Annotated in this window: 82 protein-coding genes and 1 pseudogene (1 of these 83 cut by a window edge); 47 read left to right on the top strand and 36 right to left on the bottom strand. The window is 71.1% G+C overall.

The genetic code is table 11. The annotated features are described in order from the left end of the window. Window positions 1-651 precede the first annotated feature (651 nt). The 3 genes from ACIA8D_RS18210 to ACIA8D_RS18200 are packed head-to-tail and all read right to left on the bottom strand — an operon-like array spanning window position 652 to window position 5,125. Window positions 652-1,458: an HAD family hydrolase gene (locus tag ACIA8D_RS18210; RefSeq protein ID WP_399233244.1), complete on the bottom strand. Its 807-nt coding sequence runs from the start codon at window positions 1,456-1,458 to the stop codon at window positions 652-654. Then, complete coding sequence (locus tag ACIA8D_RS18205) at window positions 1,455-3,956, bottom strand: phosphoribosyltransferase (RefSeq protein WP_399233242.1); 2,502 nt, start codon at window positions 3,954-3,956, stop codon at window positions 1,455-1,457. Before ACIA8D_RS18205 ends, ACIA8D_RS18210 begins: the two co-directional genes overlap by 4 nt. After that, window positions 3,953-5,125: an HpcH/HpaI aldolase/citrate lyase family protein gene (locus ACIA8D_RS18200; RefSeq protein WP_399233239.1), complete on the bottom strand. Its 1,173-nt coding sequence runs from the start codon at window positions 5,123-5,125 to the stop codon at window positions 3,953-3,955. The genes ACIA8D_RS18205 and ACIA8D_RS18200 overlap by 4 nt, the downstream gene beginning before the upstream one ends. 219 nt (window positions 5,126-5,344) lie before the next feature. On the opposite strand from ACIA8D_RS18200, the gene ACIA8D_RS18195 reads away from it, so the two are divergent. Beyond that, the gene (locus ACIA8D_RS18195; RefSeq protein ID WP_399233237.1) at window positions 5,345-6,205 is read left to right on the top strand and encodes a TerD family protein; all 861 of its coding nucleotides are present in this window, start codon (window positions 5,345-5,347) and stop codon (window positions 6,203-6,205) included. Here ACIA8D_RS18195 and ACIA8D_RS18190 read toward each other — a convergent pair. The 6 genes from ACIA8D_RS18190 to ACIA8D_RS18165 form a co-directional block, all read right to left on the bottom strand. Beyond that, window positions 6,192-6,935: a Tellurium resistance gene (locus ACIA8D_RS18190; RefSeq protein ID WP_399233235.1), complete on the bottom strand. Its 744-nt coding sequence runs from the start codon at window positions 6,933-6,935 to the stop codon at window positions 6,192-6,194. The genes ACIA8D_RS18195 and ACIA8D_RS18190 overlap by 14 nt on opposite strands. A gap of 115 nt (window positions 6,936-7,050) precedes the next feature. Continuing rightward, window positions 7,051-8,196, bottom strand: coding sequence for a DUF475 domain-containing protein (locus tag ACIA8D_RS18185; RefSeq protein ID WP_399233234.1), 1,146 nt, complete (start codon window positions 8,194-8,196; stop codon window positions 7,051-7,053). 70 nt (window positions 8,197-8,266) lie between these two features. Next, the gene (locus ACIA8D_RS18180; protein WP_399233232.1) at window positions 8,267-8,842 is read right to left on the bottom strand and encodes a TerD family protein; all 576 of its coding nucleotides are present in this window, start codon (window positions 8,840-8,842) and stop codon (window positions 8,267-8,269) included. A 101-nt stretch (window positions 8,843-8,943) separates the two neighbouring features. Beyond that, complete coding sequence (locus ACIA8D_RS18175; protein WP_399233230.1) at window positions 8,944-9,519, bottom strand: TerD family protein; 576 nt, start codon at window positions 9,517-9,519, stop codon at window positions 8,944-8,946. Window positions 9,520-9,650: 131 nt separating this feature from the next. After that, window positions 9,651-10,109 carry a peroxiredoxin gene (locus ACIA8D_RS18170; protein ID WP_399233229.1) on the bottom strand — a complete coding sequence of 153 codons (459 nt, stop codon included), beginning with the start codon at window positions 10,107-10,109 and terminating at the stop codon, window positions 9,651-9,653. A gap of 171 nt (window positions 10,110-10,280) precedes the next feature. Continuing rightward, window positions 10,281-10,712, bottom strand: a complete 432-nt coding sequence (locus tag ACIA8D_RS18165; RefSeq protein ID WP_266720038.1) for a DUF3052 domain-containing protein — start codon at window positions 10,710-10,712, stop codon at window positions 10,281-10,283. 433 nt (window positions 10,713-11,145) lie between these two features. Between ACIA8D_RS18165 and aceE the strand changes: the two genes are divergently transcribed. Then, entirely contained in the window at window positions 11,146-13,893 is a 2,748-nt protein-coding gene (gene aceE, locus ACIA8D_RS18160) for a pyruvate dehydrogenase (acetyl-transferring), homodimeric type (protein WP_399233227.1), read from the top strand. Between the two features lie 118 nt (window positions 13,894-14,011). Here the strand turns inward: aceE and ACIA8D_RS18155 are convergent, their stop codons facing one another. From ACIA8D_RS18155 to ACIA8D_RS18145, 3 genes are all read right to left on the bottom strand, one after another. Continuing rightward, window positions 14,012-14,320: a small hydrophobic protein gene (locus ACIA8D_RS18155; protein WP_399233224.1), complete on the bottom strand. Its 309-nt coding sequence runs from the start codon at window positions 14,318-14,320 to the stop codon at window positions 14,012-14,014. A 105-nt stretch (window positions 14,321-14,425) separates the two neighbouring features. After that, window positions 14,426-14,800, bottom strand: a complete 375-nt coding sequence (locus tag ACIA8D_RS18150) for a peptidase inhibitor family I36 protein (RefSeq protein ID WP_399233222.1) — start codon at window positions 14,798-14,800, stop codon at window positions 14,426-14,428. A 218-nt stretch (window positions 14,801-15,018) separates the two neighbouring features. After that, window positions 15,019-16,629 (bottom strand): MFS transporter, encoded by a 1,611-nt coding sequence (locus tag ACIA8D_RS18145; protein ID WP_399233221.1) that lies wholly within the window; start codon window positions 16,627-16,629, stop codon window positions 15,019-15,021. Between the two features lie 110 nt (window positions 16,630-16,739). Here ACIA8D_RS18145 and ACIA8D_RS18140 point away from each other — a divergent pair, with 110 nt between their 5' ends. From ACIA8D_RS18140 to ACIA8D_RS18110, 7 genes are all read left to right on the top strand, one after another. Then, window positions 16,740-17,381, top strand: a complete 642-nt coding sequence (locus tag ACIA8D_RS18140) for a TetR/AcrR family transcriptional regulator (protein ID WP_399233220.1) — start codon at window positions 16,740-16,742, stop codon at window positions 17,379-17,381. 183 nt (window positions 17,382-17,564) lie between these two features. Continuing rightward, entirely contained in the window at window positions 17,565-18,776 is a 1,212-nt protein-coding gene (locus ACIA8D_RS18135) for an alpha/beta hydrolase (protein ID WP_399233218.1), read from the top strand. A 76-nt stretch (window positions 18,777-18,852) separates the two neighbouring features. After that, complete coding sequence (locus ACIA8D_RS18130; RefSeq protein WP_399233216.1) at window positions 18,853-19,731, top strand: DUF4429 domain-containing protein; 879 nt, start codon at window positions 18,853-18,855, stop codon at window positions 19,729-19,731. Between the two features lie 119 nt (window positions 19,732-19,850). Further along, window positions 19,851-21,227, top strand: coding sequence for a sensor histidine kinase (locus ACIA8D_RS18125; RefSeq protein ID WP_399233214.1), 1,377 nt, complete (start codon window positions 19,851-19,853; stop codon window positions 21,225-21,227). A 15-nt stretch (window positions 21,228-21,242) separates the two neighbouring features. After that, window positions 21,243-21,920, top strand: a complete 678-nt coding sequence (locus ACIA8D_RS18120) for a response regulator (protein ID WP_399233212.1) — start codon at window positions 21,243-21,245, stop codon at window positions 21,918-21,920. Window positions 21,921-22,091: 171 nt separating this feature from the next. Beyond that, a complete protein-coding gene (locus ACIA8D_RS18115) occupies window positions 22,092-23,222 on the top strand; it encodes an alpha/beta hydrolase (protein WP_399233210.1) in 1,131 nt (376 codons plus the stop codon). Further along, entirely contained in the window at window positions 23,219-24,448 is a 1,230-nt protein-coding gene (locus tag ACIA8D_RS18110; RefSeq protein ID WP_399233208.1) for an acyltransferase, read from the top strand. Before ACIA8D_RS18115 ends, ACIA8D_RS18110 begins: the two co-directional genes overlap by 4 nt. Before the next feature lie 46 nt (window positions 24,449-24,494). On the opposite strand, the gene ACIA8D_RS18105 is transcribed toward ACIA8D_RS18110, so the two are convergent. Next, a complete protein-coding gene (locus tag ACIA8D_RS18105; RefSeq protein WP_399233205.1) occupies window positions 24,495-25,541 on the bottom strand; it encodes an aldo/keto reductase in 1,047 nt (348 codons plus the stop codon). A 5-nt stretch (window positions 25,542-25,546) separates the two neighbouring features. Further along, entirely contained in the window at window positions 25,547-26,020 is a 474-nt protein-coding gene (locus ACIA8D_RS18100) for a MerR family transcriptional regulator (protein WP_399233204.1), read from the bottom strand. A gap of 107 nt (window positions 26,021-26,127) precedes the next feature. On the opposite strand from ACIA8D_RS18100, the gene ACIA8D_RS18095 reads away from it, so the two are divergent. Beyond that, complete coding sequence (locus ACIA8D_RS18095; RefSeq protein ID WP_399233203.1) at window positions 26,128-26,595, top strand: GNAT family N-acetyltransferase; 468 nt, start codon at window positions 26,128-26,130, stop codon at window positions 26,593-26,595. Window positions 26,596-26,625: 30 nt separating this feature from the next. Further along, the gene (locus ACIA8D_RS18090; RefSeq protein ID WP_399233201.1) at window positions 26,626-27,435 is read left to right on the top strand and encodes a serine hydrolase domain-containing protein; all 810 of its coding nucleotides are present in this window, start codon (window positions 26,626-26,628) and stop codon (window positions 27,433-27,435) included. A 76-nt stretch (window positions 27,436-27,511) separates the two neighbouring features. Here the strand turns inward: ACIA8D_RS18090 and ACIA8D_RS18085 are convergent, their stop codons facing one another. Continuing rightward, window positions 27,512-28,177 carry a pirin family protein gene (locus ACIA8D_RS18085; protein ID WP_399233198.1) on the bottom strand — a complete coding sequence of 222 codons (666 nt, stop codon included), beginning with the start codon at window positions 28,175-28,177 and terminating at the stop codon, window positions 27,512-27,514. 85 nt (window positions 28,178-28,262) lie between these two features. On the opposite strand from ACIA8D_RS18085, the gene ACIA8D_RS18080 reads away from it, so the two are divergent. The 5 genes from ACIA8D_RS18080 (at window position 28,263) to ACIA8D_RS18060 (ending at window position 33,238) form a co-directional block, all read left to right on the top strand. Further along, window positions 28,263-29,492 (top strand): PucR family transcriptional regulator, encoded by a 1,230-nt coding sequence (locus ACIA8D_RS18080; RefSeq protein ID WP_399233197.1) that lies wholly within the window; start codon window positions 28,263-28,265, stop codon window positions 29,490-29,492. A gap of 89 nt (window positions 29,493-29,581) precedes the next feature. Continuing rightward, window positions 29,582-30,508, top strand: a complete 927-nt coding sequence (locus ACIA8D_RS18075; RefSeq protein ID WP_399233196.1) for an ACP S-malonyltransferase — start codon at window positions 29,582-29,584, stop codon at window positions 30,506-30,508. Between the two features lie 18 nt (window positions 30,509-30,526). Beyond that, window positions 30,527-31,558: a ketoacyl-ACP synthase III gene (locus tag ACIA8D_RS18070; RefSeq protein ID WP_399233194.1), complete on the top strand. Its 1,032-nt coding sequence runs from the start codon at window positions 30,527-30,529 to the stop codon at window positions 31,556-31,558. 73 nt (window positions 31,559-31,631) lie between these two features. Then, window positions 31,632-31,880 carry an acyl carrier protein gene (locus ACIA8D_RS18065; RefSeq protein WP_018530896.1) on the top strand — a complete coding sequence of 83 codons (249 nt, stop codon included), beginning with the start codon at window positions 31,632-31,634 and terminating at the stop codon, window positions 31,878-31,880. A gap of 86 nt (window positions 31,881-31,966) precedes the next feature. Then, entirely contained in the window at window positions 31,967-33,238 is a 1,272-nt protein-coding gene (locus ACIA8D_RS18060) for a beta-ketoacyl-[acyl-carrier-protein] synthase family protein (RefSeq protein ID WP_399233192.1), read from the top strand. Window positions 33,239-33,322: 84 nt separating this feature from the next. On the opposite strand, the gene ACIA8D_RS18055 is transcribed toward ACIA8D_RS18060, so the two are convergent. Next, window positions 33,323-33,817 (bottom strand): DUF3145 domain-containing protein, encoded by a 495-nt coding sequence (locus ACIA8D_RS18055; RefSeq protein ID WP_399233190.1) that lies wholly within the window; start codon window positions 33,815-33,817, stop codon window positions 33,323-33,325. Between the two features lie 330 nt (window positions 33,818-34,147). Here ACIA8D_RS18055 and ACIA8D_RS18050 point away from each other — a divergent pair, with 330 nt between their 5' ends. Both ACIA8D_RS18050 and ACIA8D_RS18045 read left to right on the top strand, forming a co-directional pair. Beyond that, window positions 34,148-35,056, top strand: a complete 909-nt coding sequence (locus ACIA8D_RS18050) for an SGNH/GDSL hydrolase family protein (RefSeq protein WP_399233188.1) — start codon at window positions 34,148-34,150, stop codon at window positions 35,054-35,056. Window positions 35,057-35,088: 32 nt separating this feature from the next. After that, window positions 35,089-36,090, top strand: a complete 1,002-nt coding sequence (locus tag ACIA8D_RS18045) for an aldose epimerase family protein (protein WP_399233186.1) — start codon at window positions 35,089-35,091, stop codon at window positions 36,088-36,090. A 135-nt stretch (window positions 36,091-36,225) separates the two neighbouring features. Here the strand turns inward: ACIA8D_RS18045 and ACIA8D_RS18040 are convergent, their stop codons facing one another. Next, complete coding sequence (locus ACIA8D_RS18040) at window positions 36,226-38,670, bottom strand: beta-glucosidase (protein WP_399233185.1); 2,445 nt, start codon at window positions 38,668-38,670, stop codon at window positions 36,226-36,228. A 111-nt stretch (window positions 38,671-38,781) separates the two neighbouring features. Here ACIA8D_RS18040 and ACIA8D_RS18035 point away from each other — a divergent pair, with 111 nt between their 5' ends. Beyond that, complete coding sequence (locus ACIA8D_RS18035) at window positions 38,782-39,366, top strand: TetR/AcrR family transcriptional regulator (RefSeq protein WP_399233183.1); 585 nt, start codon at window positions 38,782-38,784, stop codon at window positions 39,364-39,366. 16 nt (window positions 39,367-39,382) lie between these two features. Here ACIA8D_RS18035 and ACIA8D_RS18030 read toward each other — a convergent pair whose 3' ends face one another. The 3 genes from ACIA8D_RS18030 to ACIA8D_RS18020 all read right to left on the bottom strand — a co-directional run bounded on the left by ACIA8D_RS18030 (window position 39,383) and on the right by ACIA8D_RS18020 (window position 41,804). Next, the gene (locus tag ACIA8D_RS18030) at window positions 39,383-40,216 is read right to left on the bottom strand and encodes an EI24 domain-containing protein (protein WP_399233182.1); all 834 of its coding nucleotides are present in this window, start codon (window positions 40,214-40,216) and stop codon (window positions 39,383-39,385) included. 33 nt (window positions 40,217-40,249) lie between these two features. After that, entirely contained in the window at window positions 40,250-40,672 is a 423-nt protein-coding gene (locus ACIA8D_RS18025) for an organic hydroperoxide resistance protein (RefSeq protein WP_399233180.1), read from the bottom strand. Between the two features lie 106 nt (window positions 40,673-40,778). Beyond that, a complete protein-coding gene (locus ACIA8D_RS18020) occupies window positions 40,779-41,804 on the bottom strand; it encodes an NADP-dependent oxidoreductase (protein ID WP_399233178.1) in 1,026 nt (341 codons plus the stop codon). Window positions 41,805-42,001: 197 nt separating this feature from the next. Here ACIA8D_RS18020 and ACIA8D_RS18015 point away from each other — a divergent pair, with 197 nt between their 5' ends. Beyond that, on the top strand, window positions 42,002-42,418 hold the full coding sequence (locus ACIA8D_RS18015; protein WP_399233176.1) for a MarR family winged helix-turn-helix transcriptional regulator: 417 nt from the start codon (window positions 42,002-42,004) through the stop codon (window positions 42,416-42,418). Window positions 42,419-42,427: 9 nt separating this feature from the next. On the opposite strand, the gene ACIA8D_RS18010 is transcribed toward ACIA8D_RS18015, so the two are convergent. Then, a complete protein-coding gene (locus tag ACIA8D_RS18010; protein ID WP_399233174.1) occupies window positions 42,428-43,093 on the bottom strand; it encodes a hypothetical protein in 666 nt (221 codons plus the stop codon). Window positions 43,094-43,307: 214 nt separating this feature from the next. Here ACIA8D_RS18010 and ACIA8D_RS18005 point away from each other — a divergent pair, with 214 nt between their 5' ends. The 8 genes and pseudogenes from ACIA8D_RS18005 to ACIA8D_RS17970 form a co-directional block, all read left to right on the top strand. Continuing rightward, the gene (locus tag ACIA8D_RS18005) at window positions 43,308-44,465 is read left to right on the top strand and encodes a mandelate racemase/muconate lactonizing enzyme family protein (RefSeq protein WP_399233172.1); all 1,158 of its coding nucleotides are present in this window, start codon (window positions 43,308-43,310) and stop codon (window positions 44,463-44,465) included. Beyond that, window positions 44,462-45,469, top strand: a complete 1,008-nt coding sequence (locus tag ACIA8D_RS18000) for a zinc-binding dehydrogenase (RefSeq protein ID WP_399233170.1) — start codon at window positions 44,462-44,464, stop codon at window positions 45,467-45,469. The genes ACIA8D_RS18005 and ACIA8D_RS18000 overlap by 4 nt, the downstream gene beginning before the upstream one ends. 142 nt (window positions 45,470-45,611) lie before the next feature. Then, window positions 45,612-46,568 carry a hypothetical protein gene (locus ACIA8D_RS17995; protein WP_399233168.1) on the top strand — a complete coding sequence of 319 codons (957 nt, stop codon included), beginning with the start codon at window positions 45,612-45,614 and terminating at the stop codon, window positions 46,566-46,568. A gap of 138 nt (window positions 46,569-46,706) precedes the next feature. Next, on the top strand, window positions 46,707-47,822 hold the full coding sequence (gene chvE, locus ACIA8D_RS17990) for a multiple monosaccharide ABC transporter substrate-binding protein (RefSeq protein WP_399233166.1): 1,116 nt from the start codon (window positions 46,707-46,709) through the stop codon (window positions 47,820-47,822). A 42-nt stretch (window positions 47,823-47,864) separates the two neighbouring features. Further along, window positions 47,865-49,415 carry a multiple monosaccharide ABC transporter ATP-binding protein gene (gene mmsA, locus ACIA8D_RS17985; RefSeq protein WP_399233164.1) on the top strand — a complete coding sequence of 517 codons (1,551 nt, stop codon included), beginning with the start codon at window positions 47,865-47,867 and terminating at the stop codon, window positions 49,413-49,415. Further along, window positions 49,412-50,665 carry a multiple monosaccharide ABC transporter permease gene (mmsB, locus tag ACIA8D_RS17980; protein WP_399233161.1) on the top strand — a complete coding sequence of 418 codons (1,254 nt, stop codon included), beginning with the start codon at window positions 49,412-49,414 and terminating at the stop codon, window positions 50,663-50,665. Before mmsA ends, mmsB begins: the two co-directional genes overlap by 4 nt. Before the next feature lie 34 nt (window positions 50,666-50,699). Then, complete coding sequence (locus ACIA8D_RS17975; protein WP_399233159.1) at window positions 50,700-51,872, top strand: aldose epimerase family protein; 1,173 nt, start codon at window positions 50,700-50,702, stop codon at window positions 51,870-51,872. A 99-nt stretch (window positions 51,873-51,971) separates the two neighbouring features. After that, a pseudogene (locus ACIA8D_RS17970) lies at window positions 51,972-53,180 on the top strand (pyridoxal phosphate-dependent aminotransferase); the annotation flags it as partial. Between the two features lie 53 nt (window positions 53,181-53,233). On the opposite strand, the gene ACIA8D_RS17965 reads toward ACIA8D_RS17970, so the two are convergent. Further along, window positions 53,234-53,698, bottom strand: a complete 465-nt coding sequence (locus ACIA8D_RS17965) for an RrF2 family transcriptional regulator (protein WP_399233157.1) — start codon at window positions 53,696-53,698, stop codon at window positions 53,234-53,236. A 133-nt stretch (window positions 53,699-53,831) separates the two neighbouring features. On the opposite strand from ACIA8D_RS17965, the gene ACIA8D_RS17960 reads away from it, so the two are divergent. Next, complete coding sequence (locus ACIA8D_RS17960) at window positions 53,832-54,782, top strand: sulfite exporter TauE/SafE family protein (protein ID WP_399233155.1); 951 nt, start codon at window positions 53,832-53,834, stop codon at window positions 54,780-54,782. Window positions 54,783-54,810: 28 nt separating this feature from the next. Here ACIA8D_RS17960 and ACIA8D_RS17955 read toward each other — a convergent pair whose 3' ends face one another. The 8 genes from ACIA8D_RS17955 to ACIA8D_RS17920 form a co-directional block, all read right to left on the bottom strand. Beyond that, a complete protein-coding gene (locus ACIA8D_RS17955; RefSeq protein ID WP_399233154.1) occupies window positions 54,811-56,316 on the bottom strand; it encodes an alpha-N-arabinofuranosidase in 1,506 nt (501 codons plus the stop codon). A gap of 54 nt (window positions 56,317-56,370) precedes the next feature. Then, the gene (locus ACIA8D_RS17950; RefSeq protein ID WP_399233152.1) at window positions 56,371-57,234 is read right to left on the bottom strand and encodes a carbohydrate ABC transporter permease; all 864 of its coding nucleotides are present in this window, start codon (window positions 57,232-57,234) and stop codon (window positions 56,371-56,373) included. Then, window positions 57,231-58,172, bottom strand: a complete 942-nt coding sequence (locus ACIA8D_RS17945; protein WP_399233150.1) for a carbohydrate ABC transporter permease — start codon at window positions 58,170-58,172, stop codon at window positions 57,231-57,233. Before ACIA8D_RS17945 ends, ACIA8D_RS17950 begins: the two co-directional genes overlap by 4 nt. After that, window positions 58,169-59,518, bottom strand: a complete 1,350-nt coding sequence (locus ACIA8D_RS17940) for an extracellular solute-binding protein (protein ID WP_399233148.1) — start codon at window positions 59,516-59,518, stop codon at window positions 58,169-58,171. Before ACIA8D_RS17940 ends, ACIA8D_RS17945 begins: the two co-directional genes overlap by 4 nt. Before the next feature lie 166 nt (window positions 59,519-59,684). After that, complete coding sequence (locus tag ACIA8D_RS17935; protein WP_399233146.1) at window positions 59,685-60,533, bottom strand: SMP-30/gluconolactonase/LRE family protein; 849 nt, start codon at window positions 60,531-60,533, stop codon at window positions 59,685-59,687. Then, the gene (locus tag ACIA8D_RS17930; RefSeq protein ID WP_399233144.1) at window positions 60,530-61,306 is read right to left on the bottom strand and encodes an IclR family transcriptional regulator; all 777 of its coding nucleotides are present in this window, start codon (window positions 61,304-61,306) and stop codon (window positions 60,530-60,532) included. Before ACIA8D_RS17930 ends, ACIA8D_RS17935 begins: the two co-directional genes overlap by 4 nt. 136 nt (window positions 61,307-61,442) lie before the next feature. After that, complete coding sequence (locus tag ACIA8D_RS17925) at window positions 61,443-62,672, bottom strand: PucR family transcriptional regulator (RefSeq protein WP_399233142.1); 1,230 nt, start codon at window positions 62,670-62,672, stop codon at window positions 61,443-61,445. Window positions 62,673-62,675: 3 nt separating this feature from the next. Next, window positions 62,676-62,828 (bottom strand): hypothetical protein, encoded by a 153-nt coding sequence (locus ACIA8D_RS17920; protein ID WP_356377293.1) that lies wholly within the window; start codon window positions 62,826-62,828, stop codon window positions 62,676-62,678. A gap of 334 nt (window positions 62,829-63,162) precedes the next feature. On the opposite strand from ACIA8D_RS17920, the gene ACIA8D_RS17915 reads away from it, so the two are divergent. From ACIA8D_RS17915 to ACIA8D_RS17835, 17 genes are all read left to right on the top strand, one after another. Beyond that, window positions 63,163-64,173, top strand: a complete 1,011-nt coding sequence (locus ACIA8D_RS17915; protein ID WP_399233140.1) for a DUF3068 domain-containing protein — start codon at window positions 63,163-63,165, stop codon at window positions 64,171-64,173. Between the two features lie 181 nt (window positions 64,174-64,354). Continuing rightward, a complete protein-coding gene (locus tag ACIA8D_RS17910) occupies window positions 64,355-65,509 on the top strand; it encodes a glycosyltransferase family 4 protein (RefSeq protein ID WP_399233138.1) in 1,155 nt (384 codons plus the stop codon). Further along, entirely contained in the window at window positions 65,506-66,267 is a 762-nt protein-coding gene (locus ACIA8D_RS17905; RefSeq protein ID WP_399233136.1) for a class I SAM-dependent methyltransferase, read from the top strand. Before ACIA8D_RS17910 ends, ACIA8D_RS17905 begins: the two co-directional genes overlap by 4 nt. Beyond that, window positions 66,264-70,511 (top strand): alpha-(1->3)-arabinofuranosyltransferase family protein, encoded by a 4,248-nt coding sequence (locus tag ACIA8D_RS17900; RefSeq protein WP_399233134.1) that lies wholly within the window; start codon window positions 66,264-66,266, stop codon window positions 70,509-70,511. The genes ACIA8D_RS17905 and ACIA8D_RS17900 overlap by 4 nt, the downstream gene beginning before the upstream one ends. Then, a complete protein-coding gene (locus ACIA8D_RS17895) occupies window positions 70,508-71,806 on the top strand; it encodes a condensation protein (protein ID WP_399233133.1) in 1,299 nt (432 codons plus the stop codon). Before ACIA8D_RS17900 ends, ACIA8D_RS17895 begins: the two co-directional genes overlap by 4 nt. Next, window positions 71,803-72,549, top strand: a complete 747-nt coding sequence (locus tag ACIA8D_RS17890; RefSeq protein ID WP_399233131.1) for a methyltransferase domain-containing protein — start codon at window positions 71,803-71,805, stop codon at window positions 72,547-72,549. Before ACIA8D_RS17895 ends, ACIA8D_RS17890 begins: the two co-directional genes overlap by 4 nt. A 6-nt stretch (window positions 72,550-72,555) precedes the next feature. Beyond that, a complete protein-coding gene (locus ACIA8D_RS17885) occupies window positions 72,556-73,470 on the top strand; it encodes a hypothetical protein (RefSeq protein ID WP_399233130.1) in 915 nt (304 codons plus the stop codon). Further along, window positions 73,460-73,702, top strand: coding sequence for a Trm112 family protein (locus ACIA8D_RS17880; RefSeq protein ID WP_399233128.1), 243 nt, complete (start codon window positions 73,460-73,462; stop codon window positions 73,700-73,702). Before ACIA8D_RS17885 ends, ACIA8D_RS17880 begins: the two co-directional genes overlap by 11 nt. Then, entirely contained in the window at window positions 73,699-74,538 is an 840-nt protein-coding gene (locus ACIA8D_RS17875) for an FkbM family methyltransferase (RefSeq protein WP_399233127.1), read from the top strand. The genes ACIA8D_RS17880 and ACIA8D_RS17875 overlap by 4 nt, the downstream gene beginning before the upstream one ends. Beyond that, on the top strand, window positions 74,519-75,100 hold the full coding sequence (locus tag ACIA8D_RS17870; protein ID WP_399233125.1) for a hypothetical protein: 582 nt from the start codon (window positions 74,519-74,521) through the stop codon (window positions 75,098-75,100). Before ACIA8D_RS17875 ends, ACIA8D_RS17870 begins: the two co-directional genes overlap by 20 nt. Before the next feature lie 472 nt (window positions 75,101-75,572). Further along, complete coding sequence (locus tag ACIA8D_RS17865; RefSeq protein ID WP_399233124.1) at window positions 75,573-76,610, top strand: rod shape-determining protein; 1,038 nt, start codon at window positions 75,573-75,575, stop codon at window positions 76,608-76,610. A 148-nt stretch (window positions 76,611-76,758) separates the two neighbouring features. After that, window positions 76,759-77,220 carry a cobalamin B12-binding domain-containing protein gene (locus tag ACIA8D_RS17860; RefSeq protein ID WP_399233122.1) on the top strand — a complete coding sequence of 154 codons (462 nt, stop codon included), beginning with the start codon at window positions 76,759-76,761 and terminating at the stop codon, window positions 77,218-77,220. Further along, window positions 77,217-78,497 carry a methylaspartate mutase gene (locus ACIA8D_RS17855; RefSeq protein ID WP_399233120.1) on the top strand — a complete coding sequence of 427 codons (1,281 nt, stop codon included), beginning with the start codon at window positions 77,217-77,219 and terminating at the stop codon, window positions 78,495-78,497. Before ACIA8D_RS17860 ends, ACIA8D_RS17855 begins: the two co-directional genes overlap by 4 nt. Window positions 78,498-78,575: 78 nt before the next feature. Beyond that, the gene (locus tag ACIA8D_RS17850; RefSeq protein ID WP_399233119.1) at window positions 78,576-79,538 is read left to right on the top strand and encodes an amino acid ABC transporter substrate-binding protein; all 963 of its coding nucleotides are present in this window, start codon (window positions 78,576-78,578) and stop codon (window positions 79,536-79,538) included. A 74-nt stretch (window positions 79,539-79,612) separates the two neighbouring features. Next, window positions 79,613-80,617 carry a DMT family transporter gene (locus ACIA8D_RS17845; protein WP_399233116.1) on the top strand — a complete coding sequence of 335 codons (1,005 nt, stop codon included), beginning with the start codon at window positions 79,613-79,615 and terminating at the stop codon, window positions 80,615-80,617. Between the two features lie 7 nt (window positions 80,618-80,624). After that, the gene (locus tag ACIA8D_RS17840) at window positions 80,625-81,695 is read left to right on the top strand and encodes an aspartate-semialdehyde dehydrogenase (protein ID WP_399233113.1); all 1,071 of its coding nucleotides are present in this window, start codon (window positions 80,625-80,627) and stop codon (window positions 81,693-81,695) included. Beyond that, window positions 81,692-82,768 carry an aspartate kinase gene (locus ACIA8D_RS17835; RefSeq protein WP_399233110.1) on the top strand — a complete coding sequence of 359 codons (1,077 nt, stop codon included), beginning with the start codon at window positions 81,692-81,694 and terminating at the stop codon, window positions 82,766-82,768. Before ACIA8D_RS17840 ends, ACIA8D_RS17835 begins: the two co-directional genes overlap by 4 nt. Window positions 82,769-82,822: 54 nt before the next feature. Here ACIA8D_RS17835 and ACIA8D_RS17830 read toward each other — a convergent pair whose 3' ends face one another. From ACIA8D_RS17830 to ACIA8D_RS17810, 5 genes are all read right to left on the bottom strand, one after another. After that, on the bottom strand, window positions 82,823-83,872 hold the full coding sequence (locus ACIA8D_RS17830) for a hypothetical protein (protein WP_399233108.1): 1,050 nt from the start codon (window positions 83,870-83,872) through the stop codon (window positions 82,823-82,825). 77 nt (window positions 83,873-83,949) lie between these two features. Then, complete coding sequence (locus tag ACIA8D_RS17825; RefSeq protein WP_399233106.1) at window positions 83,950-84,537, bottom strand: TetR family transcriptional regulator; 588 nt, start codon at window positions 84,535-84,537, stop codon at window positions 83,950-83,952. A 69-nt stretch (window positions 84,538-84,606) separates the two neighbouring features. Beyond that, window positions 84,607-85,347, bottom strand: coding sequence for an HAD family hydrolase (locus tag ACIA8D_RS17820; RefSeq protein WP_399233105.1), 741 nt, complete (start codon window positions 85,345-85,347; stop codon window positions 84,607-84,609). Beyond that, window positions 85,344-86,519 (bottom strand): oxidoreductase, encoded by a 1,176-nt coding sequence (locus ACIA8D_RS17815; protein WP_399233102.1) that lies wholly within the window; start codon window positions 86,517-86,519, stop codon window positions 85,344-85,346. Before ACIA8D_RS17815 ends, ACIA8D_RS17820 begins: the two co-directional genes overlap by 4 nt. A 20-nt stretch (window positions 86,520-86,539) precedes the next feature. Then, window positions 86,540-87,451: a ScbA/BarX family gamma-butyrolactone biosynthesis protein gene (locus ACIA8D_RS17810; protein ID WP_399233100.1), complete on the bottom strand. Its 912-nt coding sequence runs from the start codon at window positions 87,449-87,451 to the stop codon at window positions 86,540-86,542. 190 nt (window positions 87,452-87,641) lie between these two features. Between ACIA8D_RS17810 and ACIA8D_RS17805 the strand changes: the two genes are divergently transcribed. Beyond that, window positions 87,642-88,301 carry a ScbR family autoregulator-binding transcription factor gene (locus ACIA8D_RS17805; RefSeq protein ID WP_399233097.1) on the top strand — a complete coding sequence of 220 codons (660 nt, stop codon included), beginning with the start codon at window positions 87,642-87,644 and terminating at the stop codon, window positions 88,299-88,301. A gap of 112 nt (window positions 88,302-88,413) precedes the next feature. Here the strand turns inward: ACIA8D_RS17805 and ACIA8D_RS17800 are convergent, their stop codons facing one another. After that, window positions 88,414-88,845: the 3' portion of an AMP-binding protein gene (locus tag ACIA8D_RS17800; RefSeq protein ID WP_399233095.1), read on the bottom strand. 2,151 nt of this gene lie beyond the right edge of the window; only the last 432 of its 2,583 coding nucleotides appear in the window; its start codon lies off the right edge, out of view; it ends in the stop codon at window positions 88,414-88,416.

Genomic DNA, 88,845 nt, shown 5'->3' with positions numbered 1-88,845 from the left:
CACCCGCTACGACAAACGCGCCCTCCACTACAAAGCCATGGTCACCATCGCCTGCCTACGACTCTGGCTGCCATGACTTTGCGGACACGACCTAGGGCCTGTCTTCAATCTCCCGTCGTCGCCCGGAGGGCGGCGCCGCGGCGTCTGGTGCGTGCGATCGCAAGGCGCCGGAAAGACCTAGTAGCGGAGCTACTCGGGCTTTTCGGCAACGCCGCGAGCGTGCGCACCAGGCCCCGCGAGCCCGGCCTGATCCAAACGACAAGCCCTAGGGGCTCCGCCCCGTCCCCCGCTGCTCAATCGCCGCAGGGGCTTGATATGCCCACCCGCCCCCTCCGGGGGCGTCGGCCTCACGGGGGTACCGCACCCACAACCGGCGACCTGCCACCGCCACGGCACCCCACCCGTCACGGCCAACCCCGCCCCCACCGCCTCGGGCAACCCGCCGCCACCACGGCTACCCGCCCATGACGGTCGGCCCCCACCGCCTTGGGCAATCTGCTGCCTTGGGCGGCAGGGTGGGCAAGGCGGCGCCCCGGTGCCGCGCAACAAGGAAGGCGGCCCCTGCCACGGCACGGTGAAAGCACGGTGCCACGAAACAGGGACGACGGCCCCGGCCACGACCAGGCCCCGGGAACCGGCACCGCGGCGGGCTCACAGCGAGCCGAGGAACCCCCGCAACACCGCCTCCCCCGCCATGACCCCACGTTCAGCCAACACCGTCACCCCGGGCGACACCCACCCGACATCCGCCAGCTCCCCGTGCCCCGGCCGCCACCCCCGGTCCACCACGCGGAGCAGATCCGCGTCCAGCAACGAGTCCCCCGCCCCCAGCGTCACCCCGGCCCCGACCCTCCGCGCGACCTCCGAAACCGCCGCCCCCTTGGTCAACGGCTTCGGCACGGCGTACACCTTCCGCCCCTGCAACGACACACCCCAGCCGACCCCGTCGGCCCACTCCCCGAGCTCCTTGACCCACCCCTCCGGCAGCGCCGCCCGGTCGACGACCAGATACGCGAACAGGTCCTCCGCGACCCGCTCCTTCAGCAGCCACGCCGGATCCGCCGCACCGACCATCCGCTCCCGCACCTCGCCGAGCGGCGCGCACTCCGAGTCCAGCCGCTCCCCCACCGCGCGCCGCCACTCCGGATCCGACACCCCGTCGACCAGGAGGTGCCCCCCGTTCGCACAGATCGCATACGTCGGCGCCGCCCCCGGCAACCGCACCCGCCCGTACTGCTCCCGCGTCCGCGTGGTCGTCGGCACGAACACCGCACGCCGCCCCAGCTCGACCAGGAGCTCGGCCGCGTCCTCGGTGACGTACGACAGGGGTCTGCCCTCGTACACCTCGACGCAGAGCAGCCGCGGCGCCTCCGCGTCCGGCACGGTCAGGCCGAGCGCGCCGGCGGAGTAGATGAGCGTACGGTCGAGATCGCTCGCGACGACGGTCGTGGTGGTCACTTGGCCGCCACCGCCCTGCCGTCCGTCCCCGTCGCCCCGCGCGTGAACTTCGGGTGGATCAACCCCACGCAGCTGTACGGCAGTTCGGCCACCACCTCGACCGGCACCCCCCGCTGCTCGGCCAGCAACCGCACATGGTCGAGGTCCGCCCCGGCATCGGCCCGCGCCAGGATCTTCCACGGCACCCGCCGCAGCAGCACCCGCGTCGTCTCGCCGACCCCGGGCTTCACCAGGTTCACGTCGTGGATCCCGTACTCCTCGCTGATCCGCTCGACGGCCGCCCAGCCCTCCCACGTGGGCGCCCGGTCGGCCCCCTGCAACTCCTTGACCTCGGCGTCGACCGCCTCGGCGACCTCCGCGAACTGCTCCTCCACCGCGTCGAGGAACCGCCCGGAGACATCCGAACCGGCCAGCTCGAAGTAGAACTTCGCGCCGTGGAAGTCGTCCGGCCCGACCAGGTCGGACCGCAGCACGGTCCGCGAAATCAGCCCGGACACCGTGGAGTTGAGGCACGCCGAGGGGATGAGAAAGTCCTCCCGCGTCCCGTACGTGCGCACGCACGAACCCGGATCGGCGAGCACGGCGATCTCCGGATCGAAGCCGCGCGGACCACCCGACTCCTCGAACTCCCGGACGGCCGCCGCGAGTTCCCGCGTGATGGCGCCCTTGCCGGTCCACCCGTCCACGAACACCACGTCCGCCGGATCGTGGTGCGCGGCGAGCCAGCGCAGCGCGTTCGCGTCGATGCCCCGGCCGCGCACGATGGACACCGCGTAGTGCGGCAGCTCCAGGCCGTGCCGCCGCTGCGCCCAGCGCCGCATCAGCACGCCCACCGGCGTCCCGGCGCGCGCGAGCGACACCAGGACCGGGCGCGGCGAGCGCTCGGCGAGCACCGTCTCGGTGACGACGCCCACCGCGTGGGCTATTCGTCCTGCCGACGCCTCAAGAGCCGCGTGGAACAGCTCCTGGTACTGGGCGCTGGGCTGGTACTCGACCGGCAGCGACTCCGCGTAGTGCGCGCCGCCGCCCTGAATGGCCTCCTCGCGCTCCTCGGTGGGCGCCTCCAGCTGCACGTCCGAGAGATCCTGGAGCAGCCACCCCACCTCGTCCGGCGCGTACGAGGAGAACGCGGGGCCGCGCAGCGGCTCGGGCAACGGCATGGGGGACCTTTCCTGAGGAACGTACGAGGGCACCACGGCCACGACCACCCGCGAAGCGTGCTCGGCGACCCGCTCCAACAGCCCGCCGGGCCCTTCGAGTTCGGCCGTGTCGCCCACCGAGTCGAGCACGACGACGACCGTGTCGAAGCCGCCCCCCGCGACGTTGTACGCGAACCGCTCCCCCGACCCGTCCGCCGGAGCGTCGTGCGCCGGGAAGACGAGGCGGCTGCGGATCGCGTAGCCGGGGTCGTCGACGGCGAGGACGGGCGAGCGCGTCGTGGTGGAGTACGCGACGTCGGCGCCCGCCGCCTCCAGCTCGGTGGCGAGGCGCAGCGGCGCGTACATCAACTCCTCGTTGCCGAGGACGAGTACGCGTCCCTCGCCGAGGTGCGGCGCGAGGCGCGCGGCCATCCCGGGCAGCGCCGCTTCGAGGCGCTCCCGGTGCCGCGGCGTGAATCCGTGCCGCCCTCCGTCCGGGACGTCCCGCGGCCAGCCGAGGTCGTCGAGGCGTATGAGCTCGGCGCGCTCCCTGCGGGGCGTGGGCAGCTGCCCGCCCTCGTGCGCAGCGACGAGCACCTGCCCCTTCTCGAGCACCCCGTCCGGCAGCTCCACCGTGCCGCGCGCCGCGACCACCAGGTCGACCCGCGCCCCCATCTCGCACGCGAACTCCTCGAGCCGCCCCTGGTCGCCGGGCGAGCGCATGTCGACGAGCGCGACGATCACGTAGTGCCGGCGCGCGTGCAGCTCGTGCAGCGCCCGGATGGTGTTCAGGACCGTGTTCCCCGTGGAGAACTCGTCGTCGACGAGGACCAGCGGGCCGTCCCCCGCGAGTAGCCGCGGGTCCTCGGGCAGCAGCAGGTGCGAGGTGGCGTGCGAGTGGGACTCCTCGAAGCCGCCCGCGCTGGCCACGCCCTCGACGGGCCTGCGTGTGGAGTGCAGATAGGGCGCGAGGGCGAGACCGTCGGCCACCGAGTGCCCGAGCCCCGTCGCGGTCTCCGCGTAGCCGAGGACGACCGCGCGGCGCGCCGCGTCGTCGCCCAGCAGCTCTCGTACCCGTACGCCGAGTTCGCGGCCCGAGCCCCACACCACCGAGGGGCTCTGTGGGACATGCTTGCCCAGGACGTTCGACACCAGCAGGTGCGCTCTCTTGGGGTTGCGGCGCAGCGCGAGCCCCAGCAGTCCGGGCAGCTCCCGGTCACCCGTCAGCCCGACCCCGAGCCGCTCGGCGACCCACTCCCCTGACCACACCACGTTCCCGCTGCCTCTCGTCCGTTCACGCACCCCGAATTCACGCACCCCGAAAGCCCGACCGTCCTCGTCGCTCATCTCGTCGCTCATCCCGGCAACCCGGCCGTCAGCAGCTCCACGAACCCCACGTCCTCGCGCGCCACCCCGAACGCCTCCGCGCGCCGCAACGTCCGCTCCGCCCACGCGCGGTGCGGCTTCACCTCGTTCATCTTGTTCGTGTACGCCGACCGGAGCACACCGCCGCCGCCCCGCCCGGGCCGCAGTATGTCGCAGGCGTCGCTGTACTCCTCGTGGCTGACCACGGAGAGCGCGTGCACGGGCAGCACGTGCGTGGGGTGGATACAGGTCTTGCCCAACAGGCCGTTGGCCCGGTCCAGCTCGATCTCGCGCAGCAGTCCGTCCATGTCGTGCTGGATGAGCGCCTGGCGCAGGTCGTCGGCCCGGCCCTCCAGGAAGGGGCTGCGGCGCAGCTGCGGCTTGAACATGCGCTCCTGGTGGCGGAAGTACTCCCAGACGGGTCCGGTCACCGTGAACCCCGTGCCGTCCGCCCGGCCCAGCAGGTTGACCACGTCACCGATGACGGAGGCCACGATCTGGACGTCGTACGCCGTCATGTCCGCCGGCCTGCGCAGCCCGTACGCCGAGCAGAAGTCGGTGACGCCGAGGCGCAGCGCGAGGACGCGGTCGCGGTACTTGTCGACGGTGCGGGCGATGCCGGCCAGTGTCTCGCCGCGCGTCTCCAGGTGCAGCAGGTCGGGCGACTCCAGGACCGGCATGGCGAAAAGCCGCCGCCCGGAGGCCGCCTCGGCGGCGGTGAGGGCCTCCAGGAACGGAACTCCCCGCTCCTCGGTGAACTTCGGCAGCACGAATCCGGACAGCAGATCCACGGAGTCGCCGAGCCGCGCGACGAGATCGGTGATCTGCTCGGGGTCCCGTACCCGGATGAAGAGCAGGGGCGGCTCGGCGCCCTCGGCGATCCTGCGCGCGAGGTCGGCGAACTGCCGCACGAGGTTCTCCTCGGCGCCCGGCACCTCGCCGTCGTGTATCGAGTCCTCCAGGCACAGCACCATGGAGACGACGCCGCGTCCGGCCTGCTTGAGCACGTCGTCCGCGAGCTGCGGCCGGGTCGCCGGACTGTAGAGCGTCGCCCCGAGGGCCGCCGCGAGCATGCGGGGCGGGGAGCCCGCGGTGAAGTCCCGCGGCTCCTCGTGGAACAGACGTTCCCGCACCTCAGGGGCGATGTGCCCGAAATGACGCATAAGACTCCCCCGTACTGCCGGACCACCCGAAATGATGTGGCCGGTAATAGTACGTACAAGGGTGTGTCAAAGGTTCCCGTCCGTCATGAAGTTCTGGTAACCGGCGCATGTCCCGCGCTGTTTCCGGCCTCGCACCCGCCGCGCGCTGCCCGCGCACAGAGATGTCGATCTTTGCACCCCGCGTTGTCCCGGCCAGGAGCGGGGAGGCAGGATGACCGCATGACGCACGCGATGCTCAAGGGGGCCAACGTCCCGCTCGACGCCACAGCGGTGCGCGCCGTGCTCCATTGGTCTCCGGGGCAGGGCGTGCCGACCGTCGACGCCTCGGCGCTGCTGCTCTCGGCGGACGGGCAGGTCCGCTCCGACGAGGACTTCGTCTTCTACAACCAGCCGCGCCACCCCTCGGGGAAGGTCTGGCGGCTCGGCCAGAAGCGCGTCGCCGACGGCATGACGGACACCGTCCAGGCGGACCTCTCGGGTGTCCCCGCGGAGATCACCCGGATCCTCGTGACGGCCTCCACCGACCCGGACGCCACCCCCTTCGAGACCGTGCGCTCGCTGAAGCTGTCCCTGTACGACGCCGGGTCCGAGGCCGCCGAGCCGATCGCGTACTTCGACATCAAGCCGGAGACCGGCGCCGAGACCGCGCTGATCTGCGGCGAGCTGTACCGCCGCGGCGACGGCTGGCGGCTGCGGGCGGTCGGCGAGGGCTACTCCGACGGCCTGGTGGGCCTCGCCACGGACTTCGGCATCTCCGTCGACGAATCCGCCGAGCCCGAGGGCGTTCCCGTCTCCGAGCCCGAGGCCGAGACCGCTCCGGTCACGCGCCCGCCCCTCACGCCCGCTCCGGCCTCCGAGCCCGCGCCGCCCCTCGCGGCCCCAGGACCGATGCCCGAGGCCGCGCCGGTCGCGGCGGCGTCTTTCCCGCTGCCGCCCCAGCAGCCGCCCTCGTACGGCTATCCGCCCGCGGCCACCACCCAGCAGCAGCCGCCCGCCTACGGGTACCCGCAGCCGGTGTCGGCGTGGCCCGACCCGGCCTTCAAACTCCCGCCGCAGGGGCCGCAGTTCATCGGCCAGTGACGGACTTGTAGCCGCGCCCCCACTGCAGGCCCCAGCCGTACAGCCGGTCGAGCTCGGCCTGGAACCCGTACACGAAGCGCACCTCGCGTCGCACGACGAGGTCGCCCTTCACGTTCTCGATGGAGACCACGGCGCACGAACGGGCCTGCGGCGCCCGCTCGTCGAGGCTGATCTCGATCCTGGGGCCGTTGCTCGGGTAGAGCGTCACATGGGCGTGCGTACGGTCGAACGCCGGCGTCTGGTCGTAGATGTAGACGAACACCAGCAGGCGCTTGATGTCGTCGCGGTGATCGAGATTGACGTAGACCGTCTCACCGGACGCCGAGCCGAACCGGTCGTCGCCGCTGAGCTTCACGTACGGCGCCTCGTTGAGCGCCCCGAAGAAACTGCCGAGCGGCTGTACGACGCCCTTCTCGCCGCTCTTCAGCTCGTACAGGCAGCCGAGGTCGAGGTCCACATTGACCATCGACTGGGTGTGTGCCTGCACCACATCGGGCTTGAACATGCTGAACGGATGCCGCATCAGGCTGTTCCGCTTGGGACCGCCGATGTCCGAAGTGCGCATCCGCCACGACAGGTTGATCCGGAGATTGCCGGTGGCCGCGCCCTGTTTGGAGAGCGAGACGACCGGATGCCGCTTGGTGAGTTCGATGGCGTTGGTCGCCGCGCTGCCCGAATCGAACTCGAACTGCGCGGAGTTGCCGCGCCATAGCCTGTCCCAGAAGGACATACCGCCCCCAAGTGCCGCCGTATACATGCCGACGGGGCGGCCGTTGAGGACTTGTCCTCGTACAACCGCCCCGCTCACAGCGTTCCAGGAATGCCCCAGGGGTCAAACCCGTGAATCAGACTCCTGATGACACCTCGGTCTTGTCCTGGCTCCCCGAGTCGCCCTCCGCCGCCGCGAGGCGCTTGTTGCGCCGCACCGAGGACAGGAAGGACCAGGCGATCAGGAAGACGCCGACCAGACCCGTGATGAGCTCGCTGACCTCGTACTGGATGGTGACCAGGAGGATCGCGGCGAGCGCGCCGATCGCGTAGTGCGCACCGTGCTCCAGGTACACGTAGTCGTCCAGGGTGCCCTGGCGTACCAGGTAGACCGTGAGCGAACGGACGTACATGGCGCCGATACCGAGGCCGAGCGCCATCATCACGATGTCGTTGGTGATGGCGAAGGCGCTGATGACGCCGTCGAAGGAGAAGGACGCGTCCAGGACCTCGAGGTAGAGGAACATGAAGAACGCGGCCTTGCCGGCGAGCAGCACCGCGGACTGCTGCTTGCCCTCGCGCTTTGCGCGCTCCTCCTCCTCGTGCTCACGCTCCTCCTCTTCCTCGATGCGGTGCTCGAAGAAGCTGGAGAGACCGTTCACGATGAGGTACGTGACGAGACCGGCGACTCCCGCGAGCAGGACGGTCGCCTGCTTGTCCACATGTACGCCGCCATGTTGGTGCGCGTTGAGCGCGACGGTCAGGGAGGCGACGAGCAGCACGATCAGGGCGATGCAGACCGACAGCATGTCGACCTTGCCGAGCTTGGCCAGCGGGCGCTCCAGCCAGCCCAGCCACTTGATGTCGCGCTCCTCGAAGATGAAGTCGAGGAAGATCATCAGCAGGAACATGCCGCCGAAGGCAGCGATGGACGGGTGCGCGTCCGTGACCAGCTGCTGGTAGCGGTCGGGCTGGTTGAACGCGAGGTCGACCGCCTCGACCGGCCCCAGCTTGGCGCTGATGGCGACGATCACGACGGGGAAGATGAGCCGCATGCCGAAGACGGCGATGACCACGCCGATCGTGAGGAAGATCTTCTGCCAGAAGGCATTCATCTTCTTCAGGATTCCGGCGTTGACCACCGCGTTGTCGAAGGAGAGCGAGACCTCCATGATCGCGAGGATCGCGACGACGCCGAAGGCCTGCCATCCGCCGTAGAACACTGCGGCGATCAAGCCGAGCACGGTGATCGCGAACGACCAGCCGAAGGTTTTCAGAACCACTGGCTACCCCATCATGTGAACGGGTTTCCCCGTGCTGGTTGTACGGGGCTCCCCCGCTCCGCGCACGGCTTTACGAAACATTGACCCCGAAGTCTAGAGCGATGCCCCGAAGCCCGGACGCGTACCCCTGGCCGACCGCCCGGAACTTCCACTCTCCTCCGTATCGGTACACCTCACCAAAGATCATGGCAGTTTCGGTGGAGGCGTCCTCAGAGAGGTCATAACGGGCGAGTTCCTGGCCGTCCGCCTGGTTCACGACGCGGATGAACGCGTTGCTGACCTGACCGAAGGTCTGGCTCCGGTTGTCCGCGTCATGGATGGAGACCGGGAAAATGATCTTGTCGCAGTCGGCCGGCACCTTGGAGAGGTCCACCAGGATCGACTCGTCGTCGCCCTCACCCTCGCCGGTGAGGTTGTCCCCGGTGTGTTCGACCGAGCCGTCGGGGCTCTTGAGCTGGTTGTAGAAGATGAACCACTCGTCGCCCATCACCCGGCCGCCGCTGCACAGCAGCGCGCTGGCGTCGAGGTCGAAGTCGGCTCCGGTGGTGGAGCGCGCGTCCCAACCGAGCCCGACCAGGATCTGTGTGAGGTTCGGTGCGGCCTTGGAGAGGGAGACATTGCCTCCCTTGGCGAGCGTGACGCCCATGATCGTGATCCTCCCCGAGGTGTGGTGGTGCTGTCGAGGGCGTCCGGCGCCGCACTGGGTGTGCGGCGCCGGACGGGATGAACGTGCTGCGGTGCTTCGGCTCAGACGTTGACGCCGAAGTCCTGCGCGATGCCACGCAGACCCGAGGCGTAGCCCTGGCCCACGGCGCGGAACTTCCACTCCGCCCCGTTGCGGTACAGCTCGCCGAAGACCATGGCGGTCTCCGTCGAGGCGTCCTCGGAGAGGTCGTAACGGGCGATCTCCGTGCCGCCCGCCTGGTTCACGACGCGGATGAACGCGTTGCGCACCTGGCCGAACGACTGCTGGCGGTTCTCGGCGTCGTAGATCGACACCGGGAACACGATCTTGTCGACATCGGCGGGGACCGACGCGAGGTCGACCTTGACCTGCTCGTCGTCGCCCTCGCCCTCACCGGTGGTGTTGTCACCGGTGTGCTCGACCGAGCCGTCCGCGCTCTTCAGGTTGTTGAAGAACACGAAGTCCTGGTCGTTGCGGACCTTGCCCTCGGCGTTCGTCAGGATGGCGCTGGCGTCGAGGTCGAAGTCCGTACCCGTGGTGGTACGGACGTCCCACCCAAGGCCCACGACCACGGCCGTGAGGCCAGGGGCCTCCTTGCTCAGCGATACGTTGCCGCCCTTGCTGAGGCTGACTCCCACGAATCCTCCCTATGGTCTCTAGGGGCGGGGAGCCCCCGTGCTGCTCTGGTATCGGATCAACGTCTGGATCCTAGTTACGGGTTCCCGCCCCGGCGAGGGATCCCGCAGGGTGTCGTCCGTCGGAGGAACGACTACAGGGCGTCGATCGCCTTGATGTACTCGTTCAGGTCACGCGCGTCCGGCAGGCCGTTGACGACGGTCCAGCGGACCACGCCCTCCTTGTCGATGATGAAGGTGCCGCGCACCGCGCAGCCCTTCTCCTCGTCGAAGACGCCGTACGCGCGCGAGGCCTCGCCGTGCGGCCAGAAGTCGCTCAGGAGCGGGTACTCCAGGCCCTCCTGCTCGGCGAAGACGCGCAGCGAGAACGGGGAGTCGTTCGACACGGCGAGCAGCTGCACGTCGTCGTTGACGAACTTCGGCAGCTCGTCGCGCAGCGCGCACAGTTCCCCGGTGCACACGCCGGTGAAGGCGAACGGGTAGAAGAGCAGCACCACGTTCTTCTCGCCCCGGAAGTCCGAGAGCTTCACGGTCTCACCGTGCTGGTTCTTGAGCTCGATCTCCGGAGCCTTGGTGCCGGCCTCGATCGCCATGGTGAAGCTTCCCTTCCGTGGGGCTGTTCGGGTGGCTTCAGCCTAGTTGGCCGCGCGCGGGCGCCGCCGCGCAGGTGGGTGCGGGATGTGCGGTCACGCGTGAGGGCCCCCGCGGGCGCTGTGGCGCACCTGCGGGGGCCCTCACGGCGGTTTCTCGTTCCGCCGGGACTGCTATCGCTTCTTGGCGGCTGCCTTCGGCGTTGCCAGACGGCTTGCGGTCCAGTCCTTACCCGCGCTGACGCTCTTGCTCGCGGTCAGGCCCGCCGTGGTGGCGGCCTCGCCGATCTCGCTGGCCTCGACGTATCCGTCGCGGCCGGTCTTCGGCGTCAGAAGCAGGATGGAGCCGCCCTCCTCCATGTAAGCGATGGCGTCCACCAGCGCATCAGTAAGGTCCCCGTCGTCATCCCGGAACCAGAGCACCACGGCGTCAGCCACGTCGTCGTAGTCCTCGTCGACGAGCTCGGAGCCGATGGCCGCCTCGATGGTCTCTCGGAGCTCCTGATCGACGTCGTCGTCGTAGCCGATCTCCTGGACCACCTGGTCGGTCTGGAAACCAAGCCTCACGGCAAGGTTCGTTTCCGCGTGGTCCGCGGTCGCGCTCACGGATTGCCTCCTGATCGTGTTTACGAAGTTGTCTACAGCCTCGCGTACGCGCGAAGCATTGGCCGTAGTCCACACGTGCGCGACGGATCGCGCAAGTACCCGGCCGTCAAGACCGCCGAAACGGTGACTTTCCAGGCCGTGTCACCGCAACTCCTGTCAAGGATCCCCGCTGGCCAGTGATGTATGCCACAGCGATCTGTCAGCTTTGCCCGTCACTGCCCGAGCACGGAGGGCGACCGGGGTCCTGCGGCCCCCACGGAACACCTGAGCGAAATCGGCGTATCGTGGCGGTTTGAGCGCCGCGGCTGGTGGGATGCGTACCGGACCTCGAATTACCTCTCGGTAGAGATGACGATTCCGAATTCGAGGTACACGATGGACAACGGCGTACCCGACAGTGGAACAGTGGCATCACCGACAGTGAAGGAACAGCGTGGTTTCCGGATCCGATCGCAACCCGATCATCATTGGCGGTCTCCCCAGCCAGGTCCCGGACTTCGATCCCGAAGAGACCCAGGAGTGGCTCGACTCCCTTGACGCCGCAATCGACGAGCGCGGCCGCGAGCGGGCCCGGTATCTGATGCTCCGGCTGATCGAGCGGGCCCGCGAGAAGCGCGTGGCCGTGCCCGAGATGCGCAGCACGGACTACATCAACACGATCGCCACCAAGGACGAGCCCTTCTTCCCGGGCAACGAGGACATCGAGCGCAAGGTCCTCAACGCAACGCGGTGGAACGCGGCGGTGATGGTGTCCAGGGCCCAGCGGCCCGGCATCGGCGTCGGCGGCCACATCGCCACCTTCGCCTCCTCCGCGTCCCTGTACGACGTGGGCTTCAACCACTTCTTCCGCGGCAAGGACGAGGGCGACGGCGGCGACCAGGTCTTCTTCCAGGGCCACGCGTCGCCGGGCATCTACGCCCGCGCCTATCTGCTCGACCGGCTCAGCGAGGAGCAGCTCGACGGCTTCCGCCAGGAGAAGTCGAAGGCGCCCAACGGTCTTTCCTCGTACCCGCACCCGCGCCTCATGCCGGACTTCTGGGAGTTCCCCACCGTCTCCATGGGCCTCGGCCCGCTCGGCGCGATCTTCCAGGCCCGGATGAACCGCTACATGGAGGCCCGCGGCATCGCCGACACCTCCAAGTCGCAGGTGTGGGCCTTCCTCGGCGACGGCGAGATGGACGAGCCCGAGTCGCTCGGCCAGCTGTCCATCGCCGCCCGCGAGGGTCTCGACAACCTCACCTTCGTCGTCAACTGCAACCTGCAGCGCCTCGACGGCCCCGTGCGCGGCAACGGCAAGATCATCCAGGAGCTCGAGTCCCAGTTCCGCGGCGCCGGCTGGAACGTCATCAAGCTGGTCTGGGACCGCAGTTGGGACCCGCTGCTCGCGCGGGACCGGGACGGCGTCCTGGTCAACCGGCTGAACACGACGCCCGACGGCCAGTTCCAGACGTACGCCACGGAGACCGGCGACTACATCCGGGAGCACTTCTTCGGCGACGACCACCGCCTGCGCGCGATGGTCGAGAACATGTCCGACAAGGAGATCCAGCACCTGGGCCGCGGCGGCCACGACCACAAGAAGATCTACGCCGCGTTCCAGGCGGCCCGGGAGCACAAGGGTCAGCCGACGGTGATCCTCGCGCAGACGGTCAAGGGCTGGACCCTCGGTCCGAACTTCGAGGGCCGCAACGCCACGCACCAGATGAAGAAGCTGACGGTCGACGACCTCAAGGGCTTCCGCGACCGGCTGCACATCCCGATCACCGACGCCCAGCTGGAGTCCGGCGCCCCGCCGTACTACCACCCCGGCCGGGACTCCGAGGAGATCCAGTACATGCACGACCGCCGCAAGGCGCTGGACGGGTACGTCCCGACCCGCGTCGTGCGCGCGAAGCCGCTCCAGCTCCCGGACGACAAGGCGTACGCGGGCGTCAAGAAGGGCTCCGGACAGCAGTCGATCGCCACCACGATGGCCTTCGTCCGGCTGCTCAAGGATCTGATGCGGGACAAGGAGATCGGTAAGCGCTTCGTGCTGATCGCCCCCGACGAGTACCGCACCTTCGGCATGGACTCGTTCTTTCCGAGCGCGAAGATCTACAACCCGCTCGGCCAGCAGTACGAGTCCGTCGACCGTGAACTCCTGCTCGCCTACAAGGAGTCGGCGACCGGCCAGATGCTGCACGACGGCATCTCGGAGGCCGGCTGCACGGCCTCTCTGATCGCCGCGGGTTCTGCCTACGCGACCCACGGCGAGCCGCTGATCCCGGTCTACGTCTTCTACTCGATGTTCGGTTTCCAGCGCACCGGCGACCAGTTCTGGCAGATGGGCGACCAGCTGGCGCGCGGCTTCGTCCTCGGCGCGACCGCAGGCCGCACGACGCTGACCGGCGAAGGCCTCCAGCACGCGGACGGCCACTCGCAGCTGCTCGCGTCGACGAACCCCGCCTGCGTCGCCTACGACCCGGCGTACGCATACGAGATCGCGTACATCGTCAAGGAGGGCCTGCGCCGGATGTACGGCCCGACGGCCGACGGCAAGGCGGGCGAGGACGTCTTCTACTACCTCACCGTCTACAACGAGCCGATCCAGCACCCCGCCGAACCGGCCGATGTCGACGTCGAGGGCATCCTCAAGGGCATCCACCGCATCAGCACCGGGACTTCGGGCTCGATCCCGGCCCAGATCCTGGCCTCGGGTGTCGGCGTCCCGTGGGCGATGGAGGCCCAGCAGATCCTCGCCGACGAGTGGAACGTACGGGCCGACGTCTGGTCCGCGACGTCGTGGAACGAGCTCCGCCGCGAGGCGGTGGAGGTGGAGCGCCACAACCTGCTGCACCCGGACGAGGAGCAGCGCACGCCCTACGTCACGCAGAAGCTGTCCGGGACGGAGGGTCCGTTCGTCGCGGTCTCCGACTGGATGCGCTCGGTCCCCGACCAGATCGCGCGCTGGGTGCCCGGCACTTACCAGTCGCTGGGTGCGGACGGTTTCGGTTTCGCGGACACCCGGGGCGCCGCGCGTCGCTTCTTCCACATCGATGCCCAATCGGTTGTGGTCGGGGTGCTCACGGAGCTGGCCCGGGAGGGCAAGGTCGACCGCTCGGTCCTCAAGCAGGCGATCGACCGCTACCAGCTGCTCGATGTCTCGGCCGCCGATCCCGGCGCGGCCGGGGGCGACGCCTGAGCGATGCCTGCCTGACCGGTACCGGCCCGACGGCCGGCACCGATGGCGGCCCCGCTGACCGAGCGGAGGGCGGCGAGAGCTTCGGCCTCGCCGCCCTCCGGCATGTCATGGTTCGCGCTCAGAACGCTCCACCCGCGAACGGCCCGGCCGCCGACACCAGCCAGACCACCGCGAGCAGGGTGTCGATCGCGCCGAGCACGACCGCGACGAGTGCCGGAACCGACTGTGTGCCGGTCCAGCGCCGGCCCATGGCCAGCCAACCGCAGACGACGGCGGCCGGTCCGAGCACGATCCTCAGGGCGAAGAAGCCGACGATCGCGCAGATGAGGCCGATGATTCCGAGCGACGCGCGGTCCGGCCCGGTCCGTGACCGAGTGCGGCCACGTGAGCGGGGGTGCTTGCGCGTGGTGTGTCCGAAGCCCGCCATCATCACTCCCTGAGTTTTCCGGGTTGTTCCGGACTCGGGCGATGCTTCGGGTACCCCGCTTGCCGCGGTCTATCGCGCGCGGAACTCCGCGATCCCCGGCAGGGCCTATTGCTCCCAGACCTTGAACGCCCGCACGCGGTAAGGGGATTCGGGCTCCCACGTCCCGCTGCCGGGGTAGGTCTGGAACTCGCCCGTCTCCGCGCACACCGCGGACTGGTATGTGGTGACGGGACGGCCGGTGCGATTGGCGAGGGACGCCGCGCTGCTCCCCTCCGGCAGCGCGATGCAGCTCTCGATGCCGATGTCGGCCAGTTCATAGGCGTGCCGGGACCCCTTGAACCCGCTCTTGCCCCAGAGGCACAGCTCTCCCGCCGCGCAGTCGCCCAGGGTCGGTGGCGCCGCCGCGGTGGCGAGGCCCGGAGCGAGTGCCACCGCGGCGAGTGCGGTGGCGGCGGCAGCCGTGGTCATGAATGTACGCATGTGCTTCAACCCCCGTGTCGTGTCGACCAGTTGCGTTCGCGACTGATCGCGTGCCAGCCACTCTGGCCCAGAGGATCCGGTTCCGGGAAGGGCTGCCGAGGGACGTCACCCTGATAAGCGAAAGCCCCCGGAGAGTTCCCGGGGGCTTCCCTCGCACGAGCGGTTTCGCGCGGCACAAGGGCGGTTACGCGCGATCCGGGCCGGCCGGTGGCCGGCCGTCAGATGTGCGCCGCGCCCGCGCCCGCCTCCGCGTTCTCACCGCGCTTGGTCAGCAGCGCGACGAGGATGGCGACGACGGCGACACCCGCGGCGACCAGGCAGGCCATGCTCATGCCCGACATGAAGGTGTCCTGCGCGACGCCCGTGATCTTCGCGGCGAGCGCCGGCGGGGCGCCCGGGGGCACCGGTGCGACACCGACCTGGACCGCCTCCGACGCCTGGCCCAACTGGCCGTGCGTCAGCGGCGGGAGCCCGGCGCCCGTCCAGTTCCCGGCGAGATCGCTGTCGACCTTGGACGCCATGACGGCACCGAGCACGGCGGTGCCGAGGCTCCCGCCGATCTGCATCGCGGCCTGCTGGAGACCGCCCGCCACGCCGGAGAGCTCCAACGGGGCATTGCCCACGATGACTTCCGTCGCTCCGACCATCACGGGGGCGAGACCCAGGCCGAGCAGGGCGAACCAGAGGGACATGACCCCGCTGCCCGTCCCCGGCTCCAGCGTGGACATCCCGTACATGGCCACGGCGGTGAGCGTCATGCCGCCGGCCAGCGGGATGCGGGGCCCGACCTTCGTGATCATCGCTCCCGCCAGCGGGGAGCCGACGATCATCATGCCGGTCAGCGGAAGCAGGTGCATGCCGCTCTCGACGGGGCTCATGCCGTGCACGTTCTGGAGGTAGAACGTGACGAAGAACAGGCCGCCCATGAACGCGATGGCCATGAGCACCATCAGCACCACACCGGCCGACAACGGCACGGAACGGAACAGGGCGAGCGGGATGAGCGGTTCGGCGACCTTGGTCTCCCAGAGCGCGAACACCACGAAGCACAGCACGGACGCGGCTATGAACGTCCAGGTCATGCCGTCGCCCCAGCCCCAGGTCGGCGCCTTGATGAGCGCCCAGACCAGGCAGAACATCGCGCCGGACAGCAGCACGATGCCGAGGACGTCGAAGGACCGCGGCGCGTTCTCCGCACGGTGGTCCACGAGGATGAAGAGCCCCAGGACCAGGGCGAGAACGCCGATGGGGACGTTGATGAAGAAGACCGACTGCCAGCTGACGTGCTCGACGAGCAGTCCGCCGACGATCGGGCCGCCGGCGGTCGAGGCGCCGATGACCATGCCCCAGATGCCGATCGCCATGTTCAGCTTCTCGGCGGGGAACGTGGCGCGCAGCAGGCCGAGCGCGGCGGGCATCAGGAGTGCCCCGAACAGGCCCTGGAGCACGCGGAAGGTGATGACGAGGGCGATGCTGTCGGACAGGCCGATGGCCCCCGACGCGGCGGCGAAGCCGACGACACCGATGAGGAAGGTCTGCCGGTGACCGAATCGGTCACCGAGCTTGCCCGCGGTGATCAGTGTGACCGCGAGGGCGAGGAAGTAGCCGTTGGTGATCCACTGGACGTCGGCGAAGGTCGCACCGAGGTCCTTCTTAATAGTCGGGTTGGCGATGGCGACGATGGTGCCGTCGAGGGCGACCATCATGACGCCGATAGCGACGGAGAAAAGTGTCAACCAGGGGTGACCGCGCAACCCCTTGGCCGGTGTCGGGACGTGCTCGGGCTCCGGAACCCGGTCCGCCTTGTCGACAGTGGTCTGACTAGTCATGTGTTCGAGGCTAATGACAGTCACTGACAGTTGACGAAGCATTTAACAAGTCAGTGACTGTCACGTCGCTCACACTATGGTGAGCTGCACAAACGGCAAGAATGAGGACCATGACGGATCGAATCAACCTGCGTGAACTCAAGAAGCAACGCACACGAAACTCCCTGTTGCGCACCGCACTTGAGCTCTTCACGACCCAGGGGTTCGACCGGACGACCGTCGACGAGATCGCCGAGGTCTGCGAGGTGTCCCAGCGCACGTTCTTCCGGTACTTCGCGAGCAAGGAGGACGTCGCGCTCGCGGTGCAGCAGACGGTGGAGTCCCGCTTCGTCGCCGCGCTGCGCGAACGCCCCTCGGGGGAAAGCCCGTTCGAGGCGCTGCGGCGGACCGTGCTCGGCACGTGGGGCGCGATGAGCCGCGTCGTGGAGGAGCTCATCCCGCTCGAACTCCACATGCGCACCTATCAGATGATCGAATCCACCCCCTCCCTGCTCGCCGTCCATCTGCGCCGCTCCATCGAATTGGAAGAGGAACTCGCGCGCGTGGTCGCCGAACGCGAGGGACTCGACGTGGACGTCGACCCGCGCCCACGCGTGGCCGTCGCCGCGTTCAGTGGCGTCATGCGGATGACCGGACGCCTGTGGGGCGCCGGGCCGGACATGAGCATCGAATCGATCCGTGCGCTCACCGAGTCGTATCTCGACCACTTGAGACCGTCCCTGGCCGGCCAATGGCGCCACGACCAGGGCTGATCGGCACGAGCGCCGCGGAGTGAGGTGGGTCGCACCTACGCGCGCGCAGGGCGTTTTCCACCCCTACGTAGCGTGAGGCCTTCACTGCACCAGTGTCCGGTTCTACCCAAATACACCACGGGAAACGTGATCCGCCTCACCTCATTCACGGTGCCGCGTGCGCTTCTCCTAGGGTGTCCCGCAGTGACTTCCTTCGATACCTCTCCCCAACTCAACGTCTGGCGCGCACTGCTTGCGCTGGTCGTCGTGTTCGTCATGCTGGCCACCACCGGCTGGACCGCGGTGCGTCATCAGCGAGGCGTCACATCGCCGCTCCAGACCGCGCTCACCGCTTGGGAGCACGGCCGGATAAACGGACATGCACTGCCCGCGCACGACGGCTCCCCCTCCCGCCTCGCGCATTTCTTCGGCTCGCTGAGCGCGCACCAGCGCGGCGAGCTCGCTGCTCGGTATCCGCTCGCGGTCGGCAACATGAACGGTGCCCCCGTAGAGCTGCGTTATCGCGCCAACCGCGTCGCGCTCGACCAGGCCCGCCAGGTCGAGCACAAACGCATGTACGACAACAGGCTGTCGTCCGTCGGTCACGCCGACGCGAAGAAGCGCATGAACAGGTTCGCGTCGCTGGCGAAGCCCGACCGCAAGATCCTCTCCTTCGACCCCTTGGGCGCCGGCCGGGTCGCCGAGGTCTTCGGTGACCTCGACAAGGCCCAGCGGGTGTCCGTCGTGGTGCCAGGAGTCGACACGAACGTGCTCACCTTCGAGCGCACGTCCCGCCAGTACTCGGCGCCCGTGGGCATGGCGCGCTCCCTGTACGGCGCCGAGCGCGACGCCAGCCCGCACACACGTACCGCGGTCGTCGCGTGGGCCGACTACACCGCGCCGGCCGGCCTGGGGGTGGACGCCGCGACGGCGATGCGCGCCGAGGACGGGGCGGTGCGGCTCAACGCCATGCTGCGCGGCCTGCCCGGCCGGTCCTCCGTCGCCCTGTACTGCCACAGCTACGGCTCGGTGGTGTGCGGCGTCGCGGCGCACCGTATGCCGGAGCGGGTCAGTGACATCGCGGTGGCGGGCAGTCCCGGGATGCGCGCCCAGAGCGCGGCCGGCCTCAACACGCACGCGCGCGTGTGGGCCACCCGCGACAGGGACGACTGGATCCAGGACATCCCCTACATGGAGGTGGGTGGACTCGGTCACGGGGCCGACCCCGTCTCCTCCGCCTTCGGCGCGCGCGTCATGGCGGCAGGGGACTCACAGGGCCACACCGGCTACTTCGTGCCGGGCACCGAGAGCCTCGCCAACTTCGCCGACATCGGCACCGGCGCGTACAAGACAGTGCACTGCGCCGGCGGAGGTCAGGGCTGTCTGGACGGTTTCTCCGGGAACGTCTCCGCCTGACGCGCGTAGAAAGTGGTGAACCCGCGGTCTGCCACGACAGGCGACGGAGACGCGCGCTCCGCCTACGATGAGCCACATGGGTGACGTACTGGCCGGTTTTCATGCCGCCTGGGAGTTCGAGTCCGACTCCGTGCTCATCCGCTTCGAACGGGGGATCCGCACGCCGAAGCTCCTTCAGGCGCTCGGCGAACGCCGCATCCCTCTGGAAGCGGTCGCGGCGGTGTCCCTGACGCCTGGAAAACGCGGGACCGTCGTGCTGCACGCGGTCCCGCGGCCGGGCGCCGACCCCTTGATGGACGCTGCCGCGGGCCAGCTCAAGGAGGGCAGCGACCCGTACCGCCTCGTGCTGCCCGCCGAGCGGGAGACGCTCGGCGAGTACTACGCGGACGAGCTGCGGGCGAAGCTCTCCGACCACGAGGACGTGCGTCCGGAGAGCTACCTGGTGGCCCCGCCCGAGGCACCCCGCCAGTTCAAGGCCTACGACGGGAAGGCCACCTTCGACGGGGACTCGGTGGCCTTCCGCTGGTTCTGGACCGGGGCGTCCTCCGCGAAATGGAAGGCCGGGGACAAGAGATTCCCGGTCTCGGACCTGAGCGGCGTCGAATGGCGCTCCCCCGAACTCTTCGAGGGCCATCTGCGCCTGCTGCCCCGTGACGCCTCCGGGGAGCAGCCGGGACAGGCCGACCAGGATCCCGCAGCGGTCGTCTTCGGCCTCGGCTACGGCCCGGTGCACGAGTCACTGCCGTTCGCCGCCTCGGTGCTGGCGGCCGTGCGCGCGTCCGGCCCCGCGCCGCCGCAGGGCAGCGCGCTGTGCACCGAGTCGACGGGGCCCGGAAGGCGCGACCCAGCGGACATCGCCGACCGCATCCGGCACCTGGGCGAACTGCATCAGGCGGGCCTGGTGACCGATGCCGAGTTCACGTCGAAGAAGGCGGAGCTGCTGGCCGAGTTGTGACCCCGTACCGGGGCTGATACCGGGGTCTCACACCGGGGTCTCATCCCGGGGTAGGGGGTGCGGTTGAGCACTCCGGTATGACGGCGCGATCGGGTCCTGGTGTCTACGCTGATCTGGCCATGAGCAGCGCACCGACATCCCCCGAGAAACCGCCCCGCCCGCCGGACAGAGGCTCCGGCCGGGAGGGCTCTCGGCGGATGCCCGCGGCGGTGCGTCGGCTGGGCGACCGGCTGTCCTCGGCCGGGGCGACGCTGACCGCGGCCCTGGGCGACGACCGGTCGGAGCCCCTGCTGGCGCACGCGCCCCGCCGGTGGATGCGGCTGCTGCCCTATCTGATCGCGCTGGGCTTCACCGCGTCGCTGATCCCGGTCACGACCCAGGTCCTGGCGAACGACTACGGGGTCGGCGGTGGTCTCGCCGCAGCGATCGGCGTGGCGCAGTCCGCTCCCCTGGTCCTCGCGGTGAGCCGGCCGCTGGCCGCCTGGTACATCATGATCACCGCGGCCGTGCTGGGCACGATCCCGCTCTTCCAGGGGGACGCGCACCGGCCGTCGCCGTGGACACCCATGGTGATCGTCGCGTACCTGGTGCTGTGCATCGCGCTGGCCCTGCGGGAGAGCCGTCGCACTCTCGTCAACATCTGGCTGGTCACCGTCGCCGCCAGCATCGCAGTCGGCATCTTCCGCGACAGCACCAGCCAGGACACGGGAGTGCTCCTCATCGTCCTGAGCGGTGGGGTGCTGCTCCTGGGGGCCCTGCTGCGGGAGCGCGGCGAGACCAGACGCAAGCTCGTCGCGCAGGAGACGATCAGCGAGGCCGAGCGGACCCGCAGGACACTGCTCGAGGAGCGGGCCAGGATCGCGCGCGAGCTGCACGACGTCGTCGCCCACCACATGTCGGTGATCACCGTGCAGGCCGACTCCGCGCCCTACCGTCTGGAGGACCTGCCCGGTGAGGCGCGCGAGGAATTCGAGTCGATCGCCGCGGGTGCGCGCGCGTCGCTGACCGAGATGCGGCGCCTCCTCGCGGTCCTGCGCAGCGAGGAGGCGCAGGGCGACCTGGTGCCGCAGCCCGGCCTCGCGCACCTGCGCCAGCTGGTCGAGGCGACCGTCCGGGGCGGAGTGCCGGCCGATCTGTCCCTTCCGGAGCTGACGCTCGTCGAGGAGCTGGCCCAGGTGCCCCCGGCGGTGGACCTCTCCGCGTACCGCATCGTGCAGGAGGCTCTGGCGAACGTGGTGCGGCACGCCCCGGGCGCACGGACCCAGGTCTCGATCGGCCTCGACGACGACGCCCTGCTGGTGGTCGTGGTCAACGGTCCGGCGGCGGAACCGGTCTCGCCCGTCGAATCGAGCGCCGGCACCGGACACGGGCTGATAGGGATGAACGAGCGCGTACGGTTGGTCGGCGGCACGCTGGACGTGGGCCCGCTGCCCGACGGAAGTTTCCGCGTCGCGGCCCGGCTCCCGTTGACCGTGCCCGACTCCCCGACGGCATAAAGGAATTGGGCACGCATGACCATTCGCGTGATCATCGTCGACGACCAGAGCATGGTGCGGGCGGGCTTCGCCGCGCTGCTGAACGCGCAGAGCGACATCGACGTCGTGGGCGAGGCCCCGGACGGCAGGGCAGGCGTCCAGGTGAGCCGCTCCACGCATCCCGATGTCGTCCTCATGGATGTGCGGATGCCCGAGATGGACGGCCTGGCCGCCACTCAGGAACTGCTCGACCCGCCGCCCGGCGTGGTGCACCGGCCGAAGGTGCTGATGCTCACGACATTCGACGTCGACGACTATGTGTACGCGGCGCTGCGGGCGGGCGCGTCCGGGTTTCTGCTCAAGGACGCGCCGCCGGCCGATCTGATCGCCGCGGTGCGGGTGATCGCGACCGGTGAGGCCCTGCTCGCGCCGACGGTCACCAAGCGCCTCATCGCGGACTTCGTCAAGACCCGCCCCGTCCAGGGCAAGAGGCACTCGTCGCTGCTGAAGGGCCTGACGCCGCGTGAGTCCGAGGTCCTCGAGCTGATCGCGCGCGGGCTGTCCAACCAGGAGATCGCCGAGAAGCTGGTGCTGGCGGAGCAGACGGTGAAGACCCACATCGGCCGGGTGCTGGCGAAGTTGAACCTGCGCGACCGCGCGCAGGCCGTGATCTTCGCGTACGAATCGGGCCTCGTCGCGCCCGGCGGCCAGTGAACCCCCGCCCCTGAGGCGTCGGACGCGTCCGACGCAGCCGACCCCCTACTGCGGTATCAGTCGGGAGTACCCAGGTATCAACGGCTAGTTGGCTCCGCGGTGTGACGTCCCGACCGCGTTCGTCCTCCTACCTTCCCCTCGTCACACCACTGGACGAAGGGGAGACGGGCGATGGGCCTGAGCTCTTGGAAGAAACGCGGCCGTCGCGCCGTCGCAGCCGCCGCGCTCACGGCGATCGCCGTGTCCGGCACGGCGGGCTGGGCATCGGGCCAGGAACAGCGCCCGCTCACCGGCCCTCCCCCGGGCACCGCTTCGTGGCGTGCGGACGAGTCGCTGGGGCGCGCACTGCCTGATCCGGCGACCGCCCGGCCCTCGCAAGTCGCCGCCTTCTTCCGCGGGTTGAGCGCGGTGGAACAGCAAGAGCTGGCCGCTCGGCACCCGTCGGTCGTCGGCAATCTGGACGGCGCCCCGGTCTTCCTGCGCTACGAGGCGAACGAGCTGTCGCTGAGGGCGGAGCAGACCCGGGCCCGCACCGCAGCCAAGGACCACACGCTCACCGAGCGGCAGCGGACCTCGGCTCGTGCGCTCGCCGACCGCTGTAGCCAACTGCTCGCGCAGGACCGCCGGATACTCGCCTTCGACCCCCGCGGGCGTGGCCAGATCGCGGAGGTCTACGGGGACTTGGAGGCGGCTCGGCATGTCTCCGTGATCGTGCCGGGTTCGGACATCGATCTGGCCACGTTCGACCGGACCAAGGATGTGTACGGGACGCCGACCGGGATGGCGCGCTCACTGCACCGGGCGACGGGCGGGCGGACGGCCGTAGTGGCGTGGGTCGGATACACCACTCCGGTGGGTCTCGGCCCGGACGCGGCCACGGGCCGGCTGGCCGAGGCGGGAGCCCCCAGGCTGGCCCGCCTCGTGCAGGGTCTCACCGCGGCGGGCGCCCCGAAGCCGACCGTCTTCTGCCACAGCTACGGATCGGTGGTGTGCGGTCTCGCCGCGCCCCGGCTCCCCGCAGCGAACCTCGTGGCCCTCGGTTCGCCCGGACTGCATGCCGATACGGCGGCCGAGCTGCACACCCGCGCCAGGGTGTGGGCGGCCAAGGACGACAGCGACTGGATCGGCAAGGTGCCGAACGTCGAGCTGTTCGGCCTGGGGCACGGCACCGACCCGACGGACGCCTCCTTCGGAGCCCGCCGGGTGCCTGCCGAACGAGCACAGGGACATACGGGCTACTTCGCGCCGGGCACGGACTCGCTGCGCGCCTTCGCCGACATCGCCACCGGAGCTGCGTCATGACCGCCACCTCTCTCCGCGCTTCCCTGTCCTCGGCGATCACGTCGATCGACACGAAGACCCCGGCCCACCGGGATCGGGCGGTGGACGGGCTGCGGGCGTTGGCCCTGCTCGCCGTGCCCACCGGGCACTGGCTGCTCGCAGGCTTCACGCTCGACCCGCAGGGCGCTCTGCACAACGCCAGCCCGCTGAGCAGCTTCGGCTTCTTCGCGCCCCTCAGTTGGGTGTTGCAGATGCTCGGGGTCTTCTTCCTCGTGGGTGGCTACGCGTCGGTCCTGTCGTTCCGGCGGGCGCGAGAGCGCGGCACATCGACGACCGGCTGGTTGCGCGGCAGGCTCGCCCGTCTGGGCCGGCCGGTGCTCGGCGTCACCGCGGTGTGGGCCGCGATGGCCCCCTTGCTGTTCGCCTTCGGAGTGCCGATGGCGACCTTGCGCACAGGTTCCACCCTGGTGATACAGCCCCTGTGGTTCGTCGGCATCTACACGGTGATCACCGCGCTCACACCGTGGTGCGTCAAGGCTGCGCACCGGCTCGGCGCCTGGTCCGCGGTCCCGCTGATCGGATCGGTCGCCGTCGTCGACTTCCTCCGGTACGGCCCCTTCTCCTCGGCGATGCCCTCGTGGCTGAGCCTGCTCAATCTCCTTCCGGGCTGGATGTTCGCGTATCAACTCGGGGTCTGCTGGGGCGAGAAGAAGCTCGGAAGGCGGGGAGCCTGGGCACTGCTCATGGGCGGAACGGCTCTGTTCGCCGCCCTGTTGCTGCTCTTCCACTACCCGGCGTCGATGGTCGGGGTGCCGGGCGAGGCGCGGACGAACTCGCACCCGCCGTCGCTGTTGGTCCTCGCCCTCGCGGCCGCACAGAGCGGCGCGGCGATACTCATACGGGACCGCCTCGGCAGGCTGCTGCGTCGCCCGGCCCTGTGGGCACCGGTCGTGGTTATCAACCTGTCGGCCATGACCATCCTGTGCTGGCACCAGACGGCACTGCTCGCGGCGGCGATACCCGGCTCCTTCGCCGGCGCGATACCTGGCCTCACCACGGCCCCGGACACGCTGGCCTGGATAGCGATCCGCCTCGCATGGCTGCCGCTGTTCGCGACGCTGCTCGTCCTGATAGGCCGCTATGCCCGGGGCTTCGAGTCACCGTGGGAGCGGGTGAGCCGGGGGCGCCGGGCGCTGGCGGGGCTGCTCGCAGCCGGGTTCGCCGTGTTCGCGCTGGGGCTGGCGTGAGCAGCAGGGGAGCCGCGGGTCGGGACAACCCGGCGGGGGCTGCCTGCTACTCGCGGCCGGCCGAAGTGGCGGTCATGTCCGCGTACCGATCTCCCGAGACCTTGAAGGCAATCGGCTCGAGGAGTGCCCGTTCCTCATCGGTGAGCACGATGCGGGTCGCCCCGGTGTTCTCCTCGACGCCTGTGCGCTTGCGGGTGCCGGGGATCGGAACGACACCGAGTCCGAAGGCCTCCGCCTGCTGCTGCACCCAGGCCAGGGCGATCTGGCCGGGTGAGGCGCCGTGGGCGTCGGCGATCTGCCGGATCGGGTCCAACAGGGCCGCGTTGGCTGTGGCGTTGTCGCCGGTGAACCGGGGCTGTTGGCGGCGGAAGTCGTTGTCGGCGAGTTCCTTGTCGGCGGAGACGAAGGCGCCGGTGAGGAAGCCACGGCCGAGCGGGGAGTACGGGACGAGCGCGACGCCGAGTTCCGCGGCGGCCGGCACGACCGAGCGTTCGATGTCGCGGCTGAACAGCGACCACTCGGACTGGACGGCCGCGATCGGGTGGACAGCGTGGGCGGCGCACAGTTCGGCGGCGGTGACCTCGCTCAGGCCGAGGTGCTTGACCTTGCCGGCGGTGACGAGTTCGGCCATCGCGCCGACCGACTCCTCGATCGGCACCTTCGGGTCGCGGCGGTGCATGTAGTACAGGTCGACCGAGTCGACGCCCAGGCGCTGGAGGCTGGCGTCGATGCAGGTCCTGATGTAGGCGGGGTCGTTGCGGATGACGCGCTTGTACGGGTCGCCCGGATCGGACCCGATGGCGAACTTGGTCGCCAGGACGATCTCGTCCCGATGCGCCTTGACGAAAGGAGAGAGGAACGTCTCGTTCTCACCGGCACCGTAGGCGTCGGCGGTGTCGTACAAGGTGACACCGAGCTCGAGGGCCCGCTCCAGGGTGGCCCTTGCCTCGTCGGTGTCCGTCGGTCCATAGGCCCAGCTCATACCCATGCAGCCGAGGCCCTGAATGCCCACCACGGGCCCGTTGTTTCCCAACTCAACAGTGGGAATGCGCCGCTGCTCCCCCGCCCGCGGCGTCCGCTCGGTGCTGCTCACGCGGTTCACGCCCTCTCCGACGCCGGTCGGGCGCCCGCATAGATGTCGATCTTGTGGTCGAGCACGGCCAGAGTGTCCTGCAGTTCGGCCACCCGGTTCAGGACGTCGCGGCGGGTCGCCTCCAGCAGCTCCCTGCGCTCGTCGAAGGTCTGCTCGCCCCGGCGCACGAGTTCGGCGTAGCGCACCATGTCGGCCACCGGCATTCCGGTGAGCCGGAGCTTGCCGACGAGCGCCAACCAGTCCAGGTCCCGGTTGCTGTAGCGGCGCTGCCCGGTGTGCGAGCGGTCGACGTCCGGCATCAGGCCGATCCGCTCGTACCAGCGCAAGGTGTGGGCGGTCAGTCCGGTGAGGGCGACGACCTCGCTGATCGTGTAGCGGTCCTGCCCCTCGGGGCGGGGGTGTGCGGGTGTCGCCGAGGCGCAGTTGTCGGTCTTCCGCGTCGCCGCGCGGGACCGGGGCGTGGTCTCCATCACCGTCATGGCCCCCACGCTAGAACCTTGGAGTGCACTCCAAGCAAGCGCGGCACTGGAACACAGCCCGGGAATTCGGGACGACACCGCGAAGACGCCCGGTTACGGTACGGGCCATGACTGCCGTACGCCGTGCCATGCCCGCGGACGCCGAGGAACTGGTCCGCCTGCGCAAGATCATGCTGGACGCGATGAGACCGAGCGACGACGTGGAGTGGCAGCCGTACACGGCCAAGACGCTACGGTCCCATCTGGCGCACGCGGAGGGCCCGTTGGCGGTGTTCGTGGTCGAGGCTCCGGACGTTCCGGGGACGCTCGCGGCCTGTGCGACCGGCACGATCAACCTCAGCCTGGGCGGTCCCGGAAACCCCGAGGGCACTGCGGGTCACATCTTCAATGTCTGCACCGACCCCGCGTACCGGCGCCGCGGGTACTCACGGGCCTGCATGGACGCGCTGCTGGCCTGGTTCAAGGAGCGGGCCGTGCGCCGCATCGATCTGCACGCGTCCACCGAGGGCGAGCCCCTGTACTCCTCCCTCGGTTTCGCCCGCACTCCCGCACCCGCGATGAGGCTGACGCTCTGACGCCTTCGGCGAGGAATTAGGCTCGTACACATGCAGAGCCTCGCGTTGATCGAGAACTGGCCGGTACCGACCGCCGCAGCAGCCGTCGTCCGTGCGGACGGCACGGTACTGGGCTCCCAGGGACCCACGGCCCACCGTTTCCCGCTGGCCTCGGTCACCAAGCCGCTCGCCGCGTACGCGGCGCTGGTCGCCTACGAGGAAGGGGCGATCGAGCTCGAGGAGCCGGCCGGCCCCGAGGGCGCGACGGTCCGGCACCTGCTGGCACACACCAGCGGACTCGCCTTCGACGAGCACAGGACGACGTCGGAGCCGGGCACGCGGCGGCTGTACTCGAACGCGGGCTTCGAGGTGCTCGGGGACCACATCGCGAAGGCGACGGACATTCCGTTCGGTGAGTACCTGCGCCAGGCCGTGCTCGAACCGCTGGGGATGACGGCGACGACGCTCGACGGATCGCCCGCCAAGGACGGGGTGTCGACGGCGGACGACCTGGTGCGGTTCGCCGCCGAGGTGCAGGCGCCCCGGCTGCTCGACCCGCGGACCGTGGCCGAGGCGATGACCGTGCAGTACCCGGGCACGAAGGGTGTGCTGCCGGGTTACGGGCACCAGAACCCGAACGACTGGGGCCTCGGGTTCGAGATCCGGGACCACAAGTCGCCGCACTGGACGGGCGGTTCGTCCTCGCCGCGGACGTTCGGGCACTTCGGGCAGTCGGGCACGTTCCTGTGGGTGGATCCGGACGCCGGGGTTGCCTGTGTGGCGCTGACGGACCGGGCGTTCGGGCCGTGGGCGGCCGAGGTGTGGCCACCGTTCACCGACGCGGTGCTCGCGGAGCTCTGACCGAGGCCGGGCGACCGGGCGACCCGCCCCAGGGCACCCGGCACGGGCATCCACGCCTCGCGTCACCCGGCCCGGTTCAGCCGCCCATCTCCCAGATCAGCAGCTGTGCCTCCGTCGTCGCCAGCACCTCGAGGCCCGTCTCCGCGGTGATGCGGGCGGCGTCCCCGTCGGCCAACTCCGTGTCCGCGAGCCGCACTTCACCCCGCACCACGTGGACATAGACATGCGGGGCGGCCGGCGTTTCCCCGCGCTCGCCCGCCGCCAGCCGCCGGACGTGCAGCATGGCACCCGCCGCGGGGACGTCGTAGGGCGTGGAGTCCGCGATGCCGTGCACGACCTCGTACGCCGGCTCACCTCCCGGGTCGACGGGGGCCAGCCACATCTGGACGAAGGTGAGGGGTTCGGCGCCGTCGTTGCGTTCGACGTGGCGGACACCGCCGCCGGAGCTGAGGCGCTGCACGTCGCCGGGGCGGACCACCGACTCGTGGCCGGTGGAGTCGCGGTGGGTCAGCTCGCCGGTGACGACCCAGGTGACGATCTCCGTGTGACTGTGCAGGTGTTCGTCGAAGCCGGCGCCGGGCGCGAGGCGCTCCTCGTTGCAGGCGAGGATCGCGCCGAAGCGCAGGTTGTCCGGGTCGTAGTGCGGGCCGAAGGAGAACGCGTGGAGGGATTCGATCCCCGCCTCGGGTTCGCCGCCGGGATAACGGTCGCCGGAGCGGCGTACATCAATCACGCGGTACACGGTAGCCCCCGTATCCGGCCGTTCGACGGGCTCACCTCGGACCCTCCACTCCGCTGAGGCGTCCCGATAAGGCAGTCTTGTCCCCGTGCCCCAATCGGAATCAGAGCAGCCCTCAGCGAACCAACCAGCGGCCCGCCAAGGCGGCCCCGCGGAGCCTCACCCGCATTCGGCGACCCTGAAACGCCTGGAGAAGTCGTCCGGGGCACTCGCCGCGCAGGCGATTACGCGCATGGACGAGACGTTGCCCTGGTACCGGGCGATGCCTCCGGAGAACCGGTCGTGGATCGGTCTGGTGGCGCAGGCGGGTATCGCCGCGTTCACCGAGTGGTTCCGGCACCCGGACGCCCCGCAGGCCATCTCGACGGATGTGTTCGGCACCGCGCCCCGGGAGCTGACCCGGGCGATCACGCTGCGCCAGACCGTGGAGATGGTCCGGACGACCATCGAGGTCATGGAGTCCGCCATCGACGAGGTGGCGGCGCCCGGCGACGAGAGCGTGCTGCGGGAGGCGCTGCTCGTCTACGCGCGGGAGATCGCGTTCGCGACCGCCCAGGTGTACGCGCAGGCCGCCGAGGCACGGGGCGCCTGGGACGCGCGGCTCGAGTCGCTCGTGGTGAACGCCGTGCTGTCCGGGGAGGCCGACGAGGGCGCGGTCAGCCGGGCCGCGGCGCTCGGCTGGAACTCACCGGAGCATGTGTGCGTGGTGCTCGGTACGGCGCCCGACGGGGACAGCGAGCTGACGGTGGAGGCGATCCGGCGGGCGTCGCGCCACGCCAAGCTGCAGGTCCTCACCGGAGTCCTCGGGAACCGGCTCGTGGTGATCGCGGGCGGCAGTGACAATCCGCTGGCCGTGGCGAAGTCGCTGATCGGGCCGTTCGCGGCGGGGCCCGTGGTCGCCGGGCCGGTGGTGCCGGACCTGCTGGCCGCCACGCGGTCCGCGCAGGCCGCGGCCGCCGGGCTCAAGGCGTGCGGCGCCTGGCAGGACGCGCCGCGTCCCGTTCTGGCGGACGATCTGCTGCCGGAGCGGGCGATCGCGGGAGACCCCGCCGCGCGGGAGCAATTGGTGGAGGAGATCTACAGACCGCTCGAGGAGGCGGGCTCGGCGCTCCTCGAGACGCTCAGCGTCTACCTGGAACAGGCAAGCAGTCTGGAGGGCGCGGCCCGGATGCTCTTCGTGCATCCGAACACCGTCCGCTACCGGCTTCGACGTGTGACCGACGTCACCGGCTGGTCACCCTCCGATGTCCGCTCGGCGTTCACGTTGCGGATCGCCCTCATCCTGGGGCGTCTGGCCGAGGCCGATCCCCAGTCGTAGGCTTTTGTCGGGGGTCTACAATTCCCCCTTCGGTTCTTCGTCCCTGTCCCCACCGGCGGCCCGACCCGTCCCCAAGAGAGAGTGTGAGAGTGCTCGTACTCGTCGCTCCCGGCCAAGGCGCCCAGACGCCCGGCTTCCTGACTCCCTGGCTCGAACTCCCCGGTGCCGCGGACCGCGTTGCCACGTGGTCCGATGCCATCGGTCTCGACCTTGCCCACTACGGCACGCAGGCCGACGCGGACGCGATCCGCGACACGGCCGTCGCCCAGCCGCTCCTTGTCGCGGCCGGGCTGCTCTCGGCCTCCGCGCTCGGCGATGTGGCGCCAGGCGCCGTGGCGGGGCACAGCGTCGGTGAGATCACCGCCGCCGCGTTCGCCGGGGTGCTCGACGAGGCCACCGCGCTGAAGCTCGTGCGTACCCGTGGTCTGGCCATGGCGGAGGCCGCGGCCATCACGGAGACCGGGATGTCGGCGCTGCTCGGCGGCGACCCCGAGGTCACCGTGCCGCACCTGGAGAAGCTGGGCCTGACTCCGGCGAACGTGAACGGCGCGGGCCAGATCGTGGCCGCCGGCACGCTGGAGGAGCTGGCCGCCCTGGAGGCCGACAAGCCCGAGGGAGTGCGCCGCGTGGTGCCGCTGAAGGTGGCGGGCGCGTTCCACACCCGGCACATGGCGCCGGCCGTGGCGAAGCTGGAGGAGGCCGCCAAGGAGCTGGCCCCGGCCGACCCCACGGTCACGTACGTCTCGAACAAGGACGGTCAGGCCGTCGCGACCGGCGCCGAGGTGGTTTCCCGCCTGGTCGGCCAGGTCGCGAACCCCGTCCGCTGGGACCTGTGCATGGAGACGTTCCAGGAGCGTGGCGTCAGCGCGCTCATCGAGGTGTGCCCGGGCGGCACCCTCACCGGGATCGCCAAGCGCGCGCTGCCCGGCGTCAAGACCCTCGCCCTGAAGACCCCCGACGACCTCGACGCAGCCCGCGCCCTGATCGCCGAAGTAGCCGCAGCAGCCACGGCCTGACAAGGAGATCCGAGCAGCATGTCGAAGATCAAGCCCAGCAAGGGTGCCCCGTACGCGCGCATCCTCGGCGTCGGTGGCTACCGTCCGACCCGGGTCGTGCCGAACGAGGTGATCCTCGAGAAGATCGACTCGTCCGACGAGTGGATCCGTTCGCGCTCCGGCATCGCCACCCGGCACTGGGCCAGTGACGAGGAGACCGTGGCGATGATGTCGGTCGAGGCGTCCGGCAAGGCCATCGCCGACGCGGGTATCCGCCCGGAGCAGATCGGCTCCGTGGTCGTGTCGACGGTCTCGCACTTCGCGCAGACGCCCGCCATCGCGACGGAGATCGCGGACAGGCTCGGCACGGACAAGGCCGCCGCGTTCGACATCTCCGCCGGCTGCGCGGGATTCGGCTACGGACTCACGCTCGCCAAGGGCATGATCGTCGAGGGCAGCGCCGAGTACGTGCTGGTCATCGGCGTGGAGCGGCTGTCCGACCTGACCGACCTGGAGGACCGCGCGACGGCCTTCCTGTTCGGTGACGGCGCCGGCGCCGTGATCGTCGGCCCGTCCCAGGAGCCCGCGATCGGCCCGACCGTGTGGGGCTCCGAGGGCGACAAGGCCGGCACCATCAAGCAGACGATGCCGTGGGACGAGTACCACGCCACGGATGCCGCGCAGCTGCCCGTGGACTCCCAGGGCAACGTCAAGTTCCCTGCGATCACGCAGGAGGGCCAGGCGGTCTTCCGCTGGGCCGTGTTCGAGATGGCGAAGGTCGCCCAGCAGGCGCTGGACGCGGCCGGGATCCACCCGGACGACCTGGATGTCTTCATTCCGCACCAGGCCAACGAGCGGATCATCGACTCGATGGTGAAGACTCTCAAACTGCCGGAGCACGTCACGGTCGCCCGTGACATCCGCACCACCGGCAACACGTCGGCCGCCTCGATTCCGCTCGCGATGGAGCGGCTTCTGGCGACCGGCGAGGCGAAGAGCGGCGACACCGCGCTCGTCATCGGCTTCGGGGCGGGTCTCGTGTACGCCGCCACGGTCGTTACCCTCCCCTAGGCATCTTGTCCGGACCACCAGGTCCGGACGGTTGCCGCCACACCCTCTGGATACACACCGAAGGAGCGCCACAATGGCCGCCACTCAGGAAGAGATCGTCGCCGGTCTCGCCGAGATCGTGAACGAGATCGCCGGGATCCCCACCGAGGACGTCCAGCTGGACAAGTCCTTCACCGATGACCTGGACGTCGACTCGCTGTCCATGGTCGAGGTCGTCGTCGCCGCCGAAGAGCGCTTCGACGTCAAGATCCCGGACGACGACGTCAAGAACCTCAAGACCGTCGGCGACGCCACGAAGTACATCCTCGACCACCAGGCCTGAGCCACAGCCTCAGCCCATGGTCAGTCGCTCCGCCACCCGGCGGTGGCGCCGCTGAATCCCTCGGATCCGTTGGAGAAAGAATTCCTGTGAGCTCGACCAATCGCACCGTGGTCGTCACCGGTATCGGCGCAACCACACCGCTGGGTGGCGACGCGACATCCACCTGGGAGGGCCTGGTCGCCGGACGTTCCGGCGTCAAGCCCCTCGAGCAGGAGTGGGCCGCCGACCAGGCGGTCCGTATCGCGGCCCCGGTCGCCGTGGACCCGGGCGAGGTCATCCCCCGCCCGCAGGCCCGCAAGCTGGACCGTTCCGCCCAGTTCGCGCTGATCGCCGCCAAGGAAGCCTGGGCCGACGCCGGTTTCACCGACAAGGCCGGTGACGACCCGGCGGTCGACCCCGACCGTCTGGGCGCCGTCATCGCGTCCGGCATCGGCGGCGTGACCACGCTCCTCGACCAGTACGACGTGCTGAAGGAGAAGGGCGTACGCCGCGTCTCCCCGCACACCGTGCCGATGCTGATGCCCAACGGCCCCTCGGCCAACGTGGGTCTGGCCGTGAACGCCCGCGCGGGTGTGCACACGCCGGTCTCCGCCTGCGCCTCCGGCGCCGAGGCCATCGGCTACGGCATCGAGATGATCCGCACCGGCCGCGCCGACGTCGTCGTCTGCGGTGGCACGGAGGCGGCCATCCACCCGCTGCCCATCGCCGCGTTCGGCAACATGATGGCGATGTCCAAGAACAACGACGACCCGCAGGGTGCCTCGCGCCCCTACGACACGGCCCGGGACGGCTTCGTCCTCGGCGAGGGTGCCGGTGTCATCGTTCTGGAGTCGGCCGAGCACGCCGCCAAGCGCGGCGCCCGCGTCTACGCGGAGGCGGTCGGCCAGGGCATCTCCGCCGACAGCCACGACATCGTGCAGCCGGAGCCGGAGGGCCGTGGCATCGCGCACGCCCTGCAGAACCTGCTGGACAGCACGGACCTGGACCCGGCCGAGATCGTCCACGTCAACGCGCACGCGACGTCGACGCCCGCCGGTGACATCGCCGAGCTGAAGGCGCTGCGCAAGGTCTTCGGTGACGACACCGACCACTTCGCCGTCTCCGGCACCAAGTCGATGACCGGGCATCTGCTCGGCGGCGCCGGTGGTGTCGAGTCCGTGGCGTCGGTGCTCGCGCTGTACAACCGCCTGGCCCCGCCGACCATCAACGTCGAGAACCTCGACCCGGAGGCCGAGGGCACCGCCGACGTCGTCCGCGGCGAGGCGCGCAAGCTGCCGGTCGACGGCCGGATCGCCGCGCTGAACGACTCGTTCGGCTTCGGTGGCCACAACGTCGTCCTGGCCTTCCGTACGGTCTGAGGCGTACACACGCTCCGCTGAGCACGACAGTGGGCCCGCTCCGGATGTCCGGGGCGGGCTCACTGTCGCTCGGTCGCGTGTCGCTCACACCACCTGGTGCAGCCACCTCACCGGGGCGCCCTCTCCGGCGTAGCGGAAAGGCTCCAGTTCGTCGTCCCAGGGCTTGCCGAGGAGGCCCGCGAGTTCTGCCTCCAGGTCCGTCTCGCCGGCCTTGGAGCGGGTCAGTGCGGCGCGCAGACGGTCCTCCGGGATGAGGATGTCGCCGTGGATGCCGGTGATGGCGTGGAAGATGCCGAGTTCGGGGGTGGCGCTGTAGCGCTCGCCCTCGGCGGTGGCACAGGGTTCGGCGGTCACCTCGAAGCGCAGCAGCTGCCAGCCGCGCAGTGCGGAGGCCAGCTTGGCCGCGGTGCCCGCCTCGGCCCGCCAGGAGAACTCTGATCTCCAGGTGCCCGGCGCCGCGGGCTGCCTGATCCAGTCGAGGCTGACGCGCGCGCCGAGTACGCCCGCGACCGCCCATTCGACGTGCGGGCACAGCGCGCGCGGAGCGGAGTGCACGTACAGAACTCCACGTGTCGTCACCGGGACCTCCAGTGTGGGTCGAGGTTCGCCTTCCCCAGCGGCCTCGCGCCCGTGCCGAGCCTTCTTCCCTGTTGCCGGAACGACAAGGTCCAGACAAAAAGGGACACATCTGACGTGTTGTAATTTAGCGGAACCGGTACAGCGGGGCCCCAGTGGGTCGACCGGGGATCCCGGGGCGAGGCTATCGCGCAGCAGCGCAAGGAGTGTGACGTACTGTCGGTCCCGGGACTCACAAACACCGACCTTTCACCCGCGGGACGCAACCCCGGCCCCGCGGACGACGTCAGACGGGTCGGGATCGGTGGGGCGAGCGAGAGGGCAGGAGGGCCGATGCGGAAGCACAGCGACCGGCCGTTCGCCGTTCGGACCGCTGTCGCCGCCGCCACGGCGGCCGTGCTCGCGGTCGCATCGCTCGCCGCGTGCGACGCCACGGGCGACAACTCCCCCGGCCCCTCCGGCTCCCCGAGTTCGGCGAAGCCGTCTCCCAAGCCCACTCCCACGTGGGACACGAAGCCGCGGTCGGTTGCCGCGGTCGGTGACTCGATCACGCGCGGCTTCGACGCGTGCTCGGTGCTCTCCGACTGCCCCAAGGTGTCGTGGGCGACGGGGACGGACAGGTCGGTCAAGAGCCTGGCCGTGCGGTTGCTCGGTGAGAGCCGCGCCAGGACGCACAGTTGGAACCACGCGCGGACCGGCGCGCGGATGGCCGATCTGCCCGAGCAGATGAACCGGGCGGCGGCCGAGAAGCCGGAGCTGGTGACGGTCATGGCGGGTTCGAACGACGCGTGCAGGCCGTCGGTCGCCGGGATGACCCCCGTCGCGGAGTTCCGGGCCGATTTCCAGGAGTCCCTGCGGCAGTTGCGGCGGACGGCGCCCAAGGCGCAGGTGTACGTGCTGAGCGTGCCGGACCTCAAGCGGCTGTGGTCGCAGGGGCGGGCGAATCCGCTGGGCAAGCAGGTGTGGAAGCTCGGCATCTGCGCGTCGATGCTGGCCGATCCGGACGACCTGAACTCCGCGGCCACCGCGCGGCGGGACTCCGTGCAGGCGCGCGTGGTGGCGTACAACGAGGTGCTGCGCGAGGTCTGCGCGAAGGACAAGAAGTGCCGGTACGACGGCGGGGCCGTGTTCGGGTACAAGTTCGGGCAGGCGCAGTTGAGCGAGTGGGACTGGTTCCACCCGAGCGTGAACGGGCAGGCCCGGCTCGCCGCGCTCGCGTACCGCGGGGTGACCGCGAGGTAGCCGCGGACGAGGTCGGGCGTAAGGTCGCGATCATGCGCAGCGAACTCTTCGGCACCCTGCCCGACACCGAGGGCACTCCCGTCCACCGCTGGACCCTGGAACGGGACGATGTGCGGGTACGCGTCCTGACGTACGGCGGGATCCTGCAGTCGGTGGAGCTGCCCGACCGGGACGGCGCGGTGGCCGACGTGGTGCTCGGGTTCGCCGGTCTCGACGGGTATCTGACGCACCCTGAGCCGTACCTGGGAGCGGTGGTCGGGCGGTACGCGAACCGGATCGCCGGCGGCCGGTTCCCGCTGGACGAGCGGATCTACCACCTCGCGCAGAACAACGGGCCGAACGCGCTGCACGGCGGCGAGCGCGGCTTCGACAAGCGGGTGTGGGACGCGGAGCCCTTCGGGGAACACGGGGTGCGGCTGAGCCGGGTGTCGCCGCACGGCGAGGAGGGGTACCCCGGGCGGCTCGAGGTCTCGGTGACGTACGCGCTGGAGGCGGGCGGTGTGCTGCGGATCGCGTACGAGGCCGTGACCGACGCGCCGACGCCGGTGAACCTGACCAATCACACCTACTGGAATCTCGGCGGGGCCCGTTCCGGGAGCGCGGTGGGCGGTCATGAGCTGCGGATCGACGGCGGGCGCGTGACGGCCGTCGACGACACGCTCATTCCGACCGGTGAGCTGCTGGACGTGACCGGGACGCGATTCGACTTCCGGGAGAGCCGGAAGGTCGGGGCCGGATACGACCACAACTACGTGCTGGACAAGGGGGTCGGGGGCGCGGCCGTGGAGGTGGCCGAGTTGCATGACCCCGCGTCGGGGCGGGTGCTGACTGTTGCCACGACCGAGCCGGGGGTGCAGCTGTACACATCGGACGGGTTCGACGAGCCGTTGCCGTTCGCCGCCGGTGATGGGGTCGCGTTGGAGACGCAGCACTTTCCGGACTCGCCGAACCGGGACGAGTTTCCGTCGACCGTTGTGCGGCCGGGGGATGTGTATCGGTCCGAGACGGTGTATCGGTTCGGGAGCCGGGGTTGACGTCTCGGGGCGCTGCCCCGGACCCCGCTGCTCAATCGCCGCAGGGGCTTGAAAGGCTCATCCGCCGCAAGGGGTTGAAGTGCTCATCCGCCGCAAGGGCTTGAAAGGCTCATTCTCCGCACGGGGTTGAGAGGCTCATCCGTCGCAAGGGGTTGAGAGGCGGATGTCCGTGAGGGAGCGGCCCGCTGTCAGGTCGTAGGGGCCGGGGACGGACGACCACGCGTGCGTTGTCTCGTTCCAGGTTTCGAAGGCTCGGCGAGGGAGGTCGATGGTGGCCGACACCGTCTCGCCGGGGGCCGCCGTCACGGGCGCGAAGCCTGCCAGCCAGCGGGACGGGCGGTTCTCGTCGGGGGCGGTCGGTGACACGTACACCTGGACGACCTCGCGGCCGGGGCGGGAGCCCGTATTGCGGACGCGGACCGTCGCCGTAGTGCCGTGCACCTCGAGCGACTCGTACGTCCAGTCGGTGTAGCCGAGGCCGTGGCCGAAGGGGTAGGCGGGGGTCGTGCCCGCCCTGTCCCAGGCGCGGTAGCCGATGAAGACGCCCTCGGCGTACGGGAGTTCGCCGTCCGCCGGGGTCACCTGGGTGACCGGGGCGTCGGACAGCGAGCCCCACGTGGTGGGGAGGCGGCCGCCCGGTTCCTCGGCACCGGTGAGCACGTCGGCGAGGGCGGCGCCGCCCTCTTGGCCGGGGAACCACGACAGCAGCACGGCGGCGACGTCCTCGCGCCACGGCAGCTCCACCGGGGAGCCGGAGTTGACGACCACCACGGTGTTCGGGTTGGCGGCGGCCACCGCGCGCACCAACTCGTCCTGGCGGCCCGGGAGTCGCAGGTCCGCGCGGTCGAAGCCCTCGGACTCGACGCGGTCCGTCGTGGCGACCACGACGACGGCGACCTCGGCGTCGCGCGCGGCGGCGACGGCCTCGGCGAGCAGCGCTTCCTCGTCCCGGCGCGGGTCGAGGTGCACCAGGCTGAACATCACGGCGGGCAGCGGCATGGCGAGGGACTTGTCGAGGGTGTGCAGGAGCGAGACCTCGACCGGGCGGCCCTCCGTCAGGGCAACCGTGCCGCGTTCCACCGGCGCGCCGAAGAACGCCTCGAAGGGGTCGGACTCCGCGCCCATGGCCTGGACGCCCTCGTACAGGACGGTGCCGTCGACGGTGAGGGCGAAGGCGCCGAGGCCGCGGGTGCCGAAGGCGTGGTCGCCGCTCTCGCGCGGGGTGAAGGTGCCCTTGATCTCGATGCTGTGCAGCGCCTCGTGGGTGACGCCGGACGGCAGGTCGGCGCCGAGCCACTGGACCTGGCCGTTCGGGAGCGTGCCCTCGCCGAGGACGGTGCCTTCAACGTCGCGGCAGACGGCGTGGAGCGTGAACCCCTTGTCGGCGACGGCGAGTTCGTCGCTCGGGTCCGCGCCGACGTCGTACGTCAGGGAGGGCAGCGCGGCGCTCAGGCCGTCGAGCGGCGAGACGACGCGGGACGGGAAGACGGTGGCGGAGCCGCCGCCGAGGACGCGGGCGTCGCGCGCGGCGGCTCCGATGAGGGCGACCCGCGCGCCCGGACGCAGCGGCAGGACACCGGAGTTGCGGACGAGGACGAAGGCACGGTGAGCCAGTTCGCGGGCCAGTGCCTCGCCGTCGACCTCCGCCGGAAGCTCCGTGACGGCGGGCTCGGCGCCCTCCAGCGCGCCGACCCGCGCCGCGAGCCGCAGCACATTGCGTACGGCCGCGTCGACCTCGGACTCGTCGACCTCGCCGGAGCGGACGGCCTCGGCGAGCGCCGCCCCGTACACCGTCTGCGGGCCGGGCATCGCGACGTCCAGGCCGCCCTTGATGTCTGCGGCGGTCGAGCGGGCGGCCATCCAGTCGGAGACGTTGAAGCCGTCGAAGCCCCATTCGCGGCGCAGGATCCCGTTGACCAGGTGGCCGTGTTCCGTCATCGAGGTGCCGTTGACGGAGTTGTAGGCGGTCATGACGCCCCACGGGAGGGCGTCTCGCGTGATGGCCTCGAAGGGGGCCAAGTACAGCTCGCGCAGGGCGCGTTCGGAGACCAGGTTGTTCACCGTGAAGCGGTCCGTCTCGGCGTCGTTCGCGACGTAGTGCTTCATGGTGGTGCCGACGCCGCCGGACTGCACGCCCTGGACGTAGCCGGTGCCCATGAGCCCGGCGAGGTACGGGTCCTCGCTGTACGTCTCGAAGTGGCGGCCGCCGAGCGGGGAGCGGTGCAGGTTCACGGTCGGGGCGAGCAGCACGTGGACGCCCTTGCGGCGGGCCTCCTGGGCGAGCAGCACCCCCGCGCGACGGGCGAGCGAGGGGTCCCAGGTGGCGCCGAGCGCGGTCGGGGACGGCAGCGCGATCGACGGGTCGTCGGCGCTCCAGCGCACACCGCGTACGCCGATGGGGCCGTCGGACATGACGAGGGACTTCAGGCCGATGCCGGGGACCGCGGGCAGCGACCACATGTCCTGGCCACCGAGCATGCGGGCCTTGGTGTCCAGGTCGAGCTTGCCGAGCGCGGCCTCGACCGCCGCCTCGCGCGCCTCATCGGTCCGCTGCCTGTCGCCGTCCGCCTGCTGAGCCATGCCGGCACCTCCTCGTCGAAGTCTGGGCGCCTCCATCCTGCACCCGCTACCTGTAGAGCGGTAGGTTTCGATGCTTTGTCGTTACCATCGGGTCGCGAGGGCGCCATGCCCATGTCGTACCGTGACCGCATGAGCAGCACCAGGACCGCCAGGAGCCAGGAACGTCGGGCCGAGATCCTGCGGGCGGCGCTCGACGTCATCGCCGAGCGGGGATACCGGGGCGCGAGCCTGGCGGCGGTGGCCGAGCGCGTGGGGCTGACCCAGCAGGGGCTGCTGCACCACTTCCCCACCAAGGAGGCGCTGCTCGTCGCCGTCCTGGAGGAGCGCGACCAGTGGGACTCGGTGCCGAGCAGTCAGTGGCGGCTCGATCTGCTCGGCACGCTGGTCGAGTACAACGCGATGCGGCCCGGGGTCGTGCAGACCTTCTCCGCACTGCTCGGCGAATCGGTGACCGAGGGGCATCCGGCGCGGGAGTTCTTCACCACGCGCTACGCCGGCGTACGGGAGTCGATGGCCGAGGTGCTGCGCGCCGAGTACGGGCAGCGGCTGCCGGGCGGGCTCACGCCCGAGCGGGCCGCGCCGCTGCTCGTCGCGGTGCTCGACGGCCTGCAGTACCAGTGGCTGCTCGACCCGGAGGCCGTGGACATGCCCGGCGCGGTGCGCGACTTCCTGGGACTGCTGGCTACGGAGGGCTAGAAACGGCCGGGGAAGGCTAGTTGGACCAGCCCCGACCGTACGGGCCGGGCTGCGGTGCCGCCTGGCCGTAGGGGCCGGACGCCTGCGCGGGCCGCTCGTCCCGCGTCCCCGGCTCACCCTCCAGCTCGCGCACCATCAGCGTCGCGCCGGCCACCGCCCCCGGCATCAGGAACACCGCGACGAACGGCACCAGGAACGCGAGCGCCAGCGGCGTGCCGAAGCCCCACGCGAGGCCCTTGCGGGAGCGCAGCACGGTCAGTCGCTCTCGGACCTCACGGTTGCGCCGCTGCCAGGCCACGGACGTGAGTTCCTCCGTGAGGAAGTAGCCGGTGACGAAGAAGCCGAGGACCGGGATCACGGTCTGGCCGATGAACGGGACGAACCCGAGCGCGAACAGGAGGATCGCCCAGAGGACGGCGCGCACGAGCAGCCGCAGGCTGTCACGGGCGGAGATCCACAGCTCACGCCAGAGCGGGAGGCCGGACTCCGGCGCGTGTCCGCCGCTCTCGGCCCGGTCGACCTCCTCCGACAGCGACTCGTAGAAGGGCTGCCCGATCAGCAGGGTCACCGCGGTGAAGGTGAGCACCGCGAGGAGCAGGGCGAGGGCGAAGAGGACCGCCGTGAGGAAGCCGCGGAACAGGCCCTGCCACGGGGAGGTCCAGTCGTCGGCGAACGGGGTGGACCAGGAGATGAAGTCGCCGCCCCAGACACCGAGGCAGACCAGCGCCGCCGCGTACAGGACGAGGGTGATCAACCCCGGCAGCAGGCTCCAGCCGTACTGCTTTCCGTGCTGGGCAACCCAACGCTGCCCCTTCATCAAATAGCCGAAGCCCGCCCCGAGATCACGCATGGCGCAACCCTACGGGACGGGCTCCACGGCGGGTCACACGGAGAGCGTGACCGTGATGTTGCCGCGGGTCGCCTTGGAGTACGGGCAGACCTGGTGGGCCTTCTCGACGAGGGCCTTGGCGGTGGCCGCGTCCACGTTCGGGATGGCGGCCGAGATCTCGACGATGATGCCGAAGCCGTCGTCGTTCTTGCCGATGCCGACGTTGGCGGTGACGGTCGAGCCGGAGACGTCGGCGCCCTCCTGGCGGGCGACGACGGCGAGCGCGCCCTGGAAGCAGGCGCTGTAGCCGGCCGCGAAGAGCTGCTCGGGGTTGGTGCCCTCGCCGGAGCCGCCCTGCTCCTTGGGCGGGTTGACGACGAGGTCGAGCTTGCCGTCGCTGGTGGATACGCGGCCGTCGCGGCCGTTCTCGGCGGTGGCGGTGGCGGTGTAGACGACGTCGGACTGCGTGATGGCCATGACCGGCTCCCTCGTTCGCGCGGGCGATTCTTTCGGTTAGCGGAACGAGGTTACCGAATCATGGAATCAATGGGTGTGGCGGGGGTCACTCACCCGGCACCGGAAGTCAGAGCTTGACGACCATCTTTCCGGTGTTGTCGCCGCGCAGCACCCCGAGGAACGCCTCCAGGTTGTTCTCGATGCCCTCGACGAACGTCTCGCGGTACTTCAGCTCACCGGAGCGGACCCACGCGCCGACCTCCTGCACGAACTGCGGCTGCAGGTCGTAGTGGTCGCCGACGAGGAAGCCCTCGATGCGGCCGCGGGTCTGGATGAGGCGGGAGAGGTTGCGCGGGCCGGGGGCCGGCTCCGTGGCGTTGTAGACGGAGATCGCGCCGCAGATGGCGATGCGGCCGTCGCGGTTCAGGCGCGCGATGGCGGCCTCCAGGTGGTCACCGCCGACGTTGTCGAAGTAGACGTCGACGCCGTCGGGAGCGGCCTCCTTCAGGAGCGTGTGCACGTCGCCCGTCTTGTAGTTGAAGGCGGCGTCGAAGCCGTACTCCTCCAGGAGCAGCTTGACCTTCTCGTCCGAGCCGGCCGAGCCGATGACCCGCGAGGCGCCCTTGAGCTTGGCGATCTGGCCGACCTGGCCGCCGACCGCGCCCGCGGCGCCGGAGACGAAGACGCTGTCGCCCTCCTTGAAGTCCAGCGTGCGCAGCAGGCCCGCGTAGGCGGTGAGGCCCGTCATGCCGAGGACACCGAGGTACGTGGACAGGGGCGCGGCGTCCGGGTCGACCTTTACGGCCTGCTTCGCGTCGAACGTCGCGTACTCGCGCCAGCCGAAGAAGTGCAGCACGTGGTCGCCGACGGCCACGCCCTCGTCGTTCGAGGCGAGGACGACGCCGACCGCGCCGGCCTGCATGGGCTTGCCCAGCTCGTACGGGGCGACGTAGGACTTCGCGGCGCTCATCCGGCCACGCATGTACGGGTCCACGGAGACGTACAGGTTCTTGACCAGGACCTGGCCCGGTGCCGGCTCGGCCACCGGGGCCTCGCGCAGCTCGAAGTCCTCGGGCTTCGGCCAGCCGACGGGGCGGCTGAGCAGGACCCACTCGCGGCCGGTGGCGGGGATCTGGGGGGTGTCGGCGGTCATGCGCTGATCCTTTGTCGAGGGGGCGGAAGCACGTGGGCCGAAGCATGCGAAAAATACTTCAGTACCTGAAACAACAATGCTCCTGAATATTTCATGATGTCAAGCAACTGGGTACGCTGGGAGACATGGCCGCAACGAGTTCCCCCCGCACCGACCCTTCCCCGAGCTCTCGGCTGCGCTCGACCAGGGGAGACCCCATGACCCTCGAGGTCGTCGAGCTGATCGGGGAGATCGTCGCGCGCTACCACCAGGAGTACGAGGAGGCCGCCTCGCGGCACGGACTCACCGGGGCCCAGGCCCGGGTGCTCGGGCTGCTCTCCCTGGAGCCGCTGCCGATGCGGCAGGTCGCGCAGCGCCTGAAGTGCGAGCCGTCGAACGTGACGGGGATCGTGGACCGTCTGGAGGGCCGCGGCCTCGTGGAGCGGCAGCCCTCGCCGGGCGACCGCCGGGTGAAGGTGGCCGCCGCCACCGCGAAGGGACGCCGGATCGCGCGGACCCTGCGCGAGACGCTCGACTTCGCGCGGGAGCCGCTGGCCGGGCTTACGCAGGAGGAGCGGGTGGCGTTCCGGGACATGCTGCGGCGGATGCTCGGGGCGGACGTCGGGACGGCCTGACCTCAGGCCCTACGTGCACCACCACAGGAAGCGCTCGCACGTGCCCGACGGGTTCGGCTCGGCCGTGGGCGTGGGCGACGGCGAGCGGGTGGTCGAGGGCGCCGGCCGGGGACTGTCGGAGGAGCGGGGCTCGGACGTGGCCGGGGCGGGGCGGGTCGTCCGGTGTGCCGCCTCGGCGTCCACCGGGCCCGATGACCGGGTGCGCTCCGGTCGCGCCGGCGTCGAGGCGGGGGCCGACGACGTACGCGAGGCGCGGGACGCGGGCGGGGTGGAGCGTTCGGCGGTGGCGGACGGGGACACGGTGCCGGCACCCCCGGTAGCCGTCGCGGACGTGTCGGGGGCCGCCTGAGTGCGGGAACCGCCGTCCGACGGCCCCTCGTTCAGCTGAGCGACGCCGAGGCCGACGCCGCCGGCGACGAGCGCGATACCGGCCGTGGCGAGCAGGACGCGCCCGCGCCGCCGGGAGCGCGCGGAGCGGCGTGTGGAGCGGTGCGAGCGGCGCCTGCCCCGAGCCCCGACGGGCACGGCCTCCCGGCCCGGCTCCGCGTCGGCCGCCCCCTCCTGTGCGGCGACCCACTCCCCGTACGCACGCACGGCGTCGACCGGCGTGCCGCAGCCCGGGCATGCCAGGGCGCCGTTGAGGTGTCTGTGGCACGGATGGCAGTAGTCGTCCATGACCAACGGAGGCTAGGCGCAGGGCCGGTGAGGGAAAAAGTCCGTGCTGTGAATCTTCTGTACGGAACGCGACCGCGACCGACCGGCCGCCGACCCATGCGGACCGATCCCCTGGACCTGCGCGGACCATTGACACCCCGATGAGGCCGACTTACTGTCTCGCCAGCATTTCGAACGTGAGACGAAATTTCGAACAGCACTGGGGGCAACTGCCTTGCGGATCACGGGAATCAGCACGCACGTGGTCGGGACTCCGTGGCGGAATCTGACCTACGTACAGGTGCACACCGACGAAGGACTCACCGGTGTCGGCGAGACCCGGATGCTGGGCCACACCGACGCACTCATCGGCTACTTGCACGAGGCGCAGACCAACCACATTGTCGGCTCCGACCCGTTCGCCGTCGAGGACCTCGTACGGCGGATGAAGTACGGCGACTACGGCCGGGCCGGCGAGATCGTCATGTCCGGCATCGCCGTGATCGAGATGGCCTGCTGGGACATCAAGGGCAAGGCCCTCGGCGTGCCGGTGTGGCAGCTGCTCGGCGGCAAGGTGACCGACAAGGTCAAGGCGTACGCCAACGGCTGGTACACCACCGAGCGCACCCCGGAGGCGTACCACAAGGCCGCACAGGCGGTGATGGAGCGCGGGTACAAGGCGCTGAAGATCGACCCGTTCGGCACCGGGCACTTCGAGCTCGACCACGAACAGTCCCTGTACGCCGTGTCGTTGATCGAGGCCGTGCGCGACGCGATCGGTCCGGACGCCGAGCTGATGCTGGAGATGCACGGGCGGTTCTCCCCCGCCACGGCGATCCGGCTCGCCCGCGACCTGGCGCCGTTCAACCCCGCGTGGCTGGAGGAGCCGGTGCCGCCGGAGAACCTCAAGGCGCTGGAGAAGGTGGCCGCGAAGGTGGAGATGCCGGTGGCGACCGGCGAGCGGATCCACGACCGGATCGAGTTCCGGGAGCTGTTCGAGAGCCAGGCCGTCGACATCCTCCAGCCCGACGTCGGCCACATCGGCGGCATCTGGGAGACGCGGAAGCTGGCCGCCACCGCGGAGACCCACTACATGCTGGTCGCTCCGCACAACGTGGGCGGGCCCGTACTCACGGCCGCTTCCCTCCAAGTCGGCTTCACCTCCCCCAACTTCAAGATCCTGGAGCACTTCAACGACTTCGCCGACGCGGAGATCAAGAAGGTCGTGAAGGGCGCGCCGCAGGTCGTGGACGGCCACTTCGAGCTGTCCCACGAGCCGGGTCTCGGGGTCGAGTTGGACGTCGACGCCGCGGCCGAGTTCCCGCAGCAGCAGGCCCGGTTCGACCTGTGGGCCGAGGGCTGGGAGAAGCGCGATCCGAAGGCGGCGTCGTGAGCTCGGCCGTCGTCGTCGAGGCGCCGGGCAAGCACCGGGTCGTGCCGCACGAGCCCGCCGCACCGGGCCCCGGCGAGGCGCGGGTGCGGGTGCACGCCGTGGGCATCTGCGGCAGCGACCGCGAGGTGTACCAGGGGAACCGGCCCGAGGGGTACGTCCGTTACCCGCTGACCCCGGGGCACGAGTGGTCCGGCGTCGTCGACGCGGTGGGCACCGGGGTGCCTGCGGCCCTGGCCGGGTGCAAGGTCGTCGGCGAGGGGTTCCGCAACTGCCAGGTGTGCGAGCGGTGCCACGCCGGTGAGACGACGCTGTGCACCGACGGGTACGAGGAAACCGGATTCACCCAACCAGGCGCCATGGCCACGACGTTGGTGCTTCCCGCGCGGCTCCTCCATGTACTGCCCGACGACGCCGATCTGACCGCCGCCGCGCTCCTCGAACCCGCCGCGTGCATCGCCGCCGCCGCGATCAAGGCGGAGGCGCTTCCCGGTCAGCGGGTGGGGGTGGTCGGGACCGGGACGCTCGGGATGTTCGCCGTGCAGTTCCTCAGCTCCGCCTCGCCGGCCGAGCTGGTGGTGGTCGGTACGCGGGACGACCGGGCCGCGCTGGCACGACAGTTCGGCGGCACCGACTTCCGGCTGCGTACGGACGTGCTGCCGGACGATCTCGACGTGGTGATCGAGACCGCCGGGTCCGCGTCCGCCGCACACACAGCGGCGTCGTTGCTGCGGCGGGGCGGGCGGCTCGTGCTCACCGGGATTCCGGCGGCCGGAGCGGCACAGGGGCTCGACCCCACGGATCTCGTGGTGCGGCAGCTGGAGGTGCGGACCGTGTTCGGGGCCGCGCCGGACGCCTGGGCGCACGCGGTGCGGATGTTCGGGGCGGGGTTGCTGGATCCGTTGCCGCTCGTGACGCACGAGGTGCCGCTCGATCGGTTCGCCGAGGCCATCGAGTGGGTGGGGGCGGGTGACCCCGCGGTCGGCAAGGTGTTGTTGCGGCCCTAGCCACACGGGAGTTCCGCAGCACCGGGGTTTCGCGGGGCTCTGCCCCGCACCCCGCTGCTCAATCGCCGCAGGGGCTCGAATGCAGCCGTCCGGACCGAGCCGAACCTCATCCGAAATGTCGAACAACCCGAAAAGGACCACCGTGACCGACACACCCCGCCGCCCCGGCGAACCCGCCCTCTCCTCCCTCGGCCTCGGCGCCCCCGAGCACTCCCCCGCCGACGCCTCGCCCCACACGTTCCCCGACGGCGGCACCTGGCGTACCGAGATTCCCTCGGTCGAAGGGCCGGAGGCCGTCGCCACCGTGCTCAAGGAGTCCTCGCGGCTCGACGTGCCCATCCACCGGATCAGTCAGGGCAGCGGCATCTGGATGCTGCGGGACTCCGAGATCCAGGAGATGGTCGAGGCCACCGCCGAACGCGACATCGAGCTCTGCCTGTTCACCGGCCCGCGCGGCAGCTGGGACACCGGCGCCTCCGTGCGGACCGACTCGGGCGGCGCGGGGCTGCGCGCCCGTGGGCACGACGCCGTGGCCGGGTGCGTCGAAGACGCCGTGCGCGCCACCGAGTTGGGCGTGAAGTGTCTGCTCGTCGCCGACGAAGGCGTGCTGTGGACGCTGCACCGGGCGCGGCAGCAGGGCGTCATCCCCGCCGACACCACCCTCAAGGTGTCCGCGCTCGTCGGGCCCGTGAACCCGGCCTCGTACGCCGTGTACGAGCGGCTCGGGGCCGACTCGCTGAACGTGCCGAGCGACCTCACGCTCGCGCACCTCACCGAGATCCGGCGGGTCTCCGCCGCCCCCATGGACATGTACGTCGAGGCGCCCGACGACCTCGGCGGCTATGTCCGGATGTACGAGATCGCCGAACTGGTGCGCCGCGGCACCCCGTTGTACCTGAAGTTCGGCCTGGCCAAGGCGCCGGCCATCTACCCGTACGGGGCCCAGCTGCGCGACGTCACCCTGGACACCGCGCGCGAGCGGGTGCGCCGGGGGCGGCTCGCGCTCGACCTGCTGGAGCGGCACGGGGCCGCCGGCGGGATGTCGCCGCTGGGCTCACGGCTGCCGGGAACGCTGAGCCGCTTCGACACGGGCGAATAACGTTCCGGGCACGCAACTTCCCAGAAGTAGACAGGGCCGCGCAGAATCCAACGCATCTCCACTCGGTCAACCCACGCTCCGTGCAAGGGACTTCGCACCGCCCGCATTTGTGCAACTCACACATCAAGGATGATGACCATGCGAAACCGCCGAGCCGTTCTCACCGCGATAGCCGCCTCCGCGTCCCTCGCGCTCGCTCTCTCCGCCTGCGGCCAGAGCAGTGAGGGCGGCAGCAAGGACGAGAAGAAGAGCGCGAAGGGCTCCACCGTCGGCATCGCGATGCCGACCAAGTCCTCCGAGCGGTGGATCGCCGACGGCAACAACGTTGTCAAGTCGCTGAAGGAGAAGGGCTACAAGACCAAGCTGGCGTTCGGCGAGGACGACCCCGACCAGCAGGTCTCGCAGATCGAGAACATGATCACCCAGGGCGTCTCGGCGCTGATCATCGCCTCGATCGACAACAAGTCCCTCACCAACGTGCTCCAGGAGGCGAAGGACGCGAACATTCCGGTGATCGCGTACGACCGCCTGATCCTCGACTCGAAGAACGTCGACTACTACGCGACGTTCGACAACGAGAAGGTCGGCGAGCTCCAGGCCGGCGCCATCGTCAAGAAGCTGGGCCTGGACAGCGGCAAGAAGGGCCCGTTCAACCTGGAACTGTTCGCCGGTTCCAACGACGACAACAACACCAAGTACTTCTTCAACGGCGCGATGTCGGTGCTCAAGCCGTACATCGACAAGAAGCAGCTGGTGATCAAGTCCGGTCAGACCAAGCTCAACCAGGTCACGACGCTGCGCTGGGACGGCGCCACCGCGCAGAAGCGCATGGACGACATCCTCACCTCGACGTACAAGAGCGACAAGGTCGACGCGGTGCTCTCGCCGTACGACGGCATCTCCATCGGCATCCTCTCCGCGCTGAAGTCCGACGACTACGGCACGAAGGCCAAGCCGCTGCCGGTCGTCTCCGGTCAGGACGCCGAGGTCGCCTCCGTGAAGTCGATCATCGCGGGCCAGCAGTACGCGACGGTCTACAAGGACACCCGCAAGCTCGCCGAGGTCTCGGTGGACATGGTCGACGACGTGCTCAACGACAAGAAGCCGAAGGTCAACGACACCAAGACGTACGACAACGGCGCCAAGGTCGTCCCGTCGTACCTGCTCACGCCGGTCAGCGTCGACAAGACCAACTACGAGAAGACGCTCATCGACAGCGGCTACTACACCAAGTCCGACCTGGGCCTGAAGTAGCCCGCACAGGTCACAGGACACATCTCAGAGAAGGGCACGACCATGGCGGGACCCGTCCTGGAAATGCGCTCGATCGTCAAGACCTTTCCCGGCGTCAAGGCGCTGTCGGACGTCTCCCTGAGCGTCCGTCCCGGCGAGGTCCACGCCATCTGCGGGGAGAACGGCGCCGGAAAGTCCACCCTCATGAAGGTGCTCTCCGGCGTCCACCCGCACGGAAGTTACGAAGGGGACATCCTCTTCGAGGGGGAGCACTGCGAGTTCAAGGACATCAACGCCAGTGAGGCGCGCGGCATCGTCATCATCCACCAGGAGCTGGCGCTCGTGCCGTTCCTGTCGATCGCCGAGAACATGTTCCTCGGCAACGAGCACGCCAGCCGCGGCTTCATCAACTGGCACGAGACGCTCGGCCACGCGACCCGGCAGCTGCGCCGGGTGGGCCTGAACGAGAACCCCAACACCCGCGTCGCCGACATCGGGGTGGGCAAGCAGCAGCTCGTGGAGATCGCGAAGGCGCTCGCCAAGGAGGTGAAGCTGCTGATCCTGGACGAGCCGACGGCCTCCCTGAACGACGAGGACTCGGACACGCTCCTCGATCTGATCCTGGAGCTGAAGGACCAGGGCATCACCTCGATCATCATCTCGCACAAGCTGAACGAGATCCGCAAGGTCGCCGACTCGGTGACGATCCTGCGCGACGGGCGCACCGTCGAGACCCTCGACGTGCGGGCCGCGGAGACCACCGAGGACCGGATCATCTCCGGCATGGTCGGCCGCGACCTGGACAACCGCTTCCCGGACCGCACCCCGCACCACCCGGAGGCGGGCGCCGCGCCTGCCATGGAGATCCGCAACTGGACGGTGCGCCACCCCATCGACCGCGAACGCAAGGTCGTCGACGACGTCTCGCTCACCGTCCGCCGCGGCGAGATCGTCGGCATCGCGGGCCTGATGGGCGCGGGCCGCACCGAGCTGGCGATGAACGTCTTCGGGCGTACGTACGGCAGGTACGCGGGCGGCGTGGTCCTGAAGGACGGCGATGAGATCAGCACGCGGCACGTCTCCGACGCCGTCGGCCACGGGATCGCGTACGTCACCGAGGACCGCAAGCACTACGGCCTCAACCTCATCGACACCATCGGCCGCAACATCACGATGAGCGCCCTGGGCAAGGTCGCCAAGCGCGGTGTCGTGAACGAGCACGAGGAGCGGCAGGTCGCCGAGGGCTACCGCAAGTCGATGAACATCAAGGCCCCGACGGTGTTCGAGCCGGCGGGCAAGCTCTCGGGCGGCAATCAGCAGAAGGTCGTCCTCAGCAAGTGGATCTTCGCGGGCCCCGATGTGCTGATCCTCGACGAGCCGACGCGCGGCATCGACGTCGGCGCCAAGTACGAGATCTACACGGTCATCGACAAGCTCGCGGCCGAGGGCAAGGCGGTCGTCTTCATCTCCTCCGAGCTGCCCGAGCTGCTCGGCATGTGCGACCGCATCTACACGATGGCCGCGGGCCGCCTGACCGGCGAGGTGCCGCGCGCCGAGGCCACGCAGGAATCGCTGATGCGCCTGATGACGAAGGACAAAGAGGTAGCGCGATGAGCACGAACGTGACCGACAAGATCCCGGCGGCCGCGCCGCCACCGCCGCCGCGCAAGGCGGGCGAGTCGGCCGGGGGCGGCCTCCTTCAGCTGGTCGTCGACGGCATGCGCCGCAACATGCGCCAGTACGGGATGCTGATCGCGCTCGGCCTCCTTGTCGCCGTCTTCGCCGTGTGGACCGACGGCGACCTGATCCTGCCGCGCAACGTCTCCAACCTGGTGCTCCAGAACAGCTACATCCTGATCCTCGCGATCGGCATGATGCTGGTGATCATCGCGGGCCATATCGACCTGTCCGTCGGCTCGTTGACGGCGTTCGTCGGCTCGATGGCGGCGGTCCTCACGGTCAGCCACGACGTGTCCTGGCCCGTCGCCATGATCCTCTGCCTGGTGATGGGGGGCATCGCCGGTTCCATTCAGGGCTGGCTCATCGCGTACGGCGGCATACCGTCGTTCATCGTGACCCTGGCGGGCATGCTGGTGTGGCGCGGGCTCACCGAGATCCTGCTCAAGGGGCAGACCCTCGGCCCGTTCCCGGACGGCCTCCAGAAGATCGGCAACGGCTTCCTGCCGGCGGTCGGCCCGAACACCAACTACCACAACCTCACGCTGCTGCTCGGCGTGCTGCTCGCCGCCGCCGTGGTCTGGCAGGAGCTGCGCGACCGGCGCCGCCAGCGCGAATTCTCCCTGGACGTCGTCCCGTTCAACCTCTTCATGCTGAAGCTGGTCGCGATCGTCGCGGCGATCGCGGTCGTGACGATGCTCCTCGCCAGCTACAAGGGCACCCCGATCGTCCTGATCATCCTCGGCGCCCTGGTGGTCGGCTACGGCTACGTCATGCGCAACTCGATCTTCGGCCGGCACATCTACGCGATCGGCGGCAACCTCCCGGCGGCGAAGCTGTCCGGCGTGAAGGACAAGAAGGTCTCCTTCTACGTCTTCCTGAACATGGGCGTGCTCGCGGCCCTGGCCGGTCTGGTCGTCGCGGCCCGGCTGAACGCGGCCTCGCCGAAGGCGGGGCTCAACTTCGAACTCGAGGCGATCGCCGCGTCGTTCATCGGCGGCGCGTCGATGAGCGGCGGCGTCGGCACCATCCTCGGCGCGATCATCGGCGGTCTCGTCCTCGGCGTGCTGAACAACGGCATGAACCTGCTCGGCGTCGGCTCCGACTGGCAGTCGGTGATCAAGGGCCTGGCCCTGCTCGCCGCGGTCGGCTTCGACGTGTGGAACAAGCGCAAGTCCGGTTCGTAAGTCAGGTGTACATCTCACTTCAGGAGCCGCACAGATGGAACTGAGCAGACGTACGGTCATGGCCTCCGCCGCGGCGGCCGGTGTCGCAGCCACCGCGCTCGGCGGCACCGCCCACGCGTCGGGAAGCACTTCCGCGAACGCTTCGGGAGGCAGGAAGCCCGTGAAGGAGCCCTTCGGCAAGCTCGCCGACGGCACGAAGATCTACCGCTGGTCGCTGGAGAACGGCGGCACGCGCCTGAAGGTCCTCAACTACGGCGGCATCGTCCAGTCGCTCGAACTCCCGGACCGCCACGGCCGGTACGTGAACGTCTCCCTCGGCTACGACACCATCGAGGAGTACGTCGCGGGCACCACCTTCTTCGGCGCCACCATCGGCCGCTACGGCAACCGCATCGCCAAGGGCAAGTTCACCCTGGACGACAAGGCGTACCAGGTCTCCGTCAACGACGGCGAGAACTCGCTGCACGGCGGCGCCAAGGGCTTCAACACGCGGGTGTGGGACATCGAGCCCTTCGCCTCCGGCTCGGACGTCGGCCTGCGCATGCACTACACGTCCGTCGACGGCGAGATGGGCTACCCCGGCACGCTGAAGACGACCGTCACGTACACGCTGACGGCGCGCGGCGACTGGCGCATCGACTACGAGGCCACGACCGACAAGGCGACGGTCGTGAACCTCACCAACCACACCTACTACAACCTCGCGGGCGAGGGCAGCGGCACCATCTACGACCACGAGCTGATGCTCGCCGCTTCCCGTTACACGCCCACCGACGCGGGCCTCATCCCGACCGGTGAGCTGGCGAAGGTCGCGGGCACGCCGTTCGACTTCCGCAAGGCGAAGCCCATCGGCCGCGACATCCGCGCGGCCCACCCGCAGCAGATTCTCGCCAAGGGCTTCGACCACAACTGGGTCATGGACAAGGGCATCACCGCGAAGCCCGTCCTCGTGGCGGCGCTGCGCGACCCGGCGTCCGGCCGCAGCCTGAAGATCGCCACGGACCAGCCGGGCCTGCAGTTCTACTCGGGCAACTTCCTCGACGGCACGCTCGTCGGCCAGTCGGGCCGCACCTACCGGCAGGGCGACGGCCTGGCCCTGGAGACCCAGCACTTCCCGGACTCCCCGAACCAGCCGAAGTTCCCTTCCACGGTACTGAGGCCCGGCGAGACCTACCGGACGACGACGGTGCACTCGTTCGGCACGTGAGCGCCCCGAGCACCTCGAACACCCTGAGCGCCATGGGTTGAACACCGCCCCGCCCGTATCCGTATGACACGCCACCACGGATACGGGCGGAGGCATGTGATGAGCGGAAGCGTCGTCTCGCTGTTCCAGGGCGCGAGCGCCCACTCCCCCTCCTACGGCCAGCTGACGCGGGCCGGGGCGGGCGGCGCCGGCGGCGGGGTCGTCGACTTCTGCATCCCCTGCAACCCCTACTTCCCCACTCCGGGAATGCTGGAGACGCTCCGCGTCCGGCTGCCCGAGATCCTCACGTACTACCCCAGCAGCGCCGAGCACATCACCGCGGAGCTGTGCCAGGTCCTCGGCCTCAACCCGCAGACCGTGGCCATGGGCAACGGCTCGACCGAGCTCATCACCTGGATCGACCACCTGCTGGTCCGCGACTCCCTCGCCGTGCCGGTGCCGACGTTCGGGCGGTGGACGGACCAGCCGATGGAGACGGGCAAGCGGGTCGACATGTTCCCGCTGCCCGAACGGGACGGGTTCGCGCTGGACCCGGCGGCGTACGCGGAGTTCATCCACGCGCGCGGCTCGCGGGCCGCGGTCGTCTGCAACCCGAACAACCCCGACGGCGGCCTGCTCCCCCGCCGCGCCCTCCTCACGCTCGTCGACGAGCTGAGCCACCTCGACCTGGTCGTGATCGACGAGTCGTTCCTCGACTTCGCCGACGCCGAGGGCGGCCGGGACCCCAGCCTCGTACAGGAGGCGGTGCTGCGCCCGAACGTGATCGTGCTGCGCAGCCTCGGCAAGAACTTCGGCCTGCACGGGGTGCGCTTCGGCTACCTGGTCGCGAACCCGGGCGTGGCGGGGAGGGTGCGGTCGATGCTCCCGAAGTGGAACCTCAACTCGTTCGCCGAGACGGTCGTCTTCATGCTCCGCGAGCACCGCCAGGAGTACGCCGACAGCATCCGCCAGGTGTGCCGCGACCGCCACGACATGCGCTGGCACCTGGCCCGCCTGCGCCCGCTCACCGTCTACCCCTCGCAGGGCAACTTCCTCTACGTGCGGCTGCCGGACGGCGTCGACGGCGTGACGGTGCGCGACCGGCTGCTCGCGGAGCACGGTGTCCTGGTGCGCGAGTGCGGCAACAAGATCGGATCGTCCAGCAGCTTCCTGCGCCTCGTGGTGCGACCCCAACCGGACGTCCTGCGCCTGGTGGCCGGTCTGGAGTCGCTCATGGGGAGCGGGAGGGAAGCCGCCGTGCCCGAGTTGAACGGAGGGACCACCTACAGCTCGGGCACGGCGGCGGTGGACCGCCTCATCCGGTCCACGGGGGCCTGAGAGCCGCTCTCACAGGCTCCGCGCCCCGCGTGCGTACGTGCGTCTCAGGGATTGCGCCAGGCGGCGGGGTCGTCCGCCAGTTCCCGCACCGGTTCCGGCAGCCGGTCGTGCGCGAGGTCGGCGAGCGTGACGCCCTCCAGGATCTTGCGCACATTGGCCCGCAGCGCCACCCACAGCGGGAGCAGCGGTTCGGCGGGGCCCGTGTAACTGAGCGCGTTCGGCCGCTCACCACGCACGGAGACGATGGGCCCCTCGACCGCTCGCACGACGTCGGCGACGGTGATCTCGGCGGCGGGCCGGGCGAGCAGATAGCCGCCGTTGCCGCCCCGCTTGCTCACGACGATGCAGCCGCGCCGCAGATCGCTGAGGATCCCCTCCAGGAACTTGTGCGGAATCTCCTGTGCCGCGGCGACGGCCTCGGCCTTGATCGGCAGGCCGTCCCCCTCGGCATGGACGGCGATTTCCAGGCAGGCACGTACGGCGTAGTCGGCGCGGGCGGAGATCCTCATGCGCACCATTGTGGTGGACGTTCGCGGCGCGAGGTGCGGTGGATCACTCGACATCACTCGACACCTTTCCAGCATCTGGGATCTACAGCGCTTCCCTACCATTCCCATAGGGATAGTGCGTACAGTCGCCCGCATGGACTTCTCCTGGGCGATGGTCGTGGCGGGTGCGCTCGTCGGTGTGGCGGTGGGCCTCACCGGCATGGGCGGCGGCGCGCTGATGACGCCGATCATGGTGATGCTGTTCGGCGTCAACCCGACGGCGGCCATCGGCAGCGACCTGGCCACGTCCGTCTTCATGAAGCCGTTCGGGGCGGCGGTGCACCAGAAGGCGGGCACCGTGCGCTGGGACATCGTGCGCTGGCTGCTGCCCACGGCGATGCCCGCGGCGATCCTCGGCGCCCTCTGCCTGGGGCTGCTCGGCGACGGGGATCAGCTCCAGGAGCGCGTGAAGTACGTCATCGGGGGCGCGCTCGTCCTGGCGGTCGTCGGGATGCTGGCCCGGATGCGGCTCGACGCGCGGCGCGGCACGGGGGCGGACGAGGCGGAGGACGCGCACGTCGCGGTCCGCCCGCCGGCCACCCTCGCCATCGGCCTGATCGGCGGCTTCATCGTCGGCATGACGTCGGTCGGCTCGGGCTCGCTGATCATCGTGATGCTGATGCTGGCGCACCCGCGCCTGAAGGCGAACCACCTCGTCGGCACGGACCTCGTCCAGGCCATCCCGGTGGTCGCGGCGGCGGCCCTCGGCCACGTGGTCTTCGGCGACGTCGCCTTCGGCATGGCGGGCACGCTCCTGATCGGCGCGATCCCGGGCGTGGTGGGCGGCGCCCTCCTCTCCACCCGCCTCTCGGGCCCGGCCCTGCGCTGGGCCCTGGTCACCCTCCTCGCCGGCTCGGGCCTGGCCATGTGGGGCGTCTCGGGAATCCCGCTGCTGCTGGTGTGCGCGGGCTTCGCGGGGGCGGGCGTGGTGGTCACGCTGCGGGGGCGGCGGGGGCGGTCGGTCGTGGTGGCGGGGGCCGGAGCCCCGAGCGCACCCGCCGACGACGCGCAGGAGGGCGCACCGGAGGCCGCCTCCCGGGTGTAGCCGAGAGGCGGGTGTCCCCGCGTTCGCTTCAGGCCAGCCGGATCACATTCCACGACAGTGGTTCCAGGGAAGCCTTCAACGAGCCCTTCTCAAGCACCGTCCCCGGCGCCGGATGCGGCACCACCCGCTCCGGCTCCGCGAGGGTGTTGCAGGCGTCCGGGTCGGCGTCCGACAGCACGCTGTGTTCCACCACGCGCGCCAACTCAAGGCCGTTGAGCGCCACTTCGAGCGGCAGCGCCTCCGTCTGGCTGCGGTTCACCGCGAAGACGGTGACCGTGCCGTTCTCCGCACGGACCGCCGTCGCGTGCAGGAGGTCGGCCGTGCCGTGGCGCGCCGTGTCGTACGTGGGGCCCGAGACGCGGACGTCGAGGACCTCGCCGCGGCCGTACTTCGAGGCCGCCGCGAAGGGGTGGAACGTCGTCTGCCGCCAGGCGGGGCCGCCCGGCTCCGTCATGATCGGGGCGATGACGTTGACGAGTTGGGCGAGGCACGCCACCGTCACCCGGTCCGCGTGCCGCAGGAGCGCGATGAGCAGCGAGCCGAAGACGACCGCGTCCGTGACCGAGTAGACGTCCTCGAGCAGGCGCGGGGCCTCGGGCCAGTCGAGGGCCGCGACCTGGGACCGGGAGCGCGACTGGTACCAGACGTTCCACTCGTCGAAGGAGAGGTTGATCCGCTTCGAGGACTTGAGCCGGGCACCCACGTGGTCGCAGGTCGCCACCACGTTCTCGATGAACGACTCCATGTCCACCGCCGACGCGAGGAACGAGTCCCGGTCGCCGTCGTGCTCCTCGTAGTACGCGTGCAGGGAGATGTAGTCGACCAGGTCGTACGTCTCGGCGAGGACCTTCGCCTCCCAGTCGGCGAACGTCGGCATCGACCGGCCCGAGCTGCCGCACGCGACCAGTTCCACGTCCGGGTCGATCTGCCGCATCGCGCGCGCCGTCTCCGCCGCGATCCGCCCGTACTCCTCGGCCGTCTTGTGGCCCGTCTGCCAGGGGCCGTCCATCTCGTTGCCGAGGCACCACAGGCGGATGCCGAAGGGGTCCTTGTCGCCGTGCTCGATGCGGAGGTCGGACAGGGCGGTGCCGGCGGGGTGGTTCGCGTACTCCTGGAGTTCCATCGCCTCGGCCACGCCGCGCGTGCCCAGGTTCAGCGCCATCATCGGCTCCGCCTGCGGGCCGAGCTCGCGCAGGAACGCGATGTACTCGGACAGGCCGAAGCGGTTCGACTCGGTGGTGCGCCAGGCCAGGTCGAGGCGGGCCGGGCGGTCCTCGACGGGGCCGACCGAGTCCTCCCACTTGTAGCCGGAGACGAAGTTGCCGCCGGGGTAGCGGATGGTCGTCACCCCCAACTCCCTTACGAGTTCCAGGACATCGGTGCGCAGGCCCGACTCGTCCGCGTGCTCGTGGCCCGGCTCGTGGATGCCGGTGTAGACGCAGCGGCCGAGGTGCTCCACGAACGAGCCGAAGAGGCGGGGATCGACGGTGCCGACGGTGAAGGCGGGGTCGAGGGTGAAGCGTGCGGTGCGCAATGCGTTCCCTTCCTTGGAGGACTTGGACGACTTGGAGGGCCTGGAGGGCCTGGGCTACTGCCCGGCCAGGCCCGTGTGGGCCACGCCCGCCACGATCTGCCGCTGGAAGAACACGAAGACGATGATCAGCGGCAGGCCCGCCATCAGGCCGCCGGCCATCAGCTGGGCCCACTGGATGCCGTAGGAGTTCATGACGGTCGCGATGCCGTTCGGCATGGTCATGAGGTCGGGGTTGTTGGTGACCATGTACGGCCACAGGAAGTTGTTCCACGAGCTGATGAACGTGAAGATGCCGACCGCCGCGAGCGAGGGGCGGGACAGCGGCAGGATGACGGTGAAGAAGATCCGCCAGCGGCCCGCGCCGTCGATGGCCGCGGCCTCCTCCAGTTCGCGCGGGACACCCTGGAAGAACTTGTAGAGGATGTAGACCATCGACGCGTGCGCGCACTGCGGCAGGATCATGCCCCAGTACGTGTCGACCATCCCCATCTGCTGGACCGTGGTGAACAGCGGCACGCCGAGCACGGCGGGCGAGATCATCAGGCCCGCCATGACGAGGCCCATCAGGGCGCCCTTGCCCCTGAACTCCGTGCGCGCGAAGCCGTATCCGGCGAGCGCGCTGGTCAGCACCACGACGGCCATGACGCACACGGACACGACCACGGAGTTGACGAACCAGTTGGTGATGTTGCCGGTCTCGAAGATGGCGGACCAGGCCTGCCCGGTCCAGTTGTGGGGCAGCCAGTGCGTCGGCGACGCGACCGCCTCGGTCTCCGACTTCAGCGACGTGAACAGGGCCCAGGCCAGCGGCGAGAGGAACACCGCGGACACGGCCACCCCGAGGGCGGTGAGCACGATCTGGCTCACGGTCCACCCGCGGCGGGCCTTGAGGCGGATCTGCGGGGCGGTGGCGGTCATCGGGCGCCCTCCTCACGGTTGCGCAGCAGCCACATCCGCGCGAGCGCGACGGACGCGATGATCACGAAGAAGATGATGGAGGCGGCGGAGGCGTAGCCCACCCGGTAGGCGGTGAAGCCCTCTTCGAGGGTGAACTGCACGTACGTGCGCGTGGCTCCCTCGGGTCCCGGCTCGAAGTCGAACATCACGACGGCCTGGTCGAAGACCTGGAGCGAGGCCAGGACCTGGAGCGTGATGACGAGTCCGGTGATGTTGCGCAGCATCGGCAGGGTGATGTGGACCAAGCGGTGCCAGGCGTTCGCGCCGTCCAGCTTGGCGGCCTCGTAGAGGTGGGCCGGGATGCCCTGGAGGGCGGCCAGATAGAGCAGGAAGCTGAAGCCTGCTGTCCACCACAGCGTGCAGATGACGACCGCGAGCATCGCGTACGAGGAGTCGGCGAGCCAGGCCGTCTGGAGGCCGAAGACGTGGTTGACCATGCCGGCGGTGGGGTTGAACAGCCACTCCCACAGATTGCCCGCGACGGTCGACGGCAGCAGGAACGGCAGGAAGAAGCAGAGCCGCCACAGCCACTTGCCGCGTTCGATGTGGTGGGCCAGCATCGCGAGCAGGAACGCCATGACGGTGATGCAGGGCACGACCAGGAGCGTGAAGTACGCACTGTGGCCGAGCGAGTCCCACAACAGGTCGTCCTTGAGGGCCTCGCGGTAGTTGTCGAGGCCGATGAAGCTCGCGCCCTCGCCGGAGATGTTGGCGTCGGTGAAGGAGAGGTAGAGGCCGCGTACCACCGGCCAGATCACGAAGAGGCAGAACAGCACCAGGAACGGCGCCACGAACCAACCGCCGTGCTGGAAGCCCTGCTTGCGGCGGACGGTGCCGGTGCGTGCGGTGGCCTGCGCGGCCGCCGGGGCGAGGACGGGCTGCGCGCTGGTCGTGGTCATGAGACCGCACCTCCCTGAGCGGCGGTCCGGCCGTCCATCGGGTTCTTCGAGGCGAGGAGCTGGGCGAGGGCGCCCTTGAGGCGGCGGGCCGCGGCCTCCGGGCGCGCGGATCCGGCCGACGCGGACATCACGATCGGCCCGGTGCGCTGTCCGAGCAGTCCGGTGGAGCCCGCGAACCAGGCCTTGGGCTCCGTCGCCATGTGGTTCATCGCGGACACGTACTCGCTCTGCGGCTCCATCCGCCGGTACGCGGCCGAGGACAGGGTCGGCGTGTACGCGGGGATGTGGCCGCCGAGGGCCCATTTGCGGGCGTGCTTGACGACGTAGGCGGCGAGTTGGTGGGCGCCCTCGTTGGCGGCGCCGCCGCGCTCGGCCTGGTGCGGGAGGACGAAGGCGTGGGACTCGGCGTGGGTGGCCCGCTTGCCGAAGACCGGTGGCAGCGGCGTGGCCCCGTACGACACCTTGGCGCTGTCGAAGACGGGCACCGACCAGTTGCCCTCCCAGGTGAACGGGGCACCGTTGACGAACTGTTCGGCGCCGATGGCGCCCTCGACTGAGTACCCGTCGGTGACGTGCCTGCGCAGGAACTCCAGCACCTCGGTGGCCTTGTCGGTGTCGAAGGTGACCTCGGTGCGGTCGGCGCTGAACCAGGTCCCGCCGAGCTGCGTGTAGAAGGCGACGAACATCCACCACTGGATGTTCATGTCCTCGGCGTTCAGGCCGAGGGTCTGCACGCCCTTCCTGGCCGCCTTCTTGGCCTCCTTCAGTACGTCGAACCACGCGTCGGTGGAGGTGACCTCGACCATCCGCCCGTCGGAGTCGAGCAGCCCCGCCTTCTTGAGCACGTCCTTGCGGTAGAAGCAGAGCTGTACGTGGATGTCGAGCGGCAGTCCGTAGAGCTTGCCGTCGATCGTCGCCCGCTTCCACAGGACCGGGTTGAAGTCCTCCTGCCGCACGCCGTACTTGGCGAGCAGCCCGACGTCCCAGGCGTCGAGGAGGGTTCCGGGCGCGAAGCCGGGGATCCTGCCGAGGTGCATCACGGCGAGGTCGGGGGCGCGCTCGCCCGACGCGGTCATCGCGAGCTTGGTGTAGTACGGATTGCCCCACTGGAGCGTGGAGTCCTTCACGTCGGTGTCCGGATGCCCCCGACGGAAGTCGTTCAGCATCGAGATCATGTTGTATCCGTCGCCGCCGCTGAAGAGGTTCCAGTAGCGCACGCGGGTGTCCGCGCCCGAGGCGAGCGCGTCGGCGCCCGTGCCCACGGCCGCGAATCCCAGGCTTCCCGCGACCGCCAACCCACCCGCGCCGGCGAGGAGTTGTCTGCGGTTCAGGCCAGGTCGTCCCACACCGCCCCCTCCCTACGTCCGATATTTCGAATGCCGCTCGTAACTTCGAACGGGACCGTAGAATCGAAGCGCTTGTGCGTCAATGGGTCACACAGAAGAAAGCGCGGGACGCACGACGCGAACGCCGCACGCCCCGCGAGGGACCACCGAAACCCGGGCCGAACTCTCAGCCCCCGAAGGGCGCTTGGGCCACTCCCTGCCCGACCCCCGGCACCACCAGCAGGGACCCCGCGAGCGGCTCCGACCCATCGAGCCCGACCCGCGCCGTCGACACGTACAGGTCACCCAGGTCCGCACCGCCGAAGGCGCAGGCCGTGGGGCGGCTCACCGGCAGCGGCAGCACCCGGTCGAGGTTCCCCTGGGGCGTGTAGCGGCGGACGGCGGCGCCGCCCCACAGGGCCACCCACACACAGCCGTCCGCGTCGACGGTCAGCCCGTCGGGAGAGCCGGATCCCGGCTCGACGGACGCCAACTCCCGCCTGTTGCCGATCCGTTCACCGTCCACGTCGAAGACATCGATCCGCCCCGTCGGTGTGTCGACGTAGTACATGCGCGTGCCGTCGGGGCTCCAGCCGGTGCCGTTGGAGATCGTGACGTCGTCGAGGACCTCGGTCACCGTCCCGTCGGGCGCGACCCGGATCAGGTTGCCGCCGCCCGGCGTCTCGTCGTACGGCATGGAACCCGCCCACAGTGCGCCGTCGGGGGCCACCGCCGCGTCGTTGCCGCGCCGGCCGGGGACGGGCTCGCGGTGCAGCCAGGCGAAGGAGCCGTCGGGGCCGTAACCGCCCACCCCGTCACGGAGGTTGACGACCAGGCCGCCACCGACGCGCGGCTTGGCGGCGCCCACGTGCTGCTCGGTGGCCATGACGGTGCGGCGGCCGCTGCCCGGCTCGTAGGTGTGCACGCGGGAGTTGAGGATGTCGACCCAGATCACGCGGCCCTCGGCCGGGTCCCAGGTCGGCCCCTCGCCCAGCTCCGCGGAGGCCCGCACGGCCTCCTCGACGCGGATCCTCATCGCCCCGCCCCCCGGTGGCCGAGGCGCTCGGAGAGGTCCGCGGCGCCCTTCGCGGCGAGCCCCGCGAGCTCCTCCTCGCGCGCGTCGCTCCAGCGGATCATCGGTACGGAGATGGAGAGCGCGGCGACGACCCGGTTGGTGCGGTCGCGCACGGGCGCGGCGACGCACGACACGTCCGTGTTCGACTCGCGGCTCTCCACGGCGATGCCGCGCTCGCGCACCCCGTCGAGGTGCGCGCGCAGGGCCGCCGGCTCGGTGATCGAGTTCTCGGTCATCGCGACGAGGTCCGCGTCGTCCGGGAGCCGCGCGCTCAGCTCGGCCTCGGGCAGCGACGCGAGCAGCATCTTGCCGACCGACGTGCAGTGCGCGGGGAGCCGGCGGCCCGCGGCGGACACCATGCGCACGGCGTGCGTGGAGTCGACCTTCGCGATGTAGATGACGTCGGTGCCCTCCAGGATCGCCACATGGACGGTCTCGTCGCAGGTCTCCGCCACGTCGCGGGCGACCAGCTGCCCCTCGGCGGCGAGGTCGAGCTGCTCGGCGTACCGGCTGCCGAGCTGGTAGGGGCGCACGCCGAGGCGGTAGCGGCCCGGCTGGCCGGGGACCTGCACGAGGTACTGGCGGGCGGCGAGCGTGGTGACCAGTTCGTGGACCGTGGTCCGCGGAAGCTGTAGCTTGCGGACGATGTCGGGGGCGGACAGCGTGCCGTCCCCGTCCAGGAACAGCTCGAGTATGTCCAGAGCCCGGGTCACGGCTGGTACGAGACGTCCCACAACCGACCCCTCCCTATGTTCGGTATTTCAACAGTCGGCCGGTATCGCGAACATAGGCTAAGCACAGGGGCCTTGACCGGGCAATGGGCGATCCGGTGCCCTGTACACGGTCTGCACACGGCGGTGCCGCGCTCGGCTACCCGGGCCCGAGCTCCCCTCGAAGACGCCGGGCCCGCAGCACCAGTTCCAGCTCGAAGCGGCGGTCCGGGTCGTCGACCTCCTCGCCCCACAGCTCCCGGATCTGGCGCAGCCGGTAGCGGACGGTCTGCGGGTGGACGCCGAGCCGGGCCGCGACCTCCGGGGCACCGCCGCGGGTCTCCAGCCAGGCGAGCAGGGTCTCGGCGAGCCGCCGCGCGTGCGTGGGGCCGCAGCGGGTGAGGGGTTCGAGGGCCCGCCGGGCGAGGTCGTCGACGAGTTCCTCGGGCTGGAGCAGGACGAGGGCCTGGGTGTGCTGGGTGCACTGCACCACTTCGGCGTCGGGCAGCAGTCCGCGCTCCATGAGGGCGACCGCGGCCTCCGCCCAGCGCAGCGACTTGGCCGCGTCGGCGGGTGCGACGGGCGGGCCGATCGCCCCGGTCCAGCCGGTCAGGGCGCGGCGCAGCAGGTCGGCGCGGCCCGCGGCGTCGGGGTCGGACAGCACGAGCCGGGGCCGCTCCGGCTCCATGTCGAGGAGGACGTCGGCCCCGACGGCGGGGGCGACGGCGTCGCGGGCGGGGCGCAGCAGTACGCCGACGGCGACGTGCGCGGGCACGGTCCAGCCGACCCGCGCCGCGCGTTCGGTGAGCGCCTGCACGGGGTCGCGGGGCGCCGCGGTCCGTCCTTCGAGGAGCAGGTCCATCAGCTTGCGCTGCTGGCGCAGCCGCTCCCCGGCCTGCCGGGCGGCGGCCTCGGCGTAGCCGCGGACCGACTGGTCGACGAGGCCGTCGAGGTACTCGTAGCCGGCCTCCGCGAGTTCGTACATCGCCGGGGGCGGGATGTGCAGCCGCTGCCCGATGTCGGCGAGGCGCCGCCAGGCCATCTTCACGCCGAGCCGGTACATCGCCTGGAGCGAGTCGAGGCTGCGGCCGTGCAGGGACTGGCCGCGCCCGAACTCCTGGAAGAGGGCAGGGGCGTGGCCCTCCGGGAGGCCGTCGGCGGCCCCGTCGGCGAAGCCGCGCACGAAGTCCTCGACGGCGCGCCGGATGCCGACGAGGGCGACGGCCTCGCCCGACTCGTCGAGTACGACGGGGAGTTGGGGGAACTCGCGATGGATCTCGTCGAGGATGTCCCGGGCGAGCCGGGGTGCCTCTTCGAGGGCGAGCGCCACGAACTGCTTGGCCTGGAGCCGCGGCACGTCGCACCACGCGGAGCGAGCGGTGGCCGGCACGGGTCAGCGCCCTTGGCCGGGCGTCTCGTAGGTCACCAGGGGTGTGTTGGGCTGGTCCGGGGTCGCGTTGATCAACGCGAGCACGCCGAAGGCGGCCGCGAGGGCGAGCGCGGCTCCCGTGGCCGCGGACAGCGCGGCGGCGAGCAGTCGGTTCATCGCAGGGTCAGCCTCTCGTCCGTGCCCGATCCGTGGTCCACCGATCGGGGTATCGAGGTCACCAGAGGTCGTTCCCCACCCGTGCGATTGCGACGTACGGCGAGCCGTTCGTCTCAAGTGTCCAGTCTTCGCAGGACGTTGACACTTCGTCAAGGGTACGTCTACGGTTCCCGGCCCTAAGGACCCTTCTGACGGATCCTGCTGGAGTCGCGGGCCCTGGCACGCGCATCTGCGGCGTCCGTGAACGCCGTCCGCATCCAGCCTGATCCGTCAGAAGGGTCCTCACCGGCCGACCGCGAAACAGCGCGGATGCCCTTCCTCCCAGGAGTGCCGGATGCGCCGTACAGCTTCACCGTTCTCCCTGGTCGCAACTGGTCTCGGCACGTTCCTGCTCGTCCTGGCGGGGCTGCTCGCCTGGTACGTGGCGCCGCGCGCCGAGCGCACCAGCATCGACGTCGATGTGACGACCGTGTTCACCGGAACCGGCAGCTACTTCGACACCGAGAAGATCAAGACCGTGCGCGATCGCAAGCTGACCATCACCCGGCAGGCCCGCGGCGACGTGGCCGAGAGCGAGCGCAGCGGCAACGCGGTGTGGGACGTCGCGACGTCCGTCGACACCGCGAAGTCGCTGCCGGCGTCCGACCCGCACGACGCGCTCCAGTGGACCCTGGAGCGCTGGGTCGTCGACCGCAGGACCAATGAGCCCCAGCACTGCTGCGGCGAGCAGCCCACCTTCAGCGGCGAGGCCTACCTGAAGTTCCCCTTCCATGTGGAAAAGCGCACCTACACCTGGTGGGACAACACCCTCGGCGCGACGGTCCCGCTCCGCTTCAGCGGCGGGACCAAGGTCCAGGGCTACGAGGGCTACCGGTTCACCGGCACCGTCGCCCCCGCCAGGACCGGCTCCCGGCTCGTGCCGGGCCGGCTCGTGGGCCAGCCCAAGAAGAGCCAGGTCCTCGCCGAGGAGTGGTACGCCAACCATCGCGTCGAGCTCGTCGTCGACCAGCGCACGGGCCGGGTCCTGTACGCGGCCATCGGCCCCCGCAAGACGCTGCGCGCGCCCGGCACCAGCAAGGACGCGGCGGTGCTCCTCGACAGCCGGAAGATCGCCTTCACCCCGGCGACGCAGCGCGGACAGGTGGCGCTCGCGAGGGACGACAACGACCGGCTCACCCTGATCGGCACGACGTTGCCGCTGGTGGTGGGCGGTCTGGGCGTGCTGCTCGTGGCGGCGGGTCTGGTGCTCGTCGTACGGGGCAGGGGTGGCGGGCCGGAGCCGGAAGGGTCGGAGCGTCCGGATCCCGATACGTCCCCGACGACCCTGGAAACATCCACGATGTGACGGTACGTCAGCCGAATACGGACCCGAACTTGTCACGCGGGTGAGTAGCCGCATCGAACAGCGGGGCGAAAACTGTCCCTCCCCACCCCGTGCACAGGCCCCGCACAGTCTCGACACCGTACCTACCAGTACGCCCGAGTACGCCTGAACACCGGTGTACGCCCGACGAGTTGGAGCACCCATGCCCCAGCACGTACCCCTCCCGCTGCGCGCCACCACGTCCCCACAGGGCGCGCGGCATCCGCAACACGACCCCCCACACCCGCGCCGCATCGTGTTCCTCGCCCACCGCGACCTCGGCAACCCGGCCGCGGGCGGCTCCGAGCTCCTGGTCGACCGGCTCGCCGAAGGACTGACCCGCCAGGGCCACCAGGTGACGCTGCTGTGCGGCGGCCCGGCGGCCTTCCGCGACTACCGGGTCGTCTCCGCCGGCAGCGCGCACGCCCACTACCTGCGGGCGCGCTCGGCCTTCGCCCGCCAGGTCGGCGACTGCGACCTGCTCGTCGAGGTCTGCAACGGGATGCCGTACCTGGCCCCGCTGTGGCACCGCGGCCCCACGCTCTGCCTGGTCAACCACGTGCACACGGACCTGTGGCGGATGCGCCTGCGCGGACCGCTCGCGCCCGCCGCCCACCTCGGCCGAAGACTCGAACACTGGGCGCTCACCGGGGCACAGCGCCGCGGTCTGCTCGTGGCCGTCTCGCCGTCGACGGCACACGCGCTGCACGACATCGGCGTGGACCCCGACCGGATCCGGCTCGTCCCGAACGGCGTCGAGGAGCCGGGCCCGTGCGCGGACCGCTCGCCCGACCCGCTGTTCCTGGCGATGGGCCGGCTCGTCGAGTACAAGCGGATCGACCTGCTCCTGCGCCTGTGGGAACGGGTGCGTCCGGTGACGGGCGGCCGGCTCGTCATCGTCGGGGACGGCCCCGAGGCACCGCGCCTGCGCCAACTGGCGGGCGAGGGAGTCGAGTTCACCGGCCGTGTCTCCGAGGCGGAGAAGCACCGCCTGCTCTGCGAGGCCTGGCTGCTCCTGCACCCCTCGGCGGTCGAGGGCTGGGGCCTGGTCATCACCGAGGCCGCGGCGCGCGGCACCCCGGCGGTCGGCTTCGACGTGCCGGGCGTGCGCGACTCCGTCGAGGACGGCGCCACCGGACTGCTCGCGCACGGCGAGTCCGCCTTCGCGGCGGCCTGGTGCACGCTCGCCCTGTCCGGCCATCGCCGCGAACTGATGGGCAAGGCGGCCCAGGAACGGGCCGCGGGCTACCGATGGGCGCACACCGTGCGGCACTTCGGCGCGGTGGCGGCGGAGGCGGTGCGGGGCTGGACGCCGTGACGGCGGCCACGGGGGTCGATGACGGGCGGGCCGGGTTCAGGGATCCGTCCCCGGCCCGCTCGCTCGCGCTCTTCCGGGCGTTCCTGCGTGAGCAGCGGGACCCGGAGACGTGCTACGCCCTGCTCGCCCGGGACGCCGCCGACCAGGTGGAGGCGTACGGGAAGGTGGCCGGGAAGGTCGTCGTGGACGTGGGCGGCGGCAGCGGGCACTTCACGCGCGAGTTCCGGGCGCGCGGCGCGCAGGCCCTCCTCTTCGAGCCGGACACCTCCGAGCTGGGCCAGGACCCGCCGCCCGGCACGGTGGTCGCGGACGGCTATCTGCTGCCGCTGCCCGACGCGTCGGCGGACGTCACGTTCTCCTCGAACGTCCTGGAGCACGTCGCCGACCGCGACACGTTCGTGAGCGAGCTGGTCCGGGTCACCCGGCCCGGTGGCCTCATCTACGTGGCGTTCACCAACTGGCTGTCCCCGTGGGGCGGTCACGAGTGGGCGCCCTGGCACTACCTGGGCGCCGACCGCGCGCAGGCCCGCTACCAGCGGCGCACCGGCCGGGCGCCCAAGCACACCCTCGGCGAGAACCTCTTCGCCCACCACATCGGCCCCACTCTGCGCCATGTGCGCGCCCGCGACGACGTGTCCGTCGTCGCGGCGCGCTCCCGCTACTGGCCGTTCCTCGCGGAGACGGTCACGCGGGTCCCCGGCGTGCGCGAGTTCGCCACCTGGAACCTCCTCCTCATCCTCAGGCGGTGTGCCCCATGACGACCATGGTCCAGGCCCCACCCGCGGCGGCGACACACCCGGAACCCGGACCGGGCCCGCGCTCGCGCCGCTGGCTGCTGACGTTCTGGGCCGTGCTGTTCGTCGCGTTCTGCGCGGTGCAACCCGGACGCGCGACGTTCGAGACGAAGCTCGGCGTCTCGCAGGACCCCTGGAAGTTCCTCGGCGACCTCGGGGAGCTGTGGCACGACAGAGCCGGCTTCGGCGGGATCTCCGACCAGTACATCGGCTACGCGTTCCCGATGCTGCCGTACTACGGCCTGACCGACCTGTTGCAGATCCCGGTCTGGCTGGCCGAGCGGCTGTGGCTGTCGATCGTCGTGACCGTCGCCTTCTGGGGCGCTCTGCGCCTCGCCGAACGCCTCGGGGTCGGCGCGCCGAGCAGCCGGCTGCTCGGCGCGGTGGCGTACGCGCTGTGGCCGACGTTCACGATCGTCGTCGGCTCGACGTCGGCGGCGGCGCTGCCCGGCGCGTTCCTGCCGTGGGTTCTGCTTCCGCTCACCAACCCCCGTACGACGGCACGCATTTCGGCGACGCGTTCGGCGCTGCTCATCCCGTTCATGGGCGGCGTGAACGCGTCCTCGACGCTGGCGTCGCTGCTGCCCGTGGGCCTGTATCTGCTCTCCCGGCCGCCGTCCGCCCGCAAGCGCCGCCAGATCGCCTGGTGGCTCCCGTCGGTGGTCCTCGCGACGGCCTGGTGGACGATCCCGCTCGTCCTGCTCGGCATCCACGGCGAGAACTTCCTTCCGTACGTGGAGAGTTCACAGACCACGACCGAGACCATGTCGGCGACGGAGACGCTGCGCGGGGCCGGGAACTGGGTGGCGTATCTGCACCTGGGAGACGCCTGGCTGCCCGCCGGCTGGGCGGTGGCGACGTCGGTGGTCGTCATCGTCTGCTCGGCGCTCGCCGCCGCGATCGGGCTCGCGGGCCTGGCGCGCCGCGACATCCCGGAGCGCCGCTGGCTGCTGCTCGTGGTGATGGCGGCCGCCCTCGTCACCCTCGCGGGCTACGGGGGCTCGCTCGGCGCGCCCTTCCACGACACGGTGCGGTCGTGGCTGGACGGCGGCCTCGCCCCGTTCCGCAACGTCTACAAGTTCCAGACCGGGATCGCGCTCGCCCTCGCGCTCGGCATCGCCCACCTCGTGGGCGTCGCCTCCGACCCGCGCGGCGCCCGCCCGCTGCGCGCCCGCCGTTACGCCACGCTGATCACCGCGATCCTCATCGTGCCGGGCCTCGCCTGGCCGTACCTCAACGGCTCGATCCTCCAGCCGGGCGCGTTCCAAAAGCTCCCCACGTACTGGGACACGACGGCCAAGTGGCTGAAGAAGTACTCGCCGGACTCCCGCGCCCTCGTCGTGCCCGCGACCGCCCACGGCATCTACACCTGGGGCTCCCCCATCGACCAGCCGCTCGACGTGCTCGCCGACTCCCGCTGGGCGCAGCGCGACTACGTCCCGTTCGGCACACGCGGCAACCGGCGCGCCATGGACGCCGTCGAGCAGGCGCTGATGAGCGGCACCCGCGTACCGGGACTCCAGGACTACGTGATCCGGTCCGGCCTGTACTACGTGGTCGTCCGCAACGACCTCGACCCCGACCAGTTCGGCTACGTCCCCACCGCCACGGTCAAGCGCACGCTGACGGAATCGGGCTTCCACCGGGTGACCGGGTTCGGACCGCAGGTCACGGGCGGCCGGATCGCCGAGAAGACACCGGTCCAGATCGAGGGCCTGTACCCGCGAAGCCGCTCCGTCGAGATCTACGCCCCGGGCGGCGACGCCGCCCGGCCGGGCCAGGCGGGCCTGCTCCCGGTCGGGAACACGGCGGAGGTCAGCGGCGGCCCCGAGGCCCTGCTGCGACTCTCGTCGGACCCGTCCTTCCTCGACCGTCCCGCCGTGCTGACCGGCGACAACCACCCCGGGATCGGCAACCCCGCCCTGCGGATCGCCGCCGACGGCCTGCGCCGCGCGGACACCCGCTTCGGCCTGGTCAACACCAACACCTCGTACCCGTACACGCCGACGGAACGCAACGGCCCGAACGCCTCCGAGAACCCGGGCGAACCACCGAAACAGATCCTCCTGAGCGACGGCGTGGCCCACCAGACGACGGCCGACATCCGGGGAGCCCGCTCGGTCACGGCGTCCTCCAGCGGCAACTGGCTGCTGCACCTCCCCCAGTTCGACCCGGTGAACGCCTTCGACAAAGACCCCGACACGGCGTGGACGGAGGGCGCCGCCGACTCCGCCAAGGGCGAGTGGGTCCGCGTCGACTTCACCCGGCCGACCCGGATCCCCGCCAGGATCCACCTGACACCGCTGCCGCAGGACAACGTGCGGGCGGCCCCGACCCGCGTACGGATCGAGACGGACCAGGGCTCCACGACGTCCGACATCCAGCCGAACGGCAAGCGCCAGGAGGTCAAGGCCGCCTCGGGCACGGCCAATTGGCTGCGCGTGACGATCCTCGACACGCAGCGCGCCCGCCCCGGCCTCACCGGCGCCGGGTTCACGTCCATCGACGTCCCAGACGTGCGGGCGACCCGCGCGCTGCGCCTCCCGGCCGACTCCACGGAGGCCGACCAGTACTCCTTCCACCGCGCCACGAGCGACGGCGGCCTCACCCTCACGGACACCGAGCGCTCCCTGAACCGCGTCTTCACGACGACCGGCGAGTCCACGTACGAGTTCGAGGCGACGGCCGCCCCGACCCCGGGGCGCGCGCTCGACGAACTCCTCTACGACCTGGCCCCCGACCAGCGCCGCAAGATGACCGCGACCGCGGACTCCACGGCCGAGCTGGGCCTGAACACCACGCCCCGCAACCTCACCGACGGCGATCTGACGACGGCCTGGATCGCGGGCGACGACCCCACGATCCACCTGCGCTGGCCGGACAAGCAGCCCGTCTCCACCCTCGTGCTCGCCGGGGCCGGCGGCCTCACCACGCGCCCCGAGAAGATCGAGATCAGCAGCCCGGACGGGGCCGCGGTGGCCGGCGTCGACGAGAACGGAGTGGCCCACTTCGACCCCATCACCACGAACCGCCTCGACATCACCATCACGAAGGCGGCCCCGCTCAAGGTCCACAACCCCGTCGCCGACAAGGACCTGCAACTCCCGGTGGGCCTGACCGAGGCCTACATCCCGGCCCTCGACGCGTACCGGGTCGAACAGCCCACGCCGGACCGGGAGTTCAGCCTCCCCTGCGGCAAGGGCCCGACGGTCACGATCGACGGCACCCGCCACCGCACCTCGGCGAGCGGCACCCTGCGCGCCCTGACCGAGCGCCGCCCGGTCACGGTGAAGCCGTGCGGCGACGCCCTGGACCTCCCCGCGGGCCCGCACACCCTGACGACCTCACCCTCCGGCCCCCTCGCCCTCACGGACATCACGCTCACGAACACGATGGCCACCACCCAGGCTCCGCCCACCACCCGCAGGCTCACGGTCCGCGACTGGCTCGGCGACCGCCGCGAGGCACGGGTCGACGCGGGCGAGGCGACGTACCTGACCATGTACGAGAACGCCAACGACGGCTGGGAGGCCACCCTCGACGGCAAGAAGCTGACCTCGCTGCGCCTGGACGGCTGGCAGCAGGCGTGGCTGGTCCCCGGCGGAGCGAGCGGCACGATCAAGCTGTCCTACGCCCCGGCCCGCACGTACGAGGTCGGCCTGTTCGCGTCCGGCGCGGCGCTCCTGGCCCTCGGCGCGCTGTGCCTGTGGCGCCGCAAGGACACGGAGCAGGAGCCCCCGCTCCCGCCACCGGCCCCCGGCCGGCTCATCGGCACGGCTCTGCTGACGGCCCTCGGCATCGTGATCGCGGGCCCCTGGGCGGCCCTGGCCCCGGCCCTCGCCCTCCTCGCCTGGAAACGTCACACCCTCCTGGTCCCGCTGGCGTTCCTGACGATGGCGGCGGCGGGAGCGGTGGCGGCGACGACCGCGGGAGAACCGGTCCGCGAGGGCGCGGGCGCGTACAGCACGGCGGCCCAACTCCTGGCGCTAGTGGCCCTGTTCGCAGCACTAGTGGGAGTTGGCCGCCCAACTCGGCCAAATCAAGCCCCGCCGGCGATTGAGGCGCGGGGTCCGGGGCAGAGCCCCGAGTCCGCAACCACCCGGGGCGAAGCCCCCACGACGGGACGGGAAGGGGAGGAGGGGGCGACTTCCCCGGACCGGAGGCCCCCGCTCCCACCGAAGCCCGCACCCCCAGGGAGCACCCCATGACCACATTGGACCGCCCCGCCAACGGGAGCGGGAGCCGGACCACCCGGATCCCCTTCCCGACCGTCGACGAGGTCTCCCGCCACTGCCTCCAGGACCGCGAACCGGAAACCGTCCACATAGAAATCCACCTCACCGCCCGCCTCGACCCCACCCGCCTCACCCGCGCGTTCACGGACGCCCTGCACCACCACCCCCGCATCCTCATGCGCGAGGCCCCCCGCCACTGGTACAGCAGCCGCTACGAGTGGGAGCTGACGCCGACCCCGGACACACCCCCCGTCTCCTTCCCGGCCCCCACCCCGGACGCCCTGCACCAGGCCCGCACCCGTTCCCTCGCCGACGCCCCACCCCTCACCGCCTCCCCGCCCGTCCGCCTGGAGGCAGTGGAGGACCCGCACACCCGCGCCACCGTCCTGTTCGTGACGATCAACCACACGGCGCTGGACGGCCCCGCGTGCCTGCGCGTCGTCGCGACCGCGGCGGAGCTCTACTCGGGCCGCGACAACTCCCCGCCGCCCACCGCTCCCCCGCTCCTGAGCCCACGCCCGCCCCAGCCCCCGCCGTCCCCCTGGTCCCGCCCGGCCCGGGTCTCCTCCGGCACCCCGGACCCCCGCCCCGGCAACGGCCTCCTGGTCACCGAACTGTCCGTGCCGCGCCGCCCGAAGGGCGCCCCGTACACCGTCAACGACCAGCTGATGGTGGCCACGGCCCGCACGATCGCCGACTGGAACGAGGAGCACGGCACCCACCACACCCGCCGCCCGCTGCGCGTCACCATGCCGGTGGACGACCGCCCGCGCGACACGACGATGCCCATCGGCAACGGCACCCGCCTGGTCGAAGTCGCCCTCACTCCGGCGGAGCTGAAGAAGGACACGGCAACACTCCTCCGTCTCACCGCCACCCGCACCGCCGCCCTGAAGTCCCAGCCAGGCCCCCAACTGGGCCACGGAGCCGCCCTGTTGACCAGCCCCTACGCCCCGGTCGCCTGGCGCGCCGCCGCCACCCGCGCCGTGCGCACGGCGGCGGCCCCCTGGACGTCGACGACCCTGCTCAGCAACATCGGCCGCATCCCCTACCCGCTGGACTTCGGCGACGGCGGCCGCGCCCGCGCCGTCTGGTTCTCCGCCCCGGCCCGGATGCCGCGCGGCCTCACCTTCACGACGGCGTCCACGGCGGGCCGGCTCCACCTGGCCCTGCGCTGGTCGCGCACCCTGCTCGGCCCCGGCGACGGGGCCCGCCTGCGCGACCTGTTCGAGCAGCACCTCCACGCCACACAGGAGGAGGCACCATGACGACGCACACCGAACCCGATTCCCCGCCAAGGGACTTGAGGGACTTCTACGAGAACCCGGACGTCCCGGTGGCCTCCGGCAGCCCCCGCACCCGCCGCCAGGCCCGCGTCCTCGCCGCCGCCCTGTCCGGCACCCGGCACGCCACCGTCCTGGACATCGGCTGCGGCGACGGGACGGCCGCGGCCACCACCGCCCGCCTGCTGCCCGGGCCCGCCGGCCACCGCCTCATCGGCGTCGACTGGTCGCAGGACGCGCTGCGGCGCGCGGCCCGCCGCGTCCACCGTGTCGTACGCGGCGAACTCACGGGCCACGGCCTGCCGTTCGCGGACGGGGCCGCCGACGCGGTCCTCCTCTCCGAGGTGATCGAGCACCTCGTCGACCCCGACGCGGCGCTCGACGAGATCCGCCGCGTGCTGCGACCGGGCGGCCACCTGATGCTGTCCACCCCGAACCTGGCCGCCTGGTACAACCGGGCGCTGCTCCTCGCCGGCGTGCAGCCCGTCTTCTCGGAGGTGAGCCTGCGCGCGATCCACGGCAGGCCGGGCACCGAGGTCGTGGGCCATCTGCGCCTCTACACGCCGCGCGCCCTGAAGGAGTTCGTCGCCGCATCGGGTTTCGACGTCGTAGGGCTCACGGGAGCGCCGTTCCACGGAGTGCCCCGCCCCCTGCGCCCCCTCGACCGGCTCGTCTGCGCGGCCCCGTCCCTCGCCTCGATCCTCCTCCTGCACGCGCGAAGGATGTGAGAGGCGATGCCCGCCGTGGCATGGGGAGTCGGCGCGGCACTGCTCGCCAACACGCTCTACAGCGTCGGCTTCGTCCTGGAGAAACGTGCCCTCACCCGGCTGCCCGAGGTGAGCGTGCGCCGCCCGGCCCACCTGCTGCGCCAGGTGGTGACGAGCCCGCTGTGGCTGGCCGGATCCATCGCCCTGGCGTCCGGCTTCGGCGCCCAACTCGCCGTCTACCGCACGCTTCCCATCGCTGCGGCCCAGGGCATCTTCGTCTCCGGCCTGGTCCTCCTCCTGCTCCTGTCGGCCCGGCTGCTCGGCGAACGCACCTCGGGCCGCGAGCGCTACGCCATCGCCGCGATCCTGGTGGCGCTGCTCATGGTGGTGCTCTCGCTGCAGCAGGACTCGGACTCCGTGGGGCACGCCTCGCCCGCGCCGCTCATCCTCCTGGTGTGCGTGCCCTCGCTGGCGGCGGGCCTGTCCCTGTACGCGTCCGCGGAGCGCCGCGCACGGCACCGCCACCGACTCCCGACCACGGGCGTCGAGTACGGGGTCGCGGTGGGCCTGCTCTACGGGGTCAGCTCGCTCGCCATCAAGGGCGTGTCGGGCGTGCTGCCGGACATCCCGGCCCTGTTCGCCTCCCCGTATCCGTATCTGCTGATGTGCACGGGCGCGTTCGGGCTCGTCATGTCGCAGGCGGCCCTGCAACGCTGCCGCGCCTCGCTGATCGTCCCGGTGTGCACCACGGTGACCTGCCTGTTCACGGCGGTCCTCGGCACGCTCGCGTTCGGCGAATCGCTCCCCCACGAGCCGGTGCGCCTGGCGCTGCGCGTGACGGGCACGGCCCTCGCGGTCGCCGTGCTCCTCCTGATGCCGAAGCACGACACCCCCACACAACCGGACCAAGAGCCAAGGGAGTTGCTCCCGCATGAACCCTGACGACCCGCTGCTCAAGATCCTCGCCTGCCCGCTCGACAAGGGCCCCCTGCTCCTGCTGCCCGCCCCGGAAGGGGCCGCGGGCGACTGCCTCTACAACCCCCGGCTGCATCGCCGCTACCCCATCGTCGACGGCATCCCGCAGCTCCTGCCGTCGTCCGGCGAACAGGTCCCGGAGGGCGAGCACGAACAGCTCCTGCAACGCGCCGAGCAGGCGAAACGGGCCCTGCCATGACGACCATCGCCGCCCGGATCGCCCCCTTGCTGCCCGCCCGGCTCACGGCGGCGACGGCCCGCGCCCTGTACCCGCGCTTCGAACCCGAGCTGACCCGGCTCGCCGACATGCTGCCCGCCGCGGGCTCGTGCGGCACGGCGGTGGACGTCGGCGGCTGGTACGGCCCGTGGACCCACCGCCTCGCGGTCCCGGCCCGCCGTGTGATCACCCTCGAACCGGTCCCGCACCTGGCCCGCGTGCTCGCCGCGTCCGCCCCCGCGAACGTCAAGGTCGTCCGGGCGGCGGCCAGCGACCGCCCCGGCACCGCCCCGCTGTGGCAGCCACCGCACGACGAACGCGGCGAGCGCGGCGTGTCCTCGCTCGTTCGCCGCGCCGACCTGCACGCGCCGACCGGCCGCGAGGTCCCCTGCGTCACGCTCGACGAACTCGCCCTCCGCGACGTGGACTTCATAAAGATCGACGTCGACGGGGCGGAGCTGCCCGTGCTGCGCGGCGCCCGCGCCCTGCTCGCCCACGACCGGCCCGCCCTCTTCATCGAGCTGGAGACCCGCATCCAGCCGATCGCCCCGGTCGTCGCCCACCTGCGCGCGCAGGGCTACGAGGGCTGGGTCCTGCCGGACGCCGACGCCGCCGCCGACTGGCTGCCCCTGCCCGCCTACGATCTGGCGGCCCATCAGCGCGGCACCGCCCACATCGCCTCGCAGGGCCTGCTGCGCCGCGCCCTCACCCCGGCCGGGCGCCGGCGCCGGTACGTGAACTCGGTGCTGTTCCTGCCGGACGGGCGGGCCCCCGGCGGCGTACGCCACCATGGAGCGCATGCCCGGACGCCCCACTGAGCCCTTCACCCCACTGGACTTCCAGCTGGTCCTGCTGCGCCGCATGGCGGACCACAACCCGGCGCTCGTGGAGACGGCCCGCGCCGATCTCGGCGTCTCCGTGGCCGAGATGCGGGAGGCGAACCGCCGCTGGCAGGCGCAGCTGCACTCCCGCCATCCGCGGGCGGCGGTCTCCCGCTACCGGGCCGTGCTCGGCGCCCCGGAGCGCACCCTGCTGCGCAAGGTCGGCGACCTGGAGTGCGAGGCGCTGCTGTGGCCGATGCCGCTCTGGCCCGACCTGCGCTTCGAGGTGCTGCTCGCGCCCACGGGCGGGATCTGGAACGAGTGGCTGATCCGCGCCCCCGGCACCCCGGGCCCGGACCTGCGCACCCTCGCCGATCTGACGCCCTGGTCCTGCACGGTGGACGAGGCGGCCCGCGCCTTCGCCCCGGCCCGCCCCCTCGAAGGCTCGGCGCCCACCCGCTGGGGTCTGGCGTTCCGCGCCCCGGACGAGGCGGGGACGCCGCGCGAGGTGCGCGCCGAGTTCACCTGGGGCCTGCTGCAGCGCTGGTACGAGGCGTAGCCCCGCCCCGCTTCACGTAGAACACCGAAAACGAACAGGGGCGCAGTTGTTCCCTGGAACAGGTGATCGCAGTGCAGAAGTTTGCGTCGGGAGCCCGTAACCAACGATGCTTACGGTGCGCAAGCAACGGGCTGCAGACCGTAGCGACCGCATCGCGATGCACATCTCAAGTCCCAAGTCCCATATGCACTTTGCATCACCAGTGCACTTTGCATCATCGCTAGGAGAACGCGTCACATGAACGTCATCACCGACATCGTCGCCGGCCTCGCCCACTTCCTCGGCTGGCTGGTGTAACACCGTCGGACACCGAAGCGGCGCCGTCTCCCTCGTCCCACGGGAGGCGGCGCCCCGGCGTTCGTGGACCCGCTCGGCCTACTCCAACGAGCGCCCTCCCGCGCGCGACCGCAGGATGCCAGAAGGGTCGCCGCCCGGCGAGCCATCACGGTCCGCGCTCTCGGGAGGATCTGCCATGACCGCCAGTCTGGAGCAGTTGCGCCGCTGCCACTTCGCCGTCGATCTGGGTGCCGCGCGCACCCGCGTGTACGTGAAGGGCGCGGGCCTCGTCGTCGACGAACCGAGCGCCGCCGCGGTCAACACCCGCACCGGCGCCCTGATCGCGGTCGGCGACTTCGCCGAGAAGATGACGGGACGCACCCCGCACTACATCCGCGTCGTCCGCCCCGTCTCCGGCGGCACGGTCGTCGACATCGAGATGGCCCAGCGGATGCTGCGCCACCTGCTCGGCGACAAGCTCCGCCGCGCCCTGCGCCGCAAGCCCCGGCTGCGCGCCGCGGCCGCGGTGCCGCACGACGCGGACCCGCTGGCCCAGCGCGCCGCCGTCGAGACGCTCGTCGGCCTCGGCGCCCGCCGCGTGGAACTCGTCGACACCCTGATCGCGGCGGCCGTCGGCTGCGGCCTCCCGGTGGAGCAGCCCGAGGCCACGATGATCATCGTGTGCGGCGCGGCCACCACCCAGATCGCGGTCCTCTCGCTGGGCTCGATCGTGACGGCGGCCCGCGTCCCCGTCGGCGGCGACGCCATCGACCACGCGGTCGTCCAGCACCTGCGCCAGCACCACGCCCTGATGCTGCCCTCCCAGTCCGTACGCCCGTTGCAGGTCGCGCTGAGCAGCAACGGGATCACCCCGCAGGGCCCGGAGCAGACCGAGATCCACGGCCGCGACGTGGCGACGGGCCTGGCCCGCTCGGTCCATGTCGACACCGCCGCCGTGCGCAGCGCGATCCACACGCCGCTGACCGCCGTCCTCGACGGCATCGGCCGGGTGCTGCGCGACTGCCCGCCCGACCTGGTCGCCGACCTCGCGGAGCGCGGCATCATGATGGTCGGCGGCTCCGCCCTGCTGCCGGGCCTCGACCAGATGCTGCGGGACGCGACCGGCGTCCCCGTGCACATCGCCGAGCGCCCCGACGTGTGCGCGGTGCGGGGGCTCGGCGAGATGCTGGAGGGCAGGATCCAGCCGATGGCCCTGAACCCGCTGGCCGACTGACCCGGCGCCGCGACGGCGCCCCGGTCCCGGCCCCGCACGGTCCGGACGATGCCGAGGTTTCGGGCCCCGGGCGAAGGGTGCGTGCGGTGATTCGACGCCGCGTCGAACTGTTGGCGCCGGCGCTCGTGCCGTTCCTACCGTCAGGGCCATGAGGAACCCCAGACCCCATCCCGACCCCCGGCGGCCACGGCGCGCGGTGCTGTCCAGCGTCTCGTCGGACTCGCACACGTGGAACCTGGTCTACCTTCAACTCCTGCTCGAAGAGGCGGAGTTCGAGGTCACCAATCTGGGTGCCTGCGTGCCCCCGGAGATGCTGGCCGAACGCGCCCTGGACGTCCGGCCCGATCTGATCCTGCTGTCCAGCGTCAACGGGCACGGCGGGCTCCAGGCAGCCGCGTACGCACAGCTGATCAAGGCGCAGCCCGCGCTCGCCGGCACCCCGCTCGTCATCGGGGGCAAGCTCGGCGTGGCGGGTGCCGCCGACCGGGGCCTGGTCCCCGAACTCATCGAGGCCGGCTTCGACGGGGTCTTCGTCGGCGACGAGGCCGTCGCCGAGTTCCGGGAGTACCTGGACCGGGTGCGGCCGCACACCGTGGTGGCCGCCGCGTGAACGCCTCGGCCCCCGTGGCCTTCGGTCGCCATGTCGCCGAGCGTGCGGCGGCCGGGTCCCTGGTGGTCCAGCCCCGGCTCGGCTTCGCCACCACCGAGCGGATGCGCGGAGCCCTCGAAGCGGTCCGGGCGGCGCGCGCGGACACGGTCGGCACGCTCACCCTGGACAGCTACACCCGCGTGAACGACCACGCCGCGGCCGCCGAGGCGCTGCGCACGGGCGCGAACCTCAACGGCTTCCCGCTCGTCGCGCACGGCGCCGACCGCACCCGCCGCATGCTCGAAGGGCTGGCAGGACCGGACTTCCCCGTCCAGGTCAGGCACGGCTCCGCGCAGCCGCTACAGATCTTCCGCGCGCTGCTCGACTCCGGCCTCGACGCCACGGAGGGCGGCCCGGTCTCGTACTGCCTGCCCTACAGCCGCGTCCCGCTGGAGCGGGCCGTCGACGCCTGGGCGGAGTGCTGCCGGCTGCTCGCGGACGGCCCGGGCGACGGTCGCCCCGGGCATCTGGAGAGCTTCGCCGGCTGCATGCTGGGCCAGCTGTGCCCGCCCGGCCTGCTGGTCGCGCTCGGCATCCTGGAGGGCCTGTTCGCCCGTCACCACGGGGTACGCAGCCTGTCGCTGAGCTACTCGCAACAGGTCGACGCCGGACAGGACGCGGAGGCCCTGCGTGCCCTGCGGACGCTGTCGGCGGAGTTCCTGCCGGACATGGACGTCCATCTGGTCCTCTACACCTTCATGGGTCTGTTCCCGCGCACCCCGGAGGGCAGCGCCACGATCCTGCGCGACAGCGTCGACCTGGCCGCGAGCACCGGGGCGGAGCGGCTGATCGTCAAGACGGCGGCCGAGGCCGAGCGCATCCCGACGGTCGCGGAGAACGTCACCGCCCTGGAACAGGCGGCGGCCCGCGCCCGGAGCACGGCGCCCGCCACCGAGCTCGCGGACACCACGGTCACCGAGACGTACGCCGAGGCCCGGCTGCTGATCGAGGCGGTGCTCGCGCTCGACACGGACATCGGCCGCGCCCTCGTCACCGCGTTCGCGCGCGGCGTGCTCGACGTGCCGTACTGCCTGCACCCGGACAACGCCAAACGGGCCCGCGCCCGGATCGCCCCCGACGGGCGGCTGCGCTGGTCCGACCCCGGGCGGATGCCCCTGCCCGCCGCCGCGGTGCCCTCGGCCGAGCGGAACCGCCGGGTCGGCTCCGCGGAACTCCTGCGCATGCTCTCGCACAACCAGCGGTCCTACGACGCCCTGGCCCCGGCCGCCGTCGCCTGACCGGCCGACCCGTCCGACACACCCAACTCACCCACCCCGCACGGCACTTACCCGCCGCGCAAGAGAGGCAGCTCCGCCATGTCCACCTCCTCCCCCACCGCCGCCACCGGATCCCCCACCCTCGACGCCGTACGCGCCCGGGGTCGGGTCCGGGTCGGCGTCTCGACCGGCATCAAGGGCCTGTCCTGGACCGACGAGCAGGGGGTGCGCCGCGGTCTGGACGTGGACACCGCCCGCGCGGTCGCCGCCGCGGTGCTCGGCGACGCGGACGCCGTCGACTACGTCGAGCTGACCCCGGAGCAGCGCATGCCCTCGCTCGCCGCCGGGCGGATCGACCTGCTCAGCTGCAACGCGACCTGGACGCTGACCCGCGAGTGCGCGGCCGGTGCGGTGTTCCTGCCCACCACCGCGTACGACGGCGGCGCCTTCATGGTGAAGCGGTCCTCCGGCATCACCACGGCGGACCAGCTCGACGGCCGCAAGCTCGCCGTGCTCGGCGGCACCAGTAGCGCCGCCAGCCTGGACGCCTACTTCGGCCCGCAGGGCATGGCGGTCACCGCGGTGCCGTTCGACACCCCCGCGGGGGCGCTCGCCGCCTACGCCGACGGCAGCGTCGACGGCTATGTCTGCGACCGGATCGTGCTCGCCGGTGAGCGCACCCGGATCGGCGACCCCGAGGACCACGTGATCCTCGAGGAGACCATCTCCAACGAGCCGATGGGGCCCGCCGTCCGGGACGACGACGCGGCGTGGCTGCGGATCAACCGCTGGGTGTTCTTCGCCCTGGTCGCCGCGGAGGCGGAGGGCCTCACCGCCGAGAACGTCGCCGGCTCGGACTCCGGCCTGCTCGCCCGCCAGGCGGAACTCGGCGCCGCCGCCGGCCTTTCGATGACGTGGATCAGCGACGCGGTGGGCCAGGTCGGCTCCTACGGCGAGATCCACGACCGCAACCTCGGCGCCACGTCCGGCCTCGGTATCGCGCGCGGCCTCAACGACCTGTGGCTGCGCGGCGGCCTGATCTACGCCCCGCCGCTGGCCTGACCGCGCGCCCGGCGCCCCACTGCCGTCGTCCGTACCCCGCCGTACCCCGCGACTCCCCTGGAGCTTCCCCTTCCATGACCACTTCGCCCACCACGCGCCCCCTGCTCCAGATCGGTACGGCCATGGCCGGCTGGGGCACCATCGGGGCCTTCGTCCTGGCCAGCGGCCAGTCCTCGTTCAACGTGGCGTTCGTGCGCTGCCTGTTGGGCGCCGTCGCGATCGCCCTGGTCTGCCTCGTCCGCGGTGACTTCCGCGCCACCAATCTGACCCGTCGCAATCTGCTGTACATCGTCGGCGGCGGCATCTGCCTGGTCTTCAACTGGGTGTTCCTGTTCACCGCGTTCCAGCTGACCTCGATCACGCTGGCCACGGTGCTCTACCACACCGAGCCGTTCTTCGTGCTGTTCATGGGCGCCGTCGCCTTCAAGGAGGCGATCACCCGGCACAAGGTGGCCTGGGTCGTCGTCGCCTTCGCCGGCCTCGTCGCCACCACCGAGATCTGGCGCCTGGACTCCGACGACCTCGGGGACGGCATGGTCGCCGGCATGGCCTGCGCCGCGGCCGCCGCGCTGCTGTACGGCATCGCCACGGTCACCGCCAAGCAGGTCAAGGGCGTCAAGCCGCAGCTGACGGCGCTGATCCAGTTCGTCATCGGCATCCCGCTGCTGCTGCCCTTCGCCGACCTCGGCTCGCTCGCCTCCGCGGGCTCCGGCTGGGCCTGGCTGGTGCCGATCGGCCTGTTCCACACGGCGCTGCTGTACTTCCTCATGTACTCGGCGGTCCCGAAGCTGCCCAGCGCCACCATCGCCGTCGTCGCCTTCGTCAATCCGGCCGTGGCGATCGTCTGCGACATGGCGTTCTTCGGCCACCGCCTCTCCCTCGGCGAGGGGATCGGCATCGTCCTGATCGCCGCCGCCAGCCTCGGCGTCACGCTCGGCTGGCGACTGCTGCCCGGCAAGTCCCTTACGCCTGCCGCCGGTTCACCGGTTCCCGCGGAGGTCGTCACGGAAGCCGCCGCAACGGAAGACATCGCGGCGGCGCCCGTCGCCACCCCGCCCTCGTACGCCTCCAGGAGCTGACCCCCGCATGACCGCCACCCTTCCCGAGACCACCGCCCGCGCCACGGCCCGCCCGCCCCGGATCGCCCTCGTGGGCGGCACGGGAGCCGTCGGCCGCACGTTTCTCGAGCTGATCGCCCAGCGTGGTTTCGCCTTCGAGTCGATCCGGCTCGTCGCCTCGCCCCGGTCTGCCGGGCGCACCCTGCCCGTCCCCGGCGGCACCGCCGTCGTCGAGTCCCTGGAGACCTGCGACTTCGACGGCGTCGACCTCGCCTTCTTCTCCGCGGGTACGCCCCTGAGCGCGGCGCACGCGCCCCGGGCCGCCGCGGCCGGCGCCCTGGTCGTCGACAACACCAACGCCTTCCGCATGGACCCGGCGAGCCCGCTGGTGGTCCCGCAGGTCAACGGCGACCTGCTGGCCCGGCGCCCGGAGAGCGGCATCGTCGCCAACCCGAACTGCTCCACCATTCCGCTGGCTCGCCTGCTGAAGCCGATCCAGGAGCGGTACGGCCTCGACCGGGTCACCGTCTCCACGTATCAGGCCGCGTCCGGCGGCGGACAGAGCGGCATCGACGAACTGCGCGCCGACACCGCCGCCCGGCTCGCCGACTTCTCGGCCCCGGCCCCCGAGGACAGCAAATTCGGCCCCGGGCTCGCCTTCAACGTGGTGCCCGCCATCGACAAGCTCCTCGAGCACGGCGGGACGCTTGAGGAGCAGAAGATGCGCCAGGAGTCGCGGCGCATCCTGGACCTCGGCTCGCTCGACCTGACCGCCACGTGTGTCCGGGTCCCGGTGGTCAACGGTCACTCCGAGGCCGTCGTCATCGACGTACAGCAGGAGGCCGACGTCCGGGAGCTGACCACGCTGCTCGACGCACAGGAGGAGGTGCGGGTGTGGCGCGAGGGTTGGCCGACGCCGCGCACCGCGGCCGCCGAACCCGACCTGGTGCACGTCGGCCGGGTCAGGACCGACCCGGAGAACCCGCGCCGCGTCCTGCTCTGGCTCGTCGCCGACAACCTCCGGATCGGCGCCGCCCTCAACGCCCTGCAGATCGCCGAGAAGGCGGTCGCCCACGGAATCGTCGGAGGTTCGCGATGACCCTGCACGTCCTGAAGTTCGGTGGCTCGACGTTCCCCTCGACCCACCAGTACCGTTCCATCGCCCGCTATCTGCGCCGCCGCATGGCCCGCGGCGAGCAACTGGTCGTCGTGGCCTCCGGAATGCAGGGGGCCACCGAGAACGTGCGCTCCCTCGCCACGTCCATCGACCCGGCGGTCGGCACCGCCGCCCTGCACGGGGTGCTGCCGCTGGCCGACACCACGGGGGCGGGGCTGCTCAGGATCGGCCTGGAGCGCGAGGGCGTGCCCGCCGCGCTGCTGCACGGGCACCGCACCGGACTGGTCACCGAGGCCGTCGAGGACCGGGCGGCACCCCTGTTGCGCACCGAACTCACCGAGATCCACGCGCTGTTGACCCAGGGCATCACCCCGGTACTGCCCGGCGGCCAGGGCGCGGACGATCAGCACCGGCCGACCTGGCTCGGCAAGAACAGCTCCGACCTGAGCGCCGTGGCACTGGCCGGCGCGCTCGGGCTGCCGGAGGTGGAGATCTTCTCCGACGTGGAGGGCGTCTACTCGGCCGACCCGTACGTCATCGACGGCGCGCAGCCGATGCCCCGGCTTCGGTACGAGGACATGCTGGCGCTCGCCGCGCACGGCGCGAAGGTGCTGCACCCGCAGTCGGTCCGGCTCGCACAGGAGCACGGTGTCAGCATCGTGTGCCGCCTCAACTACGGGGACTTCACCTCGGGTTCGGTGATCGGCGAAGAGGGCCTGGCGCGCAGCGTGGTGGTGGACCTGCGCTCGGTCGTGGCGTCGTTCGGCGACGCCGAGACGGCGGACCGGGCGTACCGGCACCTGCTGGAGGCGGGCGCCCAGGCGCACCGTCCCGCGGTGGACGGCCGCCATCTCGTCGCGGTGACCGGCGGGTTCTTCGACGTGCCGCGCGCCCTGTCCGAGGCCGGGCTCCCGGTGTCCATCGGCAGCGAGCGCATGGTGACGGCGGTGAGCGAAGCCGGCGCCGCCGTGCACATCGCCGCCGACGAGGCCGCGGCCAGGCGGCTCGGCTCCCGCCTGCACGACGAGCTGACCGGGGTAGCCGTCATGGCCTGACGCCGCCGCACGACGACGGCCCCCGGAGCGGCTGCTCCCGGGGCCGTCGCGGGTTCAGGCCGCCCGCGAACCGCTGGCGTTGAGCAGTCGCGAACCCAGCTCGGTCAGCAGATGCTGCACCTGCTTGCCGCGCCGGTACGTGGCGACGAGTCCGGCCCGGCGCAGCGCGGTGGCGTGACTGGAGGCGGTGGCGGCGCCGACGCCGAGCCGCAGGGCGAGCTCCGTGGTGCTGCAACCGGTGCCGATGGCGGCCAGGGCCTGCGAGCGGGCCCGGCCGAGCAGCGTCATCAGCGGCTGAACCTCGGCCCCGCAGGGCCGCTCGGCCCGCCCTTCGGCCACCGGGTAGCGCAGCACGGTCAGTTCACCGAGGGCGAGCACGGCGGGGTGCGAGGCGACGGCGCTGGGCACGATGAGCGCGCCCGCGGTGGCACTGCGGGGCGGCCGGGGCCGGACGGCGGCACCGTTGCGTGCGGCGGGGCCGACGCCGTGCCGGGGCGTGGCCAGGTACAGGACCTCGTCCTCGTACGAGAGGTGCTCGTGCAGCGTGTCGAGCAGATGGGCGACGCCGTGGCGGGCGAGGACATGGGCCCGGTAGGCCACGTCGTCCTCCAGTGCGCGGCGGACCACGGGCCAGCGCTCCGCCAGCCACACGTCGAAGGACCGCCGCAGGGCGGCGAGCAGCCCCGCGATGTGCGGCTCGGGCACCGGGCCTGGCGGTCCCGCGGGCTCCTCGCCGCCGAAGGGGTGGTCGACGGCGTCGGCGCGCATCCGGGCGCCGAGCGCGTCGAGTTCCTGCTCGAAGTCCGGGGAGATGACGACGTCGAACAGGGCGGGCGAGAGCAGGGCGGCGATGGGCCATCGGGTGGCGCGCAGGGCTTCGGAGAGCCGTCTGAGTTCGGCGTCCCGGAGGCCGTCGCGCTCACTGCCGCCCGCGAACCGGGCGAGCTCGGCGAGGAGTTCGTTGAGCGGGGAGATGACGAAGCGGGTGCGGGACAGTGCCGCGCCGTCCATGACGACCACGGGCCGCCTGACGCCTCTCGTGCTGCGCGGGGCCCGGTTGAGGGTCGGTGTTCCGATGGCGGGTGCGGTACCGGCGAAGTCCATGAGTGTGCCTTCTCCTAAAACATTCGTTCCCAAAGGTATGTTTTTACGTGCACGGAGGGCCGCGCGATCGACAGGCCCTAGAGCCCACAGATCACGTCGAGCACCGTCCGCGCCACTTCCGGCCAATGCCCCCGCCCCCTCACCCGCCACCCCCCGAACGTGGCGCCGCACACCAGGGCGAACAGCACCTGGGCGGCGCTCTCCGGATGCCAAGCCGGGGCGAGTTGACCGGCACGCTCGGCCCTGCGCAGTTCGTGGACCCAGTAACCGCGCATCCGCGCGAGCAGATCACCTTTCCCCTCCCCCGCGTCCGGCCGCACATCGGCGGCGAGCCGGAGCGCGGCCCGGAACCGGGGCGTGGCGAGCCGTCGCATCAGCTCGCAGGTCACCGTCCCGAGCAGCTGCCGCGGATCGTCCCCGCCCTCCTTCGCGCGGGCGCACATCTCGGCCCAGTCGGCGGCGGCCTGCCGGGTCAGCTCCTCGGCCAACGCCTCCTTGGACGGGAAGTGCCCGTACAGCGCGCCCGTCGTGACACCGAGCCGCCGGGCCACGACCTTGAGGTTGGTCGCCTGGTAGCCGACCGTGGCGAACTCCTCGGCGGCGAGGTCGAGCACGCCTTCCCTGGTGCGATGGGACCGCTCCTGCTGCGTCAGCTTCTCGGCCACAACAAATTCCTTCCCACGAGTATGTTTTGAGGTCGTGCGTACGGGCCCCGAAGGGCCCGTATCTGCCGATCAATCGCCCTGACCGAAGTGCCGCGGCCCGCTCCCGGCAGGCAGCCGGGGCCAACCCGCGCGCAGGGCGTGGTCCACGAGGTCCGGATCGCCGCCGACCACGGCGGGATGCCCCACCGCGCGCAGCAGCGGCAGGTCACTGGCGTGGTCGCCGTACCCGTAGCAGTCGGCGGCGGCCGCACCGGCCCCGCGGATCAACTCACGGGCCGCCGCGCCCTTGGCCCCGCCGATCATGGGGTGCTCGACCTCACCGGTGAGCAACCCGTCGGCGCCGACGCGCAGTTCGGTGCAGAGCACCGCGTCGGCTCCCAGGTCCCGGGCGACCGGCTCCGTCAGTGCCCGCATCGAACCGGAGACCAGCACCACCGGGCGGCCGGCGTCCCGATGCCGGCGCAGCGCCTCGACCGCACTCGGCACGAAGGCCGCGGGGCCGTCCCGGTACGCGGCGTACCAGCGCCGCCCCGCCGCTTCGAGCTCCGCGGCCGGCACCCCGGCGTAGCGGCGGAAGTGCGCCCGGTTCCGGACGACACGGTCGCCGCGCACCGGGCGGGTGTCGGCGTCCCGCCCGTGCCCGAGCGAGGTCCAGTACGCCCAGAAGTCGAACATGCTCTTCGCCGTGATCAGCGTTTCGTCGACGTCGAAGAAGGCGATCCCCCGACCGGAGGCGGTGCGCCCCCGCGGACCCAACGGGCCACCGGAAACGGCCGGTCGGGCCGGTCCCACCACGACAGCCGCGCTCACTGTGCCGCCCCTCGGGGGCCCGGAACGGTAAAGAGCGCCTGCGCGTACGCATCGGCGGCCGAGTCGAAGCCGAGGGCCGCGTGCGAGGCGATCGCGGCGATGTCGTTGCGCCGCAACAGCACCGGGTCGTCCTCGGCGAGGCCGCCGGCGCCGAGGCCGCGCCACAGCCCGTCGACCGCCTCCGCGCACAGCTCCACGGCGAGCGCCGCGTCCCGGCGGTTCTCGGCGACCACGAGCGCCGTGGCCTCCGCGTGGTCCGCCCGGTGGGTGGCCCCCCTCAGGAGCAGCTCCGCCGAGTGGACCAGGGCGGCCGAGCGGGCCATCACGCGGCGCGCCCCGGAGCCCGCGGCGGCCGACGTCCCGTCGGGACGCCGCTTGAGGGACATCGCGGCGCGCCAGTCGAGCAGCGCGCCGCGCGCCGCGCCCAGCGCGGGCAGGGCGAACATCAGGGAGCCGACCAGCGCGTACGGGACGCGGTGGCAGCGCGCCGCGCCCTGGTCCACGCGGCCGAGGTCGGCGAAGCTGAAGCTGCGACGGGCGGGCACGAACACGTCCCGCGCACGGACGGCGTTGCTTCCGGTGCCGCGCAGTCCGGTCGTCCGCCAGGTGTCGGCGACCGTCACCTGCCCGCGGGGCACGGCGAACACCCGGTGCCCGGCCTCGCCCTCCCCCGGCGTGCGGCTGGCGAGCAGCACCCACTCGGCGTGGTCGACCCCGCTGGCGAAGGCCCAACTCCCGGTCAGCCGCCAGCCGTCGGCCTCGGCGATCGCCTCGCCCTGCGGCGGCACGATGGAGGCGGCGATGCGGACGTTCGGTCCCGCGCCCCACAGGTCCCGCTGCCCCGCCTCGGGCAGATAGGCGGCGAGCCGGCCGTGCGCGGCGAACAGCGTGGCGCACCACGCGGTGGACGCACAGGTCTCGGCGATCCCCGCCGCGGCCTCCAGCAGCTCCCCGAACCCCGCTGCGGAGCCGCCGAACCGACGCGGCACGAAGTGCCGGGCGAACCCGGCCTCGGCGACCGCCGCCGCCACGGAGTCCGCAAGCCTCCGCCGACGCAGCAGCTCTTGCCGGTCGGCCGACGCCAGCACCGCGAGGGCGGCGACGTCGAGGCCGGGGGCCGTCCCTGACCGCAACTCACCGCGCACGGAGGCGACTTCGGGAAGCGCGCCCACGGGACGCGCACCGACCGCGGTCAGCACGCCGCACCGGCCAGCGAGATCGAGGCAAGAGTGCGCGCGCCCTGTGCGACGGTCACCTCGACGACCCCGTCGGCGAGTTGCCGGGACGTCAGTGTGGTGTCGGTGTCCAGTTCACCGAAGGAGTGGAACGCGCTCTCGATCGCGGCGGGCCGCGCGTGCTCCGGACGCAGTGCGGCACCCACCTGTCGGACGGCCTCCATCAGGACCATGCCGGGTATGTGGTCGCAGCCGTGGTCGAACAGCACCGGGTGCGCCGGGTCGATCCGCAGCCGCCAGGCGTTCGGGGCCACCCGCTCGACGAGCCGGTCCCGGTCCGCGGGCGGGCCGGGGGGCAGCACCGGCCGGATGTCCTCGACGCACGCGTGCGTGGTGCCGCGCAGCCGGAGCGTCGCGTACCGGGCCCGGTCCACGGCCATCCAGCGCATGCCGCCGCGGGCCACCCGCCGCCCGTCCTGGAACACCTCCGCCGCCATCCGCATGTCGAAGCGCCGCCCGCGCCCCATCGGCGTGAACGTCGCCTCCATGACCAGCGGCGCCGCGTCGGGGCCACCGGCCGGCAGCTCGCCGTCCCGCTCGAGGTGGAGGTCGCACAGGATGAAGGCGTGGTCGCCGGGCACGGCGTAGAAGCGGTGCGAGAGATGGATCGCGGCCTGCCGGACGGCCTCGGCGAGCAGCAGCGGATCACCGGCCGCCCCGCCCCCGCGGTGCCCGAGGAAGTGATCGCGGTGCCAGCGCAGGGCCAGCACGAAACGCCCGCCCTCCAACTGCACCGCGTCGCCGAGCAGAACCTCGCCGTCCGCCGCCTTGTGCACCGACGCGCGGTGCACATGGGCCTGGACCCGAGCCTGGCCGGGAGTCCTCGCGGAACCCTCCCGAACCCTGCCGTCCGTAGCGTCGAAAGCCATAGAAACGTGCATGACCAGCCCTTCCCCGTACCGAATACGCACCACGAAGAGTGCGCTATGAGCAGCGGCCTCCAAGATCACCTTGGCGAGCGGCTCGAAAATATACCTACGGGAATGTATCTTTCAAGCGTCGCCCGACAGGCGATACGCCCACGGCCAGGACAAGCGATCCAGGAACGAGTTGCTCCGCATGACTCCCCCTCCCGCCACCCCAGGGACCTCGCCCACCTTCGCCACCAAGAAGGTCACCACCGCCCGCGGCCCCGAGCCGCGCCAGGACCGCGCCGTACACACGAAAGCCGTCGTACTGAAGGCCGCCGCCCGCCTCTTCGCCACCCATGGATTCCGCCACACCTCGGTCAAGGACGTGGCGGAGGCCGTCGAGATGACGAAGGGCGCGGTCTACTTCCACTACCCGAGCAAGGAGGCCCTCGCGGTCGCCGTGGTCGAGGCGCACTACGCGGAGTGGCCCAAGCTGCTCGCCAAGGTGCAGGAGCTCGAACTGCCCCCGCTGGAGACGGCCCTCGCGATGCTCGACGGCGCGGCGCTCGCCTTCCGGGACAGCGCGATCGTGCAGGGCGGCGCGCGGTTGCAGATCGAGCGGCCGCACATCGACACCGAACTCCCCACGCCCTACGTGGAATGGACGAAGCTGCTGCACACCCTGCTCGTCCAGGCGCGGGAGCAGGGGCAGTTGGCCGATTCCACGGACCCTGCGGCGGCGGCGCGTGCTCTGGTGGCGAGCTTCTTCGGTGTGCAGCACGTGTCGGACGTCCTGGCCGGCCGCGCGGACCTGGAGGAGCGCTGGACGGAGACGCGGGCGCTGTTCGTCGCGGCGCTGCGCCGATAGCCGCCGATCACCGACCGACAACGAACCGCCAGACCTGCACGGGCAGATCTGGCGGTTCTCGTACGTTGCTCAACACACCGTCAACACCGTTGGCGGGAGCGGGAGTTCACGGTCACTCGGCGGCTCCTTCGGCGGCCCGCGCGGCGAGCCAGTCGCACACCACGGCGTCGTTGGGCGGTTCGAGCAGGGCGAAGTGGTCGATGGGCAGCTGGTCCACGTCCTCGTCCCGGAGGATGTCGCACCACTGCCCGAGCGCGCGGCCCGCGGTCCACGGCGTGCCGGACGTGGCGGCCAGCGCCGTCTCGCCCCGGTGGGCGTAGTCGACGGCTCCCCCGGTGTCGCCCTGCAGCAGCCGCACCCGCATCCCCTCGGGAGCGCCCAACCGGACCCCGTCGAGAATCCGCGCGTTCGACTCGTACACGGTCCAGGCGTCCTCGATCTCCTCCCCTCCCGCCTCGGCGGCCAGGGTGCCGGCGGCCTTGGCCGCGGCGGTGACGGCCGCGAGGTCGAACGTCCCCTCCTCGGTGACGAACTCCTCCGGCGG

It is taken from the genome of Streptomyces sp. NPDC051684 (genome assembly GCF_044453445.1).
Lineage (GTDB): Bacteria > Actinomycetota > Actinomycetes > Streptomycetales > Streptomycetaceae > Streptomyces.
Note: the sequence above shows the minus strand (reverse complement) of the source record. Positions and strands in the feature narration are given on the sequence as shown.

Excerpts from the sequence above, each read along its gene's own strand:
- ACIA8D_RS17850 (WP_399233119.1), top strand. The coding sequence starts at position 78,576 with ATGTCCACCTCCTCCCCCACCGCCGCCACCGGATCCCCCACCCTCGAC.
- ACIA8D_RS17805 (WP_399233097.1), top strand. The coding sequence starts at position 87,642 with ATGACTCCCCCTCCCGCCACCCCAGGGACCTCGCCCACCTTCGCCACC.
- mmsA (WP_399233164.1), top strand. The coding sequence starts at position 47,865 with ATGGCGGGACCCGTCCTGGAAATGCGCTCGATCGTCAAGACCTTTCCC.
- ACIA8D_RS18125 (WP_399233214.1), top strand. The coding sequence starts at position 19,851 with ATGAGCAGCGCACCGACATCCCCCGAGAAACCGCCCCGCCCGCCGGAC.
- ACIA8D_RS17960 (WP_399233155.1), top strand. The coding sequence starts at position 53,832 with ATGGACTTCTCCTGGGCGATGGTCGTGGCGGGTGCGCTCGTCGGTGTG.
- ACIA8D_RS18205 (WP_399233242.1), bottom strand. The coding sequence starts at position 3,956 with ATGAGCGACGAGATGAGCGACGAGGACGGTCGGGCTTTCGGGGTGCGT.
- ACIA8D_RS18030 (WP_399233182.1), bottom strand. The coding sequence starts at position 40,216 with ATGCGTGATCTCGGGGCGGGCTTCGGCTATTTGATGAAGGGGCAGCGT.
- ACIA8D_RS17840 (WP_399233113.1), top strand. The coding sequence starts at position 80,625 with ATGACCGCCACCCTTCCCGAGACCACCGCCCGCGCCACGGCCCGCCCG.
- ACIA8D_RS18155 (WP_399233224.1), bottom strand. The coding sequence starts at position 14,320 with ATGGCGGGCTTCGGACACACCACGCGCAAGCACCCCCGCTCACGTGGC.
- ACIA8D_RS18020 (WP_399233178.1), bottom strand. The coding sequence starts at position 41,804 with ATGACCGCCGACACCCCCCAGATCCCCGCCACCGGCCGCGAGTGGGTC.
- ACIA8D_RS17865 (WP_399233124.1), top strand. The coding sequence starts at position 75,573 with ATGACCGCCAGTCTGGAGCAGTTGCGCCGCTGCCACTTCGCCGTCGAT.
- ACIA8D_RS17935 (WP_399233146.1), bottom strand. The coding sequence starts at position 60,533 with ATGAGGATCCGCGTCGAGGAGGCCGTGCGGGCCTCCGCGGAGCTGGGC.
- ACIA8D_RS18050 (WP_399233188.1), top strand. The coding sequence starts at position 34,148 with ATGCGGAAGCACAGCGACCGGCCGTTCGCCGTTCGGACCGCTGTCGCC.
- ACIA8D_RS18140 (WP_399233220.1), top strand. The coding sequence starts at position 16,740 with ATGACGGATCGAATCAACCTGCGTGAACTCAAGAAGCAACGCACACGA.
- ACIA8D_RS18120 (WP_399233212.1), top strand. The coding sequence starts at position 21,243 with ATGACCATTCGCGTGATCATCGTCGACGACCAGAGCATGGTGCGGGCG.
- ACIA8D_RS17880 (WP_399233128.1), top strand. The coding sequence starts at position 73,460 with ATGAACCCTGACGACCCGCTGCTCAAGATCCTCGCCTGCCCGCTCGAC.
- ACIA8D_RS18180 (WP_399233232.1), bottom strand. The coding sequence starts at position 8,842 with ATGGGCGTCACGCTCGCCAAGGGAGGCAATGTCTCCCTCTCCAAGGCC.
- mmsB (WP_399233161.1), top strand. The coding sequence starts at position 49,412 with ATGAGCACGAACGTGACCGACAAGATCCCGGCGGCCGCGCCGCCACCG.
- ACIA8D_RS17965 (WP_399233157.1), bottom strand. The coding sequence starts at position 53,698 with ATGAGGATCTCCGCCCGCGCCGACTACGCCGTACGTGCCTGCCTGGAA.
- ACIA8D_RS18110 (WP_399233208.1), top strand. The coding sequence starts at position 23,219 with ATGACCGCCACCTCTCTCCGCGCTTCCCTGTCCTCGGCGATCACGTCG.
- ACIA8D_RS18130 (WP_399233216.1), top strand. The coding sequence starts at position 18,853 with ATGGGTGACGTACTGGCCGGTTTTCATGCCGCCTGGGAGTTCGAGTCC.
- ACIA8D_RS17910 (WP_399233138.1), top strand. The coding sequence starts at position 64,355 with ATGCCCCAGCACGTACCCCTCCCGCTGCGCGCCACCACGTCCCCACAG.
- ACIA8D_RS18045 (WP_399233186.1), top strand. The coding sequence starts at position 35,089 with ATGCGCAGCGAACTCTTCGGCACCCTGCCCGACACCGAGGGCACTCCC.
- ACIA8D_RS17835 (WP_399233110.1), top strand. The coding sequence starts at position 81,692 with ATGACCCTGCACGTCCTGAAGTTCGGTGGCTCGACGTTCCCCTCGACC.
- chvE (WP_399233166.1), top strand. The coding sequence starts at position 46,707 with ATGCGAAACCGCCGAGCCGTTCTCACCGCGATAGCCGCCTCCGCGTCC.
- ACIA8D_RS18095 (WP_399233203.1), top strand. The coding sequence starts at position 26,128 with ATGACTGCCGTACGCCGTGCCATGCCCGCGGACGCCGAGGAACTGGTC.
- ACIA8D_RS18145 (WP_399233221.1), bottom strand. The coding sequence starts at position 16,629 with ATGACTAGTCAGACCACTGTCGACAAGGCGGACCGGGTTCCGGAGCCC.
- ACIA8D_RS17950 (WP_399233152.1), bottom strand. The coding sequence starts at position 57,234 with ATGACCGCCACCGCCCCGCAGATCCGCCTCAAGGCCCGCCGCGGGTGG.
- ACIA8D_RS17885 (WP_399233130.1), top strand. The coding sequence starts at position 72,556 with ATGCCCGCCGTGGCATGGGGAGTCGGCGCGGCACTGCTCGCCAACACG.
- ACIA8D_RS17860 (WP_399233122.1), top strand. The coding sequence starts at position 76,759 with ATGAGGAACCCCAGACCCCATCCCGACCCCCGGCGGCCACGGCGCGCG.
- ACIA8D_RS18150 (WP_399233222.1), bottom strand. The coding sequence starts at position 14,800 with ATGCGTACATTCATGACCACGGCTGCCGCCGCCACCGCACTCGCCGCG.
- ACIA8D_RS17810 (WP_399233100.1), bottom strand. The coding sequence starts at position 87,451 with ATGGCTTTCGACGCTACGGACGGCAGGGTTCGGGAGGGTTCCGCGAGG.
- ACIA8D_RS18025 (WP_399233180.1), bottom strand. The coding sequence starts at position 40,672 with ATGGCCATCACGCAGTCCGACGTCGTCTACACCGCCACCGCCACCGCC.
- ACIA8D_RS18040 (WP_399233185.1), bottom strand. The coding sequence starts at position 38,670 with ATGGCTCAGCAGGCGGACGGCGACAGGCAGCGGACCGATGAGGCGCGC.
- ACIA8D_RS18070 (WP_399233194.1), top strand. The coding sequence starts at position 30,527 with ATGTCGAAGATCAAGCCCAGCAAGGGTGCCCCGTACGCGCGCATCCTC.
- ACIA8D_RS18200 (WP_399233239.1), bottom strand. The coding sequence starts at position 5,125 with ATGCGTCATTTCGGGCACATCGCCCCTGAGGTGCGGGAACGTCTGTTC.
- ACIA8D_RS18065 (WP_018530896.1), top strand. The coding sequence starts at position 31,632 with ATGGCCGCCACTCAGGAAGAGATCGTCGCCGGTCTCGCCGAGATCGTG.
- ACIA8D_RS18170 (WP_399233229.1), bottom strand. The coding sequence starts at position 10,109 with ATGGCGATCGAGGCCGGCACCAAGGCTCCGGAGATCGAGCTCAAGAAC.
- ACIA8D_RS17975 (WP_399233159.1), top strand. The coding sequence starts at position 50,700 with ATGGAACTGAGCAGACGTACGGTCATGGCCTCCGCCGCGGCGGCCGGT.
- ACIA8D_RS18035 (WP_399233183.1), top strand. The coding sequence starts at position 38,782 with ATGTCGTACCGTGACCGCATGAGCAGCACCAGGACCGCCAGGAGCCAG.
- ACIA8D_RS17845 (WP_399233116.1), top strand. The coding sequence starts at position 79,613 with ATGACCACTTCGCCCACCACGCGCCCCCTGCTCCAGATCGGTACGGCC.
- ACIA8D_RS18090 (WP_399233201.1), top strand. The coding sequence starts at position 26,626 with ATGCAGAGCCTCGCGTTGATCGAGAACTGGCCGGTACCGACCGCCGCA.
- ACIA8D_RS18115 (WP_399233210.1), top strand. The coding sequence starts at position 22,092 with ATGGGCCTGAGCTCTTGGAAGAAACGCGGCCGTCGCGCCGTCGCAGCC.
- ACIA8D_RS17920 (WP_356377293.1), bottom strand. The coding sequence starts at position 62,828 with ATGAACCGACTGCTCGCCGCCGCGCTGTCCGCGGCCACGGGAGCCGCG.
- ACIA8D_RS17915 (WP_399233140.1), top strand. The coding sequence starts at position 63,163 with ATGCGCCGTACAGCTTCACCGTTCTCCCTGGTCGCAACTGGTCTCGGC.
- ACIA8D_RS17830 (WP_399233108.1), bottom strand. The coding sequence starts at position 83,872 with ATGGACTTCGCCGGTACCGCACCCGCCATCGGAACACCGACCCTCAAC.
- ACIA8D_RS18195 (WP_399233237.1), top strand. The coding sequence starts at position 5,345 with ATGACGCACGCGATGCTCAAGGGGGCCAACGTCCCGCTCGACGCCACA.
- ACIA8D_RS17870 (WP_399233125.1), top strand. The coding sequence starts at position 74,519 with ATGCCCGGACGCCCCACTGAGCCCTTCACCCCACTGGACTTCCAGCTG.
- ACIA8D_RS18010 (WP_399233174.1), bottom strand. The coding sequence starts at position 43,093 with ATGGACGACTACTGCCATCCGTGCCACAGACACCTCAACGGCGCCCTG.
- ACIA8D_RS17945 (WP_399233150.1), bottom strand. The coding sequence starts at position 58,172 with ATGACCACGACCAGCGCGCAGCCCGTCCTCGCCCCGGCGGCCGCGCAG.
- ACIA8D_RS18100 (WP_399233204.1), bottom strand. The coding sequence starts at position 26,020 with ATGACGGTGATGGAGACCACGCCCCGGTCCCGCGCGGCGACGCGGAAG.
- ACIA8D_RS17890 (WP_399233131.1), top strand. The coding sequence starts at position 71,803 with ATGACGACGCACACCGAACCCGATTCCCCGCCAAGGGACTTGAGGGAC.
- ACIA8D_RS18190 (WP_399233235.1), bottom strand. The coding sequence starts at position 6,935 with ATGTCCTTCTGGGACAGGCTATGGCGCGGCAACTCCGCGCAGTTCGAG.
- ACIA8D_RS17875 (WP_399233127.1), top strand. The coding sequence starts at position 73,699 with ATGACGACCATCGCCGCCCGGATCGCCCCCTTGCTGCCCGCCCGGCTC.
- ACIA8D_RS17900 (WP_399233134.1), top strand. The coding sequence starts at position 66,264 with ATGACGACCATGGTCCAGGCCCCACCCGCGGCGGCGACACACCCGGAA.
- ACIA8D_RS17895 (WP_399233133.1), top strand. The coding sequence starts at position 70,508 with ATGACCACATTGGACCGCCCCGCCAACGGGAGCGGGAGCCGGACCACC.
- ACIA8D_RS18015 (WP_399233176.1), top strand. The coding sequence starts at position 42,002 with ATGACCCTCGAGGTCGTCGAGCTGATCGGGGAGATCGTCGCGCGCTAC.